At 64.8% G+C, this 114431-nt stretch carries 104 protein-coding genes and 1 pseudogene (1 of these 105 only partly in view); 50 read left to right on the forward strand and 55 right to left on the reverse strand.

The genetic code is table 11. The features are described 5' to 3' along the window. From QCE63_RS21900 to sctC, 16 genes and pseudogenes are all read right to left on the reverse strand, one after another. A pseudogene (locus QCE63_RS21900) lies at window positions 1-401 on the reverse strand (hypothetical protein); the annotation flags it as partial. A gap of 96 nt (window positions 402-497) precedes the next feature. Continuing rightward, a complete protein-coding gene (locus QCE63_RS21905) occupies window positions 498-923 on the reverse strand; it encodes a hypothetical protein (RefSeq protein WP_309835952.1) in 426 nt (141 codons plus the stop codon). Window positions 924-928: 5 nt separating this feature from the next. Further along, on the reverse strand, window positions 929-2251 hold the full coding sequence (locus QCE63_RS21910) for a FliI/YscN family ATPase (protein WP_309835953.1): 1323 nt from the start codon (window positions 2249-2251) through the stop codon (window positions 929-931). Further along, entirely contained in the window at window positions 2251-4332 is a 2082-nt protein-coding gene (locus tag QCE63_RS21915; RefSeq protein ID WP_309835954.1) for a flagellar biosynthesis protein FlhA, read from the reverse strand. The genes QCE63_RS21910 and QCE63_RS21915 overlap by 1 nt, the downstream gene beginning before the upstream one ends. A 1-nt stretch (window position 4333) precedes the next feature. Beyond that, the gene (locus QCE63_RS21920; RefSeq protein WP_309835955.1) at window positions 4334-5074 is read right to left on the reverse strand and encodes an EscU/YscU/HrcU family type III secretion system export apparatus switch protein; all 741 of its coding nucleotides are present in this window, start codon (window positions 5072-5074) and stop codon (window positions 4334-4336) included. 6 nt (window positions 5075-5080) lie between these two features. Then, window positions 5081-5806, reverse strand: a complete 726-nt coding sequence (locus QCE63_RS21925; RefSeq protein ID WP_309835956.1) for a flagellar biosynthetic protein FliR — start codon at window positions 5804-5806, stop codon at window positions 5081-5083. A 2-nt stretch (window positions 5807-5808) separates the two neighbouring features. Beyond that, a complete protein-coding gene (sctS, locus tag QCE63_RS21930; RefSeq protein ID WP_309835957.1) occupies window positions 5809-6084 on the reverse strand; it encodes a type III secretion system export apparatus subunit SctS in 276 nt (91 codons plus the stop codon). Beyond that, the gene (locus tag QCE63_RS21935; RefSeq protein WP_309835958.1) at window positions 6081-6740 is read right to left on the reverse strand and encodes an EscR/YscR/HrcR family type III secretion system export apparatus protein; all 660 of its coding nucleotides are present in this window, start codon (window positions 6738-6740) and stop codon (window positions 6081-6083) included. The genes sctS and QCE63_RS21935 overlap by 4 nt, the downstream gene beginning before the upstream one ends. Further along, a complete protein-coding gene (locus tag QCE63_RS21940; protein ID WP_309835959.1) occupies window positions 6737-7720 on the reverse strand; it encodes a FliM/FliN family flagellar motor switch protein in 984 nt (327 codons plus the stop codon). Before QCE63_RS21940 ends, QCE63_RS21935 begins: the two co-directional genes overlap by 4 nt. Then, window positions 7717-8430 (reverse strand): FliH/SctL family protein, encoded by a 714-nt coding sequence (locus tag QCE63_RS21945; protein ID WP_309835961.1) that lies wholly within the window; start codon window positions 8428-8430, stop codon window positions 7717-7719. Before QCE63_RS21945 ends, QCE63_RS21940 begins: the two co-directional genes overlap by 4 nt. Beyond that, window positions 8424-9005 (reverse strand): hypothetical protein, encoded by a 582-nt coding sequence (locus tag QCE63_RS21950; protein WP_309835962.1) that lies wholly within the window; start codon window positions 9003-9005, stop codon window positions 8424-8426. The genes QCE63_RS21945 and QCE63_RS21950 overlap by 7 nt, the downstream gene beginning before the upstream one ends. Beyond that, window positions 9002-9748, reverse strand: coding sequence for an EscJ/YscJ/HrcJ family type III secretion inner membrane ring protein (locus QCE63_RS21955; protein ID WP_309835963.1), 747 nt, complete (start codon window positions 9746-9748; stop codon window positions 9002-9004). Before QCE63_RS21955 ends, QCE63_RS21950 begins: the two co-directional genes overlap by 4 nt. 100 nt (window positions 9749-9848) lie before the next feature. Beyond that, window positions 9849-10169 (reverse strand): hypothetical protein, encoded by a 321-nt coding sequence (locus tag QCE63_RS21960; RefSeq protein WP_309835964.1) that lies wholly within the window; start codon window positions 10167-10169, stop codon window positions 9849-9851. Window positions 10170-10281: 112 nt separating this feature from the next. After that, the gene (locus QCE63_RS21965; protein ID WP_309835965.1) at window positions 10282-10653 is read right to left on the reverse strand and encodes a hypothetical protein; all 372 of its coding nucleotides are present in this window, start codon (window positions 10651-10653) and stop codon (window positions 10282-10284) included. Window positions 10654-10784: 131 nt separating this feature from the next. After that, window positions 10785-11882: an FHA domain-containing protein gene (locus QCE63_RS21970; RefSeq protein WP_309835966.1), complete on the reverse strand. Its 1098-nt coding sequence runs from the start codon at window positions 11880-11882 to the stop codon at window positions 10785-10787. Continuing rightward, window positions 11879-13498, reverse strand: a complete 1620-nt coding sequence (gene sctC, locus QCE63_RS21975) for a type III secretion system outer membrane ring subunit SctC (protein ID WP_309835967.1) — start codon at window positions 13496-13498, stop codon at window positions 11879-11881. The genes QCE63_RS21970 and sctC overlap by 4 nt, the downstream gene beginning before the upstream one ends. Before the next feature lie 587 nt (window positions 13499-14085). Here sctC and QCE63_RS21980 point away from each other — a divergent pair. Continuing rightward, the gene (locus QCE63_RS21980; RefSeq protein WP_309835969.1) at window positions 14086-14412 is read left to right on the forward strand and encodes a ribbon-helix-helix domain-containing protein; all 327 of its coding nucleotides are present in this window, start codon (window positions 14086-14088) and stop codon (window positions 14410-14412) included. A gap of 1568 nt (window positions 14413-15980) precedes the next feature. On the opposite strand, the gene QCE63_RS21985 is transcribed toward QCE63_RS21980, so the two are convergent. Continuing rightward, window positions 15981-16772 carry a DUF1521 domain-containing protein gene (locus QCE63_RS21985; protein WP_309835970.1) on the reverse strand — a complete coding sequence of 264 codons (792 nt, stop codon included), beginning with the start codon at window positions 16770-16772 and terminating at the stop codon, window positions 15981-15983. A gap of 492 nt (window positions 16773-17264) precedes the next feature. On the opposite strand from QCE63_RS21985, the gene QCE63_RS21990 reads away from it, so the two are divergent. Continuing rightward, window positions 17265-18509 carry a YadA-like family protein gene (locus QCE63_RS21990; RefSeq protein ID WP_309835971.1) on the forward strand — a complete coding sequence of 415 codons (1245 nt, stop codon included), beginning with the start codon at window positions 17265-17267 and terminating at the stop codon, window positions 18507-18509. Between the two features lie 12 nt (window positions 18510-18521). Here the strand turns inward: QCE63_RS21990 and QCE63_RS21995 are convergent, their stop codons facing one another. The 5 genes from QCE63_RS21995 to QCE63_RS22015 all read right to left on the reverse strand — a co-directional run bounded on the left by QCE63_RS21995 (window position 18522) and on the right by QCE63_RS22015 (window position 24332). Further along, entirely contained in the window at window positions 18522-19481 is a 960-nt protein-coding gene (locus QCE63_RS21995; protein ID WP_309835973.1) for an ABC transporter permease, read from the reverse strand. A gap of 7 nt (window positions 19482-19488) precedes the next feature. Further along, window positions 19489-20472, reverse strand: a complete 984-nt coding sequence (locus tag QCE63_RS22000) for an ABC transporter permease (protein ID WP_309815633.1) — start codon at window positions 20470-20472, stop codon at window positions 19489-19491. Further along, the gene (locus tag QCE63_RS22005; RefSeq protein ID WP_309835974.1) at window positions 20472-22037 is read right to left on the reverse strand and encodes a sugar ABC transporter ATP-binding protein; all 1566 of its coding nucleotides are present in this window, start codon (window positions 22035-22037) and stop codon (window positions 20472-20474) included. The genes QCE63_RS22000 and QCE63_RS22005 overlap by 1 nt, the downstream gene beginning before the upstream one ends. Window positions 22038-22107: 70 nt before the next feature. Continuing rightward, entirely contained in the window at window positions 22108-23127 is a 1020-nt protein-coding gene (locus QCE63_RS22010) for an ABC transporter substrate-binding protein (RefSeq protein ID WP_309835976.1), read from the reverse strand. A gap of 116 nt (window positions 23128-23243) precedes the next feature. Continuing rightward, complete coding sequence (locus QCE63_RS22015; RefSeq protein WP_309835977.1) at window positions 23244-24332, reverse strand: LacI family DNA-binding transcriptional regulator; 1089 nt, start codon at window positions 24330-24332, stop codon at window positions 23244-23246. A 213-nt stretch (window positions 24333-24545) separates the two neighbouring features. Here QCE63_RS22015 and QCE63_RS22020 point away from each other — a divergent pair, with 213 nt between their 5' ends. Together QCE63_RS22020 and QCE63_RS22025 are read left to right on the forward strand one after the other, a co-directional pair. Beyond that, window positions 24546-25346, forward strand: coding sequence for a phytanoyl-CoA dioxygenase family protein (locus tag QCE63_RS22020; RefSeq protein WP_309835978.1), 801 nt, complete (start codon window positions 24546-24548; stop codon window positions 25344-25346). Next, on the forward strand, window positions 25343-26278 hold the full coding sequence (locus QCE63_RS22025) for an aldose 1-epimerase (protein ID WP_309835980.1): 936 nt from the start codon (window positions 25343-25345) through the stop codon (window positions 26276-26278). The genes QCE63_RS22020 and QCE63_RS22025 overlap by 4 nt, the downstream gene beginning before the upstream one ends. A gap of 607 nt (window positions 26279-26885) precedes the next feature. On the opposite strand, the gene QCE63_RS22030 is transcribed toward QCE63_RS22025, so the two are convergent. Both QCE63_RS22030 and QCE63_RS22035 read right to left on the reverse strand, forming a co-directional pair. Then, on the reverse strand, window positions 26886-27194 hold the full coding sequence (locus QCE63_RS22030; protein WP_309835981.1) for a hypothetical protein: 309 nt from the start codon (window positions 27192-27194) through the stop codon (window positions 26886-26888). A gap of 113 nt (window positions 27195-27307) precedes the next feature. Beyond that, window positions 27308-27529: a hypothetical protein gene (locus QCE63_RS22035; RefSeq protein ID WP_309835982.1), complete on the reverse strand. Its 222-nt coding sequence runs from the start codon at window positions 27527-27529 to the stop codon at window positions 27308-27310. A 317-nt stretch (window positions 27530-27846) separates the two neighbouring features. Here QCE63_RS22035 and QCE63_RS22040 point away from each other — a divergent pair, with 317 nt between their 5' ends. Continuing rightward, on the forward strand, window positions 27847-29058 hold the full coding sequence (locus QCE63_RS22040; protein WP_309835984.1) for a putative DNA modification/repair radical SAM protein: 1212 nt from the start codon (window positions 27847-27849) through the stop codon (window positions 29056-29058). A gap of 10 nt (window positions 29059-29068) precedes the next feature. Then, window positions 29069-30484 (forward strand): UdgX family uracil-DNA binding protein, encoded by a 1416-nt coding sequence (locus QCE63_RS22045; protein ID WP_309835985.1) that lies wholly within the window; start codon window positions 29069-29071, stop codon window positions 30482-30484. Window positions 30485-30487: 3 nt separating this feature from the next. On the opposite strand, the gene QCE63_RS22050 is transcribed toward QCE63_RS22045, so the two are convergent. After that, entirely contained in the window at window positions 30488-31276 is a 789-nt protein-coding gene (locus QCE63_RS22050; protein ID WP_309835987.1) for an SDR family oxidoreductase, read from the reverse strand. 367 nt (window positions 31277-31643) lie between these two features. Between QCE63_RS22050 and QCE63_RS22055 the strand changes: the two genes are divergently transcribed. The 3 genes from QCE63_RS22055 (at window position 31644) to QCE63_RS22065 (ending at window position 35947) form a co-directional block, all read left to right on the forward strand. Next, a complete protein-coding gene (locus tag QCE63_RS22055) occupies window positions 31644-32417 on the forward strand; it encodes a DUF4410 domain-containing protein (RefSeq protein ID WP_309835988.1) in 774 nt (257 codons plus the stop codon). 81 nt (window positions 32418-32498) lie between these two features. Beyond that, window positions 32499-33770, forward strand: a complete 1272-nt coding sequence (cls, locus tag QCE63_RS22060) for a cardiolipin synthase (RefSeq protein ID WP_309835989.1) — start codon at window positions 32499-32501, stop codon at window positions 33768-33770. A 107-nt stretch (window positions 33771-33877) separates the two neighbouring features. Next, a complete protein-coding gene (locus QCE63_RS22065; RefSeq protein WP_309835990.1) occupies window positions 33878-35947 on the forward strand; it encodes an EAL domain-containing protein in 2070 nt (689 codons plus the stop codon). A 23-nt stretch (window positions 35948-35970) separates the two neighbouring features. Here the strand turns inward: QCE63_RS22065 and QCE63_RS22070 are convergent, their stop codons facing one another. Beyond that, entirely contained in the window at window positions 35971-37509 is a 1539-nt protein-coding gene (locus QCE63_RS22070) for a DHA2 family efflux MFS transporter permease subunit (protein ID WP_309835991.1), read from the reverse strand. A 138-nt stretch (window positions 37510-37647) separates the two neighbouring features. Between QCE63_RS22070 and QCE63_RS22075 the strand changes: the two genes are divergently transcribed. Continuing rightward, window positions 37648-38091, forward strand: a complete 444-nt coding sequence (locus tag QCE63_RS22075; RefSeq protein WP_309837294.1) for a MarR family transcriptional regulator — start codon at window positions 37648-37650, stop codon at window positions 38089-38091. Between the two features lie 96 nt (window positions 38092-38187). Next, the gene (locus QCE63_RS22080) at window positions 38188-38481 is read left to right on the forward strand and encodes a DUF4148 domain-containing protein (RefSeq protein ID WP_309835993.1); all 294 of its coding nucleotides are present in this window, start codon (window positions 38188-38190) and stop codon (window positions 38479-38481) included. 34 nt (window positions 38482-38515) lie between these two features. Here QCE63_RS22080 and QCE63_RS22085 read toward each other — a convergent pair whose 3' ends face one another. Together QCE63_RS22085 and QCE63_RS22090 are read right to left on the reverse strand one after the other, a co-directional pair. Then, complete coding sequence (locus tag QCE63_RS22085; RefSeq protein WP_309835994.1) at window positions 38516-40225, reverse strand: POTRA domain-containing protein; 1710 nt, start codon at window positions 40223-40225, stop codon at window positions 38516-38518. A gap of 166 nt (window positions 40226-40391) precedes the next feature. Then, the gene (locus QCE63_RS22090) at window positions 40392-42029 is read right to left on the reverse strand and encodes a collagen-like triple helix repeat-containing protein (protein ID WP_309835996.1); all 1638 of its coding nucleotides are present in this window, start codon (window positions 42027-42029) and stop codon (window positions 40392-40394) included. 617 nt (window positions 42030-42646) lie between these two features. Here QCE63_RS22090 and QCE63_RS22095 point away from each other — a divergent pair. From QCE63_RS22095 to QCE63_RS22155, 13 genes are all read left to right on the forward strand, one after another. After that, on the forward strand, window positions 42647-42823 hold the full coding sequence (locus tag QCE63_RS22095; protein WP_309835997.1) for a Flp family type IVb pilin: 177 nt from the start codon (window positions 42647-42649) through the stop codon (window positions 42821-42823). A 171-nt stretch (window positions 42824-42994) separates the two neighbouring features. Then, window positions 42995-43498, forward strand: coding sequence for an A24 family peptidase (locus QCE63_RS22100; protein ID WP_309835999.1), 504 nt, complete (start codon window positions 42995-42997; stop codon window positions 43496-43498). A gap of 68 nt (window positions 43499-43566) precedes the next feature. Then, the gene (locus tag QCE63_RS22105) at window positions 43567-43986 is read left to right on the forward strand and encodes a TadE/TadG family type IV pilus assembly protein (protein ID WP_309836000.1); all 420 of its coding nucleotides are present in this window, start codon (window positions 43567-43569) and stop codon (window positions 43984-43986) included. Between the two features lie 33 nt (window positions 43987-44019). Continuing rightward, window positions 44020-44955, forward strand: coding sequence for a Flp pilus assembly protein CpaB (gene cpaB / locus QCE63_RS22110; protein ID WP_309836002.1), 936 nt, complete (start codon window positions 44020-44022; stop codon window positions 44953-44955). A gap of 70 nt (window positions 44956-45025) precedes the next feature. Beyond that, window positions 45026-46399 (forward strand): type II and III secretion system protein family protein, encoded by a 1374-nt coding sequence (locus QCE63_RS22115; protein ID WP_309836003.1) that lies wholly within the window; start codon window positions 45026-45028, stop codon window positions 46397-46399. Beyond that, window positions 46396-47679, forward strand: coding sequence for a fimbrial protein (locus QCE63_RS22120; RefSeq protein ID WP_309836005.1), 1284 nt, complete (start codon window positions 46396-46398; stop codon window positions 47677-47679). The genes QCE63_RS22115 and QCE63_RS22120 overlap by 4 nt, the downstream gene beginning before the upstream one ends. Before the next feature lie 3 nt (window positions 47680-47682). Beyond that, window positions 47683-49065, forward strand: a complete 1383-nt coding sequence (locus tag QCE63_RS22125; RefSeq protein WP_309836006.1) for a CpaF family protein — start codon at window positions 47683-47685, stop codon at window positions 49063-49065. A gap of 19 nt (window positions 49066-49084) precedes the next feature. Further along, complete coding sequence (locus QCE63_RS22130) at window positions 49085-50041, forward strand: type II secretion system F family protein (RefSeq protein ID WP_309837296.1); 957 nt, start codon at window positions 49085-49087, stop codon at window positions 50039-50041. After that, window positions 50038-51021 carry a type II secretion system F family protein gene (locus QCE63_RS22135; protein WP_309836008.1) on the forward strand — a complete coding sequence of 328 codons (984 nt, stop codon included), beginning with the start codon at window positions 50038-50040 and terminating at the stop codon, window positions 51019-51021. Before QCE63_RS22130 ends, QCE63_RS22135 begins: the two co-directional genes overlap by 4 nt. Before the next feature lie 10 nt (window positions 51022-51031). After that, complete coding sequence (locus QCE63_RS22140) at window positions 51032-51769, forward strand: tetratricopeptide repeat protein (RefSeq protein WP_309836009.1); 738 nt, start codon at window positions 51032-51034, stop codon at window positions 51767-51769. A 33-nt stretch (window positions 51770-51802) separates the two neighbouring features. Beyond that, on the forward strand, window positions 51803-52105 hold the full coding sequence (locus QCE63_RS22145) for a DUF3613 domain-containing protein (protein ID WP_404990164.1): 303 nt from the start codon (window positions 51803-51805) through the stop codon (window positions 52103-52105). Between the two features lie 21 nt (window positions 52106-52126). Next, window positions 52127-53857 (forward strand): TadG family pilus assembly protein, encoded by a 1731-nt coding sequence (locus QCE63_RS22150; protein WP_309836011.1) that lies wholly within the window; start codon window positions 52127-52129, stop codon window positions 53855-53857. A 13-nt stretch (window positions 53858-53870) separates the two neighbouring features. Further along, on the forward strand, window positions 53871-55262 hold the full coding sequence (locus QCE63_RS22155) for a sigma-54 dependent transcriptional regulator (RefSeq protein WP_309836012.1): 1392 nt from the start codon (window positions 53871-53873) through the stop codon (window positions 55260-55262). A 135-nt stretch (window positions 55263-55397) separates the two neighbouring features. On the opposite strand, the gene QCE63_RS22160 is transcribed toward QCE63_RS22155, so the two are convergent. The 7 genes from QCE63_RS22160 to QCE63_RS22190 form a co-directional block, all read right to left on the reverse strand. Beyond that, window positions 55398-56270 (reverse strand): EAL domain-containing protein, encoded by an 873-nt coding sequence (locus QCE63_RS22160; protein WP_309836013.1) that lies wholly within the window; start codon window positions 56268-56270, stop codon window positions 55398-55400. A gap of 307 nt (window positions 56271-56577) precedes the next feature. Next, complete coding sequence (locus tag QCE63_RS22165) at window positions 56578-57534, reverse strand: spore coat U domain-containing protein (RefSeq protein ID WP_309836014.1); 957 nt, start codon at window positions 57532-57534, stop codon at window positions 56578-56580. Further along, the gene (locus QCE63_RS22170; protein WP_309836016.1) at window positions 57531-59975 is read right to left on the reverse strand and encodes a fimbria/pilus outer membrane usher protein; all 2445 of its coding nucleotides are present in this window, start codon (window positions 59973-59975) and stop codon (window positions 57531-57533) included. The genes QCE63_RS22165 and QCE63_RS22170 overlap by 4 nt, the downstream gene beginning before the upstream one ends. A 97-nt stretch (window positions 59976-60072) precedes the next feature. After that, window positions 60073-60837 carry a fimbria/pilus periplasmic chaperone gene (locus QCE63_RS22175; protein WP_309836017.1) on the reverse strand — a complete coding sequence of 255 codons (765 nt, stop codon included), beginning with the start codon at window positions 60835-60837 and terminating at the stop codon, window positions 60073-60075. Between the two features lie 17 nt (window positions 60838-60854). Further along, window positions 60855-61364 carry a spore coat U domain-containing protein gene (locus QCE63_RS22180; RefSeq protein WP_309836019.1) on the reverse strand — a complete coding sequence of 170 codons (510 nt, stop codon included), beginning with the start codon at window positions 61362-61364 and terminating at the stop codon, window positions 60855-60857. Between the two features lie 175 nt (window positions 61365-61539). Beyond that, window positions 61540-61779 carry a hypothetical protein gene (locus tag QCE63_RS22185; protein WP_309836021.1) on the reverse strand — a complete coding sequence of 80 codons (240 nt, stop codon included), beginning with the start codon at window positions 61777-61779 and terminating at the stop codon, window positions 61540-61542. 172 nt (window positions 61780-61951) lie between these two features. Next, on the reverse strand, window positions 61952-63073 hold the full coding sequence (locus QCE63_RS22190; protein ID WP_309836022.1) for a sn-glycerol-3-phosphate ABC transporter ATP-binding protein UgpC: 1122 nt from the start codon (window positions 63071-63073) through the stop codon (window positions 61952-61954). Between the two features lie 257 nt (window positions 63074-63330). On the opposite strand from QCE63_RS22190, the gene QCE63_RS22195 reads away from it, so the two are divergent. Genes QCE63_RS22195 through QCE63_RS22220 form a run of 6 tightly spaced genes read left to right on the forward strand, consistent with a single transcriptional unit; the run spans window position 63331 to window position 69380 of the window. Further along, window positions 63331-64701: a sugar ABC transporter substrate-binding protein gene (locus tag QCE63_RS22195; protein WP_309836025.1), complete on the forward strand. Its 1371-nt coding sequence runs from the start codon at window positions 63331-63333 to the stop codon at window positions 64699-64701. Between the two features lie 28 nt (window positions 64702-64729). Beyond that, a complete protein-coding gene (locus QCE63_RS22200) occupies window positions 64730-65659 on the forward strand; it encodes a sugar ABC transporter permease (RefSeq protein WP_309836027.1) in 930 nt (309 codons plus the stop codon). Next, window positions 65656-66537 carry a carbohydrate ABC transporter permease gene (locus QCE63_RS22205; RefSeq protein WP_309836029.1) on the forward strand — a complete coding sequence of 294 codons (882 nt, stop codon included), beginning with the start codon at window positions 65656-65658 and terminating at the stop codon, window positions 66535-66537. Before QCE63_RS22200 ends, QCE63_RS22205 begins: the two co-directional genes overlap by 4 nt. Window positions 66538-66571: 34 nt before the next feature. Further along, window positions 66572-67552, forward strand: a complete 981-nt coding sequence (locus tag QCE63_RS22210; RefSeq protein WP_309836031.1) for a sugar-binding transcriptional regulator — start codon at window positions 66572-66574, stop codon at window positions 67550-67552. A gap of 10 nt (window positions 67553-67562) precedes the next feature. Continuing rightward, complete coding sequence (locus QCE63_RS22215; RefSeq protein WP_309836032.1) at window positions 67563-68312, forward strand: SDR family oxidoreductase; 750 nt, start codon at window positions 67563-67565, stop codon at window positions 68310-68312. Window positions 68313-68342: 30 nt separating this feature from the next. Beyond that, window positions 68343-69380 carry an NAD(P)-dependent alcohol dehydrogenase gene (locus QCE63_RS22220; protein ID WP_309836033.1) on the forward strand — a complete coding sequence of 346 codons (1038 nt, stop codon included), beginning with the start codon at window positions 68343-68345 and terminating at the stop codon, window positions 69378-69380. A gap of 1 nt (window position 69381) precedes the next feature. On the opposite strand, the gene QCE63_RS22225 is transcribed toward QCE63_RS22220, so the two are convergent. Then, on the reverse strand, window positions 69382-69747 hold the full coding sequence (locus QCE63_RS22225; protein ID WP_309836035.1) for a VOC family protein: 366 nt from the start codon (window positions 69745-69747) through the stop codon (window positions 69382-69384). 94 nt (window positions 69748-69841) lie between these two features. Here QCE63_RS22225 and QCE63_RS22230 point away from each other — a divergent pair, with 94 nt between their 5' ends. Continuing rightward, entirely contained in the window at window positions 69842-70630 is a 789-nt protein-coding gene (locus QCE63_RS22230; protein ID WP_309836036.1) for an aspartyl/asparaginyl beta-hydroxylase domain-containing protein, read from the forward strand. Window positions 70631-70647: 17 nt separating this feature from the next. Here the strand turns inward: QCE63_RS22230 and QCE63_RS22235 are convergent, their stop codons facing one another. Next, a complete protein-coding gene (locus QCE63_RS22235) occupies window positions 70648-71769 on the reverse strand; it encodes a VIT1/CCC1 family protein (protein WP_309836037.1) in 1122 nt (373 codons plus the stop codon). 110 nt (window positions 71770-71879) lie between these two features. Continuing rightward, the gene (locus QCE63_RS22240) at window positions 71880-72884 is read right to left on the reverse strand and encodes a zinc-dependent alcohol dehydrogenase family protein (protein ID WP_309836038.1); all 1005 of its coding nucleotides are present in this window, start codon (window positions 72882-72884) and stop codon (window positions 71880-71882) included. Between the two features lie 101 nt (window positions 72885-72985). On the opposite strand from QCE63_RS22240, the gene QCE63_RS22245 reads away from it, so the two are divergent. The 4 genes from QCE63_RS22245 to QCE63_RS22260 all read left to right on the forward strand — a co-directional run bounded on the left by QCE63_RS22245 (window position 72986) and on the right by QCE63_RS22260 (window position 78171). Next, on the forward strand, window positions 72986-73855 hold the full coding sequence (locus QCE63_RS22245; RefSeq protein WP_309836039.1) for a LysR family transcriptional regulator: 870 nt from the start codon (window positions 72986-72988) through the stop codon (window positions 73853-73855). A gap of 308 nt (window positions 73856-74163) precedes the next feature. Further along, the gene (locus tag QCE63_RS22250) at window positions 74164-74619 is read left to right on the forward strand and encodes a 2Fe-2S iron-sulfur cluster-binding protein (RefSeq protein WP_309836040.1); all 456 of its coding nucleotides are present in this window, start codon (window positions 74164-74166) and stop codon (window positions 74617-74619) included. Between the two features lies 1 nt (window position 74620). Further along, the gene (locus QCE63_RS22255) at window positions 74621-76855 is read left to right on the forward strand and encodes a xanthine dehydrogenase family protein molybdopterin-binding subunit (protein ID WP_309836042.1); all 2235 of its coding nucleotides are present in this window, start codon (window positions 74621-74623) and stop codon (window positions 76853-76855) included. Window positions 76856-76866: 11 nt separating this feature from the next. Next, on the forward strand, window positions 76867-78171 hold the full coding sequence (locus QCE63_RS22260; RefSeq protein WP_309836043.1) for a cytochrome c: 1305 nt from the start codon (window positions 76867-76869) through the stop codon (window positions 78169-78171). Between the two features lie 33 nt (window positions 78172-78204). On the opposite strand, the gene QCE63_RS22265 is transcribed toward QCE63_RS22260, so the two are convergent. Then, window positions 78205-78474, reverse strand: coding sequence for a DUF1488 family protein (locus QCE63_RS22265; RefSeq protein ID WP_309836045.1), 270 nt, complete (start codon window positions 78472-78474; stop codon window positions 78205-78207). A 459-nt stretch (window positions 78475-78933) separates the two neighbouring features. Here QCE63_RS22265 and QCE63_RS22270 point away from each other — a divergent pair, with 459 nt between their 5' ends. Then, window positions 78934-79377, forward strand: coding sequence for a DUF3331 domain-containing protein (locus QCE63_RS22270; RefSeq protein WP_309836046.1), 444 nt, complete (start codon window positions 78934-78936; stop codon window positions 79375-79377). Between the two features lie 413 nt (window positions 79378-79790). After that, window positions 79791-80285 carry an H-NS histone family protein gene (locus tag QCE63_RS22275; RefSeq protein ID WP_309836048.1) on the forward strand — a complete coding sequence of 165 codons (495 nt, stop codon included), beginning with the start codon at window positions 79791-79793 and terminating at the stop codon, window positions 80283-80285. 1 nt (window position 80286) lies between these two features. Here the strand turns inward: QCE63_RS22275 and QCE63_RS22280 are convergent, their stop codons facing one another. The 6 genes from QCE63_RS22280 to QCE63_RS22305 all read right to left on the reverse strand — a co-directional run bounded on the left by QCE63_RS22280 (window position 80287) and on the right by QCE63_RS22305 (window position 86200). Beyond that, window positions 80287-81759 carry an amidase gene (locus QCE63_RS22280; RefSeq protein ID WP_309836049.1) on the reverse strand — a complete coding sequence of 491 codons (1473 nt, stop codon included), beginning with the start codon at window positions 81757-81759 and terminating at the stop codon, window positions 80287-80289. A gap of 26 nt (window positions 81760-81785) precedes the next feature. Continuing rightward, entirely contained in the window at window positions 81786-82718 is a 933-nt protein-coding gene (locus tag QCE63_RS22285; RefSeq protein ID WP_309836051.1) for an LLM class oxidoreductase, read from the reverse strand. Window positions 82719-82841: 123 nt separating this feature from the next. Further along, a complete protein-coding gene (gene mctP, locus QCE63_RS22290; RefSeq protein WP_309836052.1) occupies window positions 82842-84323 on the reverse strand; it encodes a monocarboxylate uptake permease MctP in 1482 nt (493 codons plus the stop codon). Beyond that, entirely contained in the window at window positions 84320-84520 is a 201-nt protein-coding gene (locus QCE63_RS22295; protein WP_309836054.1) for a DUF3311 domain-containing protein, read from the reverse strand. Before QCE63_RS22295 ends, mctP begins: the two co-directional genes overlap by 4 nt. Window positions 84521-84725: 205 nt before the next feature. Continuing rightward, entirely contained in the window at window positions 84726-85469 is a 744-nt protein-coding gene (mnmD, locus tag QCE63_RS22300) for a tRNA (5-methylaminomethyl-2-thiouridine)(34)-methyltransferase MnmD (RefSeq protein WP_309836056.1), read from the reverse strand. 17 nt (window positions 85470-85486) lie between these two features. Continuing rightward, window positions 85487-86200, reverse strand: coding sequence for a YceH family protein (locus tag QCE63_RS22305; RefSeq protein ID WP_309836057.1), 714 nt, complete (start codon window positions 86198-86200; stop codon window positions 85487-85489). A 416-nt stretch (window positions 86201-86616) separates the two neighbouring features. Here QCE63_RS22305 and QCE63_RS22310 point away from each other — a divergent pair, with 416 nt between their 5' ends. Continuing rightward, window positions 86617-88089: a circularly permuted type 2 ATP-grasp protein gene (locus QCE63_RS22310; protein WP_309836059.1), complete on the forward strand. Its 1473-nt coding sequence runs from the start codon at window positions 86617-86619 to the stop codon at window positions 88087-88089. A 76-nt stretch (window positions 88090-88165) separates the two neighbouring features. Then, window positions 88166-89200 (forward strand): alpha-E domain-containing protein, encoded by a 1035-nt coding sequence (locus tag QCE63_RS22315; RefSeq protein ID WP_309836060.1) that lies wholly within the window; start codon window positions 88166-88168, stop codon window positions 89198-89200. Between the two features lie 10 nt (window positions 89201-89210). Here the strand turns inward: QCE63_RS22315 and QCE63_RS22320 are convergent, their stop codons facing one another. Further along, complete coding sequence (locus QCE63_RS22320) at window positions 89211-90296, reverse strand: putative zinc-binding metallopeptidase (protein ID WP_309836062.1); 1086 nt, start codon at window positions 90294-90296, stop codon at window positions 89211-89213. 167 nt (window positions 90297-90463) lie between these two features. Here QCE63_RS22320 and QCE63_RS22325 point away from each other — a divergent pair, with 167 nt between their 5' ends. The 3 genes from QCE63_RS22325 to QCE63_RS22335 are packed head-to-tail and all read left to right on the forward strand — an operon-like array spanning window position 90464 to window position 97506. Further along, entirely contained in the window at window positions 90464-93955 is a 3492-nt protein-coding gene (locus QCE63_RS22325; protein WP_309836064.1) for a transglutaminase family protein, read from the forward strand. 36 nt (window positions 93956-93991) lie between these two features. Next, window positions 93992-96613: a circularly permuted type 2 ATP-grasp protein gene (locus tag QCE63_RS22330; protein WP_309836065.1), complete on the forward strand. Its 2622-nt coding sequence runs from the start codon at window positions 93992-93994 to the stop codon at window positions 96611-96613. Continuing rightward, window positions 96610-97506 carry a transglutaminase family protein gene (locus QCE63_RS22335; RefSeq protein WP_309836066.1) on the forward strand — a complete coding sequence of 299 codons (897 nt, stop codon included), beginning with the start codon at window positions 96610-96612 and terminating at the stop codon, window positions 97504-97506. The genes QCE63_RS22330 and QCE63_RS22335 overlap by 4 nt, the downstream gene beginning before the upstream one ends. Before the next feature lie 12 nt (window positions 97507-97518). On the opposite strand, the gene QCE63_RS22340 is transcribed toward QCE63_RS22335, so the two are convergent. After that, window positions 97519-98373 (reverse strand): oxidoreductase, encoded by an 855-nt coding sequence (locus tag QCE63_RS22340; RefSeq protein WP_309836068.1) that lies wholly within the window; start codon window positions 98371-98373, stop codon window positions 97519-97521. 233 nt (window positions 98374-98606) lie between these two features. Between QCE63_RS22340 and QCE63_RS22345 the strand changes: the two genes are divergently transcribed. Beyond that, on the forward strand, window positions 98607-99584 hold the full coding sequence (locus tag QCE63_RS22345; protein WP_309836070.1) for an aldo/keto reductase: 978 nt from the start codon (window positions 98607-98609) through the stop codon (window positions 99582-99584). Between the two features lie 30 nt (window positions 99585-99614). On the opposite strand, the gene QCE63_RS22350 is transcribed toward QCE63_RS22345, so the two are convergent. From QCE63_RS22350 to QCE63_RS22360, 3 genes are all read right to left on the reverse strand, one after another. Beyond that, window positions 99615-101171 (reverse strand): phospholipase D family protein, encoded by a 1557-nt coding sequence (locus tag QCE63_RS22350; protein WP_309836071.1) that lies wholly within the window; start codon window positions 101169-101171, stop codon window positions 99615-99617. Beyond that, the gene (locus QCE63_RS22355) at window positions 101168-102553 is read right to left on the reverse strand and encodes a TAXI family TRAP transporter solute-binding subunit (RefSeq protein ID WP_404990165.1); all 1386 of its coding nucleotides are present in this window, start codon (window positions 102551-102553) and stop codon (window positions 101168-101170) included. The genes QCE63_RS22350 and QCE63_RS22355 overlap by 4 nt, the downstream gene beginning before the upstream one ends. Window positions 102554-102707: 154 nt before the next feature. Beyond that, entirely contained in the window at window positions 102708-103646 is a 939-nt protein-coding gene (locus QCE63_RS22360) for a hypothetical protein (RefSeq protein ID WP_309836074.1), read from the reverse strand. A gap of 276 nt (window positions 103647-103922) precedes the next feature. Between QCE63_RS22360 and QCE63_RS22365 the strand changes: the two genes are divergently transcribed. Then, window positions 103923-104876 carry a D-2-hydroxyacid dehydrogenase family protein gene (locus QCE63_RS22365; RefSeq protein WP_309836075.1) on the forward strand — a complete coding sequence of 318 codons (954 nt, stop codon included), beginning with the start codon at window positions 103923-103925 and terminating at the stop codon, window positions 104874-104876. A 9-nt stretch (window positions 104877-104885) separates the two neighbouring features. Here the strand turns inward: QCE63_RS22365 and QCE63_RS22370 are convergent, their stop codons facing one another. Further along, window positions 104886-105308, reverse strand: a complete 423-nt coding sequence (locus QCE63_RS22370) for a hypothetical protein (RefSeq protein ID WP_309836076.1) — start codon at window positions 105306-105308, stop codon at window positions 104886-104888. 153 nt (window positions 105309-105461) lie between these two features. Between QCE63_RS22370 and QCE63_RS22375 the strand changes: the two genes are divergently transcribed. Continuing rightward, complete coding sequence (locus QCE63_RS22375; RefSeq protein WP_309836077.1) at window positions 105462-106610, forward strand: peptidyl-alpha-hydroxyglycine alpha-amidating lyase family protein; 1149 nt, start codon at window positions 105462-105464, stop codon at window positions 106608-106610. Here QCE63_RS22375 and QCE63_RS22380 read toward each other — a convergent pair whose 3' ends face one another. Continuing rightward, complete coding sequence (locus tag QCE63_RS22380) at window positions 106611-108611, reverse strand: MFS transporter (protein ID WP_309836078.1); 2001 nt, start codon at window positions 108609-108611, stop codon at window positions 106611-106613. On the opposite strand from QCE63_RS22380, the gene QCE63_RS22385 reads away from it, so the two are divergent. Next, on the forward strand, window positions 108612-108743 hold the full coding sequence (locus QCE63_RS22385) for a hypothetical protein (protein ID WP_309836079.1): 132 nt from the start codon (window positions 108612-108614) through the stop codon (window positions 108741-108743). It begins immediately after the preceding gene. A gap of 98 nt (window positions 108744-108841) precedes the next feature. On the opposite strand, the gene QCE63_RS22390 is transcribed toward QCE63_RS22385, so the two are convergent. Then, window positions 108842-109765 (reverse strand): AlkA N-terminal domain-containing protein, encoded by a 924-nt coding sequence (locus tag QCE63_RS22390; protein ID WP_309836081.1) that lies wholly within the window; start codon window positions 109763-109765, stop codon window positions 108842-108844. A gap of 195 nt (window positions 109766-109960) precedes the next feature. Here QCE63_RS22390 and QCE63_RS22395 point away from each other — a divergent pair, with 195 nt between their 5' ends. Then, window positions 109961-110128 carry a hypothetical protein gene (locus tag QCE63_RS22395; RefSeq protein WP_309836083.1) on the forward strand — a complete coding sequence of 56 codons (168 nt, stop codon included), beginning with the start codon at window positions 109961-109963 and terminating at the stop codon, window positions 110126-110128. A gap of 33 nt (window positions 110129-110161) precedes the next feature. Here the strand turns inward: QCE63_RS22395 and QCE63_RS22400 are convergent, their stop codons facing one another. Beyond that, entirely contained in the window at window positions 110162-110524 is a 363-nt protein-coding gene (locus tag QCE63_RS22400; protein WP_309836085.1) for a hypothetical protein, read from the reverse strand. Window positions 110525-110605: 81 nt separating this feature from the next. Then, window positions 110606-111370: a GntR family transcriptional regulator gene (locus QCE63_RS22405; protein WP_309836086.1), complete on the reverse strand. Its 765-nt coding sequence runs from the start codon at window positions 111368-111370 to the stop codon at window positions 110606-110608. A 162-nt stretch (window positions 111371-111532) separates the two neighbouring features. On the opposite strand from QCE63_RS22405, the gene QCE63_RS22410 reads away from it, so the two are divergent. The 3 genes in view from QCE63_RS22410 to QCE63_RS22420 are tightly spaced (at most 25 nt apart) and all read left to right on the forward strand, a layout consistent with a single transcriptional unit that may run on beyond the window. Further along, the gene (locus QCE63_RS22410; protein ID WP_309836087.1) at window positions 111533-112753 is read left to right on the forward strand and encodes an aminotransferase class V-fold PLP-dependent enzyme; all 1221 of its coding nucleotides are present in this window, start codon (window positions 111533-111535) and stop codon (window positions 112751-112753) included. Further along, a complete protein-coding gene (locus QCE63_RS22415; RefSeq protein WP_309836088.1) occupies window positions 112750-113514 on the forward strand; it encodes a 2-keto-4-pentenoate hydratase in 765 nt (254 codons plus the stop codon). The genes QCE63_RS22410 and QCE63_RS22415 overlap by 4 nt, the downstream gene beginning before the upstream one ends. A gap of 25 nt (window positions 113515-113539) precedes the next feature. Continuing rightward, window positions 113540-114431: the beginning of an FAD-linked oxidase C-terminal domain-containing protein gene (locus tag QCE63_RS22420; RefSeq protein WP_309836089.1), read on the forward strand. It continues 2162 nt past the right edge of the window; only the first 892 of its 3054 coding nucleotides appear in the window; it begins with the start codon at window positions 113540-113542; its stop codon lies off the right edge, out of view.

A 114431-nucleotide genomic window follows, 5' to 3' on the forward strand; every position in this document is an offset into this window, starting at 1 on the left:
GCGATGGTTACCTGCTGTTCGAACGAGATGGCTTCAGGCGGCGCGCCGCGCAGTGATTCGCCCTGGAGCGCCGCCATGCTGTTGGCGTTGGCGGCGTCGTTGGGGATAGCGGGGTCCTTGTCGACGAGATCGGACAATGACTGCGTTTCCGCCGTCGACAGGCGTGGAGGAGCCGAATCGGCGGGCTGGCTTTGTGACGGCGTAGACGAGCTGGCAGGCGGGTTGGGCTGCGAGCGGGCAGCTTCGTTTGCTTCGTTGGCGTCGTTGACGGTGGGAGCGGGAGGCGATCCGTTCGGCGGCACGTCGCCGGAGGAGGGGGCGGCGTCGTTGCCGCCGTCGTTGCTGCCGTCGTATTGCTGCGTGGAAGCGGACGATCCTGAACGGATGCTTGAAACAGCCATTTCGGGCTCTCCTGACGAAAAGATCAATGTCAGTGTCTCTGCCCGTCACTTCACGGGGTCATGAAGGGATATCGTCGATGCATCGGACCTTGCCGATCAGTCTTCCCTGCGCGCCTTCGCTTCAGCTTCCCGCGCACGCTTGAGCGCATCGTCCCGGGCGTGCATCTCGCGCCGCAGCGTCGCGCGGACCGCAAGCGCATGGCCGGACGCGATGCTCAGCGCGTCTCTCGCCGCAGCCACTTCGCGAGCCAGCACCGCCTCCTGCTGGCGATGCCGCTCGCGCGCGTGACGCCACATCGCCGGGCCATGCGGTCCCGACGCGCGCCAGTCCTGAAGCCCCGCAAGCTGCGCTGCATGCCTTTCGCATCGCGTCACGGCGTGATCGACCGCCGTCTCCGCCGCCTGCACGCTGCGCTGCGCACGGGCCCATTCGGCCAGCCGCCGCCGCACCCGCACTTCGCGGACACGGCTCAGCACCGCCCAGAGACGCATATTGCGGGCCGCAGCCGAAGAACCCTTCATGCCGGTCACCCATCGCTCGCACACAGCGCTTGCAACGCCGCAAGGGTGTCGCCGAACGGGATGGATCCCTTCTGGGACTGTCGCAGGAAATCCGTGATGGCTGGATGCCGGGCAATGGCGAGATCGCCTGCCGGATCGCTGCCGGCCTTGTATTCGCCGATTTGCAGCAGCAGTTCGAGATCCTGATAGCGCGCGAGCCATTCGCGCACGCGCTGCGCGTCAGCCTGATGCCGTTCACGCGTGACACGCGGCATGAGTCGGCTCTTGCTCTGCAGGATATCGATGGCCGGATAGTGCCCGGCCGCGCCGAGCCGCGCGGCCAGCTGGATATGTCCGTCCAGCAGCGAGCGCGCTTCCTCGACGATCGGGTCGGTCGCATCCTCGTCTTCGGCCAGCACCGTGAAAAACGCGGTCACGCTGCCGCTCGCGGTGAGCCCGCTCATCTCGATGATGCGCGGCAGTTCGGCGAACACGCGCGGCGGGTAGCCGCGGCGCACCGGCGGCTCGCCCACCGCGAGTCCTACTTCACGCAGCGCGCGCGCATAGCGGGTAAGCGAATCGAACAGCAGCACGACACGCTGGCCCTGCGCGCGCAAGCCGCTCGCGATCTCGCAGGCAAGCTGCGACGCGCGGATGCGCTCGGCGGCGGGACGGTCGGACGTCGACGCCACGACCACGGACCGCTCACGCGCGCTGCCCAGATGATCGTGGACGAACTCGGCCACCTCGCGGCCGCGTTCGCCGATCAGCGCGACCACGACGGCATCGGCGCGCGCACCGCTCGCGATCATCCCCATCAGCGTGCTTTTGCCGCCGCCCGCCGTCGCGAAGATGCCGACCCGCTGTCCGACGCCGCAGGTCAGCAAGCCGTCGATGGCGCGCACCCCGGTCACGAACGGCTCCGCAATCAGCGGGCGGTCGAGCGGATTGATGGCCGCCAGCGCCTCGTTGCGTCCGGCCGGGCGCGCGGCGGCGGGCGGCTTGCCGTCGAGCGGCTGGCCGAGGCCGTCGATCACCCGGCCAAGCACGCTGCGGACATCGAGCCGGTGCCAGTCGAGCCCGCAGCCTTCGACGCGCGTGATGTCGGACAGCCCGGTGAGCCCCGCATAGGGCATCACCAGCGCGCCGTCCGGCGTGAAGCCGACGACTTCGCCGCTGTGCTGTTCGAACGTATCCGGCCGCACGAGGCGGACTTTTTCGCCGATGCGCAACGATGCGCCCACTACCCGCACGACCACGCCACGCGCTTCCACCACGCGGCCGGACAGGGTCGGCGAATCAAGCAGGGAGGGCAACGCATGCGCGTGGTTTGCAAGGTCCTCGGCCATCATGATCTCGAGAAAGTGAAGATGTTGCGGATCTGATAGACATCGCGTGGAATCTCTTCGATCGCGACAACGTCCATGTGGATGCCGAGCGTCTGGAACACGCGGGCCATGTGCGGGCGCAGGGTCGCCGACGTGACCAGCAGACGCACGGTGCGCGCGTGCTGGCTGAGCACGCGCCGCACGGTGTCGAGTTGAGTGAAATCGAGCGGACAGTAAGGCTCGCCGTCGCGCGCGCGCTGGATGCTGGCTTCGAGTTCCGCTTCCCATTCCGGTTCGAGCACGCCGCCCTGGATCTCCCAGGTGTCGAGGTTCGCGTGGCCGCGCACGATCTGCGGCCCGAGCTCGATACGGACTTCGCGCACCATGCGGTCGAGCGTGTGTTCATGCGTCGGGGCGCGCAGGATCGCTTCGAGGATACCGCGCAGATTGCGGATCGACACATGTTGCTGCAAGAGTTGTCTGAGCACGGCGGCGAGCTGGACCGTCGTCACGCGTTGCTCGATCTGCGTCACCAGTTCACGGAACTCCCCGCCGATGCGATCGAGCAGGAAACGCGCTTCCTGCGTGCCCATCAGGCGCGGCGCGCAGCGCTCGAACACGTCGACCAGATGCGCGCTGAGCGCCGCCTCCGGCGTGCTTGTCGTGAGCACGGCCGGGTCGAGCCGGGTCGCCGCGGCCGTGGCCACCCAGACGGCCTTTTCCGCGCCCAGCCGGTAGCCCGCGACGCCGTCCATCGTGACATCGGCGGCGCGGCCGCTCACCAGCAGATGATCGGGCAAGAGCGAGCCGCTCGCGAACGCAACGTCGTCCACGTCGACGAGATAACGCTCGGGTGCGAGCCTTGCGTCGAGTGCGCAGGACAGGCCTGGAAACGGCAAGCCGAGCCGCGCGTTGAGGTCATGACGCAGCCCCGCGAGCACCCGGTTGAGCGCCTCCGGATGCAGCGCTTCGAAGGCGCGCGCGCCCACCCGCAGGCGCAGCGCGGCACTCGTGCCGGTCTCGGCGTCATCGAGCAGATTGGGCACCCGCCGGCTGCCGTCACGCGCGAGCGCCGGCATCGGCGCAAGGGCGTTGGCGTGCGCATGCGCCTGTTGCGTCTTGCGCATCAACAACCATCCCAGACCGCCGAACAGCGCGGCAAGCAGCGCGAACTGGAGATGCGGAAAGCCGGGAATCAACGCGAGCGCCAGGCAGCACGCACCGGCCATCAGCAGCGCATGAGGCTGGAGCGTCAGCTGGCGGTAGAGATCCGTGCCGAGATTGGTCGCGCTGCCCGCGGGCGACACGCGCGTCACCAGCAGGCCCGCCGATACCGACACGATCAGCGAAGGAATCTGCGACACCAGGCCGTCGCCGATGGTGAGAATCGTGTAGACCTGCAAGGCCTCGCCGAAGGGCAGATTGCGCTGGAGCATGCCGACCGCGAGCCCGCCCACGATATTCACCAGCGCCACCACGAAGCTCGCAATGGCATCACCCTTGACGAACTTCATGGCGCCGTCCAGCGAGCCATAGAAATAGGTTTCGCGTTCGAGCCCGGCGCGCAGTTGCGCGGCCTTCTCGGCGGTGATCTGGTTGCTGCGCAGGTCGGCATCGATGCTCATCTGGCGGCCGGGAATGCCGTCCAGCGTGAAGCGGGCGGCAACTTCGGCGATGCGGTCGCCGCCCTTCACCACGACGATGAACTGAATGGCGCACAGCACGACGAACACGACCACGCCGACGGCCACGTTGTTGCCCGCGATCAGTTCGCCGAACGCGGAGATGACATTGCCGGCGTGCGCGTGGACCAGGATCATCTTGGTCGAGGCGATGGCGAGCGCGAGCCGCAACAGCGTGGTCATCAGCAGCAGCGCCGGGAAGCCCGGCAGGTCCGCCGCGCGCGACACGTAGATGCTGGAGAACAGCATCACGAAGCTGGCGCAGAAGCTCAAGCCGATGAACAGGTCGAGCAGGAACGGCGGCACCGGCAGGATCAGCAGGGCGATCACGCAGATGAAGCCGGCGGCCAGCGCCACGTGGGCATAACGCGCGAGCAGGCCGGGAAGCGCGTAGAGACGGGAGGAAGCAGGAGCAGACATGTTATTGGTTCAGTTCTCGGTGGAAGGCGCGGCGGCGGTTCTTGACGTGGTGGTCGCCGTTGTCGTCGCGTTGTTCGCGCTTGATCTCGTCCTTGTCCATGCGCAGACGGCGGACGTGCAGGATGCGCTGCAAGGCGTAGTCGGCGACGGCGGGCGCGATCTGCAACAGCGCCGCGAGCAGCAGCAGGCGGCCATACTCGCCTGCCGCAAGACTGAGCTGCGCGCGGGGCGCGAGCGCATGGGACGCGGTGAGCATCGCCATCCATCCGGACAGCGCCTGCCATGCCAGGAAGCCGAGCAGAACGAGCTGCACGAGCATGATTCCGGTCTCGAACAGGAGCCTCAGGCCAAACAGGTTCTTGAATCCCTCGATGGGGTTGAGGCGTTTGAAATCGGGCGCGACGCGCTTGAAGGCAATCAGGCCGCGGGTTTGCGCCAGCTCGGGAACGATGACGGTCAGCATCCCCATGCCCGCCATCGCGAGCGCGGCCTGGCCCGGCCCGACGAGCGCGCCGAGCACTTCGTGGACGGTCGAATCGAACGGACGGCTCAGGTCGATGACGGTCACGGTCGCGAGCATGTTGACGAACGCCACGAACAAGTTGGGCGCTTGCACCGCCAGCAACAGCCACCACAGCAGACCGCTCGCGGTCGTGGTGAGCTGCACGCTCTTGGCGATGTCGCCGTCCTTGCGCGCGCGTTGCAGACGCCGGGGGCTGGGCTTGATGGTTTTGTCGCTCATCGCGCGTTACCTCAGGACCAGGGAATGCGCGAACAGGTCGGCGAGATGGCCCAGGAGCGCCGGGACGCATGCCGCCGCGGCGAACGAGAGCACCATCGCCTTGATGGAGCGCGCGGTGGAGAAGGGGTTGAGGCGCTTCGCGTGACGCGCAGCCAGCCCCAGCGACAGGTCGGTCAGCACCATCAGCCCGAGCAGCGGCGCCGCCAGTTGCAGACCCTGCACGAACAGCGCGGGAAGCCGGACTTGCGCGAGGCTTTGGTACAGGCGCGCGACGCCTTCGCCATAAGGACCGCCGGGTGGCCAGAACGACCAGGCGTCGGCGAAGAAGCCGCACAGCATGACGAGCCCCGTGCCCGTGAAGAACGTCAGCGCGGCGAACTGCGTGAAAAGCGTCTCGAACAGCGCGCTTTCCTGCTGGAAGTTGGGGTCGTACACGGCGGCCACGGTGTAGCCGCCTTGCTGGTCGAGGATGCCGCCCGCCGCGCCCGCCACGAAGAAGACCACGCTCATGGCAAGTCCCTGCGCGAGACCGATGAGCGCTTCCATGAAGCTCGCGCCGAGCAGGTCGGCGGGCAGGCCCGCGTGCGCGGGCAGCATCGCGAACATCAGCACGAGCGGCACGCGCAGCGCGACGCCCAGACCGCCGTCGTTGCCGAAGGGAACGATGCTCATCGCCACGGCCGGGCGGATCATGCAGAACGCGAAGCCCATGAATTGATCGAGTGTGTTCATGTTCAGCGCGTGCGTCCGGCGGCGATCATCGAGAAGACATGACCGAGCAGCCGCGCGATTTCGTGATGCGCCCACGGCGCCGCGACGATCAGCACGAGCCCGACACAGATGATCTTCGCGCCGTAGGGCAAGCTCTGATCCTGGATCTGCGTGACCGACTGCACGAGACCGAGCAGCAGGCCCACGGCCGTGGCGACGGCGAGCATCGGCAGGGAAAGCCAGAACACGAGCAGCAGGGCGTCGCTGGAAAGCGAGGCAAGAGACGGAAGAGGGTTCACTTGGCGTAGCTGAGAATGAGTGCATGCATGAGCTTCGGCACGCCGGACGCGGCCACCAGCACGAAGAGCTTGAGCGGGATCGACACGGTGCTCGGCGAAAGCATCATCATCCCCATGGCGGTCAGCACGTTCGCCACGATCAGGTCGATCACCAGGAACGCGACGTACAGCAGAAAGCCCGCCTCGAAGCCGCTGGAAATCTCGCTGATCAGAAAGGCGGGGACGAGCAGCGAGAAGTCGGTCTCATTGGCTTCGCGCGACGGGTCGATGCGCTTCGCCGCATTGACGAGGAACGCCCGCTCGGCCGGCCGCGAGTGCGTCAGCATGAAGTCGCCGAGCGGGCCGCGCACCGCGTCGATGAGTTGCGGCAGCGGCGGCAGTCCTTGCGCCTGCGAACTCGAACCGCGGTCATTCAGCGAAAGCGCCGCGCCGATCTGATGCAGGGTTGGCGCCATCACGGTCAGCGAGGCGGCCAGCGCAAGCCCGGAGATGGCGAGGTTGCCCGGCGCCTGCTGCACGCCGAGCGCCGAGCGCAGCAGCGTCAGGACGATGCTGAACTTGGTGAACGACGTCGTCATCACCACGACGAGCGGCGCCACGCTCATCAGGAAGAAGATGCCGATCAGCTGCAACTGTCCGGTCTGGCCGTCGATCATGATGTCGCGTCACCGTTCGTGGGCTGGAGCATGCTCGTGATGCGCACGGCAAGCACGTCGTCGATATCCACCAGTTCGGCATGCGCGAACGGCAGGCCCTGACACAGCAGCGTCACGGCGCGCTCGCGCACGGAGATCTGCAACGAGACGAGCGAGCCGCTGCGCAGGCGGCTCAGTTCCTCGAGCGAGATGCGCAACGAACCGATCATCGCGTCGAAGGTGAAGGTGAGGGCGTCGATCGGAATGAACTCGCTCGTGAGTTCGGTAACGGGTTCGCGATCGTTTTTTAACGGACGGTCCAGCACGATTTGATCTCCAATGGCTTTCAGGCAGATGCGTTGCGTGCCGCTGCGCAGCGGCACGCGAAGGTAATAGAGGTTTCTGTCGATGACGAGGGCGTCGCCGGTGCGGATGCGGCGCATGCGCGCCACCGAGAGCGTCGGGCCCGCAAGGCAGACCGGCAGCGGCACGACGATGCGCCGCGCCAGCGCGCGCAGGTCAGCCGGGGGATGAGACCGGCGACGCAGCCAGCGGTCGACTGCCTCGCAATGAAACGAGACGCTCGCCATGCGCCCGCTCTGCACGTGCGTGACGGCGAGGCCGTAGGCGCCGGGGTCGGGTAGCGCGTCGAAGGAGACACGGGTCACGTCGAGCGCGAAGCCGAACAGGCCTTCGAGCGCGCAGAACCAATCCTCGCAGGCGTCCACGATCAGCTTGCAGGCATGCGCGCCACTCGCCTCCAGACTGCGGCGCGCGAGTTCGGGAAGCAGCGCCTGCGCGTCGAGATCGACGTGCAGCGGCTGCCCTGAAGCGTTGCCGTGCAGGCGCACCGGATAGCGCGAGCGGCGCGGCTCGAAGGCGATGGTGAAGCGGCGCTGCCCCACGCTGACCGGCAGCGGCGCACCGAACAGCAGCGCGGCAATGTTGTGGCGCTCCGCATGATCGCGGGTGAGTCTTTCGAGACCGTTGAACGGATTCATGCCGATGGTCCTCCGTGCGACAGGGCGTCGAGCGCTGCACGCAGGTCGCAGCCGATGTCGTCGAAGCGGGCCACGACGCGTTCGTCGAGCCGGGTGTATTCGTCGAGCACGGCGCCGATCGCCTGACGCATGCCGCGTTCGAGCGCTTCGAGCTGCCGGTGCAATCCGCCATCGATCACGCCCCCTTCGGTTTCCACCACGCACGAACGCGGCGGCAGGTCGGCATCGGCGAGCACGGTCACGAAGGCCAGCCCCAGTTCCTGCTCCAGCAGATCGACGGCATGCCGGGCTTCGGCGAAATCGGAGACCGCGACGCGCACCGAGAGCAGGCGTTGTTCAGGCGCGGCCAGCAGGCTGCTGCGCAACTGGTTCGGCAGCGTGGCGCCCGACGGCAGTTCGCCCACGAGATCGGTGACGGCCTGCATCGCGAGTTGCAACAGCCGGTCCTGCAGGCGTCCCAGCGCGTAGGCGGTTGCGGCAGCCGGCACGACCAGGCCGCGCAGCGCCGCGGCCTGACCGGCGCGCAGGCCGCGCACGAAGGCGCGGCGGCGGGTGCGGCGCGCGCGTTCGGCGAGACGTCTGGTTTCCTGCAGCACGTACTGGTGGATCTCCCGGCGCAGCGCATCGAGCTCCTGCAAGCGCACGAGGTTATCGCCGGATACGTAGCCGTCCGACTCGACGCGCCAGCCGGCGCTACGCCAGATCAGCATGGCTGCCTCCCCGCATTCAGCACCTGGAGCGCATCACCCATCAGTTCGAGGGCGGCTTGCTGCGACACGCGCGCAAGGCGCCATTGCGCGGCCGCCTCGGCGTGCGCAAGCGGCATGCGCAAGCGGGTCCAGGCCCGCTGCGCGTCGCCTTGGGTGGCGCGCAGCGCGAGCGCCAGACCGGCGACGCCCAGACTGCGCCGCGCAAACCAGTCGACCGGTGCATCGAGCGGCAAGTCGCGCTGGTTGCCGCGCGGATGACATTGCAGCAGCGCGAGCGGCGGCAGGCCCGTCGCGACTTGAAAGCGCGCATGCGCCTCCGCGCTCACCACCAGACGCAGCGAACGCGCACACGCAAGCGCCGCGCACAGGCGCATGAGGCGCGCGCAGGCGCTGCGGTCGAGCGGTCCGACGAACCATGGCAGGTGCGTGACGCCGGCGCGCGCCAGCATCGGAAAGCGGGTGAACAGATGCGCGGCGGCGCGGGCGCGCGCCCGTTCGCCGCGGGCGGGCCGCTGCTGCGGCAGCCAGCTGTGATGCGCCCAGCCGGAGATATCGAGGAGGGGGCGGGAGGTCATCGACGGTCTCGTGTCGTGGTCGTGGAGGAAGCCGCGTCAGTGGACGTGGTGGGTTCCGTCTTCGCGCGCTCGCTGTCGCGTCCGCGACGCCGGAAGAACGTGATGCCCGGCACGCGCAGCCTGGGGAACGCGCGAATGCCCTTGTCCCAGATCCACGCCGCGACGATCAGCAGCAAGGCCAGCACGCTCAGCGTGATGAGCACCCGCGTGGTGGATCCGTGCGTGGCGCGCGCAGGGGTGCAGGCGCCGGTTTGCGCGCAGACTTCCGCGGGGGTGGCGACCGGCATGACCGGCACCATCGTCACGTAGACGCGCTCGGGCGTGAGTCCCGTCACCGCGCCCGCAACGAGCGAGCGGATCTTGTTGCGCATGGCCTCGAGGTTGGCGTCGCTGCGATAGCGCAGCATCACGGAGGCGCTCGGCAGCGGCGCGGGTCCGAGCAGCGCATCGCGCGGCGGATCGACGACATGCACGCGGGCCACGAGGACGCCGTCCATCTTCTCCAGCGTCTCGGCGAGTTCCTGCGTGAGACCGTACACATAGCGGACCTGGTCTTCCTCCGGGCTGGAGATCAGCCCCTGACGGCTGAACAGCTCGCCGAGATTCGCGTGGGTTCCGCGCGGCAACGCGTAGGCGCCGGCAAGCTCGGTCGCGTAGACGACTTCGTCTTCCTCGACCGAGATGCTCCAGGTCTTGTCGTTGTTGCGCAGTTTCGAACTGTCGATGCCGTGACGGCTCAACACCGCGACGATCCGGTTCGCTGATCTTCGTCGAGACCTTCGAACAGCGAGGTCTTGCACGCAACGAGCAGCACGAGCGGCAGGAGAATGATGGCGCGGCGAATCATGTTCTTTGCGTGAGGGATTGGATCGCGCTGCCGGCGCTCTGTGCCAGATGAGAGAGCGTTTGCAGCGTGATCGAGTAGTCGGAGACGGCGGCTTGCAGCATCAGCATTTCGCCGGTGGTGGGGCCCTGCCGGCGTGCGGAATCCAGCACGCCGGCGATGGCCGCTGACTGGCCATGCACGAGGTTCTGGACGTGTTCCGCGATCTGGGTCAACTCGTGGCTGCCCAGGCCGACGCGCGCCGGTTCTTGAGTGGGCGGCGGCGGGAGGACCGTCGGGTCGGGCTGATACAGCGTCAGGTCGACAGTGGGTGATGACATGGACGTATCGTGAATGGATTGAGGGTGCGCTTCGTCGTGCTCTCGTGCGTGCCCCGCGCGGCGGCGGCCGCGAGCTGCGGCGCGGGGGAGTTTCGTGGCGGGTCGGGCGGGCTTATTTGGTGTTCTGCGCCACCGCCTTGTGGGTGTCGCCCACGCCGCTCATCATCGACGTGCCTTGCTGGAGCATGGTCGTGTACTCGCTGACTGCCTTCTGCATCTGGAGCATGGTGGCGCTGCCCACGCCGCCGCCCTGGGCGCCGCCCCCGCCGCCCGTCTGGCCAGCGCCCGCGCCGGCTCCGTCCTGCTGCGTCTGTTGCTCGTTGATCGCGTTGATTTCCTGCGTTTTGTTTCGGAGCGCCTTCGTTATGGCGGCTGCGAGGTCGCCCAGGGAAAGCGTGCCGTCGGCGGAAATCATGCTGGGGCTGTTGCGGGGGTAGTAGCCTTGATATTGCGGGGCATAACCGAAATCTGCTGAATCGTACATTTAAGGATCCTTAGGATAAAACGGGCGTGCTCGATGGAAGCAAACTCACTCCCGACCCTCCGCGCGGCACGCCGACGCGCGAAGTTGTAATGCATGGTTGGTCTGTTGCAGCGAGGCCTGCGGCGAGCCCGTCAACAAGGCTTCCCGGAAGCGGAGCGCTGCGCGGTCAGGTCGTAGACGCTGCCGTCGTCACGCACGACGCTCGCCCCGCATTCACGGATACGCTCGATCCTGCCCATGGCGATGCGACCGCCCGCGAAGTAGCGCGTGCCGCCGGCATCCGCGAGCCACGCCGAATGGGGCGACGTGACGAGATTCAGGCCGAAGTTTTCAAGCGGAATGCGCGCCGGTCCGCTAGCGTTCTCGTGACCGGCAAAGTTCAGCGTGCGCAGGCCTTCAATCTGCGACTGCGCCACACGGGCGACCAGCGCGTAATCCCAGGAATCGGCCTTGAGATGCGCGCCCGCCCCAGGCAAGGTCACGACGAACGCGCCCGGCTTATCCACCCGCGCTTGCGCACCGCGGTAGTACTGGTCGAGCAGATCGCTCAACTGCTCCTCGATGTTCTGCATCACGAAGACACGCACGCTCACCGACCGGTCGCGTGCTCGTGCGGCCAGCGACAGCGCCGCGAGATCCGCAGGCGTCTGCACGTAGCCTTCATAGATACGCGTGCCCGAGGCCTTGTCGGTTTCCACCCTCACCTGACTGAACGCGGGCCGCTCCAGCAGCGGCGCGGGCGGAGGCACGGCGTCGGTCGCGAAAGGATTCAGGGTGAGCCAAGCAGCGAGCGCGAGCGGCGTCGCCGCCAGCGCGATCCACGCGAGACGCGGGACCCGCCCGCAACGCATGCGCAGCCACGCAAGCGGTGCATGCCTCAGCAGCCAGGCGGCCTCGGACTGCTTCGTACTCGCTTCGTCCGGATACTCGCCGTGACTGAACAGCAAGGACGTGTCGCCCAGGCAGAACGCTGCGCCATGATCCAGCAGCGTGCGCGACCCGGCCTTCAGCGGGCGGCCGAAGATCGAGACGCCGTCGGCCAGCGCGAACAGGGCGAGCTGCGGACCGTGCAGTTGCGCGCGGGCATGGCGCGGCGCGATGCGGTCGTCGGCGAGAATCAGATCGGCCTCGCTGTCGTTACCGATCTCGATGTCATGGTCCACCTCGAGCGGCAGGCTCGCGCCCGCGTGCAGTCCGCTCGTGACGAAGATGCGTGGCAAGCCGTTCATCGTGCGTCCTTTGCGGTGAGCGCCCGATCCGCCCCGGCGCCGGTGACGGCGGCGGGAAGCAGGGGCAGCGCTTGAGATGGCGCGCCGGCCACCGCCGGCGTTGCAGAGGCCATCGGGGCTTCCGCCATCGCAGGCCGGTTTGTCGCGCGCTTCAACTGCGGCGTAATGAGGATGAGGCGCTCGGTACGGCCGCTCGACGTGTTTTCATTGCTGAACAACTGGCCGATGAACGGAATGTCGCCAAGCAAAGGCACTTTCGAGCCGCCGGACTGGCTGTGTTCGTATTCGTATCCGCCTATCAACAGGCTTTCTCCATCCGGCACCACGGCCTGCGTGATGATGGAGTTGCTCCGGACGCGCGGAATGCCGTCGACGGCTTCGTCGTTGTCGAAGGTGCCGTCTTCGATCTGGACGCTCAGCAGGATGCGGCCGTTCTCGGCGCCGCTTTGTTCGACGGTCGGCGTCACCTTGAGGACCAGCCCGGTATCGACGTTGAAAAGATTGGCATCCTGATTACCCGCGACGCGCACATACATTGAATTGCGCGACGACAAGGTGGCCTCGATGTTATTCAGCGTGAGCACGCGCGGACGCGAGAGGATGCGCGCCTGGCCGTGCTGTTCAAGCGCGTGGATCTGCTGATAGAGGTAATGCGCGGAATTGCCAAGCAGCGTGGTGAGGGTCAGGCCGCCGTCGACGGTGGCGGTGACGCCGGGCTGCACGGTTCGCGGCCCGACCGCATCGGTGCCGAACCAGGGCGCGGCCCGTCCGCCCGTGCCGCCGCCCGCGCCCCAACGTACGCCCAGTTCGCGTGCGGCGTCGCTCGAGACATCCATCACCACGGCGGAGATTTCGACGAGATCCTGCGGCCGGTCGAGCAGAGCGATGGCACGTTGATAGGCCGGCATCATCTCAGGGATGTCGTAAACCACGACCGCGTTGGTTCGCGCGTCCGCGACGATGTTGCGCTGTGCGGGGCTGACCGCCGACTGTGGCAACTCATCCGGGGCGTCGCTTGCGGATGCGCTCTGCGAGGTTTCGTTGAGGCCCGGCAGCCTTGGCAGCGGTGGGATGCCGCGCGAGCCGCCCTTGCTGCGCGCCGGGTTGCGCTGGGCTGCCACCGGCAATGAACCCGCGTTCTCCATCAGGCGGCGCAGCAAGGTCGCGACGCCAGGGATGGTCTGCTTCTGGGTGCCGGACTGATAAGTAATGTCCTGCGCCTGTGCATAGCGCAGCGGAAACACGCGAATCTGGGTCTTTTCGTAGGTCTGCTGCGGCGTCGTCTGCTCGCGCGCCTGGGCAATGGCGTCCGACACCGCTTCCACGAATCGCGAAGGCCCGACGACCTTCACGCTGTCCTTCGAATAGCGCAGCGGCAAATGCGGGTCATCCAGTTCGAGACTGCGCAGACGGGCGGCGACTTCATCGCGGCTCAGCGGCCCGAACGGAACGGTGCGGCTGCGCACGTCGTCGGCGGTTGAAACATGGAGGGTCTGGCCGTCGAAATACCAGATCAGTCCCCAGGCTTCAGTGAGCGCGCGAAACACGGCGGCCGGCGGCTGGTTGAATTCGCCATTGACGCTGCCGTTGACGCCGCGCGCGATGTCGATACGCAAGGCACTCGCGGAAGCCACATCTTTCAGAACGTCCGAAAGACGTGAGTTTCGGGCGACATAGTGCATCGAAGCACCCTGCCATGCCGGTTCTGCCGAATGGGCCGCGTGGCATTGCCACGCCAGAAGCAGCCATGCTGCACTGTGCGAGGCACGGCGCGTTCTGTTTCTGCCAATCAAAGGATGTTTTTGCATTCTGCGCCAGTTCAAGATCTTTAAGATTTTCATGCGTCGAATGCTTAGGTCTCTTATGGCACGAACCTTTGCTTCACTTTGAATTGTGAAGATCTGATTCGAATAGCTGAGATTCCCGTCTGCTGCATGCGCCGCGTCTTAGTGATCAAACTTTATCGCGCCTCGAATTTTCGGTGGTCGTATTCGCGTACTACATATTGGACTCCGGAAGATTCAGAATCATCGTGCGGGTGCATACAAAAGTATGCGCCAGAGGCAAAGCTTATTAGACGGCGTATCCGCATGAAAAAACAATGGAATAAGAATCTGGATATTTTGGGTAGGTGTTTTCCCGGTGTTTCAATTGTTATGCCGGCACATCGAGATTCAGGTGAACGTTATCGGGCTCTGGAATCGTGAAAAAGCAAGCTTGCGAGATCAGTTCGACCTGGATCGTGCCGCGACAGCGCTCAATGAGAATCAATGGTTTTGCGACCTGTGTCCGGCTTGAAGAAGTCTATTGGCGAATTATCGAGACGCTTGCGGAACGCGAGTCGGTCACGGTGGGGAAGCTGGTGTCGAAATGGGCGCTGGAGATGGATCTGAGCGCTCACGAAGTAAAGAACTTCACAGGCTATCTGAGGGTGGTGTGCGTGGTCGAGATGATCAAGAGAATCCAGCCTTCTTCATCGGGTGAGCCTGATGATTTTCTAAGGATTCTCGGGGCCGGGGCAGCCTCGTGAAGTTGTGCGCAGCCTGGCTGCACAAAAGGAGAAATAAGCGACAGAAATTGTTGAATTGAAAGGCGGAAATGCGGCGTTGCAAGACATCGCATGAGACGCATGTGTTGTTACTTCAATAGGAGCTTTCTTTATGTCAGTGAGAAATGTAGGTTCGGCAGGAACTGGGGGCATACCTTTGACCGCGAATGACGGCGGTGGTCTGGCGAGTAAGCCGGCCGCTCCATCCCAACTCGATCCTGCGCTGAAGCGTTTGATGGGACCGGGCATGATGGATTCGCTCAACGAGGGCTTTCCGTTGAGAGCCGGATCCCCTGCGACTGCAACGCAGCTCGCAGCCGGTCCCGGGACGAGCGGCCTCCCGCCTGAAGTAGAGGACGCAGTCAAGAAGGTCGTGGCGGACGCGGTCCAGCAGGTGCTGCAGGGCGATGGCGGAGCGCCGCAGCAGACCCCCACGCCAATGGGACAGGCTGATCCGGGAATGGGCGCCGCAGGCGCGCCTGCCGGTCCGATGCCCACGGCCGCACCGCAGCCTGCCGCGACGGCGGCAGCACCGCAACCTGCACCGACGGCGGCAGCAGCACCGCAACCTGCACCGACGGCGGCAGCACCGCAACCTGCACCGATGATCGCTCCGAAGGCCGCACCGCAGCCTGCGCCGCAAGCCGGACCTCAGCCCGCACCGCAACCCGCGGGCAACCAGCCAGGGAACGGCCCAGCTGGAATTGCAGAGGCGATTGGCTCGCAGGTGAAAAAGGTCATCGACTCACTGATGCACGGAGGGGGCGCAGGCGCAGGCGCAGGCGCAGGAGCAGGAGCAGGAGCAGGCAAAGCCGGAGGTGCGGGTCCAGGCGCAGGCGCCGGAGCCGGAGCCGGAGCCGGAGCCGCCAAGACCGGTGGCGGCGGTGGGGGAGGCACAACGCCGAAGGCTACCGGAGGTGGAGGCGGTGGCGGTGGCACGGGTGGCGGAGGCGGGGGCTTGGGTGCACTTGGCAATGCATTGGGAGGAATGATGCCGAAGATCGGCGGTGGCGGTGGCGGTGGCGGAGGCGGGAACACGCATGCGAGCCAGTCTGGTCAGCAAACCATGAACGGCCCACAGGAACGTGACCCGACAGAAAACAACAATCTGCAAGCAGAGACGCCCCCCGATACCTCCGACACGGCCCCGGGAGAGGGGGGAGCGCCCGGTACCGGTGGCGCTGACACAGGCGGCGCAACGGATGCAGGCGGCGCTGATGCCGGTGCCGTCGGCGATGGAGGCGGGGGCGACTGATCTCGCTCGTTGTTGATGCGCCGTGACACGACGCGGCGTCGAAGCGCACTGCAAGTCTCTTGCAGTGCGCTTCTTGTTTTCAGCTTGGTGACATGAGTCCCAGGCCGCGTGACGAACTTGGGCAATGGATTCCTGCTGACGGGTAATCGAGATTCGACGACGCACCGCCAGGCCGCACGAAGCGGCCGCGACGGACGATGGAGAACTGCGGAAAGAGACGACGGCGTCGAGCGCCGTCGTCTCCGGGTGGATCCGTTCAGCAGGATCGAATGGATCGCATGGATCGAACAGGCACTTAGCCGTTGAAGTCGGATGCCTTCGCCATCTGATGCGTTTGCTCGTTGACCCAGCCCGTACCCGAGTTGGTCGCCATCAGGTGCGGTCCATCCTGCGGTTGGTTCTGCCACGCAGCGAAGCCGTTGTTGCTCCGTTCCACGCTGAGCGGAGCGGAATTCCTTTCGCTCAGGCCCGTGACGTTGTACGCATCATTGCCGCGCGTGATCGTCAGGCCGTCCGCGAACGAAACGCCGCCGTCGCCCGGTTGCGTGTGCACGCCGATGGTGGTGTTGTCCGGCAGATCGAACGTCATGGAGCCGTTGAAGAGGCTGCTCGTCTTCTGGTCCGAGCCCGAATTGAAGTCAATATGCGGATCCCCCCACACCTTCGTGGCGATGTTGCTGGCCTTGTCGGTGAGCATCATCGACGAATGCGCCTTGTCCAGGTCGAGCTTGTACTGTCCGAGATCGATTGACGACTGGTTGTTGTTCACGCCCGTGTCGGACCAGGCGCTTTGCGTCGGCGTCGGCGTCGGCGGAAATTGATAGCTGTTCATCGACGTGCTGCGCATGAAGTCGGAATAGCTGAAATTGGCGCCTCCGCTCGATCCTTGCGCGGCCTGGTTCGAAAACATCGAATTGAACGCCTGGTATGAGGACATGCTTCCCATCGGCGAATTCAGAGAATAAGAATTCGACGAGGACATCGACTGATAGTAATTGGACGGATCGCTGTAGGTCTGTTGCGAGAAATTGTTATAGCTCGACGTCTGATAACCGCCGCCTGCGAAAGGCGGCATCGGTGCTGGCATGGGCATCGGCGCGGGCCCGTATGCGGGCGGCATGGAAGGTCGGTTGCAGAAGGCGCCGCCGCCGAATTGGGTCGGAAGCCGCGGCGGAAGCGGCGGAAACGACGTCTGCATGTTGAAACCCGAGTTTACCATAAGTGAGAAAGTCATAAGAACGTCCTGTTTGAGCGAAGGTTATGGTGATCTTTCCATGCAGATGAACAGTCGCGATAGGCATTCGCGTCCTGATCAAAGCTGCGAGAAAAGTTTAAGGTTCGATAACTCTCAACGGGTGCTACATGGTTATCGCAATAACCTCGGGCAGAAGAAGTCGTATTGGATTTCGCCGCGGCTTGGGGTCATGACCGGGTACCACCTTCGCAAGCCGTGCGTGACTATCCTCTGAATTTCCTGATATCAGGCGAGCAGCGCAGGGTGCGCTCCTCGAGAAAGAGAAATGTTATCTGTGAGGAGTGGATGGTGGCAATCAGCGTCGAAGGAAGGGAGCCGTGCTCAATGCAGGCGGATGACAGCGAACCGGCCGGCATGGAAGGTTCAGGCATGGCGATGATGCGTCATGCGCTGACGGGCACGGTCAGGGCATTGACGCTGATCGGCCTGGCGGGCGCGAGCTCGATGGCTGTCGCGCAGAGCGAGGTGACGGATGTGTTCCCGGCTTCAAGTGCACACAGCGTGCATGCATCCAGGACCGTGGAAACGGTACCCGTGCAGAAAGTCGAGCCCGCTCGTGCGCCCCGCAAGGCACGCGTCAGCATGCGCTTTTCAGGCGATGCAACTCCGTCCGCTGTTTCGAAAGTGGCGACCGGCAAAGCCGCGAAGCCTTCGAAGCGGTCCACGCCGGGCAAGAGCGCGGTACGGCATCGGCGCAAGCTCAGGCTCAAGCCGCTTCCCGGCTCCGTGCGCACCTACGCAGCTGCACCGGGGCAGCGCGGCGGCATGCGTCCTCCGGCGCATCCGGCCAGCGTCATCCGCTCGCAGCCTCGGGCCGATGCGGCGCGGCCGGTGACCATCGAGAAAGTATTCCGCGCGGTCTCGCTTGCGGAGATTCACGGAAATGATGAGAACGGCTCCGTCGATGTCCCGGCAAACGATCAGGCGAAACCAGGATCGGGTTCGGACAGTCTCGAAAGCAACAGTGAAGCGCAGAACGCCGCAAACCTGTCGCCGCCCGCGACGCTGAACGGCATCGCGGCGCACGCGAGTGCCTCGCAGGCGGCGGCTCAGGCCACGGCCCCGAACAGCCTTGCCATCGGTAACGACGCACTGGCGAGCGGCGCGCGTTCGAGCGCGCTCGGCAACGGCGCGATGGCGAGCGCTGCCAATTCAGTGGCGCTGGGCGCGGACTCGCTCGCGGATCGCGAGAACACGGTGTCGGTCGGCAGCGCGAATCACGAGCGGCAGATTACCAACATCGCGCCGGGCACGGCGCCCACCGACGGCGTCAATCTCGGCCAGCTGAACAATGCGATAGGCGGCGTGAACAGCCGCATCGACGATGTGGACCGGGTGGCGCGGCGCGGCATTGCGTCGGCGGCGGCGCTCAATATCGTGACGCCGTATCTGCCTGGACGCACCACGCTGAATGCGGGTATGGCGAGTTATCGCGGGCAGTCGGCGCTTGGCATTGGCTTGTCGCGCTGGAACCAGAAGGGCACGGTCAATTACAACCTGGGCGTGTCCACCGCCGGCGGTAACAGTACGATAGTGCGCGTGGGGATCGGTATCGTTTTGCGAGCCTGAGTTTCGTCGAAGTTATCGCGCGACCGGTGCTTCCGTCGCGACGCCGCGCTTCAGAACGCGCGCCTGCAACACGATGACGAGCAACAGGAACAGCCCGCGAATCACCGACTGCCAGTACGCGGACAATGAGATGTAGCCGAGCCCGTTCTCGAAGTTGAGCAGGTTGAACACGAGCCCGAGCAGCGCCACGCCGGCGATGGTCATCGCAATGGACCCTTCGCCGCCGGTCAGCCGCGTGCCGCCGAGCACGACGGCGGAGATGGCGAACAGTTCCCAGCCGATGCCTTCGTTCGGCTGGCCCGCACCGAACTGCGCGGCGAGGATCGCCCCCGCGATGCCCGCAAGCAGGCCGCTCACGGCATACACGCAGACGAGCGTGCGATCCACGTTCAAGCCCATCAGACGCGAAGCTTCCTCGCTTCCGCCGATAGCCAGCGCATGCCGCCCAAAGCGCGAACTGCGCAATGCCACCCAGCCGATCACCGCGACCACCGCGCAGACGATGCCGGGAATCGGCAGCCCAAGAAAGTCGCCTTGGCCGAAGGCGGCGAAGGCGGTGTCGGAAGAGATCGCAACGGCATCGTTATGGCCGAGCAGCAGCGCGAGTCCGTGCGCGCCGAGGCTCGTCGCCAGCGTGACGATGAACGGCAGGATGCGCATGTGCGTGATGACGAGTCCGTTCAGCACGCCGACCGCGAGGCCCGCGAGCGAACCCGCGAGCACGCCCGCCACGACGCCGTGGCCGCTTGCCAGCGCCGCGACGACGCTCGCCAGCGCGGCCACCGCGCCGACCGAGAGATCGATGCCGCCCGTGATGATCACGAAGGCCATGCCGATGGAGATCAGCAGGAACATCGAGTTGTAGCGCCAGAACGACGTGATGTTGTAGGCGTCGGCGAAATGCTCGTAGCGCGCGACGCCGAGCGCCAGCAGCGCAACGAGCGCGATCAGGATGGGCAGGTTCTTTTTCATGAGCGGCTCAGCCTCGCTTGCGTTGCACGTACACGGCGGCGATGATGATCGCGGCCTTCAGCACGAGCGCGGCGGCGTCCGGAATGCCGTGCGCGAGCAGCGTGTAGCGCAGCAGCTGGATGATTAGCGCGCCGATCAGCGTGCCGGTGATATAGGCCTTGCCGCCCGTGAGCGCGGTGCCGCCCACGGCGACGGCCGCGATGGCATCGAGTTCCACGCCCAGGCCCACGACGTTCGCATCCGAAGACGAATTCACGGAGATCGAAATCAAACCGGCGAGTCCGGCCAGCGCCGCGCACGCAGTGTAGGCGAGCATCTTGACGCGCGTGGTCGGAATGCCCGAGAGATAGGCGGCGGCTTCGTTGCCGCCCGTCACGAGCAGGTACTTGCCGAACAGGGTCTTGCGCACGATCCACGTGAACACCGCGACGAGCACGAGCATCAGCAGGATCTGGAACGGCACGCCCGCGACCTTGCCGAGCGCGATCCACTGGAACGCCGGGTTGTTGAAGGCCTGCAGGCTGCCGTCGGTGACCACTTGCGCGATGCCGCGTCCCGCGATGAACAGCACGAGGGTCGCGACGATGGGCTGCACGTTCAGGCGCGTGACGAGAAAGCCGTTGAAGACGCCGCATACGGCGGCGGCGAGTACCGGCAGCGTGAACGCGAGCACGATGCCGAGCGGGCCCGCGATGTTCGTGAAGAGCATCGGCGCAAGTGCGCCGGCAATCGCCATCGAGGCGCCCACCGAGAGATCGATGCCGCCCGTCGCCACGACCAGCGTCATGCCGATGCCGACGATCACGATCGTCACCACCTGCGTGAGATTGACGTTGAAGGTTTGCAGCGACACGAAATGCTGCGTGAAGATCAGGTTGAAGACGATCATCGCGAGCAACACGACGATCTCGCGCTGGATCGCGACGCCACGTCGTTTCTTCGCCGGCGCGGCGGACGCGAGGGCGCCGGCCGGTTGGGTCTTGTCGATCATCATTCGCTTCCTCGCGCAGTCGTTTCCACCGCTTCCGCCAGCGTCGATTGCTCGCCCGCGCCATAGGCGATGGCGTCCATGATCGCGGCCTCGTTCATCTGCGCGCCGTCGAGTTGCGCGACGGTCTCGCCGTCGCGGATCACCACCGCGCGGTCGGCCACGGCGGTCAGCTCCTCGAGTTCGGACGCCGACAGCAACACGGCGAGCCCTGAATCGCGCAACTCACGCACGATCTTCGCGACATCCGCCTTCGCGCCGACATCGATGCCGCGCGTCGGTTCGTCGAGCAGCAAGAGGCGCGGCTGTGTGGCAAGCCAGCGCGCCAGCAACACTTTCTGCTGATTGCCGCCGGACAACTCGCGGATCGGCTGGTCGGGTGAACGCAGCTTGATGCCGAGCGATTCGATAAAACCATCGACGATCTCGCGCTGCTTCGCGACATCGACAACGCCACGTTTCGTCAGCGCGGGCAGGCAGACCAGCGTGAGGTTGTCGCGCACCGAAAGCTCCGGCACGATGCCTTCGGCCTTGCGGTCCTCCGTCAGATACGCGACGCCGCGCGCGATGGCATCCTTCGGCGACTTGAACGCGGCGCGTTCGCCGTTCACGGCCAGCGTGCCCTTCGCGGGACGGTCCGCGCCGAACAGCAGGCGCATGGTCTCGGTGCGGCCCGAGCCGAGCAGACCCGCGAGTCCGACAGCCTCGCCCGCGTGGACATCGAGCGACACGTCGGTCACTTTCGCGCCTGCCGCGAGACCTTGCGCGGCGAGCGCCACCGGCCCGCGCTTTGCGAGATTCGCTTCCTTCACCGCGCTGTCCTCGTGCACGACGGCGGCGAGCGTGCGGCCGAGCATCGTCGTGACGAGCTTGAGCTTGTCCATCTCCTGCATCGTGCTCTCGGCGACGGTCTGGCCGTCGCGCATTACCGTGACGCGATCGCACAGCGCGTACAGTTCATCGAGCCGGTGCGAGACGAAGATCACCGCGCGGCCGTCGTCGCGCAGACGGCGCACCACGCTGAACAACAATTCGACTTCGCGCTCGTCGAGCGAGGACGTGGATTCGTCCATGATGACCATCTTCGCATCCGACGACACGGCGCGCGCGAGCGCGACCATTTGCTGGATCGCGGTGGAGTAGTCGAGCACCGGCTTCTTCACGTCGATATGCAAGCCGAACGATTCGAGCAGCTCCGACGCGCGCTGCTGCACGCTCTTCCAGTCGATCAAGCCGAAGCGGCGCGGCTCGCGGCCGAGAAAGATGTTCTCGGCAACGGAGCGGAACGGCACCAGGTTGATCTCCTGATAGATCGTGCTGATGCCTGCTTCACGCGCTTCCTTCGGCGTGCGGAAATCGACCTCGCGGCCGTCGAAGCGCACCGTGCCCGCGCTCTTGCGATAGGCGCCGGTCAGGATCTTGATGAGCGTGGACTTGCCCGCGCCGTTCTGGCCGATCAGCGCATGCACTTCGCCCGCGGCGACCGTGAGGCGCGCGTGCTTCAGCGCGGCGACGCCGCCGAAGGCAATGTCGATGTCCTGCATGTCGAGAAGGGGAGTCTGAGCCATGCCGTGAGTCCGTCGAAATGAAAAAGCGAGCGCCCGCGTTCAGGCGCCCGCAAGACACACACGCTTCGCTTCAGTACCCGTACTGCATGCTCTCGTCGACGTTGCTCTTGTCGTAGAAGCGGTCCGACACCTTCACCCACGGCGGAATGGTTTCACCCTTCGCATACTTCTGCGCGACGTCGCAGGCCAGCGGACCGAAGAACGGGCTCGACTGCACGCTCGCGCCGAGTTCGCCGGCCTTGATCGCTTCGAGACCGCCCTTGGTGCCGTCGATGGTCACGATCTGGATGTCCTTGCCGGGCTGCTTGCCGGCGGCCTTGATCGCGGCGATGGCGCCGAGCGCCATTTCGTCGTTGTGCGCATAGACGGCGGTTACGTCCGGATGCGCCTGCAGCAGCGTCTCCATGACCTGACGGCCCTTGTCGCGCGCGAAGTCGCCGCTCTGCGACGCCACGATCTTCATGCCCGGGTTCTTCGCGATGACATCGTCGAAACCCTTCTTGCGGTCGTTCGCGGCGGAGGCGCCGGTCGAGCCTTCCAGTTCGATGATGGTGGCCTTGCCGTTGGTGGCCTTGACGAGCCAGTCGGCGGCGCGGTGTCCCTGATCGATGAAGTCGGAACCGATGAAGGTGATGTAGTCCTTGCCCGCCTTCGCCATCGACTGGTCGATGTTGCGGTCCACCAGGATCACCGGAATGCCCGCCTTCTTGGCCTGCATGACCACCGGCACGAGCGGCTTCTCTTCACGCGGCGGGAATACCAGCAGATCCACGTGCTGCGCGATCATGCTCTGAATGTCCGACACCTGTTTCGCCGCCGAACTGTTGGCGTCGGTCATGACCATCTGCCAGCCGCACTTCGCGGCGATGTCCTTGAAGCTCTTGGTCTCGGCCAGACGCCACGGATTGTTGCTCTCCGTCTGCGCGAAACCGACCTTCAACGGTTTCTTGTTCGCGATCTTCGGCAGGCCGTCGTCAGCCGCATGAGCGGCGCTGAAGCCGGCGGCGAGCGTCAGGGTGGCGAGTACGGCAGCGAGCGGGCGCAGGCCCAAGCGTGATTCCAAGCGTGATTTCTTCTCTGACGACAGCATGTCTTCCTCCATAGGATGGTTTGCCTTTTTCTAGTGATGCCGATGCTTGTGTTGCCCGGTCTGCTTGCTGCGAGAGTGTTCTGCGTTCTTGCTGCGCGGTTGCGGCTTATTAACCGTCAATCGCTAATATTATTAATTGCGAGCTGCTTTGCTTCGCTGATGACCTTGACCGAGCCACGCTCGATCAACGGTCCGTCGATCTTCACGGTACGGCGCCGCACCGGCGCGCCCGCGGCGCGGTTCTCTTCTTCCTGCAACAGCGTGTCCACTGCCCAGCGGCCCAGTTCGTAGTTCGGCAGCACCACCGTGGATAGCGGCGGATGCGTATGCCGCGCGATTTCCTGGTCGTCGTAGCCAAGCACGGAGACGTCGTCGGGCACGCGCAGGCCGAGTTGCTTGAGCGCCTCGATGGCGCCGAGCGCCATCAGGTCGTTCGCGCAGAAGATGGCGGTGGGCGGGTTCGGCTCGCGCATCAACGCAAGCGTCTGTTCGAAACCGGTGTGCGGGCTCCAGTCGCCTTCGCGCACGAGTTCCGGCGCGAACGGCAGGTCCGCCGTGGCAAGCGCCGTGCGATAACCCTTCAGGCGGTCGCGGGCGGCGTCCTGCCAGGGCTCGCCGTTGATATAGCCGATGCGCCGGTGGCCCGCGCTCAACAGGTGATCGGTCGCGCTATGGCCGCCTGCGACTTCGGCGGGCACCACCGAGGACACGTTCGACTCGTTCGCATAGCAATTGAGCAGCACCGTGGGCACGCGCGCGAGCGCGGCCGGCAGCGTGACGCGGCGCGTATAGACGGTGGCGTAGATGACGCCGAGCACGTCCGGATTGCCGAGCGTCGCATCGAGCACGCGCGCCTCGATCTCCGCATTGCCGTGCGTCGAGTAGACCGCAAGCATGCGGCCATGGGCAAAGGCCGCGTCGCGCGCGCCGTCGATGCTCACCACCGGATGCGGACTGGTCGAGATTTCATCCGCGAGATAGACGATCAGGTTGCGTTCGCTTGCGTTGCCGAGCGGCTCGGCCGGCTCACGCTGCGTCATGCGATAGCCGAGATCCTGGGCCGCGCGCAGCACCTTGTCGCGCGTCGCGTCCGAGAACTTCGCGCCGCTCGCATTGTTCAGCACGAGCGAAACCGTGGACTGCGAAACTCCAGTGAGCTTCGCGATGTCGGTCATCGTCGGGCGGCGTTGCGTCGTCTTTTTCATCGTGCATGCCGCATCGGGCGGCTGGGTCCTTTTCTGTTATTCGACAGGCCAGGCAGGGCGAAACTTGTCACTAATATTAGTGATGAATGCTGCGGAAAGCACGCATTTATTGGTCATATTGGCTCAGGGTTTTCACCGGTTATTACTAATAATATTGACGAATCGATTACGCGCGTGCGATTCTGCTTCCATCCCGCTACGAGGAGCGCGCGCATGGGCAAGTACGATGAAGACACGCGAGACGCACTCGCCGCATCGTTCGAGCAGGACGGATTCGTCATGCTGCGAAATCACTTCTCGCGCGCGACGATCGAAGCGTGGCGCGACGCCTTCGCGCCGCTGCTGCAACCGCATGTGGAGCAGGCGCGCGAGGCCTCGACCAGCGGCAATCGCGGACCGGGCCGCTATTACGTGACGCTGCCGTTCGAAGGCGGCTTCGCGGACCCGGCCATCTTTTGCGACGAAGACATCGTGGGTATCCTCGAGCGCGTCGCTGGACCGGATCCGGTGATGTGCCAGCTCGCCACCGACACGCCGGTGCTCGGCTCGGTGCATCAGGAGTGGCATCGCGACACGCCGCCGCTCTTCGACAACGCACCCGAGACGCCTTCGTTCCAGCTCGCGGTGAATTTCCCGCTCGTCGATGTCGACGACAGCAATGGCCCGCTGGAAACCACGCGCGGCACGCATCGCCTGTCTCGCGACGAAGCGCTGGCGGGCCTCGAAGCAGGGCGGTTCCCGGCGGAGCGCGTGCCGATGCAAATCGGCGACGTGATGATTCGCGACGTGCGCGGCTTGCACCGAGGCACGCCGAACCTGACCGGCGACCCGCGCCCGATGGTCGTGATCGGTTACAGCCGGGCGTGGTATTTCCGGCCCGAAGTGCATATCGACGTGCCGCGCGACGTGTTTGCCGCGTTGCCCGCGCGCGCACGGCGTCTGCTGCGTTTCAATCCGCAAGTGGACGAGACGGCGCGGACCTTCGACGAGAACTACCGGCAGTTCGCATATTGAGCACGCCTGCTTCCGCACGTCTCGTCGAGTTGCGCCACGACGCGCGGCGCGTGCTGCTTGCGCCGCACATTGGCGGCGCGATTGCCGCTTTCGACGAATCCCGCGATGGCCAGACGGTCCACTGGCTGCGCCCTGCGACGTCCGAGGCGCTGGCCGCGCGTGATCCGCTGGGCATGGCGAGCTTTCCACTCCTGCCTTACTGCAACCGGATTCGCGATGCGCGTTTCGCCTTTCACGGCGCGTTCGTGGATCTGTCCGGAGATGGCAACGCGTTCCCGCACGCGCTGCACGGCAATGCATGGCGCTTGCCGTGGCGGGTGGATGACGTGTCGGATGGGCGGGCACGGCTGGTTTTGCGGCATGAGCCTTCGCGGGAAACGGCTCATCACTGGCCGTTCGCCTATGAAGCGGCGCAGGACTTCGCGCTCGACGCCGATAGCCTGAGCGTGACGCTGTCCGCGCGCAATCTGTCTGATCGGCCTATGCCGTTTGGCATGGGGCATCATCCTTACTATCCGCGGACGTTTAACACGCGCATTCATGCACGCGTCGCCGCGATGTGGCATAGCACTCTTGACCTGCTGCCGACGCATGCCGGTGCGCATCCGAGCGTGGATGCGATGGCCTCGCTTGAGGGCATGTCCGCCGATGCCTTCGATCTCGACAACAACTATGCATGCTGGTCGCGCACCGCGATCATTGAATGGCCCGATGAGCGGCGGTCTGTCACGCTTTCTGCCGATCCTGACTTCGCGCACATGGTCGTGTATGCACCGTCCGCGTTTCCGGATTTGCTATGCGTCGAGCCGGTGAGCAATGTGGCCGACTGGGTCAATCTCGATTCTGTCGATCACGCGATGAAGGGCGGCACCGTGCTCTTGCCTGGCGAGTCCGCCAGTGCGACGTTCAAGTGGACAACTCGTTTCGATTGAGGTCCTGACAGGGTCGGGAAGCGTTGCGCTTTCCATAGCTTTCCATAGCTTTCCCGTTTTCGCGTCGGTCTATCAGTAATGGCCCTTCCCGGGCGGGGTTTTAACTTTCGCCCTCACTTCTATTAACTTCCCGTTTTCGCGTCGGTCTATCAGTAATGACCCTTCCCGGGCGGGGTTTTAACTTTCGCCCCCCCACTTCTATTAACTTCCCGTTTTCGCGTCGGTCCGTTAGTACTGCCCCTCCCCGGGGCGGGGGTAACTTTCTTTGCGTGCTGCAAAGAAAGTCACCAAAGAAAGCAGCTTCCTTACCGCCCAGCGTCATCACACGGGCGCAGCACAAAACCACGTTTTTGGCCCGGCAGTAGCGAGTGCCCTCACAGGCCACACCGGGCTTGGATCGCGGACCCACCGTGACATCGCGCCGTTTAACAAACAGGCGCAGCCATTGAAAGCGCCAGCCCAGCGCTACGCGCGGCCGATCGGCATGCAAGGGAAACCATCGAGAAGTCTATGCAGCGCTTCGGGAGCTTCGAGAGAGATGAGGCAGTCACGCCCAGGCTCGCTGGCCCGGGCACCGTCACGCTGTTTTATCGACTCTTCTAACAATTCAATAGGATTTGGCTGCGCCGCCGCTCGACGAGCCAGAATCCATGCCGCCCTTCTTGTTCTTTTGCATCTTGCTCGAGCCATGTTGTGAGCTCATCGTGTTCGCGCCGGATGCACCAGACGTCGTGCCCGTCACGCCCTCACTGTTTGGCGTGCCCATCCCCGTACCACCCTGGCCAGCGCCGTTACCCCCTGCCGTACCACCGCCGGCCCCACCCCCAGCTCCGCCGCCCGCGCCCTGCGCAAACGCCGCGCCGGACAGGCTCAGAAACATGACGGATACCAGCAATCCTTTCTTCGCGTTCTTCATGATGTGTCCTCCCATTTATAGATGATCTCGCATAGCCCGTCGGCTCAACGCCTCAGCCATACGCCTTACATCGCGCAAGGCTCGTGCCTTGCAAACAGGAGATTCGGAACGCGTCAGGCCTGCGCCTCGTTACACCACTCAATAGCCCAGGACCGGGCGCAGTGCAGCGCATCCGATTCATTCGCAAAAGTGTCGAGATCGCCAGAATCGAAAATTTCGAGTTGCGCAGCCGGTTCGCCGTGAGCACGAGTGATCCGGGCGTGAGCGTAGAAGCTCCCGTCCTCGTCGTGACGGGCCGTGCAGTCGATATGGAAGGTCTTGTAGTCGAATCGCATCAATGTCTCCAGTTTCTGTTTCGGCAGGGCATGGTCGCAAAGGCTGTGCAGGGCGTCGCAAGAGTCAAACCCATATCAGTGGTCAGGCGAAGGACGCCCCCGACCTGAAAATGCTCGGCAAGGCGACTATCTGAAGCCAAGCGACTACATTCAAGCGCTCGCAAGTGAGCGATCAAGCTCTCTACCGCTCACACATGAGCATTTAGCAGTAAGGCGTCAAGGCGCAGGCCCACAACATGCGCTCATCTCCTCAACACCGCCTTCTCAATCCTTACTCAACATGAGATACTGTATATAAACACAGTATTGTTCTCAAGATGGAACTTTCCGAAAAGCTCGAAATTCTCGCCGACGCCGCCAAGTACGACGCGTCGTGTGCGAGCGGCGGGGCGCCCAAACGCGAGTCGCGCGGCATCGACGGCCTGGGTGCAAGCACCGGCTCCGGCATCTGCCACAGCTTCACGCCCGACGGCCGCTGTGTCTCGCTGCTCAAGATTCTGCTGACCAACTTCTGTCTGTACGACTGCCAGTACTGCATCAACCGCCGTTCCAGCAACGTGCCGCGCGCGCGCTTCACGCCTGACGAAGTCGTGAACCTCACGTTGGACTTTTACCGCCGCAACTACATCGACGGGCTGTTTCTCAGTTCCGGCGTGATCCGCTCGTCGAATTACACGATGGACCAACTCGTGCAAGTCGCGAAGTCGCTGCGTGAGAAACATCACTTTCGCGGCTATATCCATCTGAAGACGATCCCCGACGCCGATCCCGAAATCATCGCGCTGGCCGGCCGCTATGCCGACCGTCTGAGCGTGAATATCGAACTGCCGACGGAGATCAGCCTCGAACGCCTCGCGCCCGAGAAAAGCGGCCGCACGATCAAGCTCGCCATGGGCAACATTCGCGTGGCCCGCGAGGAGTCGGAAGCAGAGCCGCGCGCGCCGCGTTTCGCGCCGGCGGGGCAGAGCACGCAAATGATCGTCGGCGCCGACGAAACCGATGACCGCACCATCCTCGGCACCGCCGAAACGCTCTACGGTTCCTATCAGCTGAAACGCGTGTACTACTCGGCGTTCAGCCCGATTCCCGACAGTCCGTCGGGCGTGCCCGCAAAGGCGCCGCCGCTGCTGCGCGAGCACCGGCTCTATCAGGCGGACTTCCTGATGCGCGGCTATGGCTTCGGCGCGGCCGAACTGCTCGGCGATGCCGGCAACCTGCCGCTCGACGTCGATCCGAAACTCGCCTGGGCGCTTGCCCATCGCGAACGCTTTCCAGTCGATCTGAACGTGGCCCCCGCGCGCATGATCGCGCGCGTGCCGGGCATCGGCATGCGCAATGCAAAGCGCATCGTCGAATTGCGGCGTGCGCGGCGGGTGCGCTACGACGATCTCGTCCGGCTGCGCTGCGCAATGGACAAGGTGAAGCCGTTCGTCGTGACGGCCGACTACAAGCCGCCGCTGGCGGATACGCCCTCGGAGAATCTGCGGCGGGCGCTCGCGACCGGACCGGTGCAGCTGTCGCTGATTTGACGTTGATCTGATGCGCATCATCTCCATCGACGACGATTTCGATGCCTGGCGTACCGCCGCCCTCGACGCCCTCGCGCAGGGTCTCGCGCCCGAGTCGATCGACTGGCGCACGGCGCAGGCCGAACCCGCGCTGTTCAACGAACCCGTCCCTCAACATGAAGCACCGGATGCGCCGCGGATCCGCGTGTCGCGCGAGTTGTCCGCGCTGCTGAAGGACGCCGCGCATTTCCGCGACGAGCGTCGCTGGAGCTTTCTCTACCGCGTGCTATGGCGCTGGGCGCAGGGCGACCGCTCGGTGGCATCGGCGGCCGATGAAGACGGCGCGCGCCTCTACAAGATGGCCAAGGCAGTGCGGCGCGCCCAGCACGACATGATCGCTTACGTGCGGTTCCGCCAGCGCGACGCGGCGCTCGGCGCGCCGGAATATGTCGCGTGGTACGAGCCGGATCACGATGTCCTCGCCTGGGGTGCCGAGCATTTCGCCGCGCGCATGGGCCGTTCGACCTGGCTGATCGCGACCCCCGACGGCGCCGCGATGTTCGACGGCACACGCCTGCAACTCGAACGCCGCCCCGCGCTTGCGTCGGACCATGCCGTCGACACGCCCGACGCCGCCGAAGGGCTCTGGATGACCTATTACCGCAGCATCTTCAACCCCGCGCGGCTGAACGAGTCGGCGCTCGAACAGCATATGCCGGTGCGTTTCTGGAAAGGGCTGCCGGAGGGCGCGCTGATTCCGCAGATGGTCAGCGCGGCGCGTGGCGGCGCGCGACGTGTCGCACAGGCGTCAAGTGTCGGCGCGCTCGGCGGCAAGGCCGTGCAGGTCGACGCGCACGAAGCCCAGCCCGAACGCGACGCGCCCACTTCGCTCGATACCTGCCGCCGCTGCGATCTCTGGCGGCACGCGACGCAGGCCGTGCCGGGCGCGGGATCATCGGCGGCGCGCATCATGCTGCTCGGCGAACAGCCCGGCGATCAGGAAGATCTGAAAGGCGAGCCGTTCGTCGGCCCGGCCGGACAACTGCTCGACGAAGCCATGCGACGCGCCGGCGTGCCGCGCGAACAGGCGTACCTGACCAATGCGGTGAAACACTTCAAATGGGAGCCGCGCGGCAAGCGGCGTCTGCACAAGACGCCCGCGCAGCAGGAAGTCGAAGCCTGTTCGTACTGGCTCGAACAGGAACTGCACGAGGTGGGCGCGCCGGTCATCGTCACACTCGGCGCAACGGCGCTGGCGGCACTGTTCGGCCGCCGCGCGACGCTTTCGGCGCATATCGGCCGCGTGGTGACGTACCAGAACAGACAGGTCGTCGCGACGTATCACCCTTCCTACGCGCTGCGCCAGAACGACGAGGCCGCGCGCGAGCGCACTGTCGCGGCCATCGTCGAAGCGCTCGAACAGGCACGCCGCCTCAGCGGCGGCTAGCCGTCAGAACGCTGAGCGGACCACGCCGCCATCGGCGCGCAAGGCTGCGCCATTGGTCGCCGCCGACAGTTCGGAACACACATAGGCCACCATGTTGGCGATCTCCTCGGGCGTGATGAAACGCTTGAGGATCGAAGTCGGCCGGGCTTCCTCGAAGAACTGCGTCTCGAACTCGTGGAAGCTCTTCCCGCCCGACAGCTTCTCGACGAATTCCGTCACGCCTTCCGAACTCGTCGGCCCCGGCAGCACCGAATTGACCGTGACGCCGGTGCCCGCGCACGTCTCCGCCAGCCCGCGCGCCAGCGCGATCTGGGCGGTCTTCGTCACGCCGTAATGAATCATCTCGACGGGAATCTGCACGCCGCTCTCGCTGCTGATGAACACCACGCGGCCCCAGTTCTTCGCCTTCATCTTCGGCAGGTAGGCGCGCGACAGGCGCACGCCGGACATCACATTGGCATTGAGAAAGCGCAGCCATTCGTCGTCGCTGATGTCCTCGAACGGCTTCGGATCGAAGATGCCCATGTTGTTCACGAGAATGTCGACGTGCGGAAAGCGCGCCACCAGCGCATCGACCTGGGCGGCGTCGGAGACATCGCCGGCGAAGCCTTCCGCCTGTGCATCCGGAACCTGCTCGCGCAGTTTCGCGAGCGCGGCATCGACGGAAGCTTGCGAGCGGCCGTTCACGATCACGCGGGCGCCCTCGCGCGCGAGCGCCACCGTGATGGCGTGCCCGATCCCTTTCGTCGATCCGGATACGAGCGCGAGCTTGTTGGCGATCTTCAGATCCATCTTTTCTCTCCTTGAACAGGTGTGACGGAATGCATCGAGCGGCGCACGATGCGATGACTTGACCGGCAGTTAACCAGAAGCCCGCCGAATCTGCATGCGTCCTGTCCTGCAGAATTCTTTTGATGGCCCTGAAAGCCTTGCCCCGCGTGCCTTCGCGCCCGATGACACCGCACGACATAAATGCTCGATGGTGGCATGGAAAGGCATCGTCCATAGTTGCGCCTGCGTGACCGGAATACATAACAGCAGCGGAACCCAACGCCGTATCACGCACAGATGAGATCACGGATCAGGAGGGCGGCAAGACCGCCACATCCTCGTCGCGCGATACGAACCGTCAACGATTCCACTCTTCCGGAGCAACACCATGTTCAACCCGATCAACGGCTTCTTCAACAAAACCCTCGCCGCACTGGTCGTCGGTACGGCGCTGCTGGCAGGCTGCGCCGACAACCCCGCGCATGCGGCCGACGCGTCCGGCGCGTCCGCCCAGACAACGAGCGCGGCCGTGCAGACGCTGCGTCCCGATACCCTCTATGTCTACCCGTTCGCCAGCGATGCCAGCGACGTCAAGCTCGACAATCACGGCATGCTGTCGAAGCTCGGCTCGGCGATGTCCGGCGATTCCCAAGCCGACAAGCAAGCACAGGACGCCGTCGCCGCCCGCGAGGAAGTAGCGAACGAGATCGTCGCGAAGCTCCAGTCGATGGGCCTGCGCGCCATTCGCGCCGACATCCCGCCGCCCGACGGCCAGAACGTGCTGATGGTCGAAGGCAGTATCAATACGATCGACGCAGGCAACCGCCGCCGCCGCATGGTGATCGGGCTGGGGGCGGGCGAGAGCCGCGTCGGCGCGACAGTGCAGCTTGTCTTCAAACCGGCCTACGGCGTGCCGCAAGTGCTGGAACAGTTCGACGCCAAAGCCGACAGCGGCCACGCGCCCGGCATGGCGGAAATGGCGGGCGTCGGCGCAGCGGCGGGTCACGTGGCCAGTTCGCTTGCTGTATCGGCGGGCTTGCACACGGTGTCGGAGAAGAAGCATGCAGACGTCTCGTCGGACGAAAAGCGTCTCGCGGACACCATCGCGAAGCAGATTCAAAAGCTTGGGCAGACTCAAGGCTGGATCGCCGCGAAAGGCTGAACAGGTAAAAACACCCGCACGCGGCCCGAAAACTGCTTCCCTCGACATTCCGGACGCATGTTCGTTTCACGAGGCCCGCGCATGACGACGCTTGCCCTGATTGTTCTGACCGTTGTGGCGACGCTGATCGTCGTGCTCGTTATCGCCAATCTGTCGAGCGGCGAGAAGAAGATCGAACACAAGATAGAACGCGAGTACGCCAGCGACGACCCCCAGTTCCTCCGCTCGATGGGCCTGCTGCTCGGGCCGCCCGTGATCGGCGGAAACCGCTTCGAGGTGCTGCTGAACGGCGATCAGATTTTCCCGAAGATGCTGGACGCCATCCGCGCCGCCCGCGAGACGATCACCTTCGAAACCTTCATCTACTGGTCAGGCGGAATCGGCGAGGAGTTCGCCCAGACGCTCTCGGAGAAGGCGCGCGCGGGCGTGTCAGTACACGTGCTGCTCGACTGGGTGGGTTCGTCGAAGATGGACAAGCGCTATCTGCACCTGCTGCGCGACGCCGGCGCCGAGGTGATCCAGTATCACAAGCCGCACTGGACCGGCCTCGGCCGTATGAACGACCGTACGCACCGCAAGCTGCTGGTGATCGACGGGCGCATCGGCTTCACCGGCGGCGTGGGCATCGCCGACGAGTGGAGCGGGCACGCGCAGGACGAAAAGCACTGGCGCGACACGCATTTCTGGGTTGAAGGTCCGGCGGTCGGCCAGATGCAGGCGGTCTTCATGGACAACTGGATCAAGGCGACCGGCAATGTCTTGCACGGACCGCGCTATTTTCCGGAGATCGACGACGCGGGCGACGGCCTCGCGCACATGTTCAGCAGTTCGCCCTCCGGCGGCAGCGACGACATGCAGCTCATGTATCTGATGGCGATCACCGCCGCCACGCATTCCATCCATCTCTCCAGCGCGTATTTCGTGCCGGACAAGCTGACGATCAACGCCATCGTCGAGGCGGCGAAGCGCGGCGTGCGGGTGCGCATCATCACGCCGGGCAAGCGCATCGACACGCATACGGTGCGGGAGGCGTCGCGCGCCTGCTGGGGCGACCTGCTGGCGGCGGGCGTGGAGATGTTCGAATATCAGCCGACCATGTTCCATTGCAAGCTGATCGTCGTCGACGAATATCTGGTGTCGGTCGGCTCCACCAACTTCGACAACCGCTCCTTCAAGCTCAACGACGAAGCCAACCTCAATATCTACGACCGCGATTTCGCGCGCCATCAGACCGCGATTTTTGACGACGACGTGACGCGCGCCAAACGCATCACGCTCGACGAGTGGCGCCGCCGCCCGCTGACTGAAAAGCTGCTGGAGCGCGTCGTCACCGTGCTCGATCCGCAACTCTGACCTCCGTTTAAAGTGCCTTGCTAAAAATTCCGTTGGCGACCCTAAAGGTCGGATTTCGGAAGCCGATAAGACGCTCACGCAAACGAGTCCTCGGGCTATCGGCAATCATGCACGGTACCTACAACCTCTGGCTGGTCGCGGCATCGCTGGTGGTCGCGACGCTTGCTTCATTTACCGCGCTCGATATTTCGGGCCGCATCGCCAACCTCGCGCAATCGCGCGGTCGGCAGGTCTGGCTGGCCGGCGGCGCCGCTTCCATGGGCATCGGCATCTGGTCGATGCATTTCATCGGCGTGCTGGCCTTTCAGCTGCCGATTCCGCTCGGCTATGACCTCCAGATCACCGCCGGATCGCTCGGCATCGCGGTGCTGGTGTCGTTTTTCGCGCTGCATGTGATCACGGGCAAGCGGCTCACGGCCCGACGGCTCGTCGCGAGCAGCCTGCTGATGGGCGCCGGCATCGCCGCCATGCACTACACCGGCGACGCCGCCATGCGCATGCAGCCCGCCATCACCTACGATCCCGTGCTGTATGCGGCGTCGATCGTCATCGCGGTAGGGGCGTCGGGCGCGGCGCTGTGGATCGCGCACACGCTCTCGGCCGCGAACCTGCGCAACGTGATGGCCAAGCGCGTCGCGTCGGCGGTCGTGATGGGCATCGCCATCTGCGGCATGCACTACACCGGCAACGCGGCGGCGGAATTCGTGCCGGGCTCCATCTGCGGCGCGGCGAACGATGTCGATGCGCACTGGCTCGCCACCACCGTCGCGCTGTTCACGTTTGCGATCCTCATCTTCACGCTGGTGCTGTCGCGCTTCGACGCGCGCACCGCCTTGCTGACCGGTTCGGTGTCGCGGCTGAACGGCCAGATCGTCCGCATGGCCACCTTCGACACGCTCACGGACCTGCCCAACCGTCGCACGATGAACGAGCGCATCGAACGCGCGATCCGCCACGCGACGCAGCAGCGCAGCCGCTTCGCGATCCTTTTCATGGACCTCGACGGCTTCAAGACGATCAACGATTCGCTCGGCCATACGGTCGGCGACGAAGTGCTGAAGGCATTCGCGCGCCGTCTGCAGGAATGCGTGCGCGGCGGCGATACGGTCGCGCGGCTGGGCGGCGACGAGTTCGTCGTGATGCTCGAAAACCTGAGCGCGCCCGGCGACGCCGAGAAAATGTCCGAGCGCATTCTCGACACGATGAAGCAGGGGCTGGTGGTGTCGAGCCATCCGTTGCAGGTGATGCCGAGCATCGGCATCGCGCTGTATCCGCAGGACGGCGACAGCGTGGAGGCGCTGCTCAAGCACGCTGACGTCGCGATGTACGAGGCGAAGCGCGGCGGACGCAGCACCTATCGTTTCTTTGAGGCGAGCATGAACGAAGCGGCCGTGCGCACGTTGAAGATCCAGCAGGCGCTGCACGAGGCGTTGAGCGGCGGTCATTTCTACTTGCTGTTCCAGCCGAAATTTCACGGCAAGAGCGGCGAACTCGCGGGCGCGGAGGCGTTGATCCGCCTCGATCATCCGCAGATCGGCACGCTGACGCCGCTCGAATTCATTCCGATCGCCGAGCGTTCGGGGCAGATCGTGCAGATCGGTTACTGGGTCGTGCGCGAGACCTGCCAGCACTTGTCGCGCTGGCGCGCCGAAGGCCGTCCGCCGGTGAAGGTGGCGATCAACCTGTCGCCGCGTCAGATGCACGAGGCGGATCTGGTCGAAAACGTCATGCGAATCGTGCGCGAGGAAGGCGTGCCGAGCGAACAGATCATGTTCGAGATCACCGAAACGGTCGCGATGCAGGACGCGCCGCGCACCATCGAGATGATTCGCGCGTTCCAGGAGAACGGCATAGAAATCGCCATCGACGATTTCGGCACCGGGTATTCGAGCCTGGCCTATCTGCAACGCTTCCGCGCGAAGCAGTTGAAGATCGACCGCTTCTTCACCAACGGGCTCGACGAGAACGGCCAGGAAGGCCGCGCGATCGTCTCGGCGATCATCGCGCTCGCGCATTCGCTGGACATGGATGTGGTGGCGGAAGGCGTCGAGACGGGCTCGCAGCTGAACCGGCTGCAGGACATGGCGTGCGACGAGATGCAGGGCTTCCTGCTCGCCGTGCCTTTGTCCGCCGAGGCCTTCAGCGGGATGCTTGAAAAACGCACGGTCAGCGTCTGACGTGCAACTGCGCGCAGACGCGCTCAGTCCATCGCCGCGTGCGCGATGGTGTCGTCCGCCGCGCTCTTTTTCGCGGGCCGGATCAGCAGTAGAAGCGGCACGACCAGCAGCGTCGCGACGAACATCAGCTTGAAGTCGTTGATATAGGCGATCATCGACGCCTGCTGGGTGATGGTCTGGTTGAGCATCGCCATGTCCTGCATGGAGCCGGACAGGACGGATTGCATCGCCGGATTAAACGGCGTCACTTGCGCGGCCAGGTCGGCATGCGCGATCTGCGTGTTGCGCGTCATCAGCGTCTGCACGATCGAAATGCCGATACTGCTGCCGATATTGCGCGCCAGGCTGTAGGTGGCGGTGCCGTCGGCGCGCAGGTCCGGCGCCAGTGTCGAGAAGGTCAGCGCCGACAGCGGCACGAACACCAGCCCCAGCCCGAAGCCCTGGATCACGCCCGGCCACACGATATCCGATGCCGACAGCACGATCGTGTAGTGCATCATCTGCCACAGCGCGAGCGCCGACACCAGGAAGCCCGAAAGCAGCAGCAGGCGCGCATCGACGTGTTTGAGCAGCCGGCCCGCCATCAGCATTGCCAGCATGGTGCCCGCGCCGCTCGGCGCCGTGACGAGGCCCGTGGTCGCGACCGGATAGTTCATCAGGTTTTGCAGCATCGGCGGCAGCAGCGCGCGGGTCGCGTACATCACCGCGCCGATCACGAAAATGAACAGCGTGCCGGTCGCGAAGTTGGCGTCCTTCAACAGCTTGTACTTGAAGAAGGAGCGGTGGCCGGCCGTCGCCGTGTGCGCGACGAAGAACACGAAACTCAACGCGGCGAGAATGGCCTCGATGCGGATCTCCATCGAGCCGAACCAGTCGAGCTGTTCGCCGCGGTCCAGCATCGCCTGGAAAGCGCCGATCGCCAGGCCCAGGGTCGCGAAGCCAAAGGCGTCGAACTTCACCGCGCGGCGCGCAACCTGCGCCGGCAGGAAGTTCGTCACGCCGAACAGCGCGAACGCGCCGATCGGCACGTTGATGAAGAACACCCAGCGCCAGTTGTAGCTGTCGGTGAGCCAGCCGCCGAGCGTCGGGCCCAGGATCGGGCCGACCATCACGCCCATGCCCCACACGGCCATCGCCTGGCCTTGCTTCTCGCGCGGATTGATGTCGAGCAGGATGGATTGCGACAGCGGCACCAGCGACGCCCCGAACACGCCCTGCAACAGCCGCGACGCGACGATCTGCGACAGCGTCTCCGACAGCCCGCACAAGGCCGACGCCACCGTGAAGCCGGCAATGGAAATGCATAGCAGCTTCTTCACGCTGAGCTGGTCCGAGAGCCAGCCCGTCAACGGCGTGGCGATGGCCGCCGCGACGATGTACGAGGTCAGCACCCACGTAATCTCATCCTGCGACGCCGACAGCGCGCCCTGCATGTGCGGCAGCGCCACGTTGGCGATGGTGCTGTCGAGCGTCTGGATCAGCGTGGCAAGCATGATCGAGACGGTCAGCATGCCGCGGTTGAGGGGCGCCGCGGCGCTTGCTGTTGAAGCTTCGGATGACATGGAGGCGGCCGCGCGTGACGGCTGATTGTAATCAGGGTGATGATAAGCACGCTTATTATAAGACGACGGCTGCCGCGCGCCAACGCGAACATGAATCCGCTCATGCACGCGTTGCCGTCTGTTCCCTATAATCGCGCGATGGAAACCCAACTCGACAAACGCTTCGGCTTCCTGGTCGCGGACGTGGACCGCCTGTGCGGCAACCGTTTCGACGAACTCGCGAAGTCGTCGCTCAATCTCACGCGCGCGCAATGCCGCGTGCTCGCCTATCTCTCGCATTACGGCGAGGTCAATCAGGCGCGTCTGGCCGGCCTGCTCGAAGTGGCGCCGATCTCCGCCGGGCGGCTGCTCGATCGCATGGAAGAGGGCGGCTGGATCGAGCGGCTGCTCAATCCCGAGGATCGGCGTGAACGTCAGGTGCGCATGACGGCGAAGGCGGAGAAGGCACTCGACAGCGCGCGGCGCGTCGGCGACGAAATCACCGCCGAGGCGCTCGCGGGGTTCACCCGCAAGGAAAGCGAGCAACTGGTCATGCTGCTCCAGCGCGTGCGCGGGAATCTGAGCCGGATCGTCGATCGCTGAAGCGGGGAGGGCTGCTGCGGCCGGATGTGGCCCGCTTATTGCTGTCGCGATGCCTGCAAGTCCAACCGTCGCCATCCCTTCCGGAGAAGACCGATCATGAACAAACGCACCGCACCGTTGGCTGTCATCGCTTTGTCCGTCGCCGCGCTCGTGACCTTGCCCGTCACGCCCGCGCTGGCGCAGGATTCGGCAGCGTCCACGCCGAAGCAGGTCAGGAAAGCCGAGCGCAAGCAGGCGCGCGCGAAGAAGAACGCCGAGTTGAAGCAACTGGAGCAGAACGGCTACAACCCGTCCGGCGAGCAAACGAACTATCCGCAAAACCTGCAAAACGCGCAGGCGAAGATCAACGCGAAGAAGGCCGGTCAGCCCGCACCGGCTTCGGCGCCGTAAGCCCGGTCGTGGACGCGCGGGCTCGCCCCGCGCGTCAATCCAGTTGATACGACAAGGTCGCGTTGACGCGCGGGCTGCGTGACGTGTTCTCTATAGGCGCATCGCCGACCGCCTTCGCCACCGACAAATCGATGCTGTAGTGCTTGGCATCGGACACGCGAAAGCCGATCCCCACCGAAGACAACCTGCGCGGGTTCGCCGTGCCGCCGTGCAGGTAGACGCGCGCGGCATCGAACGCCACGTAGGGCGTGAAGCTCTTCAGATACGTCATGCCGACCTCGAGCGGCCGGTTCACTTCGAACGACGCACCCCAGCCCGAATCTCCCGACACTTCTCCCGGCTGATAGCCGAGTGCGAACCGCTGCGCGCCGAACGACACCTGTTCCGAGGTCGGCAGGGAGTCGGGCGAGTATTGTCCGGTCGCGGACAGCACCGTGCCGATCTTCCACGGCCATTCATTGCTTTGCGAGACGCTGGCGCCGGTGCGCACGAAGGTCAGCGAGACCGGATTGACGGGCGCATAGCCGGCGATGTTCGTGTCCGCGCTCTTTGATGCCCCGAGCACGTCGAAGGCCTTCGCGACATTGAAGCTCGCGCGGCGCACCACGCCGGTGCCGATGCCGGTGTAGTCGAGCTGCAACTGCGCGACGCGCATCTGCGAGCGGTTGTCCAGGTACGGGTTGCCGGGCGCGATCGTGTTCTTGAGGCGGTCCTCGTCGTGCGAGGCGTACACCGTCGCCGTGCCGATCAGACTGCGCGCGTTGCTCAGCATGAACGGATAGACGCCGGAGAACGCGAGCTTGTCGTTGACCACCGTGCGTTCGATATACGACGGCAAGCCCGGGTTGTCGACCGGATGGCCGTGATAGTGCGAGGCATCGACCTTGGCGGTGAAGCCGTCGGTGCCCACCGGCAGCGTGCCGTTCAGCGCGTAGTAGGTCTGGTCGTCGCGGCCCTTCGGCAGCAGCGCCGACGCGGTCAGCGACTCGCCGAGCCCGAGCATGCCGTTCTCGGTCGCGCTCAGGATGCCCTGCACGCCGGGGTGATTGAAGTCGATGCCCGTACTGACGTTGAACGGCTTGCGTTCGACTTCGAGTTCGAGCGCGGTCGCGCCGTCGGTGTTCTGCGGCGGCGCGACGTTCACCTTCGCCTTCACGCCCGGAATCATCCCGAGCACGTTGACGTAACGTTCGAACTTCGCTTGGGTGAGCGGCCGGTCCGCCTGCAGGCGTTCAGCCACGGCGCGGATGCGTTTCCCGGCGGCGCCCGGATTGCCCTTCACGATGACCTTCGCGATATAGCCCTCGACCACCGTCACGCGCACGACGCCGTCCTGGAACGTCTGCGCCGGGATGAACGCGAAGGAGAGCGCGTAGCCGTGTTCCTTGTACATCGCGGTGATGCCGTTGGCGGCCTCGATCAGCTGGCCGACGGTCACATCCTTGCCGACGAAGGTCGTGAAGCGCGCGGCGACCGGCGCGAACGGCAGCGACTTGACGCCTTCAATCTCCACCTTGGAAGGCGTCAGGTGATGAGCGAGGAGCGCTTCGAGCGCGGGCGCGGGCGGCGCGACAGTCACCGCGACGGGCGCCTTGGGCGGCGTGTTGACTTGCGGCAGGGCATCGAGCGGATTGCCGCCGATGCTGGCTCGGGGTGCGGGCGCGTTCTGCGCCTGCGCGGGATGTGCCATGGGCGCCGTCAATGCGGCGAGCATGAGCGCCCGTGTCCAGTCACGGATCTTCATTGTGCTGCCCTCGGTTGGTTGCGAGAACGTCGTGCGTTCGGGTGACGCCGCGTTCTTCGTCGTGTGTCGTTATGGGTGTTGCCGTGGGTGTTGCGTGTCTTGCGATTTCGAGCGGAGAGCAGGGAAGCGAAGGTTTCGTGGACCTCGCTTCCCCGCCGCGCGCCGACTAGCGCCGCGTGCCTCCCAACACGCCGCCCACCACCGCGCCCACGGTGCCCAGCAGGCCGCCGTTGTTGGCCGCGCCGCCGCTGGTGCTGCCCGTGGTCGTCGCGATTCCTGCGCCCGCGCCTGCGCCGGCCGCGGTCGAGGTTTGCGTGCTTGCGACCGTCACGCCGACTGCGCCAGTGATCGTCGTCACCGAGCCGAGGACGCCGGCGTTGCCGGGCGATCCGGTGGTGCTGCCTGGGGCGCCGGTCAATGCGCCGACCAGTCCGGTGACGGGCGCGAGCAGACCTGCGCTGCCCGTGCCGCCGCTGCCGGTCGATCCTGTGCCGCTTCCGGCGGCGCCCGTCAAACCGCCGACCAGACCGGTGACGGGCGCAAGCACGCCGCCCGCGCCCGAACCCGTGCCGCCCGCTGCGCCCGTCAAGCCGCCGACCAGTCCGGTGACCGGTGCAAGTACACCGCCTGCGCCCGAACCGGCGCTGCCGGTTGCGCCCGTCAAGCCGCCAAGCAAGCCAGTAACGGGGGCAAGCACACCGCCCGCGCCCGTGCCCGAACCCGTCCCGCCCGCCGCGCCCGTCAGACCGCCGAGCAGCCCGGTGACCGGCGCGAGCGGATTGGCAGTGGAGCCGCCGTTCACGAGACCGCCCACCGACGACACCGTCTGTCCCGTCGCCGAAACCAGCGTGCCGACGCCCGCCGTCACCGGATTCGCGCCGGTGCCCGTGACGCTCTTGCCGGCGTTGTCGAGCGTGCCGCCGAGGGTCGTCAGGAGATTGTTGACCGGCGCGCCGAGGCCGGTCGCCGCGCCGACCGACTGCGGCGTCGTGCCGACGACCGACGTGATCGGCGTAATGGCCTGGCTGACCGTCTGCGTGAGTTGCGTGACCGGCGCGCTGGTGAGCGTGGTATCGAGCACGCCGCCGGTCTGGTTGACCGCATTGCCGACGATGCCGACGATGCTGCCCACCGGCGTCGTCACCGGCGCGAGCGGGGCGAGCGTGCCGGTGCCGAGGCTCGACACCAGCGTGCCCGCGCTCGACACCGCATCACCCGTCTTTTCGACGACGCCGCCCAGGCTCGCGACGGTGGTACCGACAGGATTCGTGCTGGTGCCGAGGGTGCCGAGGCCGGCCGATACGCCGTCACCCAGCGTGGAGACAGCGCCGCCCACGTTCGATATGACATCGCCCGCGGCTTTCGTGGTGCCCGGGCTGACGCCCGGCGCGGTGGTCGAGCCGATTGCCGTCCCGATGCCCGTGACCGTGTCGCCTGCTGCGGACACCACGTTGCCTGTTTTATCGACGACAGCCGCGACCGGCTGGACCGGCGTACTGCCCGTGCCACCGCCTGTTCCACCGCCGCCCGTGCCGCCGCCACTCCCCCCGCCGCTTCCACCGCCGCCATTGCTGCCGGTGGTGGTCCCCGAACCTCCGCCCGAGCCTGTCCCGGTTCCGCCGCCCGAACCGCTGCCGGTTCCACCCGTGCCGCCGGCATCGCCGGTGGAGATGGATCCCGCGCCGCCAGGCGCCTTGCTCACGGATCCCGATCCGCCGCAAGCCGCGAGCGACAGCACGCCCGCAACCGCCGCCGCGATGATGGTGGTCCGCAGCGTGTCGCGTGCAATATGTCTCGTATTCATGATGGCCCTCGATATGTTGTTTGAACGAACCGCGGGCGAATAACTGCATTAGGTGTGCCATCGCACGGACAGCGGGCGTATCGGCGCCTGCATTTATCGCGCAGTGCCAATCAGTTCAAGGACTTGCGATTTATTTGAGAATGATTCTCATCGGATGACGCGTTGCACCATTCGGTGAGTTGCAAGCGAACGTAACGTTACGAGAAACGACTTGCGTAACGGAGCGGTGGGTTACACGCGACATGCTTGTCAACCCCGACTGGTCATATATCAGGCGCTCAATTTACGAAGCAGGAATTTAATTCCTCATGTCGAATAGGCATCGTGGTCGCACTTACTTTATGGATGTTCATAAAGCATGCTATTCAGCGAAGGCGACGTCAAAAAGTCGACATAGTTGGGTCAGACGATTATTGATTTGGGATGGCCATGCGTTATAAATCCCTCCAGCGACACGTCACACGAAATGCCCGCCGCGAGGCGCCAGACGGGTAGACGAGATCGCCATATAAAACAGAGTTGGATTGCCTTTCGGCATGCATGCCCCATGCGGGTGCAGCAGGACCGGATCGACTGTCCGACCAGAGAGAAGCAAACCCATCCGAGGGCCATTAATAATGAAAGCAACCTTCCTGCAGTTTCTTCGCGACAATCGGGGAATAACCGCCATCGAATACGGGCTGATTGCCGGCGTGCTTGCGCTGGGAATCATGGCAGCGGTCGGTGATGTCGCGGACCAGTTGAAAAGTACCTTCCAGGCAATCAAGACAGAACTGTCGAAAACCGGAACCTGAGAGAAACCGGCATTTCGCCGTTATACGGCAAGACTGCATGTGCGTTTAATGTTTTTCTCGCGCTGGCTCACGCCGGCGCGAGGATGTTTATCGCCTTGTGGTTTTGGAATATAAAAACATCCGGATTAATCCGGGTGACGGTATTCGTTTGCCGGCGGATTTGCTTTCGACATGTTCTCGATCGAATCAGCTTTATTCACGGGGTGGGCGTGCGCCGTTGCCATGTGCGACTGGCGACGCCGTTCGATCCCCAACGCGCTCGTCGTGGCGGGCGCCGTGTGCGCGCTGGCGCTCGCGGCGGCCCGCCTGTCGCCGTTCGATACGCCGCCCGGCGCGGCGCTGATCGGACTTGCCGCAGGCTTCGCCGCGCTGCTGCCGTTCTACCTGCTCGCCATGATGGGCGCCGCCGACGTCAAGACCTTCGCGGTGCTCGGCGCCTGGTGCGGGCCGCGCGCGCTGCCCGGCATCTGGGTAGCGGCGAGCCTGTGCGCCGCGTTCCACGCGCTGCTGCTGCTCGCGCGCCGTCGCACCGTGGTCGGGCTGAACGAGTTGTCCGCCGGCATGATGCTCGCCGAGCACCGGCGCAACAGCACGCCATACGGCGCGCTGCTCGCCGTGGCTGCGTTCTGCCATCTCGCGCTGCAAATGCTGCACATCGCCGGAGCGCGCCCATGACGCCCGCACGTCAAACCCGCCGACCGAGCCAACCCGGCCAACCCGGTCGCCGCGCCGAACGCGGCAACATGGCAATCGAATTCGCGATCGTGTTTCCGCTCTTCTTCGTGGTGTTCTACGCGATCGTCACCTACAGCCTGATCTTCGTCGCGCAGCAGTCGCTGACCCTCGCGGCCGAGGAGGGTGCGCGCGCCGCGCTGCGTTTCCAGGATGGCGCGGCGGACGTCGACGACGCCCTCGCGCGCCGCAGCACCGCCGCCTGCACAGCCGCGAAGGGCCTGACGAACTGGCTCGCCGGACTGGCCGACTGCACCGCGACGCCGGCCCCGTGCACCTATGACGCCTCGATGCGCTGCATCCAGGTGACGCTCGACTACCACTATGCGCAGCGTCCGCTCGTGCCGACGCTGCCGCTCTTCGGCCTTGCGCTGCCCGACTCGCTCGTGGCGCGCGCGATGGTTCAACTCGATCCGGACAACGTGCTATGAGCGCGCGTCCGCCGGTCACCTTGCCCTGACACCATGGCCAATCTCACACGCACGCTTGCCATCCTGCTGTTTTCCGTCGCGGTCATTCTCGGCATCTTCGCCGTGATGCTCGCGCGTAGTCCGGCGCCGTCGCCCGAGCGCGACCGGACGCCGGCGCAGCCCGCCGCGCTCGCCACGCCGCAGCGGCTCGCGCCGGTCGTGATCGCCACGCGCGATCTGGCCGCGGGCAAGCCGCTGGATGCCGACGCCCTCACGGTGCGCATGCAGGCCGAACCCGCGCCGGGCACTTTCGGCGACGCCGCCGCGATCGTAGGCCGCGTGCCGCTCGTCGCCGTGCCGAAGGGCGCGCCGCTCACCGCCCAGACGCTGTCGAGCGGCCTCGCCGATGTCGTCGCGCCAGGCGAGCGCGCGGTGGCCGTGCGTATCGACGAAACCAATGCGGTCGGCAATTTCGTGCGGCCGGGCGATTACGTCGATGTGTTCTTCACGCTGAAGCGCGAAGGCGCGTCGGGCGATGTGGAAATTGGCTCGACCCAGGCGCGCCTGCTCCTGTCGAAGGTGCGCGTGCTGAGCATGGGCGACGCGTCGATCGGCCGCGCGGGGGGCAAGGAAGCGAAGGATTCCACGTTGCATTCCGGCAGTCCGCGCACTGCGGTGCTCGCGGTCCGCACCGCCGACGTCGATGCGCTGACGCTCGCGGAAAACGCCGGCCGTCTCGTGCTCGCGCTGCGCAATTCCGCCGATCCCGAAGCGCCGCCGCCGCATTCGTTCGCCCCGCTGTTCGCCGCAGCGAAGCCCGACGGCGGCGCCGCGCGCGCCGCCGCCGGCCTCTCGCTCGGCACGCTGGCGGGCGCGCGCACGGCGAGCCGCGCGGCGGAACCGGCGCGCGTCGTCCGCACGCCGCGCGCGGCCACGGGCGAAGGCATCGAAGTGATACGCGGCGGCCGGGCGGAGCAGGTCGCGTACTGACAGTCAGGGCAGGAACGGAACGCGGATAGCGCGGCGAATCACGATGACAAGAAAACAGCAAGACAAGGGCATGACGAAATCGACGGAATGGAAACGGGCGGCGCTCCTCGCCTGGGTGGTCGTTGCGTGCGGCGGCACCGTGCAGACGGCGGCAGGAGAAGCTGCAACGAGCGCGGCGACGACGCCCTCGCGCGGACAGGTCATCGCGCTGTCGGCGGGCGCGCAGATGTCGCTCGCGCCGGGCAAAACGGTGACGCGCGTGGCGATCGGCGATCCGGCCGTCGCCGACGTGAACGTGCTGAAGGGCGGCGGCGTGCTGCTGGTCGGCAAGGCGGCGGGCTCGACCAGTCTCATGCTGTGGCAGCGCGGCAGCGAGACGCCGCTTTCCTATACCGTGGACGTGGCCTCGGGCGCAGGCGCCGCGCTCGCCGAAAGCGACGCGCCGCAAGTCCGCGTGCTCGGCAGGACGGCGGTGCTGACCGGCAGCACGCCGAGCGTCGGCAAGCATCAGCGCGCGGTCGCGGCGGCGCGGGCGTCGGTGGGCAAGGACGGCGCGGTCGTCGATGCCTCGACCATCGCCGCGCGAAGTGTCGTGCAGGTCGATGTCAAGGTGGTCGAATTCAGCAAATCCGTGCTGAAGGAAGCCGGCTTCAACCTCTTCTCGCAGAATCACGCGGGCTTCGCGTTCGGCACCTTCGCGCCGACCGCGCTCGGCAGCGTGTCGGGCGGCGCGACCAGTCCGCTCGCCGTCACGGCCACCTCGCCGATCGGTTCCGCATTCAACCTGCTGCTCAACTCGACCTCGCGCGGACTGTTCGCGAACCTGAGCTTGCTGGAAGGCAACAATCTGGCGCGCGTGCTGGCGCAGCCGACGCTGGTGGCGCTGTCGGGACAGAGTGCGAGCTTCCTCGCGGGCGGCGAGATTCCGGTGCCGGTGCCGCAGTCGCTCGGCACGACGACGATCGTCTACAAGCCATACGGCATCGGCCTTTCGCTGACGCCGACCGTGCTCGGCCCGGAGCGCATCGCGCTCAAGGTGGCGCCCGAGGCGAGCCAGCTCGACTTCGCGCATGCGATCACCATCGACGGCGTCTCGGTACCCGCGCTCACCACGCGCCGCGCCGAAACGGCGGTCGAACTCGGCGACGGCGAGAGCTTCGTGATCGGCGGACTGGTGGATCGCGAGACGGCCTCGAACGTCAACAAGGTGCCGCTGCTCGGCGACCTGCCGATCATCGGCGCATTCTTCAAGACCTTGCAGTACTCGCAGCAGGACCGCGAGCTGGTGATCATCGTGACGCCGCATCTGGTTTCGCCGATCGCCCGCAATGCGCCGCTGCCCGCGACGCCCGGCGAACAGTCCGAGCGGCGCGACGGTCCGGTGTGGCGTTCGTTCATCGGCGGCGCATTTTCCGCCGATGCCGCGCCGGGATTTTCGCGATGACGCCCGCCGAAGCTTCCGCGCTGCCGACGCGCTTCCTGTGCGCGAGCCCTGATAGCGCGCGGCTCGACTGGCTGCAACGCGCGCTCGCGGGCGCGGGCCCGGTGGACGCGGCGCCGTGGGACGTGGCCGGACTGACTGCGCGCATCGGCGAGCGGACGCCGGGCGTGGTTTTCATCGACTTCGGCGCGAGCGGCGACGCCACGCATGCGAGTGTCCTCGCGCAAGCGGCGCGCGACGCGTATCCGGCCGTGCCGATCGTCGCGCTGGGCACGCTGGCGACGCCGGCCCCGGCGCTCGCGGCGCTGCGCGCGGGCGTGCGCGATTTCGCCGATGTGAGCGGCGCGCCCGCCGACGTCCTCGCCATCACGCGGCGTCTGCTGGCCGAACGGCCGGCTCCGCGCAACGAGCCGGTGAGCCGCCAGGGCAAGCTCACGGTGCTGCTTGGCGCGCGTATCGGGGTGGGCGTGAGCACGCTCGCGGCGAACCTGGCGGTGTGCCTGCAAAAGCGCGCGGCGGCGGCGCAGCGCGCCACGGCGCTGCTCGACCTCGGCCTGCCCGCGGCCGACAGCGCGTTGCTGCTCGACACCCGCAGCGAACTGAATTTCGTCGATGCCGTGCGCAATCTGCGCCGCTTCGACGAGACCTTCGTGAACACCGCCTTCGCGCGCCATTCGAGCGGCCTGGCGCTGACCGCGCTGCCCGCCGATCTCGGCGAGATGCGCGCGATTTCCTTCGCGTCCGCGACCAGCACGCTGAACCGCCTGCGCGCGTATTTCGATCAGCAGATCGTCGATCTGGGCGGCTTCTCGAATCTTGAATTCGTCGCGCAGGCCGTGCGCGCCGCCGACGAAGTCTGGCTCGTGTGCGATCCGAACGTCGCGTCGGCGGTTTCGGCGGTGGCGCTGCTCGACGCGTTGCGCGCGGGCGATGAAAGCGAGCCGGGCGAAGCAAAGCCGCTCGGCCTCGTGGTCAACAAGTTCGACGCGGCGCTCAACTTCGGCGCGGACCAGCTGGCCGAGCGTCTGGACCTGCCGCTCGTCGCGGTGCTGCCCGAGCGGGCGCAGGCGCTCGGACGCGCGGTGAACCAGGGCCGGCTGCTGGCCGAGTGCGCCGAACGCGATCCGTACGTCCGCGCGCTCGCGCCGCTGGTGACGCGTCTGCACGATGAAACGCCGGGCGAGGCGGCCGCGCGCGACGCGCAGTCGGCAGGCGGCCGTGCGTCCCTCCGCTCGGCGCTCCACGCCGGGCAATTCCTTCCCAACCTTTTCAGACGGTCATAGACGATGGTTCAGGACTTCAGCAAGGACATCGCGTTCGCGAACGATCTGGCCGAAGACGCCGTCGCGTTCGCCCAGTCGCAGCAGTTCCAGGACGTGGCGACGGCCGCGCACGAACATCTGCTGTCGCGTATCGAGGAACTCGGCGCGGAATTCGGCCGCTGGTCGCGTCAGGCGATCCAGCAGTTCGTCGATCTGGAAATGGACAGCTTCGTGCGCCTGCGCCGCATTCCGCTCAACGAGAGCGAAGTGCGGCTGGTGGCGGCGGCGCTGACCAAGGAACTCGCGGGCTTCGGCCCGATCGAGGATCTGCTCGCCGACGCCGCCGTGGAGGACATCCTCATCAACGGCTATAGCGACGTCTATGTGTCGCGGCACGGCATGCTCGAAAAGATTCCGGTGCGCTTCGCCGACAACGCGCACCTGCTGCGCATCGTGCGGCGCATTCTCGCGCCGATCGGCCGGCGTCTCGACGAATCCAACCCGATGGTCGATGCGCGCCTGCCCGACGGCGGCCGCGTCAACGTGGTGATCGAGCCTTTGTCGATCGACGGGCCGGTCGTGTCGATCCGCAAATTTCGCCGCGATCCGCTGCGTCCCGACGATCTGCTCGCCAACGGCACCTTCAACCAGGACATCGCAACGCTGTTGCAGGCGGCGGTCGAGGCGCGCTGCAATGTGCTGGTCTCGGGCGGCACGAGCTCGGGCAAGACCTCGTTGCTGAACGCGCTGGCCTTCTTCATTCCAAAGCACGAACGCGTGGTGACGATCGAGGACACGGCGGAGTTGTCGCTCAACCATCCGCACGTGGTGCGGCTCGAAAGCCGGCCCGGCGGCTTCGACGGCGCGGGCGTCGTGTCGATCCGCGACCTGTTGCGCAATACGCTGCGGATGCGTCCGGACCGGATCATCGTCGGCGAAGTGCGTGGCGGCGAAGTGCTCGAAATGCTCCAGGCGATGAACACCGGCCACGACGGCTCGATGGGCACGGTGCACGCCAGTTCGCCGCGCGAGTGTCTGTACCGGCTGGAGATGCTGGCGGGCTTCGCGGGTTTTCAGGGCACCGAGGCGAGCCTGCGCAGGCAGATTGCCAACGCGATCGACTTCATCGTGCAGATCGGGCGGCTCTCGAACGGCCGGCGCCGGATTCTGTCGGTCACCGAGGTCACGGGCCTGTCCGACAACATCATCGCGATGCAGGAGCTGTATCGCTATGAGCCGTCCGTCGACATGAACGGCGACGAACAGGACCGCTGGAACTGGCTCGGCATTCATCCGAGTTCGCCGAAACTGGCGAAATTCCGCCAGGCGCAGGGCGTCGCGATGTCCGAAGGCTTCGGGCAGACGGGACGCTTCGGCGGCGGTTTCGGCGGGGGCTTCAGTGGCTAGGGGCGTCGCGCTCGTCGCGATGGTCGCGCTGCTGTGCGCGGCGGCGGCGCTCATGCTGTGGCGGCGCAGCGCCGTGCGGCGCGAACGGGCGCTGGCCGAACGCTTCGTCGAGCGGCAGGTGCAGACCGCGAGCACGGCGCATGGACTCCACGCGTCGAACGCGCCGCAACCGCCCCGGCCCGCAGCGGGCGCGTCGGCCATCGAGATGCAGACGGGCGTCCGGGCGCGCATCGCGCAGGTTCGCGCGTTTGTCGGCAATCTGCTGAACCGCGCGGGCATCGAACGGCCGGGCGCGCTTGTCACGACGACGCTCGCGGTCGCCGGCTTCGGCGCGCTGTGGGCCGGCTTGCGCGCGGGACCGGCGCTTGGCGCGGGCGTCGCGGCGTTCGTGCTGATTGCCGTCTATGCGTGGCTCACGTGGCGCGCGCAGAAACGCTATCAGCGCATCGTGCGGCAACTGCCGCCGTTCCTCGACGGCATCGTCCGGATGATCGTCATCGGTCACAGCGTGCCGGCCGCGTTCCAGAGCGCGCTCGGCAGCGCCGAAGCGCCGCTCTCCGAATGCCTGAACCGCGCGCTGCCGATGCTGCGCACCGGCATGGAAATCGATCACGCGCTCGGCGCGGTGGCGCGCATTTATCGCGTGCGCGAACTGGAACTGGTGGGCTCGGTGCTGCGCGTGTCGGTGAAATACGGCGGCCGCTCCGACGTCATGCTCGACCGCATGGCCGCGCTGATGCGCGACCTGGAACAGGCCGATCGCGAACTGATCGCGCTGTCCACTGAAACGCGGCTGTCGTCGTGGGTGCTCGGACTGCTGCCCATCCTGCTCGGCACGATGGTGATCCTGACCAATCCCGCCTATTTCGACGCCATGTGGACCGACACGCTCGGCAAGCGCCTCGTCTATATGGCGGTAGCGTTGCAGGCGCTCGGCGCGTGGATGCTATACCGGCTGGCGAGGGTGCGGACATGACGATCACGCCTGCCTTGCTCGGCGCGCTCGCGCTCGCCGCCGCCGCGCTGGCCGTGTGCCTGTGCGGCGTGCTGGCGTTCGGCCGCCATCTGCGCATGCAGCGTTCCGCGCGCACGCTCGACCACGCGTTGCAGGGCCGTGCCGCCGCGTCGCTGTCGGCGGCATCTGCTTCCGCCGCGCCCGCCACGCGCCTCACGCCGCCGCCGACGCGTGGTCTGTTCGCGGCACTGGGACGCGCAAGCGTCGCGTGGCTCGACACACCGTTCGGACGCATTGCGGTGGCGCCGGAAGACCGGCGTCTGCTCGAACGCTGTGGCTATCTCGATGTCCAGGCGCGCGCCCGCTTTCTCGCAGCGCGCATCGCGGGCGCGCTCGGCGCGCCGCTCGTCTTGTTTGCCGTCGCGCATGGCGGCATGAGCAGTGCGCGCTTCATGCTGCTGATGTTCATGGCGCTCTCGGCGGGATTCATGGCGCCGAAGTGGTTTGTGCGTCGGCGCGCGCAGGCGCGTCAGCGCGCGGTGGAAAACGAGCTGCCGATGTTCGTCGACCTGTTGCGGCTGCTGCAGGGCGTCGGGCTGTCGCTCGATCAGAGCCTGCAGGTGATGATCCACGACTTCGGCAACGTGTTGCCGGTGCTCGCCCGCGAACTGGCGCTGGCGCAGGCGCAGTTCGTGACCGGCCGCACCCGCGAGCAGTCAATGAAACGTCTCGCCACGAGCTATGAAAACGACGACCTCGCCGCCATCGTGCGGCTCATCATCCAGGTCGAGCAGCACGGCGGCGCGGTGCAGGATCCGCTCAAGCAGTTCGGCGACCGGCTGCGCGAGTCGCGCCGCGCGTCGCTGCGGGCGCGCATCGGCCGGGTCACCGTGAAGATGACCGGCGTGATGGTGCTCACGCTGTTGCCGGCGCTGCTGATCATTACGGCCGGGCCGGGTTTCATCGCGGTGGTGCACGCGCTGGCAGGACTTCATCGATAACGGAACGCTCATGACTCTTTCCACGACCCTCTTGCGTCCGCTGCTCGCGGCGCTGCTCTGCGCGACGCTCGGCGCGTGCGCGACGAAGCAGGAGAACGGCTACGGCCTGGGCATCCAGGCCGAACGCCAGGCCGCGCTCGATCAGGCGCAGCAGAAGGACGCGCCGCCCGATACGCCCGGCATGTACCTCGCGCTGATCGACCGGATGCAGGCGCAGGGCTTGTGGTATGCGTCGCTGGCGCATATCGATGCCTACGAGCAGCAATATGGCGAAGCGCCCGACACCATCCTGTTGCGCGCCGATGCGCTGCGTCAGACCGGGCAGCCCGAAGCGAGCGCGGCGGCCTACGCGCGTCTCGCCGATACCCCGCTCGCCGCGCGCGGTCTGCGCGGTCTGGGTTTGCTGGCGGGCGCGAAGGGCGATTTCACGCACGCCGCCGAACGCTTCGAGGCGGCCTCGAAGCGCGCCCCGACCGATGCCACGATGCTCTCCGACCTCGGCTATGCGCGCTTGCGGATGGGCGACGTCGAAGGTGCGCGCGTGCCGCTGATGAAGGCCGCCGAGCTTGCGCCGGGCAACCCGAAGATCCTGAGCAATGTCGCGCTGTATCTGCTCGCCAGCGGACAGGCGGCGAATGCGCAAGGGCTGATGGACCAGCAGAAGTTCACGGCGGACGTGCAGCAGGCGATTCGCGGCGATGCAAAACGCGTGGCCGATGCGGCGCGGCCGCGCGTCGCGGCGCGTTGATGCTGCATGAAGTTTTCGAACCACGAGGCAACGATGAAACGAATCCCCCTGACGATGCTGGCCGCCGTGCTGGGCGTGGCACCCGTTCTCGCCTTCGCGCAGCGTGTGAACCCGCCGGCGGCGAGCGAGATCGGCCACGCGACGCAGGCCTGGCTCACGCTCCAGTCCAGCAACGCCGCCGCCGCACCCGCGCAGCCGATGCTGGGCGCAGAGGCCAGCATGGCCTACGACCGCTACCTGAAGTCGTTCGAGACGGCGATTCCGGCGCGCTTCGGTTCGTCGCTCGAAGATGCCGGGCGGCCGGCGCTCGACGTCAACTATCACAACGCGAACTGATGCCCATCCGCTGCTCACGCCATGAAAGCCCACCGCACCTTCCAACCGCCCATTAAGCGCCAGCGCGGCGCGGCGGCGACGCTCGCGGCGATCTGGCTGGTCGTGGCGGTCGCGGCGCTGGGCGCGCTCGACATCGGCAATCTGTTCTTCGCGCGGCGCGCGTTGCAGAGCGTCGTCGATCTCGCCGCCAGCGCGGGCACGCAGTCGCTGTCCAGCTCGTGCGCGCGCGCCACGTCGGCGGCGACCGGCAGCGCGCTCGTCAACGGCTTCGACGGCAACGCCGCCGGCAGCAGCCTGAACGTCACGTGCGGGCGCTGGGATACGCAGGCGAACGCCGCGCCCGACTATTTCTCGACCAGCGGCGCGCCCGTCAACGCCGTGAAGGTGAGCGCGGCGCGCATGGTGCCGTACTTCTTCGTCGGACCGTCGCGGCAGGTGACGGCGACGGCCATTGCCCGGGCAACGGACATCGGCTCGTTCTCGATCGGCACGACGCTCGTCAGTCTCGGCGCGGGCCAGCTGAATGGCCTGCTGAACGCGCTGCTCGGCACGAATCTCAATCTGAACCTCGTGTCGTACCAAGGGCTCGCAAATGCCCAGGTGCGCGTGGGCGATCTCGTCACGGCGGCAGGCGTCGGCACCGTCGATCAATTGCTCGGCCTGCGACTCAGCGCGGGCGATATCGCCAAACTCATGCTGAACGCGCTGCAAACCACCTCCGTCGCGAACGCGAATCTCTCGACGGCGATCGGCGCGATGGGCGCTATCGTCAATGCGAATATTCCCGGCAACCAGACCATCGCGCTCGGCAGCAAGAACGGCTCGCCCGGGCTGCTGTCGATTGCGCTGGCGAACACGCAAAGCGCGCTCGACGCGACCATCAACCCGCTGGAAGCGCTGCTCGTCTCGGCCGAGATCGCGCAGGCCGGCAAGGCGGCCGTCATCCTGAAGCCGAGCGTCGATTTGGGCCTGCTCGGTTCGGTGACGCTTTCGGTGCAGATCATCGAGCCGCCGGCGCTGGCCATCGGCGAGGCAGGGCAGGATGGCCAGGGCAACTGGCGCACGCAGGCCAGCACGGCGCAAGTGCGCGCGGCCGTCGACGTGAGCCTCGTGAAGTTGCCGACCATTCCGCTCATTCCGTTGCTGAGCGGCCAGCTGATTCATCTGCCGCTGTATGTGGATGTGGCGTCAGGCACCGCATGGCTCGCGTCGACGCAATGCGCCGGTCCGCCGCTGGCCCGGCGCTCGGCGATCGGCGTGCAGAGCGGCATCGCCAATGTGTGCGTCGGCGACCTGGCGGCCAATGCGGCGCTCGGCAGCTGCACCGTGCCCGCCACCATTCTCAACGTGCCCGGCGTGGCCAGCGTGAGCCTTGCCGCCGCGCTCCCTGCGAAGATGCCCGCGTCATCCGCGCCGAACATCACGTTCGACGGCGTCAGCGGCAACGCCGACGACTACCAGACCGTGCCGTCCGCGCCGGGCGCATCGCTTGCGAATGCACTGAGCGGGCTGAACACGAGCCTCTCGGGCACGCTGAAGATTTCATCGCCGATCCTGCCGTCCGTGCTGACCGACCTGCTGAGCGGCATCGTCACGGGCTTGCTGGGCGGCGTCGTGGCCACGCTGCCGCAACTGCTCATCAGCCTCGACGCCGTGCTGCTGCCGGTGCTCCAGGCGCTCGGCGCGCAAGTGGGCGCGAGCACGATTCACGACCTGTCGCTGACCTGCGGCGAGTCGCAACTGGCCTATTGATTGATTGATCGACATGAGACAGAACACCAGAATCGACGGCCTCGACATTCACGTATGGGAGGGCAAGGCCGACATCGTCGAGCGCGTGGTGCGCGCGATGTCCGGCCAGGACGTCGACGTGCTGCGCGCCGACGGCACCGCCATCAGCGCGCCCCGCGACGCCCAGCGTCCCGCCCTCGCGATCATCAGCGTGAGCGTGATCGACCACGGCGCGTTTGTGCTGCGCGACTGGGAGGCGCGGCACACGATGCCCGTCGTGTGGGTCGGCGCCGCGCCGCGCGAGCGCGATCCGTCGATGTTCCCCGCCGACTACTCGCACATCCTGCCGCTCGATTTCACCGGCGCGGAACTGCGCGCGATGGTCTGCAAGCTCGCGCGGCAACTGCGCGCGCATGGCGAGGATACGCAGGCGTCGGATGATCTGATCGCGCATGCGGACTGCATGAAAGCGCTGCTGCATGAAGTCGATACCTTCGCCGACTGCGACACCAGCGTGCTGGTGCATGGCGAGACCGGCGTCGGCAAGGAGCGCATCGCGCAGTTGCTGCACGAGAAGCACTCGCGCTATGGCGAGGGGCCGTTCGTGGCGGTGAATTGCGGCGCGATTCCGGATGGCCTGTTCGAGTCGCTGTTCTTCGGTCATGCGAAGGGTTCCTTCACGGGCGCCGTGATGGCGCACAAGGGCTATTTCGAACAGGCCAATGGCGGCACGCTGTTCCTCGACGAAATCGGCGATCTGCCGCTCTATCAGCAGGTCAAACTTTTGCGCGTGCTGGAAGACCAGGCCGTCACGCGGCTTGGCTCGGCGACGCCGGTGCGCCTCGAATCCAGGCTGATCGCGGCGAGTAACAAGTGCCTGCCGCAACTCGTGAAGGACGGCGTCTTTCGCGCCGACCTGTATTACCGGCTGGCGGTGATCGAACTCAAGATTCCGTCGCTGGAGGAACGCGGCGCGCCCGACAAGATCGCGCTGTTCAAGGCGTTCATCAGCGAAGTGATCGGCAAGGACAAGCTCGACGCGCTGCCGGACCTGCCTTACTGGCTCGCGGACGCTGTCGCCGATATCTATTTCCCCGGCAATGTGCGCGAACTGCGCAATCTGGCCGAACGGGTTGGCGTGACGGTGCGCCAGCTTGGCGGCTGGGACGAATCGCGCGTGAAGCGTCTGCTGGTGCTGGCGCGCAACCAGCAGCAACCGTCGGTGGGAGAAGGTGCAACCGATCTGCTCGTCGATCGCAGCAAGTGGGACATGAACGAGCGCAACCGCGTGATCGCCGCGCTCGATGCGAACGGCTGGCGCAGGCAGGATTCCGCGCAGCATCTCGGCATCAGCCGCAAGGTGTTGTGGGAGAAGATGCGCAAGTTCCAGATCTTCGACGAGGAGCCCGAAACCCGGCCGATCTAGCGCATGCCCGCGGCCCGAACAGCATGGCACCGCACCAAAAAAAACGCCGGCGCACGCATGCGCCGGCGAAGTTCTGGCTTTACGAGGGCTGCCAGAAGCTCTTGGGAAACCGGTTCTAACTGCTCGACTTCAGATTCATGCCGCGTTCGCGATACGTATGCCGTGGTGCACCCCGCGGCGTTTGACGGCGGCTTTCGCCATGCGTACGCCGGGAACCTGGTCGATGCCGAATGCCGGGCGCGCCAGGAAGAAGCCTTGCGCAAGCACATGCGGCCATTGCGCCAGCCACTGGGCCTGCGCGGCCGTCTCCACGCCTTCGACGACAATCGACACCTTGAGCCGCGTCAACAGCGCGAGCACCGCCGAGAACACCGTACAGGCGTTCGGGCAGCTCGGCGCTTCCGCGAGCAATTCCTTCGCGATCTTCACCGTGCCGAATTCGATCGGACCCAACGCGGCGAGACAGGCATAGCCGGTGCCGAAATCGTCCATCGAAATGTTGACGCCCTTGTTCCGGAAGCGGCGCACGAGCTTCTGCATGCCGGGAAAGCGCGCCAGGTCCTCGCTCTCCGACAGCTCCAGTTCGAGGCATTCCGGTGCGACGCCCTGCGCGCGGCAGATGCTGTCCATGCGCTCGGCGAAGCCGGGCAACGCCGCGATGGACGGCGGCACGTTGACCGCCACCGGATAGTGCGCGCCGCCGGCGGCGCGCCACGCGGCCATGTCGGCGGCCACGCGGTCCATGACGAACCATGTGAGTTCGAGCATCACATCGGCGTCCTTGAACGCCGCGCAAAATGCGCCTGGCAGCTGCAGTCCGAACTCCGGATGACGCCAGCGAATCAACGCTTCCATCTGCGCGAGTTCGCCGCTGTCCACCCGATAGATTCCCTGATAGGCGATGCAGAACTCACCGGCCCTCAGGCCCTGGAGTACGCGATGCCTCAATGCATGATCTGAGTTCGGCGCGGCGATCGCTGCGGGCGAGCCGTCTGTCGTTCTTTTCATGCTGCTTCCTGTCTCCTCCGGTTGGTTCGACAGAAGATTGCAGGAGTCATGCCAGATGTGCTCTACCGCGCTTATGCAACGCGAAAGCCCGGCGTGCTACGGCTGGATAACGTTTGCGGGGGTGTTTCGTCGTACGGAAGGCCGTGTCCAGTATGAAACAGGCGCTTCAGTTACGTTACATCCGGCGCGTGTTACGCCGTGTGGGACGGAATGCGGGGCGGATCGGGAGCGCGGGCTTTTGCCGGCTATTTTGCAGTTTGTACGAACAGGTGCCCGAACTTTTGTAATCCGGACGAGTTGTGCGCGGTCAGTAGGTGATCGTCGCAACAATCGTGTCGGTGTAGGTGCCGGCGCTCGGCGTCGTCTGCGGCGGCACGCGGCCATATACGGTGATGGCCTGATTCGAGCCGGTGCCCACGGCGGCCACGACGGACGTGCCATTGGTGCCGTCGCCCCAGGGGAGGGTGAGCGCGGGGGTGGTGTACAGCTGATACTGCACCTGCTCAGTGCCTCCGTTTTTCGTCATGCGCCGGTCGGCCACACTCGCGCCGGTGCCGCCACCCGCCGAGAGCGTGATCGAATAGGCGTCGTTGTTGGTGCACGCGACGCTCAACGTTCCGGTCGCGGTGAGCGCGCCATTCAACACGCCCGCCGCGCCGAAGTTGATGTTGGTGGCGGACAGCGAGCAGTCGTTGATGACTGGCGCCTGCACTGCGAACGCGAACGCGGTGGGATTCGACGTGAGCGTGGAGCAGTCGGGCGCGAGCAGGAGATAAGCCGTGTAATCCATTTCCAGGGACGTGCCGAAGAATATCGAGAGGTAGTTGCCGGCGGTGAGCGCCGTCTGGCCAGGCGCCGTGCGAGCGTAGACGGTCACCGAGCGGCTCACCGAGGACACGCCGAGCGGAAACGTCAGGTCCACCGCGACGGCCGGGAAGGTCGCGGACGTGCGCGATCCCCAAATCGTGCTGAAGGAGGGATCGGAGTAGAGGTTGTATTGAATCGTGCCGGTGCCGGAGGTGGCCAGGCGCGGTGAGAATGAAGTGCCGCCGCCGCCGGTGCCGAAGTTGAGGCATACGCGCACCGGCGGGTTCAACACGGCAGGCGTGCAGGTGATGGTGATCGTGCCCGTGGTGGTCGCAAGGGAGCTGATCGCGGGAGAAATCGGGGCGAAGTTAACATTCGATGCCGTCGCGCTGCAGGTCTGCGCCTGCGCCGTCGCGCTGAACAGCAGAAACACGAGAAACAGCACGAGGCGCTTCATGGCGATGCAGCCCCGCACGTGAACGGGCCAAGCGTCGGCAGGCCGTGACCCTGAGCCTTGTAAGGCACCTGCACTTCGCAGGGCTTGCCCGCCGGCGCGGCATCGAGCGTATTCGATTGGGAGAGATCGTCCACGAAGGCGAGACCGTCGTAGCCCACCACGTACTGCTTGCCGGTTTCGCGATGCGTGATCTGGGTTCCGACCGGCAAGGGCTGGCCGTTCGCGGACAGCAGTTGCAGCTGCGCGCCCTTGAAATCCTGCAGCGGGAAGCGCGCGAGCACGCCCGCGCGCGCCTGCGGTGCGAGATTCACTTGCGTCGTGGCGATGGACGTATCGGCGGGGAGGCCGAGCGGATCGATGGAGAGATGATTCGGCTGATACGAAATCAGGTCCGGCACCAGCAGATGCCCCGCCGAATTGGTCTTGCCGATCTCGCGATTCTCGTGCAGCACCGGAACGCCCGCTACGCCGTCTGTCGAGACGAGGGCGAAGGCGTCGTCGATACGCCGGCCCGCGAGCACGTCGCCCGCCATCACGACGATCGAACCGGAGGCGTCGAGTTCGCCGTAAGTGCGCGAATCGACGTTCGCGACCGACGCCAGCAAGTCGCCGTAGCGGCCGCGATAGGTGCCCTGCGCAAGCGACTGCTGGATGCCGTTCTGGCGCGAGCTCTGGACCTGCCAGCCGAAGCCGCCGCCATAGTCGGCCGTCTTCGACAGCGCCGCGCCGAAGATCGGGTTGCCGTGATCCGAGCCGGCGTTGACGCTCGCGTTCAGCGCGCCGCCGATCACGAAGCTCAACGCCACGAAGACACCGGTCGTGCGGCTGTCGCCGAAGTCGTGATAGACGCTCGCCGACAGCGACGCGCCGCGCGGCAAGCTGGTCGTGTACGCGAGCGAGCCGATGCGTGAATCGCCGTAGTACGGATCGTCCACGCCGACAAGGCTCGCGCTCGCCGTGCTCGACGAACCGAGCGCGCGGAGCGGCGCGGCGAGCGTTGCGCGATAGGTCGCGCGCGGGACCGGCGTGCCTTCGGCGGCGGCGAGGTCGCTGTAGTGCGGCGTGGCCTTGGTGGCCTGCAAGTCGATGGAAATGGCCGGCGTGCGCCATTGCCAGCCAGCCGCGACCTGCACGCCGCCGCCGCCCGTCGAGGGTTGCCGGGGAATGGCCGTGGCCTGCGGTGCAATCGACGAAAAGCCGTCGTAATAGCCCGCCGGATAGACATAGAGCGGCGCCGGATTGGCACCGCCATTGCCCGCGCTGCCCGCCACCGCCATGTTGAACACGCCCCATTGGCCAATGCCGAACAGCATGCCGACGCCCGCGTTATAGACACCGCGTGTGATTTCGCTGTGCGCTTCGAGCGTGAATTCGTCGGTGATGCCGCGCCGCAGCGACGCCGAAAGGGATGGGTCGCCGGCGTAGTCGAACGAATCCAGCGAATAGGCGCGCCGCACAAAACCCGCTTCAACCGAAAAATCCGTGAGATCGCGCGCGAGCAGACGGGCATCGATATACAGCGGCACCGTGGTCATCACGCTGCGCCCGAGCGTATCGCGGCTCACGATGACCGCTTCGCCCGCGCCGTTGATCGCGGGCACCGCATTGATGACGAACGGTCCCGAAGGCGCGTTGCCGCTGAACTGCCGCACGTTGTTCACATACAGGTCGACCGCGCTCGGCACGGCCGACGAACCGGCCAGCGCGGGCACCGGATAGGTGATCAGGTCCGGCCGCAGGCTGAAGTCGCGCGACAGCTGCGCGCCGCCCATGCGCACCGGCCGCGTCCAGGTGAGCGAGGACGAAATCGTGTCGCCGAGACGCGTGGTCACGAGCGTGTCGGTGTCGGAATGGCTCCATGACGTATCGAGCCGCACGTACCGATGCCGGTCCGAATACCAGTACGCGGTGCCCGTGTTGTCGAACACGCCGCCCGGATAGAAAAAGCGCTCCTCGCTGTAGAGGCCGTATTGCGTCGGCGAGTTGGTCTGCACCGTCGCGTCGTAGTTAATGACGAGGCCCGTGCCGGTGGCGGCCACCGGCGGGCGCGCGGGCGTGTTCGCGAGCGCGGCCGGCAGACGGCGCGAATCGTTGGTTTCGAGGTTGATGCGCTGCCGCTCCGGCTGGTAGGTATAGCGCAGGCCCGGCACGAAGCCGAGCCCGACGCGGCCCTGGGCGTCGGGCTTGAGGTCGTCGGTGCGCAGGCCGAGGTCGCGCAGCTCGTTGATCGTCGTGTAGATCATCGTGTCGGTGATGAAGAACTGCGCGATCTTCTGCGTCGACACGCCGTTGATGGCCACTTCGAGATACAGCTCGCCCGTGGCGCCGCCGCCTGCAGCGGGAAATCCGCCACGCAAGGCGGCCAGCGTGGCGGGAAGGTCGCCCGCAGCCAGCGTTGCGGGAACGTCATCGGCGCGCGCCGGCACGCATGTCGAAGCCACTATGCAGATTGCGCAGACCGGCGGCACCCAGCGCATGCGCCTCAAGGCATGGCCGCGGGTGTGGCACGAATGCCGGTGGGGCGAGTGCATCCACGGGTCACCGATCGGGTTGCGGTCCGACGACGCTCACGCGCATCGTCACCGGTTCGCCGTTCACGAGCGCCTTGAGCGTCGCCGAGGTCACGCCCGAGGGTGCGCCCTGTACCGGCCAGCGGCGGGCCATGTGCGGCAGGGCATATCCAAGGAGGCCGGCGGACACCTGGGTCGAATGGCCATCGGGCCAGTCGAGGTGTACGCGGCTCAGTTGCGCGTGGAGATCCGTGTTGTTCGCCGCGCGCAGCATCAGGGTGTCGTGGCCGTCCGGCGCTTCAGTGCGTTCGAGCGACAGCGCAAGTGCAGGCACCTGGTCCTCCTTGGCGCCGACGAACACCGGCACCGAATAACGCAACTGCATGCGTATGCCGGTCGAGGAGGCGGCCTGGCCGTTCGGCAATTCGTCGATCAGCAGCCGATAGGCTTCCTCGCGGACCAGCGGGGTCGTGCTTACGCGCAGGATGCGGACGGTCTGATCGCCACCCGGCGCGACATTGACGATAGGCGGACTCGCGACGATGGCAGAGGTGCGGTCCAGATGATCTTCATCGACGGTTTGCGTCCACGCGAACACGCGCACCTGCGCATAGAGCGGCACGGTGCCGTCGTTATGCAGCGTGAGGGCGGCGGCGGGTTTCTCGGCGGACAGGTCGAGCCGGATCGGCGAAACCTGAAGCGCAGCGCCCCACGCGCTGCCCAGCTGCGAGAGCGCGAGCAGCACGAACGTATACAGCCACCCCCGCCCCGCCCGGCGGAGGGCTTGACCCACCTTCGGATCGCGCATACCTAGAACGTGATGGTCGCGGTGACCGTCGACGTATAGGTGCCCGCTGCCGGGGTGGTCTGCGGCGCAACGCGGCCATACACCGTCAACGTCTGCGCCGCACCGTTGCCGGTGCCCGCCACCGTGTCCGTGGCGACCGTCTGCCCCCAGATCAGGGTGCGGGCGGCGTCGCGGTAGAGCTGATAGGCGACCGTCGGAACGGGCGTGCCGGTTCCGCCCAGCAAACGGGCCGGGATGGTGGAGCCGGCGACCGAGCCAGCGTCGAGCCCGACGTTATAGGCCGCGCCGTTCGAACACGTGACCGCCAGCGTGGTCGTCTGGTCGATGTTCGCGGCAATGACGCCTGACGTACCGAAGTTCAGCGGGTTGGCTGTGATGTTGCAGTCGTTCTGCAACGTCAGGGACACCACGAAAGTCGTGGTCTTGGTAGCGGCTCGCGCTCCGAAGGGAATGAGGGGCCCCGTGGCTAACGCAAGTGAAATGAATGAAACCGCAATCGAATGACGACGCATTCTTCACCTCAGATTATTTTTTATTGATGTGTCCGTGCTCGACAACGTTTGCGCAGTGAACGCAAAAGGCGTCTACACCTCGGTGGACGCTTCCATTCTTGTTCAATCCTCACACCGAAGACGTAACCGTTTGTAACGAACGCAACGGATTAACGAAATGCTGCAACGCACTCTTTTAAAAGGCGATTTCGATGACGGGCTTGTTTCGCGTTAGTAACTTGTCAGCGTCGGCTACCTTGAAATCGGCGAAATATTGTCCGGTAAGGATGCGATATTGTCCCGTCGCCGAGCAGGCGACGGCGGGCCGACGAGCGTCGGTATCGAGGGTGCAGACCTCGTAGATGGTCAGCGAGACGGCGAGCTCGGCGCTGGTCGCGGCGAGCGTGGAGGGCGCTGCTCCGATCGCGAGCAACAAGGTGAGCCCCGCAGCCGACGCCGCGAGCGAGCGAATTCGAGATGCCATGGAGTTCACGAGACACGAGATGAAGTCGGCCGCGAAGCGTATCGGCCGAATGCGCCAGTTGGCGCGTGTCCTCGTTTACGGCACGTCCTCCATTAACTTGACGGACCGCAACTGTCTCGCCGCGTCACGCCGTGGCCGTCTGCGCCACCGGCCGCATGCGTTCGAGCGCGCTGCCGTCTTCAAGAAACAGATGAACGTGACGAATGCTGAAGCCCGCGTTGAGGCGCTGGCCTTCCACGGCGTCCGATTCGCCCGAGCCTTTCACCTGGATCACAAGATCGTTGGCCAGACGCAGATGCAGCAGCGTCTCGCCGCCGAGATGCTCGATCACCATGACCTCGCCGCTCAGGCCGCTGTCGATGTCGCCGCCGCATGACTCGATGAAATGTTCCGGCCGGATGCCGAGCGTCAGCGTCTCGCCCGCCTTGAGCGCACCGGCGGCGAAGGGCAGCGTGAGCGCCTCGCCGCCCGGCAGCTCGATGGTCACGCCCAGGTGATCCGTACGCATGACGCGCACGTCCATGAAGTTCATCTTCGGAGAACCGATGAAGCCGGCGACGAAGCGGTTATGCGGCGCGCGATACAGCTCCAGCGGCGAACCGATCTGCTCCACGCGCCCATGATTCAGCACGACGATGCGATCCGCCATGGTCATGGCTTCGGTCTGATCGTGCGTGACATAGATCATCGTTGCGTTCAGTTGCTTGTGCAACTTGATGAGTTCGAGGCGCATTTGCACGCGCAACGCGGCATCGAGATTCGAGAGCGGTTCGTCGAACAGGAAGACCTTCGGCTCGCGCACGATGGAACGCCCGATGGCCACACGCTGACGCTGTCCGCCCGACAGCGCGCGCGGACGCCGTTCGAGCAACTGGCCGATCTGCAGGATCTCCGCCGCGCGCTGCACGCGTTCCTTGATCTGCGCTTCGGGCAGCTTCAGCATGCGCAGCCCGAATGCGATGTTCTCGTACACCGACATGTGCGGATAGAGCGCATAGGACTGGAACACCATGGCGACGCCGCGCTGCGACGGCTCGAGTTCGGTGACGTCTTCGCCGCCTATCAGGACTTGCCCGGAGTCGCAGCGTTCGAGTCCGGCGATGGTGCGCAGCAAGGTGGACTTGCCGCAACCCGAAGGGCCGACGAAGACCATGAACTCCCGGTCCGCCACTTCGATCTCCACGCCCTTCAGCACGTCCACGCCGCCGAAGGTCTTGCGGATCTGCTGCAAATGAACTGCGCTCATGCGTTGTCTCCAGTGTGCGGCTGCGGCAGCGCAGCATCGGATGCATCGGCGATTTTTGTTCTTGACAACCTGTTCGGGCCAAAATATACAATTGTAAAACCGAAATTACAAGTGAAACGGAGCGTATGATCCGAAGCCGAAGGAGGCTTCGTGACAGGCTCGTTGCACGCTCGTTGCACGTCTGGGAGCGCAGCAAAGAAGCACGAACGAACTGAACCCGACCGCATACCCGCTCGATAAAAACCAAGGAGACAGGCATGAAGAAGCGCTTCATCCCGGCCACGCAACCCGGCCCGATCAAACACATCGCGGCAGTGGCGCTACTGGCGGCAAGCGCGGCGTTTGCGGCATCGAATGCGCAAGCCTGGACGCTCAAGGAAGCCGCGCAGCCTTACTCGGGCACGACGATCAAGGCCATCTTTCTCGACCGCCCCGGCTACAAGGCCGCGCAACAGCTGATTCCGCAGTTCGAGAAGGAGACGGGCATCAAGGTGCGCTGGGAAGTCATTCCCTACGAGAACACGCGTGAGAAGGAAGTGCTGAACTTCGTCGGCGGCGGGGATCAGGACATCGTGCTGGTGGACGTCGTGTGGATCGGCGAATTCGCGAGCAACAAGTGGCTCGTGCCCATCAAGAAGTTCACCGACGACCCCAAGCTCGCGGACCCGAGCCTGAACCTGAAGGGCTTCTTCCCGATCCTGCTCGATTCGTTCGGGTCGTGGGACAAGGTCACCTACGGCCTGCCGTTCGATAACTACTCGGGCCTGATGTTCTACAACAAGTGCATGTTGAAGGACGCGGGTTTCGATGAACCGCCCAAGACCTGGGACGAGCTCCTCAACGTCTATGCGCCGAAGCTCACGAAGGGCGACAAATTCGCCTTCGCGCTGCAATCGAGGCGCGGCGAAACGCAATCGGCGGACAGTTTCATGCGCGTGCTGTGGCCCAACGGCGGCTCGCTGCTCGACGCGAAATTCAAGTCGAACCTGATGTCGCCGCAATCGCAGGCGGGCCTCGAATACCGGCAGAAGCTGATGAAGTACATGCCGCCGGGCATCGTCGACTTCGATCACGCGGAAGCGGTGAACGCGCTTGCGCAAGGGCAGGTCGCGATGATCACCGAATGGTCCGCGTTCTATCCCACGCTGACCGATCCGAGCAAGTCGAAGCTCGGCAACTGTCTCGCCATCACGACCGAGCCGAAGGGCCCGGCGGGTCTGAAGCCCGCGCTCGGCGGCTTCTCGCTCGCGGTGAACGCGAAGTCGAACGCGAAGAAGCAGGCAGCATCCTGGCTCTTCATTCAATGGATCACGTCGGAAGCCATGGCGAAGCCTTATCTCGACGCGGGCGGCGTGCCGGCGCGCATGGCGGTGTACGAGGACAAGGCCGTGCAGGACAAGTATCCGTTCGTCAAGCCGATGGTCGAGTCGTGGCAAGGCGGCGTGCCCGATTACCGGCCGCGCTTCCCGGAATGGCCGGCGGTGTCGGAAGTGATCGGCGAATGGGGCAGCAAGATGATGCTGGGCCAGGTGACGGTGAAGGAGGGCGCGCAGACCATCGGTCAGAAGACCGAGGACATCCTCAAGAAAGCGGGCTATTACGACGGCAAGAAACCCTTGCTGAAGTAACCCGTTCACAGGAACCGGAGGCGATCGAATGGCATCACCCGCACTGCACGCGAGAGGACCGCGCAAGCCCGCGCGTTATTTGGGCATCCTGCCGCGTTCGCCCGCCTTCTGGTTCCTGATACCCGCCATTGCCGCGCTGGCGATCATCGGCATCTATCCGTTGCTGCTTGCGCTGTATAACTCGTTTCATCAGTACAAGCTCGCGGATCTGGCCTCGGGTACGCCGTTCATCGGGCTCGATAACTACATCGCCACGCTGACCGATCCGTCCTTCTGGGGCGCGCTCGGGCGCACCGCGCTGTTCCTGTGCGTGACCTTGCCGATCGAGGTCGCGCTCGGGCTGTTCGCGGCGCTCATGCTGCATCGCACCGAACTGCCGTGGATGCGCGCGGCGGCCCGCGTGAGCCTCGTGATTCCGATGGCAACCACGTATGCGGTGGTCGGGCTGATCGGGCGGCTGATCTTCAATCGCCAGTTCGGCGTGGCGAACTATCTGACCGGACTGATCGGCATTCCGCCGCAGGACTGGCTCGCCGACCCGACGCTCGCCTTCGTCTCCGTCATGATCATGGATATCTGGCAGTGGACGCCGTTCTGCGCGCTGATCCTGCTCGCGGGACTCTCCATGGTGCCGAAGGAAGCGGAAGAAGCGGCGCGTCTGGAGACGCCGAAGTGGAGCATGATCCTGTGGCACTTGCAGCGGCCGTATCTGCTGCCGGGTCTCACGGTCATTCTCATCCTGCGTTCCGCCGACATGCTGAAGATGTTCGACGCTGTCTTCACGATGACGCGCGGCGGACCGGGCGCCGCGACCGAGTTCATCAGCGTGTATATCCAGCGGGTGGGCTTCCGTCTGTTCGATCAGGGCATGGCGTCCGCGCAGGCCATCATCCTGCTGATTCTGACCATCGTGCTGTCGCGTCTTTACATTCGTTTCGTGTATCGGGAGGCTGCGTGAGTTCATCTGTCTCGCAGGCGTCGAACGGCGCCTTGTCGTCGCGCGCGAAACGCGCCCGCGCTGCGCGCAAGCGCGTCACTGCATGGCATTTTCTGGGCCTTCTGGTCGTGTTCCTGTCGTCGGTCTTCCCGTTCTACTGGATGGTCACGACGAGCCTGAAGAGCCAGGCCGATGCACTCGCCTACCCGCCGAAGTGGCTGTTCTCGCCCACCTTGCATCATTACTCGGCGGCGCTGTTCGAACATGATGTCGCGGGCAGCCTGCTGAACTCGCTGATCATCGCGAGCAGCACCACCGTGCTTGCCATCCTGCTCGGCGCACCCGCCGCCTATGCGCTCGCGCGCTATGAGTTTCGCGGCAAGGAAGACCTGTGGTTCTGGTTCATCTCGAACCGCATGGTGAGTCCTGTCGTGCTCGCCGTGCCGTTCTTTCTGATCGCGACGAAGCTCGAACTCGTCGATACCCATATCGTGCTGATCCTGCTCTACCTGACGTTCTCATTGCCGATCGTCGTCTGGATCTGCACCGATCAGTTCCGCAACATCCCAATCGAACTGGATGAGGCCGCGCGTCTCGACGGCGCTTCACCCTGGCGCGTGTTCTGGCGCATCAATCTGCCGCTGGCGATGCCGGGCATCGTTGTCTCGGCGATCTTCGCGTTCATCTTCTCGTGGAACGATCTGCTGTATGCGCTCGTGCTGACGCGCAGCGACGCCATCACGTCGCCGGTGGCGGCAACGAGCTACATGAGCGGCTATGAATTGCCGTGGGGCGAGATCATGGCGACCGGCACGCTGATCGTCCTGCCGATGGTGGTGTTCGCGCTGGCCGTGTCCGGCCGGCTGGTGCAAGGGCTCACGATGGGCGCGGTCAAATAGAATCACGGTGCCCATCACTGAACACTGGAGCAACATGAGCAAGAGCGCACCGAGCATCGCCGTCGCGGAAACGGACGAGGCCATCGACTCCGAAGAGGAATTGCAGGCGCGCGTCGCGTGGCATTACTACGTCGGCAACCTGACGCAGCAGGAGATCGCGCAGCGCATCGGCAGCAACCGCGTGCGCGTGAACCGGCTGCTGGCCGCGAGCCGCGAATCCGGACTCGTACAGATCACGATCAACAGCAAGATCGCGCCGTGTGTCGCGCTGGAAGAGGCGCTTGCCAAGCGCTTCGGACTGGAGTGCGCGGTCGTCGTGCCGACCGGCGCGGACACCGAAGCCAACAACGCGGCGCTCGGCATCGGGGCGGCGAACTACTTTGCGCGGCAGATCAGCGCGGGACAGACCATCGGGCTCGGCTGGGGCCGCACCATTCGCGCGGTGCTGCGCGCGATGCCGCAGCGGTCTTACGGCGCGATTTCGGCGGTGTCGCTGCAAGGCGGGCTGTCGCATTGCCCGAGCATCAATACGTTCGACATCGTCTCCGACTTCGCCAACATCTGCCGCGCGGACAGTTATCTGTTCGCCGCGCCGATCTACGTGAGCAGCCAGAAGGCGCGCGACGTGATCCTTCAGGAAGAGACCGTGCGCGAAACCTATGAGCTTGCGCGCAATGCGAGTCTCGCGCTGCTCACTGCTGGCGACCTCACCGAGTCGCTGGTCGTGACCTACGGCATCGATAACCCCGAGCAACTGCGCACGCTGCAAAAGGCCGGCGCGGTCGGCGACATGCTGGGGCACTTCATGGATGAAGACGGCGAGCTGATCGATCATCCGCTAAACCGGCGCACCGTCGCCATCACGCTGGAAGACCTGCGCAAGATCCGGCGCGTGGTGCTCGTGAGCGGCGGCAAGAAGAAATTCCATGTGACGCGCGCGGCGTTGCGCGGACGCTATCCGTCCGTGCTCGTGACTGATGAAGAGACCGCGCAGCGCCTGTGCGACACGCCTTGATACCCATTCAATGAACCCGACCATCGACAGGAACCGCGAGTTTGCCGGCAAGACCGTGCTCGTCACGGGCGCGGGCAAAGGCATTGGCCATGCGACCGTGCATCTGCTGACAGAGCGCGGCGCGCGCGTGATTGCGCTGAGCCGCAGCCCCGCCGATCTCGATGCGTTGCGCGATGAGACCGGCTGCGAAACCATCGCCGTGGATCTCGCCGATGCAAACGCCACGCGTGAAGCCGCACGCAACGCGCAGCCCGTGGACCTGCTCGTCAACAACGCGGGTCTCGCGGTGCTGCGACCGTTCCTCGAAACCAGCGTCGAGGCCTTCGACCTGACGATGAACGTGAACCTGCGAGCCGCGATGATCGTCGCGCAGGAATGCGCGAAAAACATGATCGAGCGTGGCGTGGGCGGGTCCATTGTCAATGTGTCGAGTCTTTCGGCGAACGTGGGCTTCGCGTTGCATGCCGCGTATTGCGCATCGAAGGGCGGCATGGACGCGCTGACCCGCGTGATGGCCACCGAGCTCGGACCGCACGGCATTCGCGTGAACGCGGTGCTGCCTACGGTCACGATGACGCCGATGGGCGAACGCGCATGGAGCGATCCTGCCAAGTCCGGCCCGATGCTGGCGCGCATCCCGATGAATCGCTTCGTGCAGCCGCTTGAAGTGGCGCGCACGATCGCTTACCTGCTCGGCGACGATTCGAGCATGGTGAGCGGCGTGAGTCTGCTTGTCGATGGCGGATTCCAGGCCTGCTGATCCCGCTTGTTCAACATCAAAGGAAAGATGATGGAAGCACTGGTTCTCGAGGAAGCAAGGCGCATCAGTCTGCGTCCGTTCAGCCTGCCGCAAGTGGTGGGACCGCGCGATGTGCGCATCAAGATTCATACCGTGGGCATTTGCGGCAGCGACATTCATTACTACCAGCACGGGCGCATTGGACCGTTCGTCGTCAATGAGCCGATGGTGCTCGGGCACGAGGCCTCGGGGACGATCGTCGAAGCGGGCGAGGAGGTCACGCATCTGAAGCCGGGCGACCGCGTCTGCATGGAGCCGGGCGTGCCCGACATGGAGTCGCGCGCCTCGCGCGAGGGACTGTATAACCTCGACCCGAAAGTGCGCTTCTGGGCCACGCCGCCGGTGCATGGCTGTCTCGCGCCCTATGTCGTGCACTCGGCCGCGTTCACCTACAGGCTGCCGGATAACGTGAGCTTTGCGGAAGGCGCGATCGTGGAACCGCTCTCCATCGGACTGCAAGCCGCGAAGAAGGCCGCGATCAAGCCGGGCGACGTTGCCGTGGTGCTCGGCGCGGGTACGATCGGCATGATGTGCGCGCTGGCTGCGCTCGCGGGCGGGTGCAGCCGCGCGATCGTCTGCGATCTGGTTCAAGAGAAGCTGGACCTGATCGGCGGCGTGCAGGGTGTGACGCCGGTGAATATTCGCGAGCGCCGCGCGCTCGACGTGGTGAAGGAACTGACCGATGGCTGGGGCGCCGACATCGTGTTCGAGGCGAGCGGCAACGAGAAGGCCTTCGACGGCATCGTGGATCTGCTGTGTCCGGGCGGCTGTCTCGTGCTGGTCGGCATGCCACAGCATGCCATTCCGCTCGATGTAGTCGCGGTGCAGATCAAGGAAGCGCGGATCGAATCGGTGTTCCGCTATGCCAATATCTTTCCGCGCGCCATTCAGCTGATTGCATCCGGCAAGCTCGATGTCAAGCCGTTTATCTCACGCACGTTCCCGTTTGCAGAAGGCATCAAGGCATTCGAGGAAGCGGCGAGCGGTGTGCCGACCGACGTGAAGGTGCAGATCGTTCTGGAAGAGTGACTCAGAACAGCGCCTCTGCGACGTGCCACAGCACGCCGGACGGATCGAACACGAAGCCGACCTTCATTCCCCAGCTCTGCACTGCGGGAGCACGCGCGGGATTGACCGGAAAGCTTCCGCTCAGAGCGGCCGGGTTCGTGTCGCGCCACCAGGCATCGAGATCGCGCACGAGCATCTGCATCATGAAGTTCTCGGCCAGTTCCTTCACATAAAAGTTCTGCAGGATGAAGCTGAAGCCTTCGGACTTCAGCATCGCGATGTTCTCGTCCTGATGCGTGATGCGAAAGCCGAGTGCCTCATAGAAGCGCTTGGACAACTCGAAGTCTTTGGCGGGAACGAAAGGGCGCAGCGAAAGGACTTGGCTCATTCGGTAGATGGGCGAGGTTAAAACGGCAGTGTACCGTGCGCGTAACTCGGTACTATCATGTAACGGTCAACGTGGATCATCGCCGAGGCCGAATGTGAAACGAAAGGATCTGCTCACCAAACTTGTTCTGTTGATTCTTCTGTTTTTTGCCCCGGCTTTCTGCATAGCGTTCATCGCATGCGGATTCGCGGACTTCCAGCGTAGCCGTCAATTCAATCTTGCCAGCTGGCGCCGCTATTTCTTTGGCAATGGCGTGCTCACGTGGGTGCTGTCGCCATTCAATCTTCTGGTGGATTTGTTATGCAAGCGCAATCGCGGCATCTATGCGCTTGCGGACCTGCCCGAGGGTCATCAGGAAGAAATTCGCCACGTGATTGGCGCGTTCCGGAAAAACCTGACTTATGTTCAGGCGCATCTCGCCGCGCAGATGCCGGACAAACGGCGGGGCATGTGCTTCGCGCGCTGGTACGGCGTGCCGGTGGAAAGCTCGATCGACTTGCCCGAGTTCGGCCGCAACTTCAAGTATGTGCAGACCATCGGCATATCGGTTTTCAATGAGTGGCAAAGCACCTCGGTCCACTACGGGCCTCTGCGACTTACGCTCCGTTGCCTGTATAACCTGAAGCCTGTGCAGGACGAGAACGTATATATCGATGTGGCGGGGCATCGGCATTATTGGCATGATGAGCCGCTCTTCATTTTCGACGACACCCTCATGCATCAGTCCATCAACGATTCGGACCGCTTGCGCTATTGCATCTTTCTGGACGTATTGCGGCCCACGCACTTCGGCCGCGTATTGCATGCGCTCGTGACGGGCGTGCGCCTGAGCGTGGTGTCGGTGCGTCGCGTGTTCTATGCCAACTGGGAGATGATTCGCTGAGTCATTCACTACAGTGACTACAGCGATACGCCGAGCAGCTTCCCGAGCCCATAGGTGCAGCCCGCCGCTGCCAGTCCGATCAGCATTTGCCTCGCCGCTGAGAAAAGCGCGCCGCGGCCGTTGAACAGCGAGGTGAAGATGCCAATGCCGGCCAGTCCGAACGCGCTCAACGCCATGCACTGCGCAATCCCGTTCGCGCCGCTCGACCAAAGAAAGGGCGCCGCCGGAAACATTGCGCCAATGGCGAACAAGGCAAACGACGCAAGCGCAGCTGTCCAGGGATTGCCGCCGAGTTCGCGTGGATCGAGTCCCAGCTCTTCGCGCGTGAGGGTATCGAGTGCCTTGTCCTTGTCGAGCATGATCTGCGCGGCCACGCGGCGCGCTTCCGCTGGCTCGACGCCCTTCGCCTGATAGATGAGCGCGAGTTCGTGGCGTTCGGCGTCGGGCATGTGATCGAGTTCGTCCTTCTCCTTCGCAATCTGCGTGCGCGCCAGTTCGCGCGCGTTGGTGACGGACAGCCATTCGCCGAGCGCCATCGACGCCGCGCCCGCGATCAGACCGGCGAACGCGGTGAGCAGGACGGCTCTGCTTCCGGCACCGGCGCCCGCGACGCCCATGATGAGGCAGAAGTTCGATACGAGGCCGTCATTCGCGCCGAGCACGGCAGCGCGCAAGTTGTTGCCGGAAGCGACGCCGCGATGCCATGCTTCGGCTGCCGCTATTGCGTGACCCTTGTCGAGTCCCTTGTTGCGGCTCACCACGTCCTGCACGATGTCCGCGTGATGCCGTTCTTCCATCGACATCTGCGCGGCATCGGGTTGTCCGGCGTACTTGTCGCGATCGGCCCTCTCGTTCGCCGCGACCGAGCGGAGCACGAAGTCCGGCCCGAAGGCGCGAGCCAGCGTGCGCATGATGCGCGTCTTCACGCTCAGGTGATGCGCACGAACAGGCACGCCATTCGCGTTGAGTTTCGCGGCCCAGATGCTGGCATGGCGGCGCTCGGCGTCGGCCAGTTCGGCATAGACGCGCCGTTTGTCTTCTTGCGGTTCGGCTCGCGCCAGTGTGTCGTAGAGCGCGGCGCTGTCGAGTTCATCGGCGAGATTGGCGGTGAAGCGCCTGAGTTCAGCATGCGAGGCCATGACATCACCCTTGGATGGTTCGCCTGGTTCTTCTCAGGGTAATGACGAAGCCGGTCAAGATTGCCAATAGCCCCACAAGTTACGATAAGTGCGAATGTATTCGAGTCTCATCAAGCGCGGCGTTGTGCGTCGACATCCACCACGATCTTTCCCTGCGCCGCGCCGCTCATCAATGCTTCATAGGCTGTTTCCGCGTGATGCAGGTCGAAGCGGCGCGGATCCACGCGCGGCACGAGCCTGCCCGCTTCGACGAGCCGTGCAGCCACGCGCAGCATCTCGCCATGATGCGCGCGATGTTCTCCCGTCAGTAGCGGATACAGCGTGAAGACGCCCGAATAGCTCGCTTCACGGAACGACAGCGGGGCCAGCGCATGGTTGCCCCATCCGAGTGCGCTGACGACATGGGCGAAGTGCCGGACCGCTGCGAACGATGCATCAAGCGAAGCGCCGCCGGCAGTGTCCACCACGACGTCGAAGCCGGCCCCGTGTGTATGTTCAGCGACGTAGTGCTCGACGCTCGTTGTCTTGTAGTCGATCGGTATAGCGCCGAGGCTCTCGATATAGGCATGATCTTTTCGGCTGGCCGTGGCAAACACTTGCGCACCGAGCGAGCGCGCCAGTTGCACGGCGACGTGTCCCACACCGCCGGCGCCGCCCTGGACCAGCACGGTTTGTCCGGCCTGCACGCGCGCACGGTCCACGATGCCCGCATGAGCGGTAATGAAGGCAAGCGGCAGGGCGGCTGCGTCGTGCAAGGAGAGATTCGCGGGCTTGTGGGCGAGCAGCGTGGCATCGACCGACGCGTATTGCGCAAGCGAACCCTGTATGCCGCCGACGCCGCCGGTCATGCCATACACGGCATCGCCGGGTTTGAAGGCATCGACGTCGTGTCCGACTGCCTCGACGATGCCTGCCATGTCGATGCCCAGCACGAGCGGCAGCGGATGCCGTGCGTGCTCTGCGGCGCCGGCGCGGATCTTCGTGTCCAGTGGATTGAGGCCGCTGGCGGCAATGCGCACCAGAACCTGTCCCGGGCCGGGTTCGGGACGAAGCATGTCGACGAGTTCAAGCGGACCGTCGTGCCGGTTCAGAACGAGTGCATGCATGGTGGACATCTCGGGCTCCTTGATAGCTTGAATGCTGGTTTCGATACGCTCATACTCGGCCATGCACACAAGCATGTAAATCCAAAAAATTGAACGGCGATCATACAAAAATGAATGGACCCGATCTCGACTGGAGCGACGTGCGGGTGTTCCTCGCCATCGCACGAGCCGGCACGCTGGGCGCTGCGGCGCGCGTGACAGGCCAGACGCAGCCCACCATGGGACGCCGTCTGCGCGCGCTGGAGGACGCGCTCGGTCATGTGCTGTTCCAGCGCACGAGCGATGGCTTCGTGCTCACCGACGAAGGCGCGGCCGTGCTGTCCCACGCCGAGCGCATGGAAGAAGAGGCGCTGAGCTTCACGCGCGCGCTGGCGGGACAGGAAGCGTCACTGACCGGCTTGCTGCGCGTTTCATCGTCGGACTGGTTCGGCGTTCATGTGCTGACGCCGGTATTCGCACGCTTTCTCGCCAGGCATCCCGCTGTACAACTCGAACTCGTGACGGATGCGCGCCGCTATAACCTGGCGCGTCGCGAGGCGGATCTCGTGTTCCGCATCACGCCCTTCGATGAGCCTGACGTGGTGCAGCGCAAGCTCATGCATATCGATTACGCACTCTATGGCCGCCGCGATCTCGCGCCTCCTTCGCTGGGCGATGGAGAAGGACAGACGCTCATCAGCATGGACAGCGCATTCGATCAATTACCAGACGTGCTATGGGTCAAGCGCGCATTGCCCAAGGCGAAGATCGTCTTTGGCAGCAACAATCGCGATGTCCAGGCGCGGATGTGCGCCTTGGGAGCGGGCTTCGCGGTGTTGCCTTGTCCGCTCGGCGATGCCGATGCCCGCCTGAAACGCTTCGAAGTCGGCGAACAACCGCCGGGCCGTGACGTATGGATGGGTTATCACCGCGATCTCAAGCGAGTCGCGCGATTGCGCGCCCTGCTTGAGGAAACGCTGTCGGCTTTAGGCAAAGCATAGTCATTCGCAAGCCATCGACGCGGACTAATTTGCACTGCAACTAACCCTCTTTTTTGCCTGAAGCCTTTGAATTTGTTCAAAGCCAACGCTTACACGAGCCTTAAAGGAATATCGAAGAGAATAGGGCTGCGGAGATTAAGGCAAGCCGATAACTTCAAGAGCACATGCGCGCGCGCCACCTGTCGAGCTTGTTTGCAAAAGCGAGGCTACAATCCGCTAGCTCTTTCCGCTCGACCTCACGCCGGCTGTCCCCCCGCAGCCGGCCATTTGCGCTATCCGCCATATCTACTCCTAAGCCGGAGCCGCCCATGACCACGCTTGAAATCAATGGCCAGACTCATACGGTCGATGCCCCGCCCGACATGCCCGTGTTATGGGTCTTGCGCGATCTCGTCGGACTCACCGGCACCAAGTTCGGCTGCGGCATTGCGCAATGCGGCGCCTGCACGGTTCATCTCGACGGCGTGGCCGTCCGTTCTTGCGTGTTGCCGGTAGCGGCAGTGGGTGATCGCAAGATCACGACAATCGAAGCAGTCGGCGACACGCCAGCAGGCAAGAAGGTGCAGGCAGCCTGGCGCAAGCTCGACGTCGTGCAGTGCGGCTACTGCCAGTCCGGCCAGGTGATGTCGGCCGCAGCCCTGCTCGCGACCGTGCCCGATCCCGGCGACTCCGACATCGATGCCGCCATGGCCGGCAACATCTGCCGCTGCGGCACCTATCACCGCATCCGCGCCGCCATCAAGCAGGCAGCGAAGGAGGCGTGACATGTCGCAAGGACTGATCGAAGCGGGACGACATGCGGCTCGCGCGGGCTTCTCGCGCCGGGTATTCCTGAAGTGGGGCGTAACCGCGAGCGTGGCCGCGGGCGGCGGACTGCTGGTCGGCTTCAGCCTGCCCGCCGCGAGCCAGGATCAAGGCAAGGGCAAGTCGGTGATCGGCGGCGATGGCGTCGAGACGCCACAGGACGGCGTGTTCGCGCCGAATGCCTTCGTGCAGATCGACAAGAGCGGCAAGGTCGTGCTCATCATGCCGAAGGTCGAGATGGGACAGGGCGTCTATACGTCGCTGCCCATGCTGATCGCAGAGGAACTCGAGGTGCCGCTCGATCAGGTCACGATCGATCACGCGCCGCCGAATGAAAAGCTCTTTACCGATCCGCTGCTGGGCGGCCAGCTGACGGGCGGCTCCACCTCCATCCGCTATGCCTGGGAGCCCATGCGCCGAGCCGGTGCGGCTGCGCGCATGATGCTCGTCGCAGCGGCCGCGCAGCAGTGGCAATGCGACGCGTCGTCGTGTCAGGCGCAAGGCGGCAAGGTGGTCCATGCATCGGGCGACCGCAGCGCAAGTTATGGCGATCTCGCCGAAGCTGCCGCGAAGATGCCCGTGCCCACGGACATCAAGCTCAAGGATCCGAAAGACTTCAAGATCATCGGCACGCCGGTGAAGCGGCTCGATTCGCCCGAAAAGGTCGATGGCACCGCGATGTTCGGACTCGACGTGCGGCTTCCCGACATGGTGTACGCCGCCATCGTCAACTGCCCGGTCTTCGGCGGCACGGTCGTGTCCTTCGACGACAGCGCCGCGAAGAAAGTGCCGGGCGTGCGCCAGGTCGTCAAGTTCGACAATGGCGTTGCGGTCATCGGCGATCACACATGGGCCGCGAAGCGCGGTGCGGCGGCGCTGAAGATCGAGTGGAACGAAGGCGCGGGGGCGAAGCTGTCGACGCGGCAACTCGTCGATGACATGGCGCAAGCCTCCCAGCGCAACGGCGCCGTCGCGCGCAAGGAAGGCGATGCCGGCAATGCATTGTCGGGCGCCAAGACGCGCGTGGATGCCGTGTACGTTCAGCCCTTGCTTGCGCATGCAACCATGGAGCCGATCAACTGCACCGTGCATGTGCGCCCGGACGGCTGCGACATCTGGCTCGGCACGCAGGTGCCCACGCGCGTTCGCGACGCCGGCATGCAGGCCACGGGCTTGTCTGCGGACAAGATCGTCGTGCACAACCATCTGCTCGGCGGCGGCTTTGGCAGACGGCTCGAATTCGACATGGCGACGCAGGCGCTCAAGATCGGCAAGGCGCTGGGCGTGCCCGTCAAGGTGACGTGGTCGCGCGAAGAAGACATTCAGCATGACATGTACCGTCCGTGCTATTACGACCAGCTTTCCGCGGGCCTCGATGCAAACGGCAAGCCGGTCGCCTGGACGCATCGCATCGTCGGGTCGTCGGTGCTGGCGCGCTTCGCGCCGCCTGCCGTGAAGAACGGCGTCGATCCGGACGCGGTGGAAGTCGCGGCCGATCTTCCCTACGATCTGCCGAATCAACTGATCGATTACGTGCGGCTCGAACCGCATGATGTCCCCACCGCGTTCTGGCGCGGCGTGGGGCCAACGCGCGGCACCTTCGTGGTGGAGAGTTTCATCGACGAACTCGCGGCGCAGGCCAAGGCCGATCCGGTCCAGTACCGGCGCGACCTGCTGGGCAAGTCGCCGCGCGCGCGCAACGTGCTCGATGTCGCCACGCAGGCGGCCGGCTGGGGACAACATGCATTGCCGCAAGGGCAGGGGCGCGGCGTCTCAGTGATGCACGCGTTTGGCAGCTTCTTCTCGATCGTCGCCGATGTGAGCGTCGACAAGGAAGGCGAGGTCAAGGTCGAGCGCATCGTGTGCGCGGTGGATTGCGGCATGGCCGTGAACCCGAACACCATCGAAGCGCAAGTGCAGGGCGGCATCATTTTTGGCATCACGGCGGCGCTCTATAGCGAGATCACGATCAAGGACGGCAGGGTCGAGCAAAGCAACTTCACGGACTATCGCATCTTGCGGATTCATGAAACGCCGCCGGTGGAAGTGCATATCGTCAAGAGCACCGAAGCGCCCGGCGGCATCGGCGAACCCGGGACGGCCGCGCTCGCGCCGGCCATCACCAATGCGATCTATGCGGCCACCGGCAAGCGACTGAGGCAGTTACCGGTCGGCAGCCAGTTGCGCAGCGCTTGAGGGAGCCCGTCATGAAGAACGCATTCAAGCCGCTTTGCGCGGCGCTGTATGCGGCAGGCATGGCCTTTTGCCTGTCGACCTCCGCTGCACGCGCCGCCGATACCGCGAACGACGCGCTCGTCGCCCGTGGCGCCTATCTCGCGAAAGCGGGCGACTGTGTCGCGTGCCATTCGATTCCGCGCGGCAAGCCGCTCACGGGCGGCCTCAAGATGATGACGCCCGTCGGCGCCATCTATTCGACCAACATCACGCCGGACCCTGAAACCGGGATTGGCCGTTACACGGAAGAGGACTTTGCGCGCGCCTTGCGCAAGGGTGTCGCGAAGGACGGCCATAACCTTTATCCGGCGATGCCGTATCCGTCGTACGCGAAGATCAATGACGAGGACATGCATGCGCTCTATGCGTACTTCATGCATGGCGTCACGCCGGTGAACCAGGCGAATCGGGAAGCGGACATCAAGTGGCCCATGAACATGCGCTGGCCGCTCAAGTTATGGAACATGGTGTTTCTCGAGAACGGCGCGTATCAGAACAAGCAGGGCAAGGATGTCGCGTGGAATCGCGGCGCTTACCTGATTCAGGGGCTGGGACATTGCGGCTCGTGTCATACGCCGCGCGGCATCGCGTTCCAGGAAAAAGGCCTCGATGAAAGCAGCAGCGCGTTCCTGACAGGCGGCCCGCTCGATAACTGGTTCGCCTCGAACCTGACCGGCGAACACAATACGGGCCTCGGGCGCTGGTCGGAGCAGGATGTCGCGACCTTTCTGAAGACCGGTGCGAATGCGCATGCTTCGGCATTCGGCTCGATGACGAGCGTCATCAACAACAGCACGCAACATCTGGACAACGCCGACATCACCGCCATGGCGCAGTATCTGAAATCCTTGCCGGCGGCGGGCGGCACGGGAGCGCCGGCCTATTCGTATGATCCCAAAGCGACGCGCGTATCGCTCACGCGGCCCGCGGCTTCGGACGCAGGGGCACGCGTCTATACGGCGTACTGCATGCATTGCCACGGCGTGGACGGACGTGGCTTCGCGCCGATGCTGGCGCCGCTTGCGGGCAACCCGAATGTGCTGGAAAAGGATGCGTCGTCGCTCATCAACGTCACGCTCAACGGGACGGAGGATATCGTTCTTCAAGGCGTGCCCGCGCCTTATCCGATGCCGCGCTATGCACCGGTTTTGAATGACCGGCAGATCGCCGACGTCCTGACCTTCATTCGCGGCGCGTGGAATAACAATAACAATGCGCCCGCGATAGCGCCGGAGGACGTGGCGAAGATGCGCAAGGCCACCCAGGCGGCGCGCTAGGCGAACGCATGGCGCGCGCTTGATCGATTCGCCTCATGAAGCAAAGTCGATGACGTCGAGGTGAATGGAACTGGCCGGGTGAGCCAGAAACTTCCGGTGGACGCGCGCGCTGATACGTTCATAACCGTCGCTCAAGGCTTTCAGCAGACGCTCGTCGCTGGCGCCCACGGGCGCCCAGAAACATTGCTCCAGCGCCTTGCGGGTGATGTTGCATTGAATGGCCTGCTCGCGGGAAAACGCGACGAAACTGACGGACGCACGGTCCGCAGCGATGCTTGCATGGATCGGGAGCTTGCTTGTCATGATCTGACAGGAGTGTCCAGGGCGCCGGTTTTATTGTGTCAGAAATCGACGCATGCGCGCACTCCGGATCGAAAGCGAAAGCTGTCTGGATTGCCTGACGTTCCTTACTTCATTCAAGTGAAGAATTCCGCCTTGACGCTGCTTGGCGGCGAACGTCCGTTCGTTCAAGCGAAGGTGCTTGAGATGCCTTGGCTTGCGAACGCTCGAGCGCGTCGCCTCTGAGCAAGCGATGGCGTTCGCGAACATGTATTTCAGGAAAAATGGAAACAAAATACGGTCCATGTGTACTACTCTAGGAACGATAATCCGAAGCGGCAGTGTCGCCCGGTTCTTTGGGCGGATTCACTAGCGCGACAATCCGGCTCGGCAAGCGGAACGTGTCTCGCATTCCCGTCATCACATCGGCAACGCTCACCCGGTCGCTCTTGCGGTGCGCGTCGTCGCGAACAGGAGCGGAACATGAAGAGTCCATCGATGATGGATCCCTGGAGCCGTACCCTGGCCATGCTCGACATATCGGGCCGCCTGTCCGAAGCAGCCGACCATCCCGCGTCCCTGACTCGAGCGCTGGTCCGCAAAGTGCCGATCAGAGGCAGTTTCGCGCCGGACAACGAGACGGGCCGCGTGAACATACGCGTGCTCGAACGCCTGAGTGCTTCAACCCTTGCGCTGTCCTGGCACGACCCGACCTCTTTCAATTATTCCGAGCAGGTCTGGTCGCTCTGCACGGCGCGCAAGCGCGGCACGTGCGCATTGAGCGGACAGGCAATCCGGCGCGGCCAGCCGGTGTACCGGCCAAGACGTGTCGGCAGGTCGATACCCCTCAACAGCGGCGCGATGATCCTCGCCCGGGCCGTCGTGATCACGCCGCTGGAGCCGGAAGCGGCACTCGCTGTCGAATGACGAAAAAGACTTCATGACAGACGTGCGTCCCAACTATCGAGAATATGTCGCGCCGGGATTGCCCATTCCGGTCATTCGTCTGCTGGGCTACTCGATATCGGGCACGCCATAAGACGGAATCGAGCAAGAGCAATGGCAAGAGCCCTTGGCTCGTGCTGTGCAATATCAGAAGGCGATAAAGGTAATCTTTTGAGCATGAGCGCTTCGGCGCGGCGTGCGCCAGATAAGATTTCCTGCGACACAACCTCGCAGGATCGCAAGGTTATGCCGAAGTTATGGCGAAGCTCCAGACCAGCCATGGGCCGTTGGCTGCTTGAGCCGGTCGCGTCGTCACGCCAGGCATCGGTGCAAGGCTCGCCTTAAGTGTCGCTCTAGGTGTCGTTCCAAGGCCGCTTCATGTTTCAGGAGGAACAATGGCTACTCTGGCGCAGCTGGAAAACCAGATTCAGGAATTGCAGCGTCGCGCGGATGCCTTGCGCGAGGAAAAGTCACTGGAGGCTATCGCCAGTATCCGCGCGCTCATGCAAGAGTACGGTCTGACCATGGCGGATCTGGTCAAGGCGGGATTGGGGAAGATGCGCGGCCGTCCCGCCGGTTCGCGGAATACGTCAGCCAGGACCGGAAGGGGGCAGGGAACGAAGCTGCCGCCGAAGTATCGCAATCCGGAGTCGGGCGCCACGTGGAGCGGTCATGCGCGAGCGCCCGCGTGGATCAAGGAGGCGCCGGATCGGAGTGTCTATCTGATCGAACCTGCGGCGGACAAGCCTGCTTCGAACAGAGCCGCACCCGCTTCGCGCGCCGCCGGTGCGAAGCGCGCGCGCAAGACTGGAGCCAAGAAGGCGGCGAAGCTGTCTGACCGCGCGGAGCCCGGTACCGGTCAGAGATCCGTGCAGCGCGCCGCCGCTTGATCTAGTCGAGCAATGGGCTGCGTCGTGTGGAATAGTCGCTTGCCCGTTCATAGGCAAGCCCAAGCCGAAGCACGTCGAGATCGTTCTGCACTGGCCCCATGATTTGCAAGCCCGCTGGCAAACCGGCTGCATTGAAGCCGGCGGGCGCGCTGAGTGCGGGTAGGGAAGCCATCGTGGCGGGAACCACCGTCTCCATCCAGCGGTGGTATGTGTCCATGTCACGCCCGGCAATCGCATGAGGCCAGTCGAGTGACGCATCGAACGGAAAGACCTGGGCCGAAGGCATCACCAGGAAGTCGAAGCGTTCGAATAACGCATGGATCGCCTGATACCATGCCGTCCGCTCCCGCACTGCGTGCGAAATGGCTTCGCTTGAGAGTTTCAGGCCGCGCTCGATCTCCCATACCGCCTCGGGCTTGAGCAACGCGCGTTTCGCGGTGTCCCGCCAGAGCGCGCCGTTGGTCCCTGAAAACGTCAGGCTGCGCAGATCGATCCACGCACGCCAGAGACGTTCCGGATCACAGCCCACGCGCGCGGCTTCCACCACGCAGCCGATGGTGTCGAAATGGCGCAAAGCCGCTTCGCAGGTCGCCATCAAGCCGGGCTCGGTCGGCAAGTGTCCGTTCAGGTCGCCCAGCCAGCCGATGCGCTTCCCCCGCATGTCGCCTTCGAGCGCATAAGCGAAGTCCGCAGGCTGTTCGCTTCTGCGCGAAAGCGGCGCGCGGGCGTCAAAGCCGGCTTGTACCGATAACAACAGGCCAAGGTCTGGAATGGACCGCGCCATCGGGCCGGCCACGCTGAATTGCTGGAAGAACACGTCGTCGCTTGGCGCATAGGGCACGCATCCGGGCGTCGTGCGGAAGCCGAAGACATGATTGAACGCGGCAGGCGTGCGCAGCGACCCCATCATGTCCGATCCGTCCGCGCAGGGCAGCATGTGCAACGCAACGGCGACGGCCGCGCCGCCGCTGCTGCCGCCGGCGGAGCGCGTCGGGTCGAAGGCATTGCGCGTGGTGCCATACACCGGGTTATAGGTATGGCCGCCCAGGCCGAATTCGGGCGAATTCGTGCGGCCCACGAATAGCGCGCCGCCCTGGCGCATGCGCTCGAATATCAGCGCGTCGGTCTGGCTGACTTCACCGGCGTAGATCGGCGAGCCCTTGGTCGTGACCATGCCTGCAACGGGCAGGATATCTTTCGGCGCTTGAGGAAAGCCATGCAGCGGACCCAGGCTCTTGCCCGCGGCCAGTTGCGCGTCACGCTCGCTTGCCAGCCTGAGCAAGGCGTCCCTGTCCTGCAATGCAACGATGGCATTGACCACCGGATTGAACTTGTCGATCTGCGCGAGATGAGCCTTCATGACCTCGACGCAGGAAACCGCGCGTGAATGAATCGCGCGGGACAGCGCAACGGCGCCAAGCGACACGATATCGTCGCTCGGTGGAAGATCGGGAGTGGCGTCGGGTGCGGTCATGGTCTCGTTGAAGATAAGCCGTGGGCTCAATGATGAAACTGCGGAAGCACGCTGGCAGCGAGTTCTTCGATGATGTCGCGCGCCGGGCGCACCTCGGATGTCACGTTGAGCGTGACATGATGCGTGCCGTTCTCGCGCATCCGTTGCAGGATGTCGATCAGCGCGCGATGCCCGGTGCGATAGCCCAGCGCAAGCTCGTGCGCCGGTTCGGCGGGATCGTCGGCGAGCTCGAGGCGCATCGCGACGCCGAAGGCCCGAAACGCGCCGCCCGCCGCGCGCTCCACTGCCGCGCGCCACATGCTGTAGCGGCCGCGCTGTGCTTGCGGTTCGCGGTGATAGGTCATCCAGCCGATCGAATGGCGCGCGATCCAGTCCACGCTCTGGCCGCCCGAACCCACGGCAAGCAACGGAATGGGCGCGACCTGGCGGGGCAGCAAATAGAACTCGGGCGCAGCGTCGCTTGCGTGATCGGGGATGACGGTCGAAGGCATTGCAACGGCCGCCGCAAGCGTGTCCCAATGCCGTCGATACAACTCGCGCCGCTCCTCCGGATCGCGGCCGAATGCAGCATATTCCGGCGGCCGGTCGCCTGAGCCCAGGCCGAGCACGAAGCGTCCGCGCGACAGATCATTCACCGAGAACGCCGCCTTGGCGATATGCAACGGATGCCGCAGTGTCAGCACGATCGCGCCGCTGATCAGCGCGGCGCGCTGTGTGTTCGATGCAAGCGCGCCCAACAGCACCCATGGGTCGAGGTGTCCGACGGGGTCCGGGTAATCGGCGCTATTGAGCGGCACGTCGCGCACCCAGAGCGCACGAAAGCCCAGCTGGTCCGCCAGCCGCGCGAGTTCGATCTGCTCGTTGAAGTCGACCACGCTCTGGTGGTCGCCGGTGATCGGCAAGGTTAGGCCGATGGAAAGCGCATGGGGAGCGAACACCTGGTTCGCGATGGAGGACATGACACGAAGGGCATCGGAATGGATTCGCCGTCGATGGTATCACCGCGACCCGTATCGGCGTGTGGATGAAAAAGAGCCCGGCGCCTGTACGGGGCCGGGCTCCTTCATGCCGCTGACGTGGGATCAGGCAGCAGCGACTGCAGTGCGTCGCGTGACCAGCGACACCGCGAACGTCACGATCACATTCACGACGAGCGCGATGATGCCGATGTACAGCGGCCAGCTGGCGTCGCCGGCATGCAGCACATAGACCGGCTTGAGTCCTTGCGAGATCGCGAGTCCGGTGCCGAGCACGATGCCGCACAGCCAGCCGAGGAACAGCCCCGGCGTCGTCAGGCGGCGCGTGAACAGCGTGAACACGATGGCCGGGAAGATCTGCAGGATCCACACGCCGCCGAGCAATTGCAGGTCGATGGCATATTGCGTCGGCAGGAACACGATGAACAGCAACGCGCCGAACTTCACGACCAGCGACACGACCTTGGCCGTCGATGCTTCCGACGCCGATGTCATATCGGGCGATACCAGCGGACGCCAGAGATTGCGCGTGAAGAGGTTCGCGGCGCCGATGGACATGATGGCCGCGGGCACGAGCGCGCTGATCGCAATGGCGGCGGCCGCGAAGCCGACGAACCACGACGGAAACAGCGTGCCGAACAGCGCCGGCACGACATCGGAGGCCGACTTCACGTGGATGCCGGCCGCAATCGCCATATAGCCGAGCAAGGCGATCAGGCCGAGCAGCAGCGTGTAGGCGGGCAGGAAGATCGCGTTCTTGCGCACTGTCGCGGCAGATGACGACGACAGCACGGCGGTCATCGTATGCGGATACATGAACGCGGCAAGCGCCGAACCCAGCGCGAGCGATGCATAGGCGGTGAACTGGCCGGGCTTGAGCAGGATGCCGGTCGCGCCGCCCTTCGCCTTGAAGTATTGATCGGCGGCGTCGAAGACGTGGCCATAACCGCCCAGCTTGGCCGGAATCAGCCACACGGCGGCGATCACCACGATATAGATCATGATGTCCTTCACGAACGCGATCATGGCCGGCGCGCGCAGGCCGCTCGTGTAGGTATAGAGCGCGAGAATCACGAACGCGACGATGAGCGGCAGTTCACCGGTCACGCCGAGCCCCTTGATGACGACCTGCATGCCGACGAGTTGCAGCGCGATGTAAGGCATCGTGGCAACGATGCCGGTCACTGCCACGGCCGCCGGGAACCATTTGCCGCCATACTCGCCTTGCACGTAATCAGCGCCGGTGATGTGGTTTTTCGCATGAGCGATTTTCCACAGCTTGGGCATCACGGCGAACACGAACGGATACACGATGATCGTATAGGGCAGCGCGAAGAAGCCGTAGGCGCCCACCGAATACACCAGCGCGGGCACGGCAATGACGGTGTACGCCGTGTAGAAGTCGCCGCCGACCAGGAACCACGAGATGACCACGCCGAACTGGCGGCCGCCGAGGCCCCATTCGTGTAACTGGGTAAGATCGCCGCGTTTCCAGCGCGCGGCAAAGAAGCCGACGATGGTCACGAGCGCAAAGAACGCGATGAAGATGCTCATCGCGAGCGGATCGACTGGAGTGAGATCGTTCATTTGAGGCCCCTGTACACGACATAAAGCAGGAGCGACGTGAGCGGCACCCACAGGAACTGATACCAGTAGAAGAATGGGAATCCGCCGATTGAAGGACGGGTGTCGTTATAGAACGGCAGCCATAGCAAGGCTACGTACGGAATGAGTAGCGCAATCCACAGCCAGGGGCTGCGCGGCGCGTCGTTATTGGATTCCAAGACCTTTCTCCTCGTGAATCTGCGCTGACAAGAACGTGCCGGCACGTCCACGCCATTCGATTCGCCGATCGAAACGAGAGCCGCGCCGCCAACGGGTGCGCATTATCCGGGATATTCCGGATTATTGCCGGGCGCTTCAGAGAAGAGGTGAACGAAAAAAGCTGTATTACTGATAGCTTTCTGTTGCGGTCGATAACCGGAAAGATTACAAAATAATTTCATCACTAACCGACGCGCGCTTGCCGGCAAGCATCGCGCGCTTGCCGCCAAAGCCGCGCACCTTGCGATATTCGAAACCATTTTGAAGCAGCGCGCGCTTGACCTGGCCCGCGCTCGTATAAGTGGCGAAGCTGGCGTCGTCGCTTGCCATTCCGGCTAGCGAGGCAAACAGTGCCGGCGTCCACATGTCCGGATTCCTCGCAGGCGCGAAGCCGTCGAGATAGATCGCGTCGGCTGTCATGCCGTCCTGCTTCAGACGCGGCACGACATCCATGACATCGCCGAAAGCGAGCGTGAGCGTCAAGGCGCGTTGTTCCAGTTCGATCCGGTGGATGCCCGTCACAAGCACAGGCCACGCGGCCGCGAGCGAAGCGGCAAGGGGCATGACGGAAGCATCGTCGATGATCGCCGCTAGCGCGCGGCGCAGGTCGGAGGCACTGAACGGATACTTCTCTACCGAAATGAAATGGATGGAGGCGGGACGTTGAGGATCGTCGCGCCACGCCGCCCAGGTGGCGAGAAAGTTGATGCCCATGCCGAAGCCCGTCTCCAGCACGTTGAAATGCGGCTTGCCGCGCCATCGTTCGGGCAGGCCATTGCCGTTCAGGAACACATGACGCGCTTGCGACAGCGCCCCGGCGGCGCTGTGATAGATGTCGTCATGACGGGGCGACCAAGGCGTGCCGTCGTCGCGAAACACGAGCGGTGCCGGGACAAGCGGTTCGTGCATGGGCGCATCCCGATGGATCAGGCATCCGGCGACGGTTGGTCGAGCGACATGCCCAGTTCGCCGGCCATGCGCACGACCATTGCACGCAGTTGCACGACTTCGTGAGCCAGTCGCTTCTGCTCCGACTTGAGCGCTTCGAATTCCGAAGCTGAGAAGCTTTCCTCGCCTTGCGCGTCGCGCGCGAGCGGTTCGCTTGCGCTCGCACTCACTTCGCCACACAGCAAGTGCATCCAGCGGCTTTCGCGCTCGCCGGGCACGCGCGGCAATCTGACGACACGCGGTGGCGTGTTGCCGGCCAGTTCATCGAGAAAGCTTTCCACCGACGATATGTCCGCGAACGCGTGCAGCCTCGCGCTATTCGCGCGCAGTTCGGCGGCCGTCTGAGGGCCGCGCAGAAAGAGCGTGGCGAGCAGCGCGACCGACTGGCTCGGCACGCCAAGCACGCGATTGACGTTGTGTTCGAAGCGCGGCACCCGGCTGCTGCTGCCCTCGATCACGAGGCTCAGACGCTTGAGACCGTCGATGGTCGTCAGCACCTCGTCTTCGCTGACGTTCATCACGGGAGAACGCGCGGTCTTCTGATTGCAACCGGAGGTCAGGGAATTCAGCGACAGCGGATACGTATCCGGCACCGTATGCTGTTTCTCGACGAGCACACCCAGCACGCGCGTTTCGAGCAGGGTGAGTTCGCGCAACGCGGGACGGGGAGCGGCTTCGGAAGGGATGTTCATGGCGTCGTTCGGCTTGCTGGAAGACGCCTATCATACCGGTGGCCGCGCACCGTCTTGCGGCATGAATCCGTTATGAGGCCGTGAGCAGGAAGATGGCGCGTCGTTTTGGTGCATGAGGTGGCGTCAAGCTCATCCAGTCGCATGTTTTCACGAGGATTAAAATAGTTTCATCGATTGGCATCGAAGTTGCTTTTTTGTGTTCGGCACTGGGCTGCCCGCGCAAACGATGCGCGGTACGATCGAACGATTGATTCGACGTACCTGCGCGCATCGCGCTTCGAGGTTGCCTAACGGCGTGACCGGCATGACCGGCGCGCCGCGTCTTTCAGGCTCTTCAGGCATTGCGGGAGTGCAACCAGAAATATGAACGCAGGGGCACCGCCACCCCGGCATGCACTTCATATGGAAGACCGGTTATGACGCAAGCATTCTTCAACGAGATGTTCGACCGCAACGATCTCGAAGCGCGGGGCATGCCGCCCGAAGCGTTTCGCGCGGCGGGCGATCCTCGCACGCATTACCGCGACTTCATGAACTGGCTGACCGTGCAAAGCGAACAGCAGATCGATATCAAGCGCGCGGAAGCCGATCTCAACTTCAGGCGCGTGGGCATTACCTTCGCGGTCTACGGCACCAGTGACGTGCCGGGCATCATTCCCGAGCGCACCATTCCCTTCGACGTGATTCCGCGCATCTTTCCCGCCGATGAATGGCGCGCGCTCGAACGCGGCCTGCGGCAGCGCGTGAATACGCTCAACCGCTTCATTCACGACATCTATCACGAGCAGAACATCATCCGCGCGGGCATCATTCCCGAGGCGCAGATTCTCGGCAACGCGCAGTATCGGCCGCAGATGCGCGGCGTGAACGTGGCGCGCGATATCTATGCGCATATTGCCGGCATCGATATCGTGCGTGCGGGACAGGGCGAGTTCTACGTGCTGGAGGATAACCTGCGCGTGCCGTCGGGCGTGTCGTACATGCTCGAAAACCGCAAGATGATGATGCGGCTCTTTCCGGATCTGTTCGCGCGCAATCGCGTGGCGCCGGTGGCGCACTATCCGGATCTCTTGCTCGATACCTTGCGCGCCGCCGCGCCCGCCGCCGCCGGGAATCCGACCATCGTCGTGATGACGCCCGGCATGTACAACTCGGCTTATTTCGAGCATGCGTTCCTGGCGCAGCAAATGGGCGTGGAGCTGGTCGAGGGACAGGATCTGTTCGTCGATGATCATCAGGTCTTCATGCGCACGACGCAGGGGCCGCAGCGGGTCGATGTCATCTATCGGCGCGTGGACGACGACTTCCTTGACCCGCTCGTGTTCCGTCCGGATTCGGCGCTCGGCGTGCCGGGTCTGATCGACGCGTACCGGATGGGCAATGTATCGCTGTGCAATGCGGTGGGCACCGGCATTGCCGATGACAAATCCATTTATCCGTATGTGCCGGACATGGTGCGTTTCTATCTGGGCGAAGAACCCATCCTGAACAACGTGCCGACCTGGATGTGCCGCAAGCCTGACGATCTCAAGTATGTGCTCGATCATCTGCCCGAACTCGTCGTGAAGGAAACGCATGGCGCGGGCGGCTATGGGATGCTGGTGGGGCCCGCGTCCACGACCGCGCAGATCGCGGAGTTTCGTGCGGTGCTGGAGGCACATCCGGAGAAGTACATCGCGCAACCAACTCTTGCGCTGTCCACCTGTCCGACTTACGTGGAAGCGGGCATTGCGCCGCGTCATATCGACCTGCGTCCGTTCGTGCTGTCGGGTACTGAAGTGCGCATGGTGCCGGGCGGACTGACGCGGGTAGCCTTGCGTGAAGGATCGCTGGTGGTCAATTCATCGCAAGGCGGCGGGACCAAGGATACGTGGGTGCTGGAGCGCTAGGGACATTCACTGGCGCATGTTTGAGCATGGCATGCCATGCGGTATGAAAGACAACGACAAACCACCGGGAACACCCATGCTGAGCCGTACCGCGGATCATCTCTTCTGGATGGCGCGCTATACAGAACGCGCCGAAAACACCGCCCGGATGCTCGACGCGAACTATCAGCTTTCGCTCCTGCCGCAGTCCGACGAATACGCGGAACTCGGCTGGCGCGCGATGTTGTCGATATCGGAGTTGAGCGGGATCTATTCAGCGGCGCACCATGGCATGAAGAGCCGTGACGTGATCGATTTCATGGCGGCGGACCTGTCCAATCCTTCGTCGATCATCAGTTGCCTGCGGGCCGCGCGCGAGAATGCGCGTGCCGTGCGCAGTTCCACCAACAGCGAACTGTGGGAGTCGCTCAATACGACCTGGCTCGACGGTCAGCGCATGCTCGCCGACGGCATTCTTGAACGCGAGCCTTATACCTTTTTCGAATGGGTGAAGTTTCGATCGCATCTGTCGCGCGGCGTGCAGCTGGGCACGCTGGTGAAAGACGATGCCTTTTATTTCATGCGTCTCGGGACTTTCATCGAACGCGCGGACAATACGGCGCGGATTCTCGATGTGAAGTTCGAGATGATGGAGCAACGCGACGATACCGCCGCGCAACCATTCGACTATCACCACTGGGTGGCGGTGCTGGGCTCGGTGTCGGGCTTCGAGGTGTATCGGCGGGTGTATCGCGATGTCATCACGCCGGAGCGGGTTGCCGGGCTGCTGATCCTGTATCGCGACTGGCCGCGTTCGCTTGCCGCGAGCATAGCCGAAGTCGAGCAACTGATTGCGCAGGTAACCAAAGGGCGCGACACGGATGCCGGGCGGCTGGCGGCGGAATTGAGCGCGGAACTGAAGAACGGCCGCATCGGCACGATCCTGCAAGGCGGATTGCATGCCTATCTCGTCAGTTTTCTTGCGCGCGTCAATGATCTGGCGGGCCGGGTGAGCCGCGAATTTCTGCTGCCGATTGCGCCGGAGCCGGAGCCGGAGCCTGAGCCTGAGTCTGAGCCTGAGCCTGAGCAGACCCGGACGCAGACTCAAACGCAATCGCAGAGCAAGGGCTGAACGCGTGCTGTCAGCGTTTGGCCGCCGCCGCGACGACGCGATGCACGAAGCGCAGCTTGTCGACGACCTGCGGTGCGAGCGTGAACGGATAGCCGTCCGGCATGCCGAGGCTGCGGTTCAGGCTGTTGAGCACATAGGTCAGCGGATACCAGCGTTTCATCAGGTTATCGAAGCTAGCGTCCTCGACAGGCGTCTGGTCGGTGAGCGTCGGTTCGTTCGGCGTGTCCGGCACGAGCACGAGCCCGCACGACACGGCTGTGTCGAGCGTATCGACGATATGCAGGTAATGCGCCCAGGTTTCCGCCCAGTCTTCCCATGGATGCATCGTCGCGTAGGCGCTGATGTAGTTGTCCTCCCACTGTGCGGGCGGACCTTCCTGGTAGTGTCGATCGAGCGCGGCGGCGTAGTCGGCCTGTTCATCGCCGAAAGCCGTGCGGAACGGACCGATGCGCCCGGTATCGGCGATCAGCCGGTCGAAGAAGTAATGTCCGGATTCATGCCGGAAATGCCCGAGCAGCGTGCGATACGGCTCGTGCAGCGACGTGCGCGTCTTCTCGCGATGGGCGTCGTCGGCTTCGGCGACGTTGAGCGTAATGATGCCGTTGTTATGTCCCGTCATCACGCCGTGGCCTTGGGCATCGGCTTCGAGGAACTGGAATTCGAGGCCGCGCTCGGGGTCGGCCTGACGCGAGACGACTTCGAGGCCGAGCTCGGAGAAGGTATAGAGCAGCCGGCGTTTCGCAGCCTCGATGCGGTACCAGAATACGCGGTTATCCGGATTCGACAGGTTGGGGATCACGCTGGTGAGCTGGCAGGAACAGCACAGCGTGTCGGTGGATGTCTCGGCGGCCGGTTCGGCTTCGGGCGCGGGAACGACCCAGTTGCAGACGTTCTCGACGGCGTAGTTGTGGCACGGCCGATACAGCTGATCATTCGCGAGCGGATGCAGACTGCGCCAGCGGCCGTCCTCGGTCTCGTCGAAAGCGCTGATCTGGTTGATCTCGGGGATGTAACCGAGTCGCGTGCCACACTTTTCGCAATGCGTGTTCTCGAAAAACACGTGCTGATTGCAACGGTTGCAGTGGAAGGTTTTCATCGTGTGGCCGGTAGGAGTGAGGTCGCGCGGAATGGAGAGTGCGGACCCTGGCGGCGGAGCATGCGCAAGCTTCGTGCCGCGCATGCGGGAAGGCTCCACAACAAGCACACGCGCGGGCGAACGTGTCCGGCGCGCAGCATCATTCGATTTGAACAAAGGAGTGCGGTGTGTCCATTCGTGTCGCGTTGAACCATGTCACGCATTATCGTTATGACCGGCTCGTCGGTCTCTCGCCGCAAGTGGTGCGCTTGCGGCCGGCGCCGCATTGCCGCACGCCGGTCGTCTCGTATTCGATGCGCGTGGAACCCGAAGAACATTTCATCAACTGGCAGCAGGACGCATTCGCCAATTATCAGGCGCGTCTCGTGTTTCCGGAGAAAACGCGCGAGTTCAAGGTGACGGTCGATCTCGTCGCCGAAATGGCGGTCTACAATCCGTTCGACTTTTTTCTGGAACCGGCCGCCGAAAAATTCCCGTTCGCCTACGCGCCCGAGCTGCTGCACGACCTCGCGCCGTACATGGTCAAGCGCGAGCCGACGCCGCGCTTTGCGGCCTTCGTCAACAGTATCGATCGCACGCCCCAGCCGACGATGGATTTCCTCGTCGCGCTGAACCAGCGTCTGGCCGATGAAATCCGCTATCTGATCCGCATGGAACCCGGCGTGCAGACGCCGGAGGAAACGCTTGAAACGGCAGCCGGGTCGTGTCGCGATTCCGGCTGGCTGCTGGTCGAAGCGCTGCGGCATCTCGGACTGGCCGCGCGTTTCGTATCGGGTTATCTGCTGCAACTGGCGCCGGATACGAAGTCGCTCGATGGTCCGAGCGGCACCGAAGTCGATTTCACCGATCTCCATGCATGGTGCGAGGTGTACTTGCCGGGCGCGGGCTGGATCGGCTTCGATCCGACCTCGGGCCTGCTGGCCGGAGAAGGTCACATTCCCGTCGCCTGCACGCCCGAGCCCGACAGCGCCGCTCCCGTCTCCGGCGCGGTGGACAAGAGCGAAGTGGCGTTCGATCACACGATGTCCATCGCGCGCGTGCTGGAAACGCCGCGCGTGACCAAGCCATACACCGAAGAGGACTGGCAGGCAGTGCTGCGGATGGGCGAGCAGGTGGATGCGAAGCTTCACGAAGGCGATGTACGCCTGACGATGGGCGGCGAACCGACCTATGTGTCGGTGCGCGACCGGGACGCACCGGAGTGGAACACCGATGCGCTGGGTCCGACGAAGCGCGCCTACGCCGTATCGCTGATGGACAAGTTGCGCGCGCAATACGGTGCGCGCGGCTTTCTGCATATCGGGCAGGGCAAGTGGTACCCCGGCGAACAGTTGCCGCGCTGGGCGCTTTCCCTGTTCTGGCGCGCGGACGGCGAGCCATGCTGGCACGATCCCGCGCTGTTCGCGGACGAGCGTCAGCCGGCTTCATTTACCTCGGACGATGCCGGGCGTTTCATCCGGCATCTTGCATGCAAGCTGTCGCTGGATGCGAAATACGTTCAGCCGGCGTATGAAGACACGTGGTACTACCTGTGGCGCGAGCGCCGGCTGCCGGTGAACGTCGATCCATTCGACTCGCGTCTCGACGACGAACTCGAACGCGCGCGCCTGCGCCGGGTCTTCGACGCCGGTCTGCCTACCGTGACCGGCTACGTGCTGCCGATCTTGCGTGACGAAGGCCCCGCGTTGCAGCCCGGCGTGTGGACGAGCGGTCCGTGGTTCTTCCGCGATGACCGCATGTACCTGATCCCCGGCGATTCGCCGATGGGTTATCGCCTGCCGCTGGAGTCGCTGCCCTGGGTTTCGAAGACCGACTATCCGTGGCAGCACCAGCATGATCCGTTCGCTCCGCCGATGCCGCTGCGTACAGCAATGGCATTACGCATGCAATATGCCGATTTGGATGTTGCATCAGGCATGCAAAATACCGGCTCGACGGAATCGACGGAATCGACGGATTCGACGGATTCGACGGATTCGACGGATTCGACGGCTCGCGGCGAAGGTGGTGGCTCAACCGGCGGCGCAAGTGAAGGCCTTCCCCGGCGCGGCCAATCCTCCGGCGACACCCTTCGCACGGCGCTCTGCGTGGAGGCCCGCGATCCGGCGCGCGCCGCCGGCCCCAAAGCGGAAGCCGAGGCCTTCAAGAAACTCGGCAACGGCAACAAGCTGATCCACGTGTTCATGCCGCCGCTCACCGCGCTCGACGACTACCTGGACCTGCTGGCCGCCGTTGAATCGACCGCCGCCGATCTCGCCATGCCGGTGATTGTCGAGGGCTATCCGCCGCCGCGCGATCCGCGTCTGAAGATGCTGCAGGTCACGCCGGATCCGGGCGTGATCGAAGTGAACATTCATCCGGCGGCGAACTGGAAAGAACTCGTCGAGCACACCGAGTTCCTGTATGGCGCGGCTCACGAGACCTACCTGAGCCCGGAGAAGTTCATGCTCGACGGCCGCCACACCGGCACCGGCGGCGGCAATCACTTCGTGCTCGGCGGGGCCACGCCCGCGGACAGCCCGTTCCTCCGGCGTCCCGATGTGCTCGCCAGCCTTATCGCGTACTGGCTCAATCATCCTTCGCTGTCGATGCTGTTCTCGGGTCTCTTCATCGGGCCGACCAGCCAGGCGCCGCGGGTGGACCAGGCGCGCAACGACCAGGTATTCGAACTCGAGCTTGCGTTTGCCGAGTTGCAGCATCAGCTCGGGCGGCTCGGCGGCCGCGACAGTGCGACGGTGCCGCCGTGGCTCATCGACCGCATCCTGCGCAATATCCTGATCGACGTGACGGGCAACACGCATCGCGCGGAATTCTGCATCGACAAGCTGTATTCGCCGGAGGGCGCCACGGGCAGGCTCGGGCTGCTCGAACTGCGCGGCTTCGAAATGCCGCCGCATGCGCGCATGAGTCTCGTGCAGCAACTGTTGCTGCGCGCGCTGGTGGCGCACTTCTGGGAGAAGCCCTACACCACGCGTCTCACCCGCTGGGGCACCGAACTGCATGACCGCATCATGCTCGGCACCTTCGTGCAAATGGATCTCGACGACGTGCTCGCCGAATTGCGCGAGGCCGGCTTCGCCTTCGAGCGCAGCTGGTTCGAACCGCATTTTGAATTCCGTTTCCCGCTGGTGGGCTCCTACGACACCAATGGCATCGCGCTGACGATCCGCAATGCGCTCGAACCGTGGCATGTGATGGGCGAAGAGGGATCCGCCGGCGGCACGGTGCGTTACGTGGATTCGTCCGTCGAACGGCTGGAGGTGCGCGCGCTGGGGCTGAACGGCAGTCGACACGTCGTGACCGTGAACGGCGTGGCGCTGCCGTTGCAGACAACCGGCCGCGTCGGCGAATACGTCGCAGGCGTGCGTTTTCGGGCGTGGGCGCAGGCGGCGTCGCTGCATCCGACCATCGACGTCCACGCGCCGCTCACCTTCGATATCGTCGATACCTGGACGGGACGCGCCATCGGCGGTTGCCAGTACCACGTCGCGCATCCCGGCGGCCGCAACTACGAGACTTTTCCGGTCAACGCCTATGAGGCAGAAAGCCGCCGCCGCGCACGCTTCTTCGCCACCGGACACACGCCCGGCGCGATGTCCGTCGAAGCGCGCGAGCGCAGTCTCGAATTTCCGTTCACGCTCGACCTGCGTTATCGTTGAAATGCATTCATCATTCAAAAGATAAACAGGAAGACTTTGGCCTATCAATCGACCTTGCCCTTCGACATCGCCGCCGCCCGCGCCGATGCGCTCGCGCTGCTCCGCACGCTGCCGGGGCGTCCAGGGCACTGGGACGAGTTGCGCGACGCCTCGGGCGCTTTGCGCGAGCCATGGCGGCAGTTCTTCGATCTGCTGGGCGAGCAGGGCATCGCGCGCCTCGACGACGGCGTCGCCGCGGTGGCCCAGCAGGTGCGCGACAACGACATCACCTACAACGTCTACGCCGACAACGGCAAGCCGCGCGCGTGGTCGCTCGACCTGCTGCCGCTCATCATCGACGAAGCCGAATGGGCGGGCATCGAGCGCGGTGTCGCGCAGCGCGCGCGGCTGATGGAAGCCATCGTCGCCGATGTCTACGGCCCGCAGACCTTGCTCCAGCGCGGTCTGTTGCCTGCTGCGCTCGTGTTCGGCAATCCGGGTTATCTGCGTTCGGTGAAGGGCTTCGTGCCACCGCTCGGGCGCTTCCTGCAGATCGTCGCGGTCGATCTCGCGCGCGCGCCCTCGGGCGAGTGGACCGTGATCGCGCATCGCACCGAAGTGCCGTCGGGTCTGGGCTACGTGCTGGAGAACCGGCTGATCGTCGCGAGCCTGTGCGCCGATCCGTTCCGCGCCATGCACGTGAGCCGGCTCGCGGCGGCGTATGCGCAGCTGATCGCGACCATTGCGCAGGCCGCGCGCGCCACGATGCGCGACGACGAAGGCGGCCGCAGCAGCGCGGACGACGTGCCGCACATCGCGCTGCTGAGTCCCGGCCCGTTCAGCGAAACCTATTTCGAACATGTGTTCCTGGCGCGCTATTTCGGCGTGACGCTCGTGGAAGGCAAGGACCTCACGGTGCGTCATGACAAGCTCTATCTGAAGACGTTGGCCGGCCTGTCGCGCGTGCATGCCGTGCTGCGCCGTCTCGACGATGCCTTTTGCGATCCCGTCGAACTCCGCGCCGATTCGAGCATCGGCGTGCCCGGTCTGCTGCAGGTCATGCGCGCGGGCAACGTGATGGTGTCGAACGTGCCGGGCGCGGGCTTCACGGAATCGCCCGCGTTGAATGCGTTCCTGCCGCGCATCGCGGAGGCGTTGCTGGGTGAAACGCTCGAACTGCCCACCGTCCCGACCTGGTGGTGCGGCGAGGAAGCCGCTCGTCGCGAGGCCTTCGAACGATTCGACCGTGCGCTCATTGCGCCGACCTGGCCCGGCGCGCAGGCGGACCGGGCGCCGGGCATCGACGCGGGCGTTCAGGTGCTCGCGGACTGGCGCGAGCGCATAGAACGCGCGCCGGATGTCTTCACCATACAGGCACATCTGCCGTTCTCGTGCGCGCCGCGCTTACACGATGGCGCGCTGGGTTCGCGCCCCTGCGTGCTGCGCGCCTATGCGGTCGCGAACCCCGAGGGCGGCTGGAGCGTCGTGCCGGGCGGCTTCACGCGGCTGGCGGCCGACCATCGCGCGACGGTATCGATGCAATCCGGCGGCAGCAGCGTCGATACCTGGGTGATGTCGAGCCAGCCGGGCGGTTCGGTATCGCTGCGTCCCACGCCGATCCGGCCCGGAGATCTTCGCAAGCACCGGACCGTGTCGAGCCGGGCCGCTGAGAATCTTTTCTGGGCCGGCCGCTACGGCGAACGCGCTGAGAACAACGTGCGCCTGTGCCGTCTGCTGCTCGGCATGCTCGAAGGAAGCGACGCCGAGGAACTGTTTCCGACATTGGCCGAACTGGCTGCGCAAAGCGGCCTGATCCCGTCGACCGATACGCTCGCGCGCGCCACGCCCCAAGCATTCGAACGCGTGTTGATCGCGGGTTTGCCGGAGACGCGCATCGGCACCAGCATCGGCGGCAGTCTCGCGGATCAGGCGCGCGTCGGCGGCGAGATTCGCGACCGGCTTTCGACTGATCACTGGCGTGTCATTCTCGCGTCGCGCAACGACTTTCGCGACGCGCTCGTGCGGCTCGATCTCGACGAGTCCCGCGCCGAAGGCATCCCGCGTCTTGGCCGCAGCTACGATCGCGTGCTGTTGATGAACGCGCTCGAACATCTCGCGACCCAGCTTTGCGCGATCAGCGGCGCACAGGGTGACCGCATGACGCGCGACGAAGCATGGCGTCTGCTGTTCATCGGCCGGCACATTGAACGCGTCTCGACGATGGCGACCATCCTGCGCGTGGTTGCCGAGTGCGGCACGCTTGCGTCGCCCGCGGGCTTCGATCTGCTGCTGCAATTGTTCGACAGCACGCTGACCTATCGTTCGCTGTATCCGGGAAGGCTCGAAGTGCCGGCGTTGATCGATCTGATCGTCGTCGATCAGACGAACCCGCGCGGCCTCTATGGCGTCCATGCACGATTGCGCGTGAAGCTCGAGGAAATCGCGGCGGCAGCGGGCGGCGCACGGCGCCTGCAGGCCACGCGTTTCGCCGATCTGCTCGCGCCTGCTGACGCCTTGCCGCCGCTCGCCACGCTGTGCGAGACGCGCGGAGACGGCCGCCATGATGCGCTGGTTGCGTTGTGCGACAGGCTGGTTGCATCGATGAGCGCCGCATCCAATGAAGTGAGCGCGCGCTATTTCAGCCACGCGAACACGCTGGCCGCGCAGGTGACGTCATGAACATCGGCATGCACGATACCGTGCTCGCGGTGACGCACCGCACGACCTATCGCTATTCGACGCCGGTGGAAATCGCGCAGCATCTGGCGACCATCCGGCCGCTGCATTGTCCGTGGCAACAGGTGATTTCGCATACAGAACGCATTGAACCCGTGCCATCGTATGTTCATAGCCGCGTCGATGCATTCGGCAACGACGTGCTGTACTTTTCGCTGGACGCGCCGCACGAGCGTCTTTCGATGACGAGCGAAACCACTGTGCGCCTGACGCCGCGTTGGTCCGCACTCGATCCGGATGCAACGCCGCCTTGGGAAAGCGTCGCGGAACGGTTGCGCTATCACGCGGGCGAGGCGTTCCTCGCGCAGGGCGAGTTCTGTTATGCGTCACCCAATATTCCGCTCGCGCACGCGTTTCGCGAATATGCGCAGGCGAGCTTTCCGGCGGGCAGGCCGCTCGTTGCGGGCGCCATCGATCTGATGCACCGCATTCACGCGGATTTTGAATACAAACCTTCTTCCACGTCGGTCGATACGCCGGCTTCGCGCGCCTTCGAACTGCGGCATGGCGTGTGTCAGGACTTCTCGCAGGTGATGATCGGCTGTTTGCGCGCGCTGGGGCTGCCCGCGCGCTATGTGAGCGGGTACTTGCGCAACGATCCGCCGCCGGGACAGCCGCGCCTCATTGGCGCGGACGCGTCGCATGCATGGGTGTCGGTGCATTGTCCGCAGAGCGGCTGGATCGACCTCGATCCGACCAATGACGTGCTGGCCGATCTGGATCACGTGACGCTCGCCACCGGCCGCGACTACAGCGACGTGTCGCTGTTGCGCGGCATGATACTGGGCGGCGGCGCGCATCACATGGACGTCGCGGTGAACGTGCTGGCCTTGTAAAGGCTGCTTGCGTCACTCGCCTTCAGGAAAGTCCGCGCCCACGGAAACCGCTTCCCAGCCGTCAAAGTCCTTGCGCAAGGCGTCGATCTTCACGCGCGCATTCGTTACCGCGGCCTTGCCGAGCAGCAGGCGCAACGGCGGGTCCTTGCTTTCCACGGCCTGGATGATCGCTTCCGCGGCGCGCACCGGATCGCCCGGCTGCTTGCCGCTGTAGCCGCGCATCGTATCCGTGCGGGCTTGCGCGGTTCCGGCGTAATCGGCGATTGTGCGCGGCGCCTCGTTCGCCGAGCGTCCCGCCCAGTCAGTGCGGAACGGACCCGGCTCGACGATCAGCACCTTGATGCCGAGCGGCGCCAGTTCATGCGACATCGATTCCGACATGCCTTCCACCGCGAACTTCGTCGCGTGATAGAAGCTCACGCCGGGGAACGCGATGATGCCGCCAATCGACGAGACATTCACGATGGTGCCGTGCTTCTGCTTGCGCATCTGCGGCAAGACCGCGCGCGTCATGTCCACCAGGCCCCACACGTTGATGTCCACCATCTTGCGCACTTCGTTCAGGTCGCTCTCTTCGAACGAACCGAAATAGCCGATGCCCGCGTTGTTCACGAGCACGTCGATGCGCCCGAACTTGTCTGTCCCCGCCTTCACGGCGGCCTGCACCTGCTCGGGCCGGGTGACGTCGAGTGGCAGCACGAGCGCGAGATCGCCGTATTGTTCGGTGAATGCTTCGAGCGTCTTCGGATTGCGCGCGGTAACGACCGTCGGATAGCCGAGCGCGAGGGTCTTCGCGGCCAGATCGCGACCGAAGCCGGTCGAGCAACCGGTAATGAACCAGACGGGTTGAGTGGTGGGTGTCGTCATGGGAAGCCTCTTCAGTTCAGTCAAGGAAATGAAAGCGTTCGGCGGGGTGATGCGACGCTGGACATGGTAGCAGGGGCTATGCATTCCGGTGCAAATGGCCCGGATGGTTCACCCGCATCTCAAACATGCCGGGCAGCGCGATTTGCTGCATTGATATAAGGTTCGAAGTTTCGCGCCATGCGCAAGCGCATGCGCGCTCGCCGTTCCTTTCGCTTCGCAAGGAGATTCGCACGATGGATTACGTGAAACTGGGTACGACCGGCCTCGACGTCTCGCGGCTTTGTCTCGGCTGCATGACCTATGGCGCGCCGGAACGCGGCACGCATCCGTGGTCGCTCGACGAGGAGAAGAGCCGTCCGCTCATCAAGGAAGCGCTGGATGCCGGCATCAACTTCTTCGATACGGCCAATGTCTATTCCGACGGTACGTCTGAGGAAATCGTCGGACGCGCGCTGCGTGACTTCACGAAGCGGGACGACATCGTGATCGCGTCGAAGGTGTTCAACCGCATGCGGCCCGGCCCGAACGGCGCGGGCCTGTCGCGCAAGGCCATCTTCAACGAAATCGACAACAGCCTGCGGCGTCTGGGCACCGATTATCTCGATCTGTACCAGATCCATCGCTGGGACTATGCGACGCCGATCGAGGAAACCCTCGAAGCCCTGCACGATGTCGTGAAGGCGGGCAAGGTGCGCTATATCGGCGCGTCGTCGATGTATGCGTGGCAGTTCAGCAAGGCGCTCTACACCTCGCGCGCCAACGGCTGGACCGAATTCAGGACCATGCAGAATCACCTGAACCTGCTTTACCGCGAGGAAGAGCGCGAGATGCTTCCGCTGTGCAAGGACCAGGGCATCGGTGTCCTGCCGTGGAGTCCGCTCGCGCGCGGCCGTCTCACGCGTGACTGGGATACGACGAGCGCACGTCAGGAAACGGACGCGTTCGGCAGCACGCTATACAAGACCGACGAAGCCGATCGCGCCGTAGTGGAAGCGGTCGCCGCACTGGCTCAAAAGCGCGGCGTACCGCGCGCGCAGGTTGCGCTCGCCTGGGTCGCGCAGAAGGCGCCGGTGAGCGCGCCGATCATCGGCGCCTCGAAGCCCGGTCATATCGGCGATGCGGTGGCGGCCTTGTCGCTGAACCTGACGGCGGACGAAATCGCCGCGCTGGAAGCGCCGTATGTGCCGCACGCGGTATCGGGATTCAAATGACCCGCGTGCGTTGAACCGAGGCCGCGCGGCTCATAACTGCGATTCGATCGGCAGCAGCCCGAGCATCCAGATGCCCGCGCGCTTCAGTGTGGACACCCCGGGCTCCGCGTCAAGCACGGTGGTCGTGCCATCGGCAGCAGTGTCGATCCAGACCATGCGCTGATGGCCGGCGCCGTCGTCGCGCAGTTCGACGCGCCAGGCAATACGGTCGATCTGCTTGCCGATTCCGTCCGCCACTTCCGTCGCGGCCTGCGCGCTTTCGCAATACACGCCGATTTCCGTGTTCAACTGCACGGAGCGCGGATCGAGATTCATCGAGCCGATGAAGATGCGCGTCCGGTCGAACACATAGGTCTTCGCATGGAGCGAAGCTTTGGACGATCCGAATGTGCTGGTCTTTTGCATTTTGTCTTCATTATTCGATGTGACCGGTTTGAGTTCATAAAGCGTCACGCCGGCTTCAAGCATGTCGCGGCGATAGCGCTGATAACCCGCGTGTACCGCCGCGACATCCGTGGCCGCCAGCGAATTGGTGAGCACGGTGACGCGCACGCCGCGCGCGGTCATCGAACGCAGCCATTGCACGCCTTCGCTGCCCGGCACGAAATATGGCGACACGATCAACATGTCCTTGCCGGGCTCGAAGTTCAGCGCCTTGAATTGCGACATCAAATGCCCTTCGCTGTCGCCGGGCGCGCGGGTGATCTTCGCGGGATCGTCGTAGAGCAGCGTGGCCTTGCCCCACGAGAAAGCGCTGTCGTGCGACTGAAGCACGTCGGCCATGCGTTCGCGAACCTGCGCGACATAAGGCGAATGACGTTCCGCCAGCAGATAGGCATCCAGCTTGTCGCGATAGCTTCGCAGCGCGTCGGGATCGGCGGGACGGCCCACGAGAGCTTCGATCGGATAAGCCGCAGCCGAATTCCAGTAGAGATCGAACGCGTCCGACACGTCGCGCACCACCGGTCCATGCACGAGCACATCGAGATCGCCGAACGCCACCGTGCTGGACGCGCCGAAGTATTCATCGCCGATATTGCGGCCGCCGAGAATGGCCGCCTGGTTGTCGGCGATGAGCGCCTTGTTGTGCATGCGGCGATTCACACGAAAGAATTCCATCGCCGAGCCGAGCTTCTTGAAGCTGCGGTTCGCCACCGGATTGAAGAGCCGCACCTGGATGTTCGGATGCGACGCGAGCGCGAGCAGGAAGCGGTCGTCGGCGTTGGTGCCGAGGTCGTCGAGCAGGAGACGCACGCGCACGCCGCGATCCGCCGCCCGCATGATCGATGCCGCCATTTCGCGGCCCGTCAGGTCGTCGTGCCAGATGTAGTACTGCAGGTCGAGCGAACGTTCGGCGCGCTCGCTCAGGATCACGCGCGCAATGAGCGCGTCCATGCCGTTCGGAAGCAGATGGAAGGCGTTGTCGCCCGGATGCGCTTGTTCGCTCGTCGAGAACGCCCGGCCCAGCGACGTGCCGGTGGTGTCCGTGAAGGCCTGAGTCTGCACGCGTCCCGTCTGCGGCGGCAGGCTGGCGCAGGCGCCCAGCAGGAGCAGCGCCAGCGTCGCGAGCCCTGTGCGCAGAGTCATCGCGGACTCTCCGCTGCGCGATCGTGCAGCGGCGCCGTGCCGGCGCGCCGCCTGCCTTCGCTGAGACGCGCGCGCACGAAGCCGATGTGTTCGCGCAGCACATAAAGTGCATCGACATGGGCGAGTGGCATCTTCAGCGTGTTGAGCGACTCCTCGATGTAGTCGAGTTCCAGGAGCAGCGCACGCCGTTCAGTTTCATCGACGAGCTTCATCGCGCCGCGTTCCACCGCAATCAACGCGCCGTAGTAGCGATAGATGCGCGAACGCACGCGCCAGCGGTACAGCCAGGGCACGATGCGCAGCGCGGGAAGGATCAGCACCGCGACCGGCAGCAACAGCACGAGCGCGCGGTCCGCGATGTTGGCCAGCCAGAACGGCAGCGTGCGGTACAGGAAGCTCTTGCCCGAGCGATAGTAGCGGTTGGCATCCTCGCTGATCGGAAACTCGTGTGCGACCGCACGCGGAAACTGTCCGGCGGGTTGCAGCAGGCTCGCCGTGCCATGGACCTCCTGCGCGGCTTCGATGAGCAAATCGGACAGCGCGGGATGCAGGCTTGGCCGCGCGACCAGTTCGAGCATCGGGCTCACCAGATGCACCGTCTCGGGTGGAATGAGGCGGCCCAGGTCGAGGATGCCGGGCGGCAGTTCGATGTCGTCGAGATAGGGGAAGAGGCGGGTATAGGCGCGCGCTTCCTTGAAGTTCATCACGGAGATACCGGGCACGCGCAACAGACGCAGCATGAGGTCGCGCGTCGCGGAGTCGCCGGAGAGCAGCACGGCGTCCGCTTCGTTGCTGACGAGTTGCGTGGCGGCCTGCAGGCCGTCGGTCGGCAGAAGCTTCGTGTTGGCGCCCGGATAGATGCCGTTTGCTGCGAGCAGCTTGAGCGACAGCGTGCGCGTGCCGCTGCCGTCACGGCCGATGGCAATCCGCTTGCCCTCCAGTTGCGACAGCAGGTCAAGCCCCTTGCCGTGATAGAACACGACCAGCGGCACATACGACACGCTGCCGAGCGAGACCAGCTTCGACGCCTGTTCTTTTGTCGCGATGCCGCCTTGCACGAGCGCGAGATCGACATGCTGTTGTGGATCGAGCAGGCGGTCGAGGTTCTGCACGGAGCCGTCCGAAGGCAGCACTTTCAGCGTGATGCCGTTGCGCGCAAGGATGGCCGCGTATTGCTTCGAGATCACGTAGAACGAGCTGTCGGGCTGGCCCGCGCTCATGGTGATGGTGCGGGGCGGCGCGGGATCGACGAGCCAGTAGACCAGCGCCGAGATGATCGCGATGATCAGCACGACGGGGCCCGCGGTCCAGATGACGTCGTGCAGGACCCCTTTCGCGTGATCGTCAGGCAGATGAGGACGCTTCATGCGATGTCTCGTCATGAGCGCATGCTCGTGGTTGCCGGGGCGTCGGGGAAGACATCGGGCATGGCGTGCCTCTGTCGGAAGCGGCGTTGATCCGCAGTGTAACGCCTCGTGCCGGCAAAGCGACAGGGTCGGCACGCAGGCGGCCGATCTTCGGGTTCGTGATTTCCGGTCATGCCCAGTGCGCGGGCACCCAGACCGCGCCGGCATAGTGGCCAGGGATCCAGATCGCGCGACGCGGCACGACATAGATGGCCTTGACGGGCGGCGGGGGCGGAGCCACATACACCGTCTTGACGGGAGGCGGAGGCGGGGCCACGTACACCGTCTTGACCGGCGGCGGGGGCGGAGGCATCACGACGACTGCCGGGGGCGGCGGGGGCGTCGTCACGACCACGGTCGGCGGCGGCGGTGCCACGATCAAGGGCACGGCGACCACGGTAGCCGAGCCCGTGACCACTGCCGTGCTCGTGGTGGTGACAGTGCCGCCGTGGGAAACGGTCGTGACATGCGCACCGTTCGTGGCCGTCGCGCTGCCCGACGTGACCACGACGCCCGGCGCCACGCTCGTCGCGCTGCCCGAATGCGTGACCGTGCCGCCGCTTGCCGTATTGACCGTTCCGGAGCGGTTGCAGGTATAGCCCGCGCATTGGGTCGATGCCGTATGCGTCGACGTGTTGCCGTTCGGACCCGTCACCGAGCCGGACGAGTTGTATTGGCCCGGCGCGGTGCGCGTGACGGTGTCGGTGCCGGTCGCGGTCTTGCCGTTCGTACCGGTCGCGCTGCCGTTGTGCGTGCAACTGCCGCCCGCGCAACTCGTGTCGCCGGCGTGCTGCACCGAGCGGCCGTTCGGGCCATAGGCGGTGCCGCTGTTGCTGAACTGTCCCGGCGAGGTCCGTGTCACGGTGCCCGAGTTGGTGGCCGTGCGGCCCCAGGGATTCTCGACACCGCCCGCATGCGAGCAGCTGCCGCCGCCGCAGGAACCGACATGCGCGCCCTGATACTCACCGCGCCCGGTATAAGCCGTGCCGCCGCGCGCCCAGCCCGCGAAAGCGGAACCGCTGCACAGCGTGAGCGCTGCGGCCGTGGCGGCAATGAGCAGGGTATGCATGCCGCGCTTCTGAAGACTTCTGTCTGATGCGAAAGTCGAACGGGTAGTCACGGGATGTTCCTCTCGGTTTGCCTTGGGCCACGTTTGTGTTTCGTGTGGCGACGGAACGGACTATAGAGGCAGCCTCATCCAAAGTCCCGCGATGACTTGTTTCACGCGATGTCACGTGCCCTGGCGCCCGGTCCCACGGCGTTCCGACATGTTTTCGCGGCTTGCGTCACACTAGCGGCTGCTGCGGATCCGCGCATTCGTCACAACAAAATCGAAGGCTTCATCATGCCCACTTCTTCACGCATCAAGGTCGCGGTTCTCGACGATTATCAAAACCTCGCCCGTTCCATGGCCGACTGGTCCGCGCTCGATTCACGCGCCGACGTCACCGTCTTCAACGATCACATTGCGGAGCGCGAGGCGCTGCTCGAACGACTGCGTCCGTTCGATGTGATCTGCGCCATGCGCGAACGCACGCCGTTTCCGCGCGACATCATCGAGCATCTGCCCAACCTCAAGCTGATCGCATCCACCGGCTCGGCCAATGCATCGATCGATCTCGAAGCGGCGGCGCAACACGGCGTTGAAGTGCGGCACACGGGCTATTCGTCCACGCCGACGATCGAGTTCACCTGGGCGTTGATCCTCGCGATGGTGCGCGACATTCCCGGCGAAAACCGCTCGCTGCAAGAGGGCGGCTGGCAGACGGGTCTCGGCACCGAGCTTGCCGGCAAGACGCTCGGGTTGCTCGGTCTGGGGCGTGTGGGGTCCGCGGTCGGTGTGATTGGCCGCGCGTTCCGCATGAACGTGATCGCGTGGAGCCAGAACCTCACCGCCGAACGCGCGGCGGAGAAGGGTATCGAACGCGTCGACAAGGACACGCTCTTCAAGACCTCGGACGTGCTCTCGGTTCATGTGCGCCTGAGCGAACGGACGCATCATCTCGTCGGCGCGACGGAGCTTGGCCAGATGAAGCCGACCGGCCGGATCGTCAATACATCGCGCGGACCGATCATCGACAATGCGGCGCTGATCGACGCACTCCAGTCGAAGCGTCTGGCGGGCGCGGCCATCGACGTGTACGACCACGAGCCGCTTGCCGCGAACGACCCGCTGCGCTCGGTGCCCAACCTGCTTGCGACGCCGCATATTGGGTATGTGTCGGAGGAGCTGTATCGCACGTTCTATGGCGATACGGTGCGCAATATCGTTGAATGGCTCGATGCCCGCGCGGGCTGAATGCAACGCCTATTGACCCTGTGAAGGCGGTTGCGGATTGTTCGCGGGGTTCGTATCGTACTTACGGATCTCCGTGATTGCGTCGCTTGCCAACGCGTGGAGATCCGCTTCCAATGCATCGGCCAAGGCCTTTTCGTAGACCTCGTCGCCGTTCACATGGAACGTGAACGCTTCGAGGTACTTCGCCTTCTTCGCGGGATTCTCGATGGTGTCGCGCGTCCATCGATACAACGGATAGCCTTCAACGCCATCCCGTTCCGCTTGCGCCACATAGTCCGCGAAGGCGTCGTACTGGCAGATCAACGTAGCGCGATGTTTCGCAAGCAAGGCGCCGAGCGGCGCAAGCTTGTCGTCGAAGCGATCCTCACGCGCCAGCGCGGCGCACTCGGGCGTGAGCCTGATACGAACCTGATACAGCAAGACTAAGTTCATGACGTCCTTTCAGTATTGAAAGCGATGGAAGCCCTCGCGTGCGCGCGCCGCAACTCTTGCACTACACTCCCGAAGCATCGCGAAGCACGCCAGCCATCACCGTCTCTTCATTGCAGTTCTTCATTGCAGGCGACGAACAGAAGGAGGGTAACAATGAGTCTTCGGCATTCGATGTACTGTCCATGTTGCGATACTCAATCGACCGGCGCAAGCCGCCGCCGTTTTCTTGCGCTGGCCGGTCAGGGCGCCGCGGCGCTCGCGCTGTTCCCGCATCTCGCGTACGCCGATAACGACGTGCCGTCGATTCCCTACGATTCCGTGCCCGATCCCGTGCGGCTGCCGCGCGACATGTACTTCGGCGAATGCTCGGGTGTCGCGGTCAATTCGGCGGGTCATGTGTTCGTGCTGTCGCGCGGCAACAGCACCGGGCCGGCGTATGGCGCGGCGGCGGCGCAGTTGCTGGAGTTCGACCGCAATGGACGTTTCGTGCGCGAGATCGGTCATCGGCTCTATGCGTGGTCGTTCGCGCACACCGTGAAGGTGGACCGGCAGGACAACGTCTGGGTCACGGACAAAGGATCGGACATGATCATCAAGTTCACGCCGGAAGGGCGTGTCGCGATGGTCTTCGGCCGCAAGCAGGAAGCAGCGGATGAAGACACCGCGCCGCTCAAGCATCCGAATCCACCCTTGCCTTCGGAGCCAGGACGCTTCCGGCAAGTCACGGACGTCGCGTGGGATACCTCGGGCAATACCTACATCAGCGATGGCTATATCAACTCGCGCGTGGCGAAGGTGGATCGCGACGGCAACTGGCTCAAGTCATGGGGCGATCGCGGCACGGGACCGGGGCAGTTTCATACGCCTCACAGCATTGCTGTCGATGCCAACAACATGGTCTATGTCGCGGATCGCAGCAATCGCCGCATCCAGGTCTTCGATGGCGAGGGCAACTTCCAGCGGCAGTTCACCATCGACGTGCCGGTGCCGCCGGATGCGCGGCCGGCTATCGGCAACATGCCCGATGAAGCGGCGCTTGCAGCAGGCACCTTCGCGCCGGGGTCGCCCTGGGCCATCTGCATCTCGCCGGGTCCGAATCAGGTGCTCTATTCCGCCGATGCGTTCCCGGGACGCATCTACAAGCTGTCGCTCGATGGCAAGCTGCTCGGCGTGCTCGGCCGCTCCGGCAAGCAGCTCAAACAGTTCGGCTGGATTCACGAGATGGCGTGTCCTTCGGAGAACACGCTGTTCGTCGCCGAGTTGCTCAACTGGCGCGTGCAGAAGCTGGTGCTGCATGCGTGATCATTGACCGGCGCGCCGCCTTGAACCCATCGACATGATGGGCCTGGGCTGTGCGTCGCGCCGTTCTTCGCGCCATGCCCGCAGCGTGTCGAGGGCCACCGAGTTGCGCACGTAGCGATGCCAGACGAAGGCGAGATCGAAGATCAGGATGGCAAGCCACCACGCATAGAGAAAAAACAGTCCGCCGAGCACGACGGGCCACAGCGGCTTGCCTGCCAGATCGCCCCATAGCCTCACGCCGACGATGAGCACCATCATCAGCGTGCCCAGCGCGACGAGCACGCGCCGTCCCCAGTGCGGTTTGCGCGGCGCTATCCATCCGCTGAGCGCGCAGACCAGTCCGGCCAAAACGAATACCGCTTTGCCGACGAGCGGGTCCGCGACATCGCGATGCAGGATGCCGGCGAACGGGCTGGCGAGGAACGCGGCGACGCCGCTCACGAGGACGAACCAGAACAGGAGCGCGCCGGCCGCGAATGCCGCGAGCGCGACGATGCGCCATCGCAGCCATGCGCCCGTGCGATGCGTGCCGCGCGCCTTCACGAGCCGTGGAATACGCGCGGCGATCGTCGTGCCCATCAGCAGGCAGGCTAGGGCGAACACCGAGCGCGTGAGATAGATGAACTCCGGCGCTGTGCTGTCGGAACCCGCGCCCGAATCCGACGAGGCCGTGACGGCCTTGTAGATGAAGAACACCGCGAGAAGATGCAGGGCAAAGCTGAGCAGATAGGGAACCGCCGTGCTGACGAAACCGCGCGCGCGCCGGTTTCCTGGAGGCGTTGCTGTCGTCTCGCCGAGCACGACGTTGTCGATGAAGTGGCCGAAGACTTCAGAGTCGGTCCAGTAATCCGTATGCGCCTTGCCGGGCAGCCAGTAACGCGAGAAGCCGATGTCGTCGGCGTGTTCGTCGAACTCGAATGCGCGGCAGCCGTGGTGATCCAGGAATGCGCGCGCCGTGTCCAGCGCGAAGCCGACGGGATCGCCGTAGTCGTAGTAGTTGCGCCACTTGATCGGCGCAGGCAGCGTGAGCGGTCCGCCTGGACGCTCCACTAGCGTGACCGTATCGCCGTGTGATTCGCTCGTCAGTTGCATGCCTTCCCATAGCTTGGGCCAGAGCAGGATGTGCTTGTCGATGGGCGAACCGATCGTCATGAAGCCGCGCAGGCTTTGCACCCAGTCGGTGCTGATGACCTGCTTGCTGTCCCTTGGATCCGCCACGGTGGGCATGGACAACGCCTGCAGGATGCCGAGGAAGCTGATCACGGTGCCTTCGCTGTGGGCGACGACATACACCTCGGGCGCGCACTGGCAACGCTCAGTGGCGAGTGCCACGAGTCGTTCCATTACGCGATGAAAGCGGAAGACGATAGTGTCGCGATGCTGCTTGAAATCCGCGACGAGCTGCACGTCGCCGACATAGTCGCGCAGCATCGGCGCGAGATCGAACTTGAAGATGCCTGCTTTCTCCGCGACGGCAAGCAGGCTTTGCATGACGGCCACGGTCTCGACGATTTCTTCCACCACGCCTGCGGCCAGCGAAAAATCCGCGGGCTCGAGCTTGCGTTCGTCGACGTTGAGCATGTAGGCCGCCTGTGCGCGGCTGACGATGGAAAGGCCCCACGCCTTGCTTTCCTCGAGCGTGTCGTCCTGCTTGACGACCTCGCGCGGGATGTCGGCCCAGTAGACCTCGGCGAAGCCCAGTGCCGAGTAGAACTCGCGCTGCGCCGGCGTATAGGGGCCGACTGGAGGAAGGTCGAGCTGGCGCACGTCCACTTCGCCGACGCCCGCGATATCGAAGTAGCCGAGCGGCATGACCGGCAGCGGCGGATCGTAGCGCGCGCCGAACTGGCTGGCGACCGAACGCACCGTGTCGCTGTGCAACTGGTTGCCGATGCCGTGAATCGCGACGACGATTTTCTGCACGCGTGGCGATCCGGTGGAGGATGAGGCGGACCATGCGTTGCCGGAGCCGGCTTGTGCGTCGAGGGATGAGGCGTTCATGTGCGTCTCCCGATAGCGTTGCGTCAGCGCTTCTTCGTGTACCTGCGTGTACCTGCGTGGCATTGCGTGTTCGGGCCAGTGGTGGACCGCCTGCATGCTCCGGCCGCGTTCGCGATGCTCGAAGGAGATTAGTTCATTTTCAAGGCAAGGGAAGGACTTCAGGCGTGTGGTGCATGGCGTGCAGACGCAGCGCCATTGGCATTTTGCGTGCGTGATGCAGCATGCAGGATTCAACCGCCGCGCGACTGTCCCGTTGCGATGGCCACGCCGTTCCACAGATGCATCGCCGCGTAGGCCCGCCACGGCCGCCAGTGTTCCGTGCGAGCGCGTTGCTGCGCAGGTTTGACGAGCGACGGATCCCGTTTCGCGATGGCCTGCATGAGCACGAGGTCAGCGTCGGGCCAGGCGTCGGGATCACGCAGCGCGCGCATGGCGACATAGCCGACCGTCCAGGGTCCGATGCCGGGCATCGCGAGGAGATCGCGTTGCAGTTGGGCGGTATCGGCGCCGGGCGTGTCGAGCGGCAGCGCGCCGGAAGCGACGGCCTGGGCGAAGTTCAGCACGGCCTGGACGCGCTTCGTCGGCATGCCGATCTTGTCGAGATCCGCGGCGGCGAGCTCGGCCGGAGTCGGAAAGCGCCACGCGGTGCCCTCATGCGGGTGCCCTTCGATACGCCTGCCCGCGCGCTGGACGATGCGGTTCATGATGGTCGAAGCGCCTTTCACGCTTACCTGCTGCCCGACGATGGTGCGCACCACCAGTTCGAAGCCCGACCATGCGCCCGGCACGCGCAGACCCGGCGCGGCTTCGACGAGCGGGGCCAGGATCGGATCGGCGGACAGGCAGCGGGCGATCTCGCGCGGGTCGGCGTGCAGGTCGAACATGCGGGACAGCGGCGTGGCGAGTTCCTGCGTGTGGCGGGCCGCGGCGCCCTCGACCGTCACGACGAGACGATGTCTGCGCTCATGCGGCCGGACTTCGATCGTACCGTCGTCGCCGCGCCATTCGATCGCCCGCCGATAGACGCCGCCACTGACCGACTCCACCCCCGCCGACGCGCGCCCGCCGATGAAGCCCAGCATGCGGTTCCAGTCGAACGGACGCCTGAAGGGCAGTTCGAGCGAGGCGGACGGAGCGTCGATGGTCGAATGCATTCTGAATGCAGGAAGGCGGATGGTCTGACGAGCGCTGATCTTAACCCGGCCGGCCAAGGGTGGCCGAGCGGCACATGGCAAGCGGATGAAGCAGCGGCGCACTCATTCCCTGCTAAGTCTCAGCGAAGACAATGCTTCTCACAGGCAGCGCAACGCGCAGCCCGATCCAGACAACGCAAGACAAAGGAGCCTGTCATGAACGCCTTCTCGATCAGCATCGCCGCCGTCCTCCTGACCGCTACCCTTGCCGCAGTGGCGCCGGTCTCGCACTACGCGCAGCATGAAATCGCCGCGCTGCGCGCGCACGAAGCCAACACCCGCGCCCTGGTGCAACCGGGTGCGGGAAGCGGTCTTCAAGCGTGAGAGGGCTGGTGATTCAGCGTCGGCGGCGGTGCGTTACGGGCGGCGCGCGAGTTGGAGCGTGTGCGCGCTCACGAGCTGCCTGAACTCCGCATCCTGGGACAGCAACTGGCGGCCGCTCGTGACCAGTTGCGCGCGGCGGTCCCACTGATCGGAACGCACGATGCAGCGCGACAGCACATCGGTATAGATGGGACGCATCCCTTCCCGGTCATGGCCGGCGGTGAGATAGGCGAGGCGGATTTTTTCGTCGCGTGTGAGACCTCGGGCGAGGCAGTCGACGGTCTGCCGGTCCATTGCGGCTTGCGCCGCTTCGAAATCCGACGAACGGTAGGTAGCGAAAGCTGCGATGGCAAGCACCGCGCCGAGCGCAATGCACACACCTCGAAATCTGGTCACGATAATTCCCCGATGGATGGCTCTGACGGCCAATCGGTGCGTATCGTACCTTACCTCTGACGTTATGGTGCAGACGCTACATTACGTCGTGTGGTCTGCCGCGCGTTTATCTCCAGCAGACATCCTTTTCTTCGCCGGCGGGGCTTTCACGGTCGTCAGCGTCCGTTCGGCCAACACCGCATCCCGCTTGGAAAGCAGGTGTCTGCGCAGGATCTCGCCCATGCGCTTGCCGTCGCGCGCCTCGAGCGCCTCGATCATGTCTTCATGGTCATGAATGGCGCTGTCCCACTTCGGCGTCTGGAAATTCGAGCGGAACCGCAGCGCCATCAGGCGGCGGTTGATCGACACGTAGGTCTGACGCAAGGCCGTGTTGCGCGCGGCTTCATTGATCTTGTCGTGGATGGCCTGATTGCGGCTGTAATAGCCGGAGAGGTCGTTCTGCGCGCGGCAGGCGAGCATTGCATAGTGCAGCGCTTTGATCTCTGCGATTTCGAGCGGCGTGATGCGCTCGCATGCCAGCTCGCCTGAAAAGGCTTCGAGCCCGCTCATCAGTTCGAACATCTCGCGGACTTCCAGCTCGCTCATTTGCGACACCGACGCGCCCCGATTCGGCGAGATATCGATCAGGCCTTCGGCGGCCAGCACCTTGAGCGCTTCGCGCAGCGGCGTGCGCGAGATCCCGAGCGTCTCGCAAAGCTTGCGTTCATTGAGCTTCACGCCAGGCGCGAGCAAGCCTTCAATGATGAAGCCGCGCAGGTGATCGACCACGGTGTCGTGCAGGCGCAGGCGCTCCACCCTCGGCAGTGACTGGGCGAGATGGGCTGAGGGTAAATCGGGATTTTGCATTCAATACCTCAAATTTCATGTGCGGCAATTTTAACCCAGCCCTAATGGAAAAAACCGACGGCGGGTTATCCCTAGGCCGTTCGGCCGATGTTTTCCTTTACCCGGGCAACTCACCGCGTTATTGTATTTTGCATGCAAAATCACATTTGAGGACGCGATTTCATGCTCAAGCTCGACTTCCATCCCGCCGGCCGCCACTTCCTGCAGATTCCCGGACCGAGCCCGGTCCCCGACCGGATCCTGCGGGCGATGAGTTATCCGACCATCGATCATCGCGGACCGGAGTTCGGCGCACTGGGGCTGAAGGTGCTGGAGGGCATCCGGAAGATCTTCAAGACGGACCAGCCCGTGGTGATCTATCCAGCCTCGGGGACGGGAGCATGGGAAGCAGCGCTCTGCAATACGCTGAGCCCCGGCGACACAGTGCTCATGGTTGAGACCGGTCACTTCGCGACGCTGTGGAAGAAGATGGCCGAGAAGCTCGGGCTCAAGCCGGAGTTTCTCGGTTTGCCGGGTATCGAAGGCTGGCGGCGCGGCGTGCAGGCAGACCAGATCGAGAAGCGTCTGCGCGAGGACACGCAGCATGCGATCAAGGCGGTCTGCGTCGTCCACAACGAAACCTCGACCGGGGTGACCTCCGACATTGCCGCCGTGCGGCGTGCCATCGATGCCGCTGCGCATCCTGCATTATTAATGGTGGATACCATTTCCGGGCTGGCCTCGGCGGACTACCGGCATGACGAGTGGGGCGTCGACGTGACCGTCTCCGGATCGCAGAAAGGGCTCATGTTGCCGCCGGGAATCAGCTTCAACGCGGTGTCGCAGAAGGCGCGCGAGGCGTCGAAGCGGGCGACGCTGCCGCGCGCGTTCTGGGACTGGACCGAGATCATCGAGATGAACCAGCAGGGCTACTGGCCCTATACGCCGAATACGAATCTGCTTTACGGGCTGTCCGAGGCGCTCGACATGATCCTCGACGAAGGGCTGGACGCTGTCTTCGCCCGGCATCAGCGGCTGGCGGCCGCCTGTCGCGCGGCGGTCACGGCATGGGGGCTCGAGATCCAGTGCGCGGATCCCGCCGTTTATTCACCGGTGCTGACCGGCGTGATGACGCCCGAGGGCGTCGATGCCGATGCCGTGCGCAAGCTCATCTACGAGCATTTCGATCTTTCGCTGGGGACGGGCCTCGGCAAGGTGAAGGGCCGCATGTTCCGCATCGGGCATCTGGGCGACTGCAACGATCTCACGCTGATGGCCGCGCTCACCGGGTGCGAAATGGGCCTCAAACTGGCGGGCGTCGGGCTGAAGGGCAGCGGCGTGACGGCGGCGATGGACTATCTGACGAGCCACATCGCGAAGCCGGCGTTCAAGGCGGCTGCATGAGCACCGCATTCGACGTCAACGCGCTCGCGCGGCTTTTCGTGGAGGCGCGCGCCCATTGCGCGCAGCTGGATTCGCTTCCGACGGCCTTGCGTCCGGGTCATCCCGACGAAGCCTGCGCCACGCAGGATGCCACGTTGCGCGCACTGGATGCGGCCATCGGCGGATGGAAGGTGGGCGCGAAATCGGTGGATGGACCCATTCAGGGCGCGCCGCTTCCTGCTGGCGGCATAGAGCATTCGGGCGCACGCCTCGCGATGTCCGCGTTCGGCCAGGCGGGTCTCGAACTCGAAGTCGCGTTCAAGCTCAAGCGGCGTTTCGAGCCGTGCAGCGGGCCGTATGGAGAGGAGGACATCCTCGCGTCGATCGAATCGGTGCATGCCGCGATCGAGATCGTCGCGAGCCGCTTCGCTGCGTGCCCCGACGTGGACAAGCTCTGGCAACTCGCTGATCTGCAGAACCACGGCGCGCTGATGGTGGGCGACGGCGTGCCGTACGACGCCTCGTATCCATTCATCGCGCCCGCCATGACTTTTGAATACAACGGCGCGCCGCTATTCGAGGGCACGCCTGCGAACCCCGCCGGCGATCCACGCAGATTGCTCGCGTGGACGGTGAATCACTGCGTGTCGCGCGGACATGCGCTCGAATGCGGCACGGTGCTCACGGCGGGCTCGTACACCGGCATGGCCTTCCCGAAGGCGCCCGGCACGGCGCTGGGCAGGATCGAAGGTCTGCCGCCCGTCGAATTGCATTTCGCATAACGCATTCAGCATTCAGACAGCGACAATGCTCAACTCTCCCACCGACCGGCTCGTCAAACCCATCCACCTGATGCCCGCCTCGGCGCGCGCCCGTCCGGGGTCGTCGCCGACACCGTTGCAGGCGCGCCTCCAGCGTGAACTGAAGGGAGATGTGCTTTTCGATCCGGCGTCGCGCGGGCGCTATGCGACCGATGCCTCGATCTACCAGATCATGCCGCTCGGCGTCGCCGTGCCGAGAGATCAGGCGGAGTTGCGCCTGGCGTTGCAGATTGCCGCGGATCAGGGCGCGAGCGTTCTTGCGCGTGGCGCGGGCACCAGCCAGTGCGGGCAGACGGTGGGCGAGGCGCTCGTCATCGATACGACGAAGTGGCTCAACAACATCATTCACTTCGATAAGGACGCGCGCACCGTCACGGTCGAACCGGGTGTCGTGCTGGATCATCTGAATGCGTGGCTGAAGCCGCACGGACTGTGGTTTCCGGTGGATGTCTCGACGAGTGCACAATGCACGATCGGCGGGATGGCGGGCAACAACTCGTGCGGGTCCCGGTCGATGGAATACGGGATCATGGTGCACAACGTCGACGCCATCGACGCGATCCTCGCCGACGGCCATGAAACGCGTTTCGGCAAGCTGGCGGACATGCCGCAGGATGCGCGTACCCGGGATCTCGTCGAGGCCGTGCGGGGCATCGCGCTGCGCGAGCGTGCGGAACTGCGTGAGCGGATCCCGAAGGTCTTGCGGCGCGTGGCCGGCTACAACCTCGATCTGTTCGACTGCCAGAGCCCGCTGCCCTTCAACGATGACGGCCAACCCAATCTGGCCAATCTGCTTGTCGGTTCGGAAGGCACGCTCGCGTTCAGCCGGCAGTTGACGTTGAAGCTTGCGCCGCTGCCTGCGCACAAGACCTTGGGCG

Source organism: Caballeronia sp. LZ065, assembly GCF_031450975.1.
Lineage (GTDB): Bacteria > Pseudomonadota > Gammaproteobacteria > Burkholderiales > Burkholderiaceae > Caballeronia.

What these genes read in the sequence shown, in the direction of transcription:
- QCE63_RS21950 (WP_309835962.1), bottom strand. Translation starts at nt 9,005, where the DNA reads ATGACCTCCCGCCCCCTCCTCGATATCTCCGGCTGGGCGCATCACAGC.
- QCE63_RS22155 (WP_309836012.1), top strand. Translation starts at nt 53,871, where the DNA reads ATGAGACAGAACACCAGAATCGACGGCCTCGACATTCACGTATGGGAG.
- QCE63_RS22365 (WP_309836075.1), top strand. Translation starts at nt 103,923, where the DNA reads ATGCCCACTTCTTCACGCATCAAGGTCGCGGTTCTCGACGATTATCAA.
- QCE63_RS22180 (WP_309836019.1), bottom strand. Translation starts at nt 61,364, where the DNA reads ATGCGTCGTCATTCGATTGCGGTTTCATTCATTTCACTTGCGTTAGCC.
- QCE63_RS22135 (WP_309836008.1), top strand. Translation starts at nt 50,038, where the DNA reads ATGACGATCACGCCTGCCTTGCTCGGCGCGCTCGCGCTCGCCGCCGCC.
- QCE63_RS22220 (WP_309836033.1), top strand. Translation starts at nt 68,343, where the DNA reads ATGGAAGCACTGGTTCTCGAGGAAGCAAGGCGCATCAGTCTGCGTCCG.
- QCE63_RS22265 (WP_309836045.1), bottom strand. Translation starts at nt 78,474, where the DNA reads ATGACAAGCAAGCTCCCGATCCATGCAAGCATCGCTGCGGACCGTGCG.
- QCE63_RS21940 (WP_309835959.1), bottom strand. Translation starts at nt 7,720, where the DNA reads ATGAATCCGTTCAACGGTCTCGAAAGACTCACCCGCGATCATGCGGAG.
- QCE63_RS21985 (WP_309835970.1), bottom strand. Translation starts at nt 16,772, where the DNA reads ATGCCAGCACCGATGCCGCCTTTCGCAGGCGGCGGTTATCAGACGTCG.
- QCE63_RS21970 (WP_309835966.1), bottom strand. Translation starts at nt 11,882, where the DNA reads ATGAACGGCTTGCCACGCATCTTCGTCACGAGCGGACTGCACGCGGGC.
- QCE63_RS22355 (WP_404990165.1), bottom strand. Translation starts at nt 102,553, where the DNA reads ATGACGAGACATCGCATGAAGCGTCCTCATCTGCCTGACGATCACGCG.
- QCE63_RS22405 (WP_309836086.1), bottom strand. Translation starts at nt 111,370, where the DNA reads ATGCAAAATCCCGATTTACCCTCAGCCCATCTCGCCCAGTCACTGCCG.
- QCE63_RS22305 (WP_309836057.1), bottom strand. Translation starts at nt 86,200, where the DNA reads ATGAACATCCCTTCCGAAGCCGCTCCCCGTCCCGCGTTGCGCGAACTC.
- QCE63_RS22085 (WP_309835994.1), bottom strand. Translation starts at nt 40,225, where the DNA reads ATGAAGATCCGTGACTGGACACGGGCGCTCATGCTCGCCGCATTGACG.
- QCE63_RS22375 (WP_309836077.1), top strand. Translation starts at nt 105,462, where the DNA reads ATGAGTCTTCGGCATTCGATGTACTGTCCATGTTGCGATACTCAATCG.
- QCE63_RS22345 (WP_309836070.1), top strand. Translation starts at nt 98,607, where the DNA reads ATGGATTACGTGAAACTGGGTACGACCGGCCTCGACGTCTCGCGGCTT.
- QCE63_RS22335 (WP_309836066.1), top strand. Translation starts at nt 96,610, where the DNA reads ATGAACATCGGCATGCACGATACCGTGCTCGCGGTGACGCACCGCACG.
- QCE63_RS22350 (WP_309836071.1), bottom strand. Translation starts at nt 101,171, where the DNA reads ATGACTCTGCGCACAGGGCTCGCGACGCTGGCGCTGCTCCTGCTGGGC.
- QCE63_RS22065 (WP_309835990.1), top strand. Translation starts at nt 33,878, where the DNA reads ATGCACGGTACCTACAACCTCTGGCTGGTCGCGGCATCGCTGGTGGTC.
- QCE63_RS22130 (WP_309837296.1), top strand. Translation starts at nt 49,085, where the DNA reads ATGGTCGCGCTGCTGTGCGCGGCGGCGGCGCTCATGCTGTGGCGGCGC.
- QCE63_RS22055 (WP_309835988.1), top strand. Translation starts at nt 31,644, where the DNA reads ATGTTCAACCCGATCAACGGCTTCTTCAACAAAACCCTCGCCGCACTG.
- QCE63_RS22105 (WP_309836000.1), top strand. Translation starts at nt 43,567, where the DNA reads ATGGCAATCGAATTCGCGATCGTGTTTCCGCTCTTCTTCGTGGTGTTC.
- QCE63_RS22150 (WP_309836011.1), top strand. Translation starts at nt 52,127, where the DNA reads ATGAAAGCCCACCGCACCTTCCAACCGCCCATTAAGCGCCAGCGCGGC.
- cpaB (WP_309836002.1), top strand. Translation starts at nt 44,020, where the DNA reads ATGGCCAATCTCACACGCACGCTTGCCATCCTGCTGTTTTCCGTCGCG.
- QCE63_RS21965 (WP_309835965.1), bottom strand. Translation starts at nt 10,653, where the DNA reads ATGTACGATTCAGCAGATTTCGGTTATGCCCCGCAATATCAAGGCTAC.
- QCE63_RS22275 (WP_309836048.1), top strand. Translation starts at nt 79,791, where the DNA reads ATGGCTACTCTGGCGCAGCTGGAAAACCAGATTCAGGAATTGCAGCGT.
- QCE63_RS22070 (WP_309835991.1), bottom strand. Translation starts at nt 37,509, where the DNA reads ATGTCATCCGAAGCTTCAACAGCAAGCGCCGCGGCGCCCCTCAACCGC.
- QCE63_RS22260 (WP_309836043.1), top strand. Translation starts at nt 76,867, where the DNA reads ATGAAGAACGCATTCAAGCCGCTTTGCGCGGCGCTGTATGCGGCAGGC.
- mnmD (WP_309836056.1), bottom strand. Translation starts at nt 85,469, where the DNA reads ATGCACGAACCGCTTGTCCCGGCACCGCTCGTGTTTCGCGACGACGGC.
- QCE63_RS22235 (WP_309836037.1), bottom strand. Translation starts at nt 71,769, where the DNA reads ATGGCCTCGCATGCTGAACTCAGGCGCTTCACCGCCAATCTCGCCGAT.
- QCE63_RS22090 (WP_309835996.1), bottom strand. Translation starts at nt 42,029, where the DNA reads ATGAATACGAGACATATTGCACGCGACACGCTGCGGACCACCATCATC.
- QCE63_RS22115 (WP_309836003.1), top strand. Translation starts at nt 45,026, where the DNA reads ATGACGAAATCGACGGAATGGAAACGGGCGGCGCTCCTCGCCTGGGTG.
- QCE63_RS22120 (WP_309836005.1), top strand. Translation starts at nt 46,396, where the DNA reads ATGACGCCCGCCGAAGCTTCCGCGCTGCCGACGCGCTTCCTGTGCGCG.
- QCE63_RS22080 (WP_309835993.1), top strand. Translation starts at nt 38,188, where the DNA reads ATGAACAAACGCACCGCACCGTTGGCTGTCATCGCTTTGTCCGTCGCC.
- QCE63_RS22225 (WP_309836035.1), bottom strand. Translation starts at nt 69,747, where the DNA reads ATGAGCCAAGTCCTTTCGCTGCGCCCTTTCGTTCCCGCCAAAGACTTC.
- QCE63_RS21945 (WP_309835961.1), bottom strand. Translation starts at nt 8,430, where the DNA reads ATGCTGATCTGGCGTAGCGCCGGCTGGCGCGTCGAGTCGGACGGCTAC.
- QCE63_RS22145 (WP_404990164.1), top strand. Translation starts at nt 51,803, where the DNA reads ATGAAACGAATCCCCCTGACGATGCTGGCCGCCGTGCTGGGCGTGGCA.
- QCE63_RS21995 (WP_309835973.1), bottom strand. Translation starts at nt 19,481, where the DNA reads ATGAAAAAGAACCTGCCCATCCTGATCGCGCTCGTTGCGCTGCTGGCG.
- QCE63_RS22125 (WP_309836006.1), top strand. Translation starts at nt 47,683, where the DNA reads ATGGTTCAGGACTTCAGCAAGGACATCGCGTTCGCGAACGATCTGGCC.
- QCE63_RS22315 (WP_309836060.1), top strand. Translation starts at nt 88,166, where the DNA reads ATGCTGAGCCGTACCGCGGATCATCTCTTCTGGATGGCGCGCTATACA.
- QCE63_RS21990 (WP_309835971.1), top strand. Translation starts at nt 17,265, where the DNA reads ATGCAGGCGGATGACAGCGAACCGGCCGGCATGGAAGGTTCAGGCATG.
- QCE63_RS22100 (WP_309835999.1), top strand. Translation starts at nt 42,995, where the DNA reads ATGTTCTCGATCGAATCAGCTTTATTCACGGGGTGGGCGTGCGCCGTT.
- cls (WP_309835989.1), top strand. Translation starts at nt 32,499, where the DNA reads ATGACGACGCTTGCCCTGATTGTTCTGACCGTTGTGGCGACGCTGATC.
- QCE63_RS22370 (WP_309836076.1), bottom strand. Translation starts at nt 105,308, where the DNA reads ATGAACTTAGTCTTGCTGTATCAGGTTCGTATCAGGCTCACGCCCGAG.
- QCE63_RS22255 (WP_309836042.1), top strand. Translation starts at nt 74,621, where the DNA reads ATGTCGCAAGGACTGATCGAAGCGGGACGACATGCGGCTCGCGCGGGC.
- QCE63_RS22285 (WP_309836051.1), bottom strand. Translation starts at nt 82,718, where the DNA reads ATGTCCTCCATCGCGAACCAGGTGTTCGCTCCCCATGCGCTTTCCATC.
- QCE63_RS22075 (WP_309837294.1), top strand. Translation starts at nt 37,648, where the DNA reads ATGGAAACCCAACTCGACAAACGCTTCGGCTTCCTGGTCGCGGACGTG.
- QCE63_RS22005 (WP_309835974.1), bottom strand. Translation starts at nt 22,037, where the DNA reads ATGGCTCAGACTCCCCTTCTCGACATGCAGGACATCGACATTGCCTTC.
- QCE63_RS22380 (WP_309836078.1), bottom strand. Translation starts at nt 108,611, where the DNA reads ATGAACGCCTCATCCCTCGACGCACAAGCCGGCTCCGGCAACGCATGG.
- QCE63_RS22020 (WP_309835978.1), top strand. Translation starts at nt 24,546, where the DNA reads ATGGGCAAGTACGATGAAGACACGCGAGACGCACTCGCCGCATCGTTC.
- QCE63_RS22210 (WP_309836031.1), top strand. Translation starts at nt 66,572, where the DNA reads ATGAGCAAGAGCGCACCGAGCATCGCCGTCGCGGAAACGGACGAGGCC.
- QCE63_RS22415 (WP_309836088.1), top strand. Translation starts at nt 112,750, where the DNA reads ATGAGCACCGCATTCGACGTCAACGCGCTCGCGCGGCTTTTCGTGGAG.
- QCE63_RS21905 (WP_309835952.1), bottom strand. Translation starts at nt 923, where the DNA reads ATGAAGGGTTCTTCGGCTGCGGCCCGCAATATGCGTCTCTGGGCGGTG.
- QCE63_RS21920 (WP_309835955.1), bottom strand. Translation starts at nt 5,074, where the DNA reads ATGAGCGACAAAACCATCAAGCCCAGCCCCCGGCGTCTGCAACGCGCG.
- QCE63_RS22010 (WP_309835976.1), bottom strand. Translation starts at nt 23,127, where the DNA reads ATGCTGTCGTCAGAGAAGAAATCACGCTTGGAATCACGCTTGGGCCTG.
- QCE63_RS22095 (WP_309835997.1), top strand. Translation starts at nt 42,647, where the DNA reads ATGAAAGCAACCTTCCTGCAGTTTCTTCGCGACAATCGGGGAATAACC.
- QCE63_RS22000 (WP_309815633.1), bottom strand. Translation starts at nt 20,472, where the DNA reads ATGATCGACAAGACCCAACCGGCCGGCGCCCTCGCGTCCGCCGCGCCG.
- QCE63_RS22050 (WP_309835987.1), bottom strand. Translation starts at nt 31,276, where the DNA reads ATGGATCTGAAGATCGCCAACAAGCTCGCGCTCGTATCCGGATCGACG.
- QCE63_RS22160 (WP_309836013.1), bottom strand. Translation starts at nt 56,270, where the DNA reads ATGAAAAGAACGACAGACGGCTCGCCCGCAGCGATCGCCGCGCCGAAC.
- QCE63_RS22215 (WP_309836032.1), top strand. Translation starts at nt 67,563, where the DNA reads ATGAACCCGACCATCGACAGGAACCGCGAGTTTGCCGGCAAGACCGTG.
- QCE63_RS21915 (WP_309835954.1), bottom strand. Translation starts at nt 4,332, where the DNA reads ATGTCTGCTCCTGCTTCCTCCCGTCTCTACGCGCTTCCCGGCCTGCTC.
- QCE63_RS21960 (WP_309835964.1), bottom strand. Translation starts at nt 10,169, where the DNA reads ATGTCATCACCCACTGTCGACCTGACGCTGTATCAGCCCGACCCGACG.
- QCE63_RS22200 (WP_309836027.1), top strand. Translation starts at nt 64,730, where the DNA reads ATGGCATCACCCGCACTGCACGCGAGAGGACCGCGCAAGCCCGCGCGT.
- QCE63_RS22245 (WP_309836039.1), top strand. Translation starts at nt 72,986, where the DNA reads ATGAATGGACCCGATCTCGACTGGAGCGACGTGCGGGTGTTCCTCGCC.
- QCE63_RS22390 (WP_309836081.1), bottom strand. Translation starts at nt 109,765, where the DNA reads ATGCATTCGACCATCGACGCTCCGTCCGCCTCGCTCGAACTGCCCTTC.
- QCE63_RS22320 (WP_309836062.1), bottom strand. Translation starts at nt 90,296, where the DNA reads ATGAAAACCTTCCACTGCAACCGTTGCAATCAGCACGTGTTTTTCGAG.
- QCE63_RS22270 (WP_309836046.1), top strand. Translation starts at nt 78,934, where the DNA reads ATGAAGAGTCCATCGATGATGGATCCCTGGAGCCGTACCCTGGCCATG.
- QCE63_RS22410 (WP_309836087.1), top strand. Translation starts at nt 111,533, where the DNA reads ATGCTCAAGCTCGACTTCCATCCCGCCGGCCGCCACTTCCTGCAGATT.
- QCE63_RS22250 (WP_309836040.1), top strand. Translation starts at nt 74,164, where the DNA reads ATGACCACGCTTGAAATCAATGGCCAGACTCATACGGTCGATGCCCCG.
- QCE63_RS22035 (WP_309835982.1), bottom strand. Translation starts at nt 27,529, where the DNA reads ATGCGATTCGACTACAAGACCTTCCATATCGACTGCACGGCCCGTCAC.
- QCE63_RS22360 (WP_309836074.1), bottom strand. Translation starts at nt 103,646, where the DNA reads ATGCATACCCTGCTCATTGCCGCCACGGCCGCAGCGCTCACGCTGTGC.
- QCE63_RS22280 (WP_309836049.1), bottom strand. Translation starts at nt 81,759, where the DNA reads ATGACCGCACCCGACGCCACTCCCGATCTTCCACCGAGCGACGATATC.
- QCE63_RS22045 (WP_309835985.1), top strand. Translation starts at nt 29,069, where the DNA reads ATGCGCATCATCTCCATCGACGACGATTTCGATGCCTGGCGTACCGCC.
- QCE63_RS22165 (WP_309836014.1), bottom strand. Translation starts at nt 57,534, where the DNA reads ATGAAGCGCCTCGTGCTGTTTCTCGTGTTTCTGCTGTTCAGCGCGACG.
- QCE63_RS21925 (WP_309835956.1), bottom strand. Translation starts at nt 5,806, where the DNA reads ATGAACACACTCGATCAATTCATGGGCTTCGCGTTCTGCATGATCCGC.
- QCE63_RS22040 (WP_309835984.1), top strand. Translation starts at nt 27,847, where the DNA reads ATGGAACTTTCCGAAAAGCTCGAAATTCTCGCCGACGCCGCCAAGTAC.
- QCE63_RS22140 (WP_309836009.1), top strand. Translation starts at nt 51,032, where the DNA reads ATGACTCTTTCCACGACCCTCTTGCGTCCGCTGCTCGCGGCGCTGCTC.
- QCE63_RS22340 (WP_309836068.1), bottom strand. Translation starts at nt 98,373, where the DNA reads ATGACGACACCCACCACTCAACCCGTCTGGTTCATTACCGGTTGCTCG.
- QCE63_RS22030 (WP_309835981.1), bottom strand. Translation starts at nt 27,194, where the DNA reads ATGAAGAACGCGAAGAAAGGATTGCTGGTATCCGTCATGTTTCTGAGC.
- QCE63_RS22240 (WP_309836038.1), bottom strand. Translation starts at nt 72,884, where the DNA reads ATGTCCACCATGCATGCACTCGTTCTGAACCGGCACGACGGTCCGCTT.
- QCE63_RS21910 (WP_309835953.1), bottom strand. Translation starts at nt 2,251, where the DNA reads ATGGCCGAGGACCTTGCAAACCACGCGCATGCGTTGCCCTCCCTGCTT.
- mctP (WP_309836052.1), bottom strand. Translation starts at nt 84,323, where the DNA reads ATGAACGATCTCACTCCAGTCGATCCGCTCGCGATGAGCATCTTCATC.
- QCE63_RS22190 (WP_309836022.1), bottom strand. Translation starts at nt 63,073, where the DNA reads ATGAGCGCAGTTCATTTGCAGCAGATCCGCAAGACCTTCGGCGGCGTG.
- QCE63_RS21935 (WP_309835958.1), bottom strand. Translation starts at nt 6,740, where the DNA reads ATGATCGACGGCCAGACCGGACAGTTGCAGCTGATCGGCATCTTCTTC.
- QCE63_RS22195 (WP_309836025.1), top strand. Translation starts at nt 63,331, where the DNA reads ATGAAGAAGCGCTTCATCCCGGCCACGCAACCCGGCCCGATCAAACAC.
- QCE63_RS22015 (WP_309835977.1), bottom strand. Translation starts at nt 24,332, where the DNA reads ATGAAAAAGACGACGCAACGCCGCCCGACGATGACCGACATCGCGAAG.
- QCE63_RS22395 (WP_309836083.1), top strand. Translation starts at nt 109,961, where the DNA reads ATGAACGCCTTCTCGATCAGCATCGCCGCCGTCCTCCTGACCGCTACC.
- QCE63_RS22310 (WP_309836059.1), top strand. Translation starts at nt 86,617, where the DNA reads ATGACGCAAGCATTCTTCAACGAGATGTTCGACCGCAACGATCTCGAA.